The organism is Tropicibacter alexandrii (assembly GCF_003667315.2).
Taxonomy (GTDB): Bacteria; Pseudomonadota; Alphaproteobacteria; order Rhodobacterales; family Rhodobacteraceae; genus Tropicibacter; species Tropicibacter alexandrii.
In genome coordinates, this window is the sequence record NZ_RCTZ02000006.1 from 1 (window position 1) to 112533 (window position 112533).

Here is a 112533-nt window from a genome sequence, read left to right on the forward strand (position 1 = left end):
CGCGAGCACATCCTGCTGGGCCGCCAGGTGGGCATCCCCGCCATGGTCGTGTTCATGAACAAGGTCGACCAGGTCGACGACGAGGAACTGCTCGAGCTGGTCGAGATGGAAGTGCGCGAACTGCTGTCCGCCTATGACTTCCCCGGCGACGACATTCCGATCATCGCAGGTTCGGCTCTGGCGGCGATGAACGGCGAGAACCCGGAAATCGGCGAGAACAAGATCCGCGAACTGATGGCGGCTGTCGACGAGTACATCCCGCAGCCCGCGCGTGCCGTGGACCAGCCCTTCCTGATGCCGATCGAAGACGTGTTCTCGATCTCGGGTCGTGGTACGGTTGTGACCGGTCGTGTCGAGCGTGGCGTGATCAACGTCGGCGACACCATCGAGATCGTTGGCCTGAAGGACACGCAGACCACCACCTGCACCGGTGTGGAAATGTTCCGCAAGCTGCTGGATCGCGGTGAGGCAGGCGACAACATCGGCGCGCTGCTGCGCGGCATCGACCGTGAAGCGGTCGAGCGTGGTCAGGTTCTGTGCAAGCCGAAATCGGTGAACCCGCACACCAAGTTCGAAGCCGAGGTCTACATTCTGACCAAGGAAGAAGGTGGCCGTCACACGCCGTTCTTCGCGAACTACCGCCCGCAGTTCTACTTCCGCACGACGGACGTGACCGGCACGGTTCAGCTGCCCGAGGGCACCGAGATGGTGATGCCGGGTGACAACCTGAAGTTCGTGGTCGAGCTGATCGCGCCGATCGCGATGGAAGACGGCCTGCGCTTCGCCATCCGCGAAGGCGGCCGTACCGTCGGTTCGGGCGTCGTGTCGAAGATCGTCGAGTAATCGACGATCCCGAGACGCGCCTGAGAGGTGTGTCGAAGATCGTGGAATAAGTCGCAACGCGAATTATTCCGGTGGCGGCAGGCGACTTTCTGCAAGAAAGTCTGCCGGTAGCCACACGGTAGAATAAGAAAGGGCCACCCCGCGGGGTGGCCCTTTTTGCGTAAAGATACCGAGAGCCACACGGTCAACAAGAAAAGGCCGCCCCGAGGGGCGGCCTTTTTCATGCGCCGACGCACTGTAGGGCGGGGCTCTGCCCCGCCCCCCTGTCAAGAATAACTCACCATGGTCAGCAGTTCATATTCCGCCACCTGCTCGCCGTCCTGCTGGTACAGCGTCACATGCCACGCGACCTCGCCATAGGTGTCGGTGCGCCCGGTCTTGCGTTTGCAGGTCAGGCGGACATGGACCTTGTCACCGGGCGAGACGGGTTTTTGAAAGCTGAGGCCGTTCAACCCGGTATTGGCCAGAACCGGGCCGGGATCGGGCTGGACGAAGAGCCCGGCGGCGAAACTCAGCAGCAGGTAGCCATGCGCCACGCGACCGGGGAAGAAGGGGTTCGCCTCGGCGGCGGCCTCATCCATATGGGCATAGAAGGTGTCGCCAGTGAACTGGGCGAAATGCTCGATATCCTCCAGCGTGACCTCGCGCGGATCGGTCACGAGGGTCTCGCCGATCTGGATTTGCTCGAAGGTGCGGCGGAACGGGTGTTCCGGCCCCTGCACCTCGCGCGCGCCGGGCACCCATTGGCCGGTGATCGCGGTCAGCACATCCGGGCTGCCTTGGATCGCCGTGCGCTGCATGTAGTGCAGCACGCCGCGCACGCCGCCCAACTCCTCGCCGCCGCCCGCGCGACCGGGGCCGCCATGAACAAGATGGGGCAGGGGGGAACCGTGGCCGGTGGCCTCTTTCATCGAGGTCCGGTCAGTGATGTAGAGCCGCCCGTGCCATGCGGCGCTGTTCACCGCCACGTCGCGCGCCACGGCGGGATCGGCGGTCACGAGCGAGGCCACCAGCGAGCCCTCGCCACGATTGGCCAAGGCCGCCGCATGGGCGAGGTCGCGATAGGGCATGAGCGTCGAGACGGGGCCAAAGGCCTCGGTCGCGTGGACCTGCGTGGCGGCGTCCGGATCGTCGCAGACGAACAGCGTCGGCGCAAAGAAGCCGGGGCCATCGGGCAGGTCAAAGCTGTCGGCCCCAAGGATCTGCCGCGCCTCGGAGGCCAGCACGGCGGCCTTCGCGGCGACGTCCTCGCGCTGCGCGGCGGAGGCCAGCGCGCCCATGCGCGCGTCGCCCGCAGGGTCGCCGATGGTGGTTTTCTTCAGGCGTTCGGACAGCGCCTCGCCCACGGGGCCGAGCAGCGCCTCCGGCACGATGATCCGGCGAATCGCGGTGCATTTCTGACCGGCCTTGACGGTGATTTCGGTCGCCGCCTGCTTGATGAACAGGGCGAATTCCTCGCTGTCGGGGGTCACGTCCGGGCCAAGGATCGAGGCGTTCAGGCTGTCCTGTTCGGACATGAAGCGCACGGAATTGCGCATCAGGTTGCCATTGCCGCGCAGGTGCAGGGCGGTGTCTGCAGAGCCGGTAAAGCTGACCACGTCCTGTGGCCCGAGCCGGTCGAGCAGGTCGCCTGTGCCGCCGACGATCAACTGCACCGCGCCCTCGGGGACAAGGCCCGACTCGATGATCATGCGAAAGCAGGCCTCGGTCAGGTAGCAGGTCTGGGTCGCGGGTTTGACGATGGCCGGGACACCCGCCAGCAAGGTCGGCGCGAGCTTTTCCAGCATCCCCCAGACCGGGAAGTTGAAAGCGTTAATATGCACCGCAACCCCTTGCAGCGGCACGGCAATGTGCTGGGCGAGGAAGGTGCCGCGGCGGCTGATGCGCTCGACACCGCCATCCACGTAGACATGGCCATCGGGCATCTCACGCCGACCTTTGCTGGCGATGACGGTCATGGTGATGATGCCGCCCTCGATATCGACACCGCCATCGGCGCGGGTGGCACCGGTCAGCGGGTTAAGGGCGTAGAGCTCCTCTTTGCGGTCGGCGATGTAGCCCGCCAGCGCCTTGAGCATCTTGGCCCGCTGGTGGAACGTCATCTCGCGCAGGGCGGGGCCGCCGCGCGTGATGGCGAAGTCGCGCATCGCGGCCACGTCCAGATCGGACCCGGCGCGGGCAATCAGCGCCCCATCGACGGGGCCGTGAATCTCGCGCGCGGCCGTACCGGGCGCAACCCATTGCCCGCAGGCATAAGACTGAGGTGTCAGCATATCGTTCCTCCCTTTGCCGCGCATCCTGAGCCAAGCCGCCGGGGAAATCAACAGACTTGACCGCGCGGTCGGGTTTGTGCAGCAATGCGCTTAGGGAGGACAGCGCGATGACACCACAGGAGCGGGCCAAGGCCAGCGCCGAGGCCATGTGGGCCACGGATACGGCCAGCCAGAAGATGGGGATGACGATCAAAGAGATCGCGCCGGGGCGCGCGGTCTTGTCGATGCAGGTGGCGGACTGGATGCTGAACGGGCACCGGATTTGCCATGGCGGGTTCATCTTCACGCTGGCGGACAGCGCCTTTGCCTTTGCCTGCAATTCCTACAACGCGGTGACGGTGGCGCAGGAAAACCAGATCACCTTCCTTGCGCCCGGTCAGCCGGGGGAGCGCCTGACTGCGACCTGCACCGAGACGGCCAAGACGGGCCGGTCCGGCGTCTATGACGTGGTGGTGACGGGCGAGGATGGCCGCAAGGTGGCCTTGATGCGGGGGCTGTCGCGCACCGTGCGCGGCACCTTGTTTGACGAAGAATAAGGGAGGAGCGAGATGGAAGACCTGACCCCGAGCCGCGAGAGCCTCGAACCGATCGAGATCGCCTCGCGCGATGAGATCGCGTCCGTGCAGTTGGACCGCATGAAATGGTCGCTGCGCCATGCCTATGACAATGTTGCGTTTTATCGCGACAGTTTCGACAAGGCGGGGGTGCATCCGGATGACCTTCACGACTTGAGTGATCTGGCGAAGTTCCCCTTCACGGTAAAGACCGATCTGCGCGACAACTATCCGTTTGGCATGTTCGCCGTGCCGCGCGATCAGGTGGCGCGCATCCACGCGTCCTCGGGCACGACGGGGCAGCCGACGGTGGTGGGCTATACGGCGCGCGATCTGGATACGTGGGGCACGGTGGTGGCGCGGTCCTTGCGGGCGAGCGGGTTGAAGCCGGGCGACATCCTGCACAACGCCTATGGCTATGGGCTGTTCACCGGGGGGCTTGGCATCCATCTGGGTGCCGACAAGCTGGGGCTGACGACGGTGCCGATTTCCGGTGGCATGACCCAGCGCCAAGTGCGCCTGATCGAGGATTTCGGCGCGACGGGGATCACGGTGACGCCGTCTTATGCGCTGTCGATCATCGACGAATATGCCGAGCAGGGGCGCGACCCGCGCGAGTCGCCTTTGAAGGTGGGCATCTTTGGGGCCGAGCCGTGGACGAATGCGATGCGGCTCGAAATCGAGCAGGCCTTCGATATGCACGCGGTGGATATTTATGGCCTGTCCGAGGTCATGGGGCCGGGTGTCGCGAATGAATGTGTCGAGACGAAGGACGGCTTGCACATCTGGGAGGATCACTTCTACCCCGAGATCATCGACCCCGAGACGGGCGAGGTCCTGCCCGATGGGGAGTTGGGCGAGCTGGTGTTCACGTCTTTGACGAAGGAGGCCTTTCCGATCATCCGCTACCGCACGCGCGATCTGACGCGGTTGCTGCCGGGGACGGCGCGGTCGATGCGGCGGATGGAGAAGGTGACGGGGCGCTCGGATGACATGATCATCCTGCGCGGCGTGAACGTGTTCCCGACGCAGATCGAGGAACAGCTGATGACGGTCGAGGCGCTCGCCCCGCATTTCCAGATCCAGCTGGACCGGGTCGAGCACAAGGATGTCATGACCGTGATGGTCGAGCCGTGGCCGCATACGGTGGCGGGCGGTGACGTGGCCGCGCGGGAATTGGCGCAGAAGGTGAAACAGGTGGTGGGTGTCACGGTGCGCGTCACGGTGGCTGCCCCCGGTGGGGTTGCGCGCTCGCAGGGCAAGGCGGTTCGCATCGTCGACAACCGGCCCAAGGTGTGACGGGAGGCTGGGTGGGCCGGGCCTTTGGCCCGGACGCTGTTCGGCTGCGCCGAAGGCGCCCCACCCACCATCCCTTTGGGCGCTACGTTCACACGGGAGGTTCGTATGGCAAGAGGTGTTGCTCGCGATCATGACGAAAAACGCCACGCGCTGCGCAAGGGGGCTGCGGCCTATTTCGCGCGCAACGGGTTTGACCGCGCGTCGATGACCGGGGCCGCGAAGGAATGCGGCGTGTCCAAGGCCTTGCTCTACCACTATCACGACAGCAAGGAGGCCTTGCTGTACGACATCCTTGATGGCCACCTGTCAGAGCTGCTCGATACCGTCGAGGCCGCCGCGCCGCAGGGCCTGCCTGCCCTGATCGCCGCCATCCTTGCTGCCTACGAGGATGCCGATGCCGAACACAAGCTGCAACTGGAGGCCCTGCGCAGTGCTCTCCCGCCCGAGATGCAGGCCCCGCTGATCGCCATTCAGCGCCGCCTGATTGCGCTCATGTCCGAGGCGATCCAGACCGAACGCCCGGATCTGTCCGGCGACCGTCTGCACGCGGCCACCATGACCGTCTTTGGCATCCTGAACTGGTTCTACATGTGGCATCGCCCCGGCAAGGGCCTGAGCCGTGCGGACTATGCCGCCCTTGCCACCGATTTCGTCAAGGGCGGCCTGTCAGCGATCTGACCCCCGGCTTCTTTGGTCCCCAAATACCTTGGGGGAGCCCGGAACGGGCGGGGGCAAAGCCCCCTCTGCCCTCACCGATACCGCTCGGGGATGGTCGGCAGCAGGCGCGTGTTGATCTCTGACAGGGGCCAGCCCGTGACCTCGGCCAGTCTCTTGCCCTCGGCCCGCAGGCGCGATTTGGTCTCGGTGACATAGTCCGCCAAGCAGGCGGGATCCTCGGCCGTGGGATCGTCGCCCAGATCGAAATCGCCCGTATAGGCATGGCGGATCACGAAGCGACCCTGAAAGTTCTGCCGGTTCTCGGTCTCGCGAAAGGTGATGTCCTGCGTCATTTGACCCGCCGCATAGCGCGCGTGCAGGCGGGTGACGTATATCTCGGGCACCATCTCTTCCTTGCCGGTCAGCCGTGTGACGCCCAGTTCGCGCAGCTCGGCCCCGGTCAGCGGATCGGCGGCGCAGGGATCGCACCAGCCCATGTCCCACGCGTATTCCAGCACGATGCCGCCGCCCTTGGGCACGGCCTTGGTGAACAGCGCGCGGTAGAAGGCGGGGAACTGGTTCTCGACAAAGGCGGGCACGTCGAAATCGGTGGGCAGGTCCACGGCTTTGTAGTTCACAGGCTCGACCCGACCCTTGCGGGACAGCATGTACATCAGCACATCCTGAGGCCCGTCGGCATTCACCTTGCCCAGCTGGATCGGCAGCATGAAGTCGCGCGATCGAAAGCGGATTTGCAGGGGCGGCAGGTCGCGGCTTTCGCCCGCCGCGTGGCGGGACAGATTCACCTTGGCCACAAAGAACTTCATCCCCATCTTGATGTAATCGTTCAGAACGGGGGCCGCGCCCTCGGGCAGGGTATAGCCTTCGTCGGTCAGGAAGGTAGCCAGCCCGTCGGATTGCTCGGCCTTGAGAATCAGGATGTCATAGTCGCCCACGGCGTATTTCGCGGCGATGGTCACCCCCTGTGCGCGGGCGCGCTCGCGCTGGGTGGGGGCAGCGCCGGGCGCCTCTTCGACAACGACGAACTCTATATCGCCACACCACGGCCCGCCGTCATGATATTCCACCAGACGCGGGGCGGTGTAGTCGTCGAGATGCTGCACCGTCTTGGCGGGCACCGTGCGCACGCTGGGGCGGGGCAAGACCACGGGCGTCGGCACGATCATCGCGAAATCCGCCGGTTCGCCGCGATAGTCCGAGGCCATGGTGATGACCGACAAATCGCCCTCGCGGAAATAGACCACCTTGGAGGACTGGTTGAACAGGCTCGAATCGGCTTTGGCCACGTAGAAGCCGCAGAACGCCTGCGCCGAGGCGGCGGTCAGCGACAGGCACAAAGCCATGAGAAAACGCAACATCCGGGTAATCTCCCTCTCAAATCCGTCACCAGCGTAGCCGGGCCGGACCCGTTTGCAATATGGCAAGTTTCCGATCGGCTCCAACGTGCCGACCTGAAAAAGCATTCGCGACCGTTTCGGCGCATTTTCCGACTTGTGGGCCTCTGCGCTGCGGCGTATCTCCATCCGCGGGACACCCCTCCCCAACGAGGGGCATCTATCTGGAAGGTTAGCAGATATGGCAAATGACCATCTGGCGTCGCGCGAGTCCGCGCGCCATCCCGAAACTCGGCCGGCGAACCCGCGTTTCTCCTCTGGCCCTTGCGCCAAGATCCCCACATTCTCCCTCGACCAGCTGAGCGATGCCGCCTTGGGCCGCTCGCATCGCGCGGCCATCGGCAAGGACAAGCTGAAGGCCGCCATCGAGGGCACCCGCGAAATTCTCGGCATTCCCGCCGATTACAAGATCGGCATCGTGCCTGCCTCGGATACCGGCGCTGTCGAAATGGCCATGTGGTCCCTGCTGGGCGCGCGCAAGGCGACGATGGTCGCTTGGGAAAGCTTTGGCGCAGGCTGGGTCAGCGATGTCGTCAAGCAGCTGAAGATCGACGCCGAAGTGCGCGAAGCTGGCTATGGCGAGATTGTCGATTTCACCACCATCGACTTTGACACCGACGTTGTGTTCACGTGGAACGGCACTACCTCGGGTGTGCGCCTGCCCAATGGCGATGCGATCCCGGCGGACCGCGCGGGCCTGACCATCTGCGACGCCACCTCCGCCGCCTTTGCGCAGGACCTGCCTTGGGACAAGCTGGATGTGACCACGTTCAGCTGGCAGAAGGTGATGGGCGGCGAAGCGGCGCACGGTATGCTGATCCTGTCGCCCCGCGCCGTCGAACGCCTTGAAAGCTACACCCCCGCATGGCCGCTGCCGAAGATCTTCCGCCTGACCAAGGGTGGCAAGCTGATCGAGGGCGTCTTCAAGGGGGAAACGATCAACACCCCGTCCATGCTGGCGGTCGAGGATTACCTCGTGGCGCTGGACTGGGCGCGTTCGGTCGGTGGGCTCAAGGGGCTGATGGCCCGGGCCGACACCAATGCCATGGTGATCTGGGACTTCTGCGACCGGCATGACTGGATCGACAATCTCGCTGTGGACCCGGCGACGCGGTCGAACACCTCCGTCTGCCTGAAGTTCACCGATGAGCGGATCAAGGACGGCGCGGCCTTTGCCAAGGCCGTGGCGAAGAAGCTGGACGACTACAACGCCGCCTATGACATCGGCGCCTATCGCGATGCCCCTGCGGGCCTGCGCATCTGGTGCGGGGCCACGATCGAGGCCGCGGATGTCGAAAAGCTGACGCTTTGGCTGAAATGGGCCTTCGAGACCGTGCTCGCAGAGCAGACCGAAGCCGCTTGAAACATCGTGTCCCGGGCTTGACCCGGGACCTCTCCCCCAATTTCGCACAGGAGGCCCCGGATCAGGTCCGGGGCAGGTATCGCAATGACCGCACCCAAAGTTCTGATTTCCGACAAACTCTCTGACGCCGCCGTGCAGATCTTCCGCGATCGCGGGATCGACGTGGATTTCATGCCCGAGGTGGGCAAGGACAAGGACAAGCTGGCCGAGATCATCGGCAAGTATGACGGCCTTGCCATCCGCTCGGCCACCAAGGTGACGCCGACCATCCTTGCTGCCGCCACCAATCTCAAGGTCGTGGGCCGCGCCGGGATCGGCACCGACAATGTCGACAAGGAAGCCGCATCCAAGGCCGGTGTGATCGTGATGAACACGCCGTTCGGCAACATGATCACCACCGCCGAGCACGCCATCGCCATGATGTTCGCCGTCGCCCGCCAGATCCCCGAGGCGTCCGCCTCCACCCATGCGGGCAAGTGGGAAAAGTCTAAGTTCATGGGCGTCGAGCTGACCGGCAAGACGCTGGGCGTGATCGGCGCGGGCAATATCGGCGGCATCGTCTGCGACCGCGCCATCGGCCTGAAGATGAAGGTCATCGCCTACGATCCCTTCCTGTCGGACGAAAAGGCCGAGAAGATGAAGGTGGAAAAGGTCGAGTTGGACGACCTGCTGAAACGCGCCGATTTCATCACCCTGCACGTGCCGCTGACCGATGGCACCCGCAACATCCTGTCGCGCGAAAACCTTGAAAAGACCAAGAAGGGCGTGCGCATCATCAACTGTGCCCGTGGCGGTCTGGTGGACGAACAGGCTCTGGCCGATCTGCTGACATCCGGCCATGTGGCTGGCGCGGCCTTTGACGTGTTCGCCGAGGAACCGGCCACCGAGAACCCGCTGTTCAACCTGCCCAACGTCGTCTGCACCCCGCATCTTGGGGCCGCGACCACCGAGGCGCAGGAAAACGTGGCGTTGCAGGTGGCCGACCAGATGGCCAACTACCTGCTCACCGGGGCCGTGGAAAACGCGCTGAACATGCCCTCTGTCACCGCCGAAGAGGCCAAGATCATGGGGCCGTGGATCAAGCTGGCCGACCATCTGGGCAACTTCATCGGCCAGATGGCCGACGAAGAGGCCATCGAGGCGATCAACATCCTCTATGATGGCGAGGCGTCCACGATGAACCTTCAGGCGCTGAACTGCTCGCTCATCGCCGGGATCATGAAGTCGATCAACCCTGACGTGAACATGGTGTCCGCCCCGATGATCGCCAAGGAACGCGGGATCAAGATCAGCACAACCAATCAGGCGCAATCGGGCGCGTTCGAGGGCTATATCAAGGTCACGGTCGTCACCAAGCAGCGCGAACGGTCCATCGCGGGCACCGTGTTCTCGGATGGCAAGCCGCGCTTCATCCAGATCAAGGGCATCAATATCGACGCCGAGGTGGGCCGCCACATGGTCTACACCACCAACGAGGACGTGCCGGGCATCATCGGGGCGCTGGGGCAGACCTGTGGCAAGCACGGCGTGAACATCGCGAACTTTACCTTGGGGCGCAAAGAGGCCAAGGGCGAGGCCATCGCGCTGCTCTATGTCGATGAGCCGATCCCGGCGGCCGCGCGCGAGGACCTGAAGGCCACCGGCCTGTTCAAGCAGATCAAGCCGCTCGTCTTCGACGTCGTCTAAGGTCTTGAAATCAAGCGCCGCCCCGATGTGCCGGGGCGGCTTTTCTCATTTGCGGTTGGTGACGACCACCACCGCGAAGACCAGCATCGACAGGATCGTCAGGACCGAGCCGAGCTTGGCGAACAGCTCGCTCGTTTCGCGGATGGCCATGACGATGCCCGGCACGATCAGCACCAGCCCGGCGACCGCCAGAGCAAAATGCACCTTGGCCAGAACTCCCCCGGCGGCTTCGGGCACCAGATGGTAATAAAAGGCGAAGATCGCCATGCTGACCCAGCCCAGCAAGTTCAGGTGGGCATGGGCGGGCGACAGCCCGTGATCGGCGCTGGCCGACATCTGGATGCCCCAAGCCATGCCGATCAGCGCCGACAGGACGCCGACCAGCAGGAAACCAAGTGATAGCCCTCTCATTGTCCGGCCTCCTTCGCAGTCAGGGACGGAGCGGTGACGCCCGGATGACGCGGGGCACAGGCGGGGTCGTCGGGCCCAAGGATATGATCTTTCATGCTTTCTCCCGTAATCAGGCACGCCGGCCCGCTTGGCGCGGCATGTGCCGTTGGGCAAAGTTTGTCGGGAATTCGCATATATGAGAAATTGATTGTTTGTATTACTATTATTCGTGCCATGAATTTGAAGAACTTCGATCTCAACCTGCTGAAGGTGCTCGACGCGCTGCTCAGCACCGGCTCGACCACCGAGGCGGCGGACCGTGTCGGCCTGTCCCAGCCCGCCGTGTCTGCCGCGCTGGGCCGCTTGCGGCACGCGCTGGACGATCCGCTGCTGATCCGCGAGGGGCGGCGCATGGTCGCCACGGATTACGCCCAAAGCCTGCGCGATCCGCTGCGGCGCCTGCTGGACGAAACGCAGGCCCTGCTGGCGGGACCGGACAGGTTCGACCCGGCCCGGGCGCAGGTCAGCTTCAAGATATCGGCCTCGGATTTCATGGCCGACATGCTGATGCCGCAGCTTGCCGATTTCTGCGTGCGCAGGGCGCCGGGCGTGATCGTGCAGCTCGTCGACCTCGTGCCCGACAGTTATGTCGGCATCATCGACCGGGACCGCGCCTACTTGGCCCTGATCCCGCGCATGAAGGTGCCGGAGTTCATCTCGGAGCAGCACCTGTTCTGGTCTAGTTTCGTGACCGTGGCGCGCAAGGGGCATCCCCGCCTGCGCCATCTTGCGCCGGGCGCGACCATTCCCATCGACCTGTTCTGCGATCTGGGCCATGTGCTGTTCTCGCCCGAAGGCAATCTTGGCGCGATGGGCGATGCCGCGCTGGCTGCCGTGGGGCGCACGCGCCGGGTGGTGATGACGATGCCCGTCTTTCACGGGGTCTACACGGCGGTGTCGCAAAGCGACCTGATCGCCCTGTTGCCAAGGCCACTGGCGCAGGCCAAGGCGGAGCTTATCGGGCTGGACCTGTACGAGGCGCCGACGCCGATCGCACCGGCGCAGATCGTCATGGTCTGGCACAGCCGCGCGGACCGCAACCCGGCGCATCGCTGGATGCGCGAACAGATCCAAAGATTGCTCAGCCCGCTGGATGAGGGGCTTACGCCGCAGCGCGGCATCAGCTAGGGTCACGCCATGATTTATGCAGTCGGTGATATTCACGGCCAGTTGGCCGAACTGGAACGGGTGCTTGCCCTGATCGACGCCGATGGCGGGTCGCGCGCGCGCGTTGTTTTCCTTGGGGATTACGTGGATCGCGGGCCGGACAGCCGCGGGGTGGTCGACCGGTTTCTGAAGGGTCTGGACGAGGGCCGGGACTGGGTTTTTCTCAAGGGCAATCACGATGCCATGTTCCAGCGGTTCCTGTCGGACGGGACGGTGACGGACGATCATATCAAGTCGGGCAAGCTTTGGTTGCACCCGTCGCTGGGCGGCAACACCACGCTGGCCTCCTATCTGGATATGACGGCCTTGATGCACGACCTTGGCGCGCCGCCGATCGAAAGCTTTGGTTTCGATCCCATGCCCGATGCGCTGGTGCTGAAGGTTCTGAGTGCCGTAGGCGCGGCCGTGCCCGAAGAGCACCGGGCGTTTTTCGCGGAACTCGCGCTGTGGCACGAAGAGGATGACAAGATCTTTGTCCATGCGGGGGTGCGGCCCGGCGTGCCGATGGGGATGCAGGACCCCGAAGACCTGTTCTGGATTCGCGAGCCGTTCCTGTCCGACACGCGCAGCCATGGCGCGCTGATCGTCCATGGCCACACCGCACTGGAGGCACCGGAACGCTATATCAACCGGGTGAACCTTGACAGCGGGGCGGGCTATGGACGCCCGCTGACCGCCGCCGTGTTCGATGAGGGCGGGATCTTCACCCTCACCGAACGGGGGCGCGTGCCCCTATGACGCGACGCTGACAGGCGTCGTCAACCGGGCCCATGCATCGTATTGCGACAGGAAGACCTCTCCGCTGAGGTCGCTGAGCAGGTGCGAGCGGTTGAGCCGGTCCATGACCGGGCCCTTGACCTCGGACAGGTGCAGCTTGATCCCGGTTTCGGACAGGCGCTTGTTCAGCTCTTCGAGCGTTTCCAGCGCCGACAGGTCGACCTCGTTCACGGCGGCGAAGTGCAGCACGACATGGCGCAGCGCCGTGTCGCCTGCGACGCGGTTCAGCACGTAATCCTCGAGAAAGCGCGCATTGGCGAAATACAGGCTTTCATCCACCCGCAGCGTGACGAGATGCGGACGCGTCTCGACCTTGTGCCGGTTGATGTTGCGGAAATGCTGGGTGCCCGGCACCAGTCCGACCTCTGCCACGTGTGGCCGCGAGGTGCGGTAGAGGTGCAGCCCGATCGAGATCAGCACCCCGGCGGACACGCCCATTTCCACGCCGAACCCAAGCGTCAGAAGGATCGTTGCCGCGACGGCGGCGAAGTCGACCTTGGAATAGCCCCACGCCTTTTTCAGGATGCTGAAATCCACGAGGCTCAGCACGGCGACGATGATCGTCGCGGCCAGCGTCGCCTTGGGCAGGAAATACAGCAGCGGCGTCAGGACCAGCGTCGCGATCAGGATGCCCACGGCGGTATAGGCGCCCGCGGCGGGGGTCTCGGCGCCCGCGTCGAAATTCACGACAGAGCGGGAAAAGCCCCCGGTGACCGGGAAACCACCGGTCACCGCCGCGCCGATATTCGAGGTGCCCAGACCGATCAGTTCCTGATCGGGCGAAATGCGCTGGCGGCGTTTCGCGGCCAGCGTCTGGGCCACGGACACGGATTCGACAAAGCCGATGATCGAGATCAGCAGCGCCGACATGAACAGCTGCGACCACAGCGCGGGTGACAGCGACGGCAGCGACAGCGGCGGCAGGCCCATCGGCACCTCGCCCACGATCTTGACGCCCTGTTTGTCCAGCGCAAAGCCCCATGTCAGCAGGATGGTGACGGCGACGGCAGCCACCGGCCCGGCCTTTGCCCCGATATCGGCCATGCGCGGGCTGAGCCCCCGCGAGATCAGCAGCGGCTTGAGCCCCTTGCGCACCCAGAACAGGAAGGCCGTCGTGATCATCCCCATCCAAAGGGTCGTGCCGTTGGCCTCGCCCAGATGCGAAAACAGCGATCCCAGCAGACCCAGCAGGGTGTGGCCATGCGCCTCGACGCCAAAGATGTGCTTGAGCTGCGAGGTGGCGATCAGGATGCCCGACGCAGTGATGAAGCCCGCGATCACCGGGTGGCTGAGGAAATTCGCCAGAAAGCCCAGCTTGAACAGGCCCAGAACCGTCAGGATCAGGCCCGAGATGAAGGCCAGCGTGATGGCCGCCAGCGCGATGCTGGCCGGGTCGGTCAGGCCCAGATTGCCGATGGCGGCGGCGGTCATCAGCGACACGACGGCCACCGGCCCCACCGCCAGCGCGCGCGAGGTGCCGAAGATGGCGTATAGCAGCAGCGGCGCGATGGAGGCATAAAGCCCCATCTCGGCGGGCAGGCCCGCCAGCAGCGCATAAGCCAGCGATTGCGGGATCAGCATGATCGTCACGATCACCGCCGCGACGATGTCGGAGGTGGCGGTTTCGCGGTCGTAGGTCTTGGCCCATTGCAGGATCGGAAGATACTGCCTGAAGCCGTCAAGGATGGGACGTGGCATCGGCTTGTCCTGATTTCGGCGGTGAAAGCTTCACCGGATTCGTATATTCAGTTCGGTATATATTCTAAAATCGGAATTTGAAAAGGGGCAAACTGGAAAAAGCCAAGGCCGGGCAAAGATATGCGCCCGGCCTTGCGATTTGGTCAACGCGGTCAGCCCGCTGAGACGGTTTCGGGCCGGGCCATCCATTCCTTGCCGCGCAGCATCGCCTTCCAGTAGATCGGCGGCAGGATCTGCTCCTTGAGCAGCCACGCCGCGCGGGTCGGTTTGGTGCCGTCGATCATCCATGTCGGGAAGGATGGCAGCAGCGTGCCGCCATAGCCAAATTCGGCCAGCACGATCTTGCCGCGCTCCACGGTCAGCGGGCAGGAGCCGTAGCCATTATAAACCGCGCGCGGCGCGCCGCCATTGATGTCGGCGACGACGTTTTCCGCCACGATCGGCGCCTGAATGCGCGCAGCGGCGGCGGTTTTGGCGTTGGGGGCGTTCATCACGTCGCCCAGCGACCAGATATTGTCATAGGTCTTGTGGCGCAGGGTGCTTTGATCCACGTCGACCCAACCGGCGGCATCGGCCAAGGGCGAGACGCGGATGAAGTCCGGCGCGGTCTGGGGCGGGCAGACATGCATCATGTCGAACTCGACGGTGACCTCGGTCGGCTCGGCCCCGGGCTTGGCCACCTTGAACGTTGCCTTTTTCGCCGGACCATCGACCGCAACAAGGTTGTGGAAGAAGTTCAGGTCGGCGCTGTATTTCTGGATATAGCTTTCCAGCGCGGGCACGTAATCCTTGACGCCAAACAGCACGCCCCCGGCATTCATGAACTGAATGTCGATGTTCTTCAGCACACCCTCGCGGAACCAATGGTCGCCCGACAGGTACAGCGCCTTTTGCGGCGCACCGGCGCATTTGATCGGCATGGGCGGCTGGGTGAACAGGGCGCGGCCCTCTTTCAGGCCCTTGACCAGCTCCCACGTGTAGGGGGCCAGATCGTAGCGGTAGTTGGACGTCACGCCGTTCTTGCCCAGCGTCTCCACCAGGCCATCCACGGCCCCCCAGTTCAGTTTCAGCCCCGGGCAGACGATCAGCCGGTCGTATTTCACGACGCGGCAGCCATCGAGGATCACGGCGTTGTTCTGCGGCTCGAACGCGGCGACGGCGGATTTGATCCAATGCACGCCCTTGGGGATGAGCGAGCCCATCGTCCGCGCGGTGGTGCTCGCCTCGAAGACGCCGCCGCCGACCATCGTCCAGCCGGGCTGGTAATAATGCACATCCGCCGGGTCGAGGATGGCGATGCTCAGCCCCGCCCGGCGCGATTGCAGCGACGAGGCGACAGAGATACCCGCCGCGCCGCCGCCGACGATGACGATGTCGAACTTGGCGTCGCCCTCATCCGTGGGGGTCTTGCCGCCATTGACGATGCGGCGCACGACGCCTGCCATGTCGTAGCCAGCGGCCTTGGTCGCTTCCAGGATTTCGGCGGGGGATTTGGACTTGGCCTGGCTCAGCGACCAAAGCGTGGCCGAGCGCGTTCCGGTGCGGCAGTAGGCAAAGACCGGGCCGGGCAGGGTGCGCATCAGCGTGTCGAACGCGTCGGCATCGTCATCCGACACCTTGCCGCCGACGACGGGCAGATAGGCGGCTTGCAGCCCTGCGGCCTCGGCAGCTGCGTGGATTTCCTCGAAGGCGGGCTGATCGGCGCCCTCGCCATCGGGGCGGTTGCAGATGATCGAGCGATAGCCCGCCGCCTTGATGTCTGCGATATCGTCGGCGGTGATTTGCGGCGACACGGTGATGTCGGCGTTGATCCTCTTGAATTCCATGACGCGCGCTCCTCCGGCTGTGGAATCGGTATACGGCAATATACATTCAGAACTGTGAATTTAAAGTGCCATGCGGTCGCAGCCTTGGCGCGCACGAAAACGGGGGAAACCTGAACTTCGTGTGAAGATGTTCCCGAATATTTCGGAAAATGCCGAAGATTCGCGCGGTCCTTAACGGTTTTGTAACGATTCCCGGAAAATTGCCCGCTCTCCCTGCGGTAGATTGTCCCTATGCCTTGACGGCAGATCAGGACCAACAGGGAGAACGCAAATGTCCGACAAATTCATCGTCGGCTTCGATGGCAGCGATACGGCGCAACGCGCGCTGGATTTCGCCACGAGCCGGGCCAAGGCGCAGGGGGGCAGCGTGCTGATCGCGCATGTCCTTGAATGGTCGCCCTATTCCTTTCTGACCCCCACCGAGATCGAGGAACGCCACCAGCGCCGGACCGAGGAAATGGCGCGCGCCGAAACCGCCATCGTCAACCCGGCCAAAGCATCGGTCGAGGCGGCGGGCGTGCCGGTCGAGACGGTGCTGAAATTCGGCCATATCGCCGAGACGCTGTGCAAGCTGGCCGAGAAGGAGGGCGCCACACAGGTTGTGATCGGCCGCAACGGCCATTCCACCTTTGGCAGCCGGGTGTTCGGATCGGTCGCCGGGTCGCTTGTCCAGACATCGCCGGTGCCTTGCACCATTGTGCCGTAAGGGGGTTTTCATGACCATTTTCAAACACACCGCTGTGGCGGCAGGGCTGGCGATGGCCGCGCAAGGCGCCGCGGCCCAGTCCATCGACGAACAGATCAACGCGGGCTTTGCCAGCGCCACCGGCTGGTTCGTCAACCTGATCTTCATGCCGTTTCCGGGCACGTCCTTTCCGTGGATCGTGGCGTGGCTGGTGGTGGCTGCGACGGTCTTCACCATTTATTTCGGCTTCATCCAGTTCCGCGCGGCGGGCCATGCCATTGCCTTGGTCAAAGGCGACTATTCCGACCCGGATGACGCGGGGGAGGTGAGCCACTTCCAAGCCTTGGCCACGGCGCTGTCGGGCACCGTGGGTCTGGGCAATATCGCGGGTGTTGCGGTGGCCATCGGCATCGGCGGGCCGGGGGCGACCTTCTGGATGATCCTTGCGGGTCTGATGGGGATGGCGTCGAAATTCACTGAATGTACGCTGGGCGTGAAGTATCGCAACGAGTTTCCCGACGGCCACGTGTCGGGCGGGCCGATGTATTACCTGAAAAAAGGCTTTGCCGAGCGAGGCTTGCCCGGCGGTGGGTTCCTTGCGGTGATGTTCTCGATCTTCTGTATCCTTGGCGCCTTGGGCGGGGGCAACATGTTCCAGTCGAACCAGGCGCATCAGGCGCTGACCGGGGTGCTGGGGGAGTATCCGGGTTTTTGGACGGGAATCGTCTTTGCCGTCATCGTCTTCGTGGTGATCGTCGGCGGGCTGAAATCCATCGCCAGCGTGACCGAGAAGGTCGTGCCCTTCATGGCGGTGATCTATGTCGGCACCGCCCTGATCATCATCTTGATGAACGCCGACATGATCGGCTGGGCCTTTGGCCAGATCTTTGCCGGGGCGTTTACCGGGCTCGGTGTGGCGGGCGGCATGGTCGGCGCGCTGATCCAGGGCTTCAAGCGGGCGGCGTTTTCAAACGAGGCCGGTGTGGGCTCGGCGGCGATTGCGCATAGCGCGGTGCGCACCAAGGAACCGATCACCGAAGGCTTCGTCTCGCTTCTGGAGCCGTTCATCGACACGGTCGTGATCTGCACCATGACCGCGCTGGTGATCATCATCACCCAGCAGCTGATGGTCGACGAGGCGACGGGCCTTTATATGCTGAACGAGGCGGGCACGGCGATTGCGACCGTGGACGGCAATTCCGGCGTCGGTCTGACGGCGGCGGCGTTTGGCAGCGCGTTCAGCTGGTTCCCGACGGTGCTGGCCATCGCGGTGATCCTGTTCGCCTTCTCGACGATGATCTCGTGGTCCTATTACGGGCTGAAGGCGTGGACCTACCTGTTCGGCGAGGGCAAGGGCAAGGAGCTGACCTTCAAGATCATCTTCTGCCTTTTCGTGGTGATCGGGGCCTCGGCCAACCTTGGCCCGGTGATCGACTTCTCGGACGCGGCGATCTTTGCCATGGCGGTGGTGAACATCATCGGGCTGTATTTCCTGATGCCGATCGTGAAGCGCGAGCTGAACAGCTACATGTCGCGGTTGCAGTCGGGGGAGATCAAGAAGTTCACCGAGTGAGCTTGACGGTTCGAACGAGAGAGGGGCCGCCCGGTGGGTGGCCCCTTTTTGGTTTCGCCCAGCATTCGCTGGTCGACCCGCGCGCGCTGCGCGCGCGGTTGGGGGCGCTGCCCCCGCGCCTGCGGCGCTCCCCCGAGGTATTTGGGGACCAAAGAAGCAGGGGCGGGGTTTGCTCAGGCTGCGGCGAAGCCCTTGTCCAGCGCGGTGAGGATCGTGTCGATCTCGGCCTCGGTGATGGTGAGGGGCGGGGACATCAGGATGTTGTGCATCCCGAGGCGGACCATCGCGCCGGCCTCGTAGGCGGTCTGGTGAATGCGGGCCATTGTGGCGGCGTCCATCGGGGTCTTGGCCGCCGTGTCGCTGACGATTTCGATGCCGGTCATCAGGCCGTGGCCACCGCGCACATCGCCGATGATGGCGTGTTTCTCGGCCAGTTTCAGGACGCCCTCATAAAGCTGCGTGCCCCGCGCGGCAGCGTTGGTTTTCAGGTCGAGACGCTGGGTTTCGGCCAGTGTCGCGATGACCGCAGCCGCGCCGACCGGGTGGGCGGAATAGGTGTAGCCGTGATAGATCGCGCCCTCGGCATCGGATTTCTCGAACACCTCGGCCACGTGATCGGCGATCAGCGCCGCACCCACGGGGAAGTAGCCCGAGGTGATGCCCTTGGCCGTGCTCATCATGTCGGGTTTCACGCCCCAATGCCGCGCGCCGGACCAGTCGCCTGTGCGGCCAAAGCCGGTGATGACCTCGTCGGAAATCAGCAGGATGCCGTGGCGGTCGCAGATGTCGCGCATCAGTTTCATGAAAGAGGCATCGGGGACGATCACGCCGCCCGCGCCTTGGATCGGTTCCATGATGAAGGCGGCGATGGTGTTCGCGCCCTGAAAGGCGATCTCGTCCTCCATCGCTTCGGCGATCATTTGGGACAGGCGCGCGCCGTCGGTTTCATGGAACGGGTTGCGGTAGGTATAGGGCGAGGGCAGGTGGAAGCAGCCCGGCAGGAGCGGTTCGTATTTCGTGCGGAAGCGGTTGTTGCCATTGACCGAGGCGCCGCCGAAATGCGTGCCGTGATAGCCCTTCTTGAGGCTCAGGAATTTCGTCCGGGTGGGTTCGCCACGCAGGCGGTGATATTGGCGCGCCAGCCGCAGGCAGGTTTCGACGCTGTCCGACCCGCCCGAGGTGAAGAAGACGCGGCCCATGCCATCCTCGGCAAAGAATTCCTGCACGGCATAGGCGGCCTCGATTGCCGAGGGGTTGGTGGAGCCGGTGAAGGCGGAATAGTAGGGCAGCTCTTGCAGTTGGTCGGCGATGGCCTGTTTGACCACGTCGTTGGAATAGCCAAGGTTGACGCACCACAAGCCCCCCACCGCGTCGACAGCCGTGTGGCCGTCGATATCGGTGATGGTCACGCCCGAGGCGCGCTTGATGATCTTGGGCGGGTTGGCCTGTGCATCGCCCGGGTGACCCATCGGGTGCCACAACTGGCGGGCATTGTTTTCCTTGAGAAAATTCTCGTCTTTCATGGCGCGACTCCTGCGGCAGGCTTTTGATCAAATTGCCAGCGGGCGCGCCCCCTGTCCAGTGTTTCGGCGGAATATGGCGCGCGGTGCGAAAGTCGGCGCGCATGCCGTGCGCACGTGGTAGCCTGCGCAGGCCGACCTTGGGAGCCTTGCGATGCGTGCCTTGATGATGATCCTTTGCCTGCTGGGCGGGCTGGCCCATGCCGAACCGGCCCAACTGCATGTCGCGGGCGAGATCGCACCGGGGATCAAGACGATCGATCAGGGTGCGCTGCGGGCGCAGGAACATGACCGGATCACCCATATCACCTTTCACCACGAAGGGTTTGCGGGCAGCGATGCCGATCTCTTCGCCAAGGCCAGCCGGGCGCGGCAAACGCAGTCGATCACCCAGCGCGTGCTGAACATCAACCACTATCACGCCACCGATGCCGGGCTGGGGATGATCGCGTACCATTACGTGGTCGCGCCCAGTGGCGAGATCGCCAAGGCGCGGCCCGTGAAATACAAGCCTGCCACCATGTCCACCGAATGGGGGTCGAGCCAGCGCGCGGATTTCGAGGGCCACTTCGCCGTGATGGCGCTGGGCGATTTCAACCACGAAAGCCTGACCCCCGCCGCCCGCCTATCGATGATCCAAGTGATGTCCGAGGCGCAGCGGGCCTACCGCGTGCCGACCCACCTGATCCAGCCGCATCGCGCCCATGCCAATACCTCTTGCCCCGGCGAAACCATGCTGGCGGAGGCGGATGAACTGGCGCTGCGGGTGACGGTCTACAGCGTTCAGACGGAGCTTTCCTTGCGCGGATGCGACGTGGCGGCTGACGGAATCGCGGGTACGGCGACGCGCAAGGCGCTTGTGGCTGCCGGGCTTCCCGGGGCCGGAGATGTCACTGATACGGTTCTGTTTCGATTGATCGACAACCCTGACCTGCATTGCATGTGAGGCGCGTCACCGCTTTGCGGAAATTGGCCGAGTTGTCGGCATCCCGGTCATTGTTTCGTTGCTGCCCTGCGTCTAGCATCCGCCGACGTCGGTTGCCTGTTACATCTGAACATCATCCCTTTCGCCCATCGGTCCAGCGCCCTGCACAATGACGACAGAATGCACACAGGAAATGCAACGGTTGTTCACCGTCGAATACGGGGAAATGCCCGAGGTCGCGGTGCGGCTGGCCGGGGTGTGCCTCGGGGGGGTGCTGCTGTTCATCTATACCGGCTGGCCGTCGGCGTGGCTGTGGTCGCTGGGCTATGTGGCGCTTCATGGCATCAACTATGCCTTCCTCAGGGCCCGTCGCGACGCCGCGACCCAGACGGATTGCGTCATCGGGGGCGTGCTGTTCCTCGTGCTGTACGCGTCGTTCCTGTGGATGCCGGCTTATATGGCCACGACCGAGGATGCGACGCTCGTGTTTTCCGGGATCGTGCTGGGCGCGTCGACCTTTGCCTTCATGATCCGGCGCTCGGACACGATGCTGTGGATGATCTTTGGTGAAGTCGCGATCCTGTCGGCGATGATCATCTGGGTCCTCTTGTCCAAGATGACGGTGATCGAGGGCGAATTGGCGGTCTTTGCCACGATGCTGGTGACGGTGGCGATGACTGCCTACATGTTTCAGGCGGTGTTCATCGCCCGCAAGGTGCGGCTGGAGGGCGAGGCCGCCGCGCGCCGCGCCGCGCAGGAGCAAAAGATGGCGGCGATCGGCCAGTTGGCCGGGGGCGTGGCGCATGACTTCAACAACGTGTTGACGGCGATCATCGGCAATCTCGAACTGTACGAGGCGCTGCCCGACCCCGATGAGCGCGACGAGGTCGTGCGCGAAGCCCATGCCGCCGCCAAGCGGGCCGAGGCCGTCGTCAGCCACCTGCTGATCTACGCCCGCAAGGCGCCGGTCCGGCGGCGGGCGGTGCTGCTGAACGCGGCGGTCGCGCGGACCATGCAACTGGCGCAACGGGGCATACCCGCGCGCATCTCTTGGCGGTTCGTGCCCGAGGGAATGGATGTCGAGGTTCGCGTCGATGAAATGCAGCTGACCACGGCGCTGATCAACCTTGTCCGCAATGCTGCCGATGCGATCGAGGACACCGGCACGGTGACGCTCTCGACCCGGTTCGAGATCGTGGCGCAGCCCATGCCGATGGCGGATGGCAGCCTGCTGCCCCCGGGACGGTATGCCCGGATCGGCGTGGCCGACACCGGCAGCGGTATTCCCGAGCAGCACCTGCGACGCGTGCTCGAACCGTTCTACACGACGAAACCGCCGGGCAAGGGCACGGGGCTTGGCTTGTCGATGGTGCTGGGCTTTGCGCGCGACGCGCAGGGCGGGCTGTGGCTGAGCAGCGGGCGCGACGGCACAGAGGTTGCGGTCTACCTGCCGGGCAGCGTCGTCGTGCAGCCACATGGGGCGGAAACGGAAAACGCCGCCCAGATGGACGGCGTTTCCTGAAAGTCCGAAGCGGCGTGGCTCAGAAGCCGAGGCCTTCGTATTTCTTCTTGAACTTCGACACGCGGCCACCCTGGTCGAGGATGCGGCCCGTACCGCCGGTCCATGCCGGGTGCACGGTCGGATCGATGTCGAGCACGAGCGTGTCGCCTTCCTTGCCCCAAGTGGTGCGGGTCTGGAACTCGGTCCCGTCGGTCATGCGGACGGTGACGAGGTGGTAGTCGGGATGCAGGTCCTTTTTCATCTCGTCTTCTCCTTACGACTTGGTTTTCAGGGGCTTGTAGGTCGAGTCCTCGGCGATACGCGCCGACTTGCCGCGACGCGAACGCAGGTAGTACAGCTTGGCGCGACGGACGCGGCCACGGCGGACGACCTCGATGGATTCGATGTTGGTGGAATACAGCGGGAACACACGTTCCACGCCTTCACCAAAGGAAATCTTGCGAACGGTGAACGAACCCGCGATGCCCTTGCCGTTCTTGCGGCTGATGCAGACGCCTTCGTAGTTCTGCACACGGGTCCGGGTGCCTTCGGTCACCTTGAACCCGACGCGGATGGTGTCGCCGGGTTTGAAGTCGGGGATTTCTTTCCCCAGCGCAGCGATCTGCTCCGCTTCGATCTGTGCGATCAGGTCCATCTGATCATCTCCTATGCTACTCGCGGTTTGCCCGCGGGTGATGTCTGCCCAGTGCCTTGGCGCCGGTTGGTGCGAAGGGTAGCCAGCTGTTCTTTGTTGCGATGACGGCCGAAAAGGGCCGGCACCAATATCAAACGGCACCGAGTCGCCCCGATGCCTTCCGATGGGCGGCTGATACGCTGCTTGCGCCCCGTGATCAAGGCATTTCCGGCGTTGAGGCGGCTGCGCGGCGCCATGGCCGCACGCCGAAGCCGTTCGATCCAGTTTTATGAAAACACTTGCTTAATCAGTCCGATCTAAGGTGCCCCTGCGCACGAGAGACGATGGCATGTCGAGCATATTGACAAATTCAGGGGCGATGACCGCGTTGCGCGTGTTGCGGCATGTGCGCGACGCGCAGGATGACGTCCAGTCCATGGTCGGAACGGGCATGGCTGTCGCCACCGCCCGCGACGATGCCGCGGTCTGGGCCATCTCGAAGGTGATGCAGTCCGATGCGGCGGCCTTCGACCAGATCAATGACGCGCTGTCGCTGGGCGCGGCGACGGTTGCGGTGGCCGGGCAGGCCTCGGAAACCGTGGTCGACCTGATTGCCGACATGAAGGCAAAGGTGATCGCCGGGGCGCAGGAGAATGTCGACCGCGCCAAGCTGGGGGCCGATATCGACGCGCTGCGCGATCAGATCTCGCAGCTTGTCGCGGCGGCGCAGTTCAACGGGCTGAACCTCGTCGACCATACCTTTCCCGAGCGGGGGGCGGACACCGCGTTGCTGGCCTCGCTCGACCGCGATGTCCAAGGGGTCGAGGCGCGCTGGATCAGCGTGGCCAAGCAGGACCTTTCGCTGCACGAGGAGGAGGCGACCGGTTGGAACACCACCGGAATCGGCCGGACGATTGCTGCCGGGGATCGGCGTCTTCTGGGGCGCGTTCAGGACACCGAGACGCCGGGCACCCTGTTTCGCATGAACGGGTTGGCCGGGTTGCCGCTGCCCCGGCCCGTCGTCTTCGGCCATGGCGGCGATCACGCGCAGACGATACGCGACATTCGCGACGGGATGGAATTTGCCGCAAAGGCGCTCGGGCTGTCCTTTGCCTTCGACTACAGCACCACGGCGACGGGCACGCAAATCTATGCCACCAATACCGGGGACACGGCGATCACCTTGACGGATGTGGACCTCGAGATCGTGCGCTTTGGCACGCCCACGGCGCAGACGCGGGTGCCGGGGCGGCTGTCGCTTCTGAACCATGTCAGCGTGGCCGATGCCGGGCTTGCGCGCGCCTCCCTGCATATCATCGAGCGCAAGCTCGACCATGCCACCGCGGCTGCGGCCGAGTTCGGGACCGTCAGCAACCGGATCGACACGCAACGCGCCTTTGTCTCGCATCTGGCGGATGCGTTGAAATCGGGCATCGGGGCATTGGTCGACGCGGATCTGGAAGAGGCGCAGGCCCAGCAGCAGGCTTTGCAGGTGCAGGGCGAACTGGCGGGGCAGGCGCTGTCGATCGCCAATGCCGCGCCGGAACACCTGCTCAGCTTGTTCGAGTAATCAGCCCTTGTCCCGGTGCTGCGCCCACAGGTCGGGGCGGCGGGCCTTGGTCAGCGCCTCGGACTGGGCGCGGCGCCACTTGGCGACGTTGCCGTGATGGCCCGACATCAGCACGTCGGGGATCGCGTGGCCCTTCCAGTCTGCGGGGCGGGTGTATTGCGGGTGTTCCAGCAACCCGTCGGAAAAGGATTCCTCTTCGGTCGAGTCGGCATTGCCCAGCACACCCGGCAGCAGGCGGATCGTGGCATCCAGAAGCGCCATGGCCGGCAATTCTCCCCCGGTCAGGACGAAATCGCCCATCGAGACCTCGGTGATGCCGTAATGGTCGATCACCCGTTGGTCGAGCCCCTCGAAGCGGCCGCAGATCAGGGTTACGCCGGGGCGCGTCGCCAATTCGCGGGCCATCGGCTGACAGAACGGCGCGCCGCGCGGCGACAGGTAGATCAGCGGGGCGGCGGCGGGCATGCGGGCGCGGGCATGCTCGATCGCGGCGCCCATCACGTCGGGGCGCAGCACCATGCCGGCGCCGCCCCCGGCGGGGGTATCGTCGACATTGCGATGCTTGCCGATGCCGAAATCGCGCAGGTTCACGGTGGACAGCTGCCACAGCTCGTCCTTCAGCGCCTTGCCGGTCAGGGACAGGCCGAGCACGCCAGGAAAGGCTTCGGGGAACAGCGTGATGACCTGCGCTGCCCAAGCGCGGGCCAGAACCGGACGCTCGGCCATCAGGTCGCTGGGCACCAGCGTCGGCCGGATGGATTTGCGGCCGTGGGATTTCATCGGCGTGTCGTCACTCATGCGCGGCAGATAGCGCGAAGTCGCATCCGAAGCCAGCCCTAAGCGCGGGCGATGGCCCGCTCCGGCAGGTCGACATAATCCCGCAACCGGGGGGCTTCGGTCAGGCTGCCGTCCCGCAAGGACCAGTTGCTGCGCAGACCGGGGGCGCGCCCCGGATAGTCCGTAAAGACCCCATGCGGGTCGGGCCAGCGGCGCTGCCCGGTCAGGCGGGCCAGTTCGTCCAGCGTCGCGGTCATGCGTGGCGCATCCCCTGCCACCGCATCGACCGGGCTGAGGGCCAGTTCGGCGACCCGGTAGAACCCGGCATTCCAACGCTCGATGATGTCATGCACCGTGTCGAGGTAAACCTCGTCGCCAAGCCGCGCGGCGGCCTGAAGGCGGCCATCTGCAGCGAGGAAGGCCAGATAGGCGGCCACCGTCGCGCGGTCGCAGCCACGCTGGCGCAGGCACCACAGGGCAGCGGCCCGCTGCTGGGGATCGCCGGGATCGTGTTCCAGCACGATGCGGTGCCACAGATCGATATCCGGCACCTTGAGCGACTGGATGGACATCAGCAGCGATCCGGAATCGTCGCCGCGCAGCACCTTTTCCCAATGGGCCTGCGTGGCGAGATAGGCGGCATGGTCGCGGTCGAATATCGCCCTTTTCGCGGCAAGCTGGTCGACTTCGTCGCGCAGGGCGAGGATCGCACCGGGGGCAAGGAACAGCTGCGCCAACCGCCCGGCATCGCCGGGGCTGGCGCGCAGCACTTGGTCGAGCAGCCAGAGATCGGCCAGTTCGTCGGGCGCCAGCACTTCGGGAACGCGGGCGGCCCAAGATGCAAGGAAGCGCCGCAAGATGCAGGCGATCGCGCCGTTACGGTCGATCGGCGGGCCGAGGTGGAGGTTTTTGTCGCGATGCGACAGGGCTGCGTTCAGACTGCGGCGCTGGGCCTCGATATCGGGCAGATCGGCCAACCGATGGGCTGCGGGCAGAAGAAGGCTTTGGGACTGCCGCGTTTTGGGGTTGGGGGTGGACTTGAACGACGCGACGAGCGCGTAAATCCCCGTGGCACCGCCGATGGCCACGGTCACGGCGGTCCCCAAGACCGGAAGGGGCAAGACGACCGCGGCAAGCGCCGGGCCAATTGCGAGGCCGGAGAGGAGCAAACGATGCGGCATACAGGTAACCCGGTAAAAGTTAAGCAATTGAGGCTAAAATTGGACGGGAAATGTGGCGCCATGATGGTGGATTTCGCCCAAAATCGCCGCCACTGTCCCGCGCCTTGGGAGGGTGCCGCCGCATCGCGAAGAACTGTTTCTGATTTACGCTAGGTCAGACGGTCTGCGGCGGTGTCTCGATTCGACACGCGCCCTGAGAGCGCCCCATTGCCGAAGGCGCCTTGGTCGACGGATTTTGCTCAATGCGGTCGGGTCGCTTTGTGCCGGCTCAGTCCAGCAGGCCCTCGGGCGGGTCGGCCACGATCCGACCGGCGGTCAGGTCGATGGTCGGGACGACGTCCATGGTGAAGGGCAGAAGGACCGTGTTGGACTGGCCGGGGACGGTCAGTTCGAGCAGGTCGGAAGCGCCGTGATTGTGCACGGCCTTGACCCGGCCCAGCTCGGTGCCGCCGGTATCGACGACGTGCAGGCCGATGAGATCGGCGTGGTAGAATTCGTCATCGGGCAGCGAGGGCAGGCGGTCGCGCGGTGCAAACAGCCGAAGCCCCTTGAGGGCATCCGCCTTTTCCTTGGTGCGGATGCCGGTCAGGCGCGCGGCAAAGCCGCCCTTTATCTCGCGGCTGAGTTGCAGGTCGTAGACCTGCGCGCCATCCTCCGTGCAGAGCGGCGCATAATCGGCGATGGCCGCCGGGTCGGCGGTGAAGCTCTTGAGCCGCACCTCGCCATGTACGCCAAAGGCACCGGCGATGGCCCCCACGCAAATCAGTTCGCTCATTTGGTCACCGGGAGCAATATCCCGCCCTGTTCCAGATCATGCCGTTGTTTTCGCATGATTCGCGCTGTTGTCCACGTTCAAAGACGATGCCGGCCACGAAGGTGGCCGCGAGCAGGACAACAAGGCGAATGAGGCGGAACATCGATCAGGTCATGCCCCGGCGGGCGGGTGGGCCACCCGCCGGGAGGGACGTCCGAAGCAGGATGGGTTCAAACCCATCCTACATTCATTCGGCGTCCGCTGCTTCGGCGGCTTTCGCAGCCTTGGCTTCCGCGCGTTCCTGGGCGGCTTTGCCCGGGGTGCCCTTCTTGGGGTTGTTGCGCTCTTTCTTGGCGGTCACGCCTGCGGCTTCGAGGAAGCGCGCGACGCGGTCGGTGGTCTGTGCGCCTTCACCCAGCCAGTACTGGACGCGCTCGACGTCCATCTGAACGCGGTCTTCGCTGTCCTTGGGCAGGAGCGGGTTGTAGGTGCCCAGCTTCTCGATGAAGCGGCCGTCGCGCGGCATGCGCGAGTCGGCGGCAACGATGCGATAGAAGGGGCGCTTTTTGGAACCGCCGCGGGCGAGACGAATCTTGATAGCCATGAGTGTGTTCTCCTTTGGATGGCTTTGGGTAGGATGGGTGATCACCCATCCTACGTCAGGCTTGGTGTTGCATGTGGTGCTGGATGACTTCCTGAATGACGAAGTTCAGGAATTTCTTGGCGAATTCCGGGTCGAGATCGGCATGGGTCGCAAGATCCTGGAGCCGCGCGATCTGCTTTTCCTCACGCGCGGGGTCGGATGGGGGAAGGTCGTGCTGCGCCTTGAGGACGCCCACGGCCTGTGTGTGCTTGAACCGCTCGGCCAGCGTGAAGACGAGGATCGCGTCAAGCCGGTCGATGCTTTCGCGGTGCCCTTTCAGCAGCTCCGCGGCGCGGGAAATCACGTCTGTCTCAGTCAATGGCCCAGCCTTTCGGTTTGAACAGGGGATCCTGGTAATGCGCGATTTCCATCGCGATCCCGTGGGCGGTCTGGCTGCCGCGCAGGGCGTCGGGCGCGGGGTGGCGATAGACCGCGTCATTGCCATCGATGGACGGCGCGTCGTGGTCCTTCTTGCAGCCCAGTCGTTCGGCCAGCCGGATGCTGTCGAGGTTCTTGGGGTCGATATAAGAGACAGCCGTCTCCCAGCCCTGCTCGTCATAGTAGTAGCGGCGCACGGCATCGGTGGCCTCAAGCGCATAGCCCTTGCCCGCCTTGTTCGGCCAGATGATCCACGCGATTTCGCGCTCGGGCCATTTCGCGGGGCACCAGCCGCCCGCCATGCCGACGGTCTCATCGGTCTCGGCGAGGTGGATCATCCACATGCCGAAGCCGCGGATTTCCCAATGGCCGATCTCTGCCGCGTACAGCATCCACGTCTCGTAGGCGTTCAGCGGCCCGCCCATGAAGCGCGAGCGGTAGGAGGCAAACGTGGCCTTGAAATCCGGGTAATCCTGCGGCTCGGGGGCGCGCAGGATCAGCCGTTTGGTGGTGAGGACGGGGATGTCGCGATGTCCCATTACAGGCGCTCCCTTTTCGTGAGTGCAAAGCCGGTCATGCGTCCTCCCTCACATGCCGGTAGACGCAGGTCTCTGCGTCATCGAGCGCCTCTTCGGCGGCCTTGTCGCGTTTCGCGCCGAGCTTGCGCATCAGCTTGCGACAGCGCTGGTTGTCGCGTGCCACGTAGGACACGACGGAGGCCCAGTCGAGATCGCGAAACGCATGGTCGCGCGCGGCGATCATCGCCTCTTCGGCGATGCCCTGACCCTCGGCCTTGTCGAGCAGGAAAATGCCCAGCTCGGCCTCGGGGTCGTCGTATTCGAAGCCCAGCGTGACGAAGCCCGCCGAGGGGCGCGTCTGCGCGTCGATGGTCCACAGCCCGTGGCCGTGCAGCAGCCATTGCGCGGTGTATTGCGTGAACTCGGCCCATGCCTGCTCGCGGCTGAACGGCCCGCCCATGAAGCAGGCGCGGTCGCTGGTCATGATCTCGGCGAAGGCGTCGAAGTCATAGATGCGCGGCCCGCGCAATTGCAGACGCCGCGTGTCGATCTGCGGGATGCGCCCGCCCAACCGGGCGGCAGCGCGTGCGCCGGGGCCGGGGCGGTGCGTTTCGCAGGGCGCGGTCACGAGGACATCCTTGGCGTTCATGGCCGCACCTCCGGGTGACGCCAGACCTGCGCGGGCTTGTCGCGCAGGGTGATCTCGGTCTCGAAGGATGCGCCGAGGCGCGTTGCCAGCGCCTGACTGCGGGCATTGTCGGGCGCGATGAAGCTGGGCAGGCGCGTCAGGCCCAGCCGCGCGGCCCCGGCGCGCGCGGCGGTCACCGCCTCGAAGGCGATGCCCTTGCCCTCGGCCTCGGCGGTGACGCCATAGCCCAGTTCCGGTTCCGGCCAGTCGAAGGGGTGGAAAATCCCGGCAAAGCCCACAAGCGCGTCCGTGTCGCGCAGATGCGCGAACCACAGGCCGTGGCCGCGCAGATGCCATTGGCCAAGCGCCGAGGTCAGCATGGTCCAGACGTCGACGGGCTCTTTGGGGCCGCCGTTGAAGGCGCTGCGCGGGTCGCGGAAATAGGCACACAGCGCGTCGAAATCGCTGGCCTCCGGGGCGCGCAGGATCAACCGGTCGGTGGTCAAGGTCGGGATCATGCCAGCACCTCCGATGCCGGAGGGTGCCGCCAAAGCTCGTCCTCGCCCATGTGCTCGTTGTGATAGGTGCGCTCGTACTGCGCGCCGAGCCGCGCGGCGAGGCGTTTGGACCGGTCGTTGGACGGCACGATATTGGATGTCAGCGTGGTAAAGCCGAGGTCCTGATAGGCCCAGAGGCGGGCGCGGGTCGCGGCCTCGAACGCCACGCCTTTGCCCTCGAACCCGTCGAGGACCAGCCAGCCGAGTTCCGGCTCGGGCCAGGGCACAGGGTTCCAGATGCCGGTCATGCCCGCGGGCTGGCCCGAGGCGCGGTCTTCGATGATGAAATACCCGTAGCCGTGCCAGTGCCAGTGACCGACATTCAGCGTGAACCAGCGCCATGCATCGCCGCGCGTTTCCGAGTGGCCAAACCCGTGCGCGCGCACGGGATCGCGCAGGAAGGCGATGATGGCGTCTGCATCCTCGCGGCGCGGGCCACGCAGGATCAGGGTCTTGGTTTCCAGACGCGGGGCGTTCGTCAATGTCATGCGCACGGCCTCCCACAGGGGGCAAGGCGCTTCGAAGCGCCTTGGACAAGCGCCTTCGAAGGCGCTTGGGCGCGGGTTTGGACCGGGGCGCTCATGCGTAGGCCTCCGGGCTGCCGTCGAGGTCTGGCAGGTGGCGATAGACTGCGGTTTCTTCAGGCGTTTCGCCCATGGGCAGCGCAGCGTCATGGTCTCGGCGCGCGCCGAGACGCGTCGCCAAGGCAATGGACCGGGCATTGTCAGGATCGATGTAGGAGACGAGGGTGTCGAACCCCTGCTCCCACGCCCAGTGCAGCGCTCCGGTGGCGGCCTCGGTGGCGTAGCCCTTGCCCTCGGCGTGGTCCAGCAGCGTCCAGCCGAGTTCCCGTTCCGGGAAATGCGGCGGTTGCAGGATGCCGATCTGGCCGATGAAATCGCCGTCGCGGGTTTCGATCCCCCAGGCCCCGTGGCCGATCAGGTCCCACATGGCGACCTCGGAGGCCAGCCAGCGCCATGCTTCCTTGCGCGGGATCGGCCCGCCCATATGCCGCGCGCGATCCGTCTCGAACAGGTCACAGAGCTGTTCGAGGTCTGCCATCACGTGGGCGCGCAGCGTCAGGCGCGGGGTATGGAGCGTCGGGGCGGGCATGTCTGTCGTTCAGGGGCCTTTGCGGGTGGTGAGGCCGGATGCCTCCGGCGGGGGTATTGGAGCCAAGAAGAAACGGGGATCACTTCTTCTTGCCGAGGCCGGAGAGGCCGGGGGGCAGACCGGCGCCACCCAGACCGGGCAATTTTCCGGACATGCCAAGCTGTTTGGCGGCGGCTTCCATGGCTTTGGGGTCCATCTGGCTGGGGTCCATCCCGGCCATGTCGGCGGGCATGCCGCCCTTGCCGAACATGCCTTTCATGGCCTGTTTCAGCATGCCGCCTTTGCCCATCTTGCCCATCTTCTTCATCATGTCGGACATCTGGCGCTGCATCTTGAGCAGCTTGTTGAGGTCGGCGACCTCCATGCCCGCGCCTGCCGCGATGCGTTTCTTGCGGCTGGCCTGAAGGATCTGCGGATTGGCGCGTTCCTTTTTCGTCATGGAATTGATCAGCGCGATCTGCTGGCTGAGGATCTTGTCATCCATCCCGGCGGCTTCGGCCTGTTTGGCCATTTTCCCCATGCCGGGCATCATCTGCATCATCGCGCCCATGCCGCCCATCTTCATCATCTGGTCGAGCTGCATCTTGAGGTCGTTCATGTTGAACTGACCCTTGGCGAAGCGCTTCATCATGCGTTCGGCCTGCTCGGCCTCCAGCGTCTGTTGCGCCTTTTCGACCAGCGCGACGATGTCGCCCATGCCAAGGATGCGGCCTGCGACGCGGTCCGGCTCGAAGGTTTCGAGCGCGTCCATCTTTTCGCCGAGGCCCACGAACTTGATCGGCTTGCCGGTGACGGCGCGCATCGACAGGGCGGCACCGCCGCGCCCGTCGCCATCCATCCGGGTCAGCACGACGCCGGTGATCCCGATGCGGTCGTCGAAGTTCTGGGCGGTGTTGACGGCGTCCTGACCGGTCAGGCCGTCGACCACCAGAATGGTTTCGCGCGGGTTGGCGACGTCGCGCACCGCCTCGACCTGCGCCATCAGTTCCTCGTCGATCGACAGGCGACCGGCGGTGTCGAGCATGTAGACATCGTAGCCGCCGAGACCGGCTTGGGTCTTGGCGCGTTTGGCGATGGCGACCGGGTCCTCGCCCTTGATGATGGGCAGGGTGTCGACGCCGATCTGGGTGCCGAGGATCGCCAGCTGTTCCATCGCGGCGGGGCGGTTGACGTCGAGCGAGGCCATCAGGACCTTTTTCCCGTCACGCTCTTTCAGCCGTTTGGCCAGCTTGGCGGTGGTCGTCGTCTTGCCGCCGCCCTGTAGGCCGACCATCAGGATCGGCGCGGGCGGGTTGTCGACCTTGAGCTTGCCGGGTTCGCCCTCGCCCGCCAGCACGGCGATCAATTCGTCATGGACGATCTTGACGACCTGCTGGCCGGGGGTGACGGATTTGGTGACGGCGGCGCCGGTGGCTTTCTTTTCCACCGCCTTGACGAATTGCCGGGTGACGGGCAGCGACACGTCGGCCTCAAGGAGCGCGACGCGGACCTCGCGCAGGGCGGTCTTGACGTCATCCTCGGACAGCGCGCCCTGCTTGGTCAGCCGGTCGAACACGCCGCCAAGGCGTTCTGACAGATTCTCGAACATGGGCAGTGCCCCTTTTCTATCGGTTCCCATACCCCCCAGATAAGGAGGCGCGGCGCGTGTCGCAAATCCCGAAGGCTGACCAATAGGGTGCGGCCCCCGTGGGCGAATCCTCGCTGACGGGGGGCGATCCCGGCCAATGGCCATGGGACCGGAAGGCTGACGCTTCCGGATGTTTGGGCGGCAGTTACGCCAGCCAGACCGATGAGTCAAGGAAATATGGGGTTGAGCGCCGCGCCCCATCTGTCAAACTGGGCGCATGGAACAGTTTGCCGACAATGTCTGGCTGTTTGACGGGCCGGTCGTCACGGCGGCGCTTGGGTTTCAATACTCGACGCGCATGGCGGTGATCCGGCTTTCTGATGGCGGGCTGTGGGTCTGGTCGCCGGTGGCGCTGCCGGATTTGCAGGCCTCGGTCGCGGCCTTGGGTGAGGTTCAGCATATCGTCCAGCCTTCCCCTCTGCATGACACATGGATCAAGGATTGGCAGGCGGCCTATCCCAAGGCCTGTGTCTGGGGGCCGAATTTCGACGTCGTGCCACCCGGCGCGGAAATCTCGCATGTGATCGTGCCCAACCGGATTGCCGACGAAACGGTGTTCTTTCACCACGCCAGCGGAACGGTGTTGATCTGCGACTTGCTGCAACAGATGCCGCGCGATTGGTATGCCGGTTGGCGCGGCGTGGTCGCCCGGCTGGACAATATGACGGGTGATGTGCCGCAGATGCCGCGCAAGTTTCGCATGGCGTTGCGCCCCGGGGCGCGCGATGCCCTGCGCACCGTCCTCGGCTGGCCGACCGAGCGGCTGGTGATCGCCCATGGCCCGCCGGTGACGCAAGGGGCAGGGCGGGTGCTGGCCCGTGCCTTTGCCCCCTTGCGCCTTTGATCTCAGGCGGCGAGCGCCTCGATATCCTGTGCGGCGCGCTGCGCCGAGGCATCCGGATCGACCATCTGCCGGTCCGAGCGCACGACCTGCACATCGGTGATCCCCATGAAGCCCAGCACGTGGCGCAGCCAAGGGGTGGCAAAGTCGATTGCGCCGTCAACCTCGGTGCCGCCCGAAGCCATCACGAGGATCGCGCGCTTGCCGGTCAACAGGCCTTCGGGGCCGTTCTCGGTGTAGCGAAAGGTCAGGCGGGCGCGGGCGACCATGTCGACCCATGCCTTGAGCGCGGAGGGCACGCCGAAATTGTAGATCGGCACGGCGATCAGCAGGGTGTCGGCCTGTTTCAGCTCCGCCACCAGCTCGTCCGACAAGGCCAGCGTGGCGCGCTGGTCTGCGCTGCGCTCTTCCTCCGGGGAGAAATTGGCGGCGATCCAGTTGGCATCGATCTGCGGCAGGCCGCCGGACAGGTCGCGCGTCAACGTCTGCGCGGGGTTAAGCCGTTGGGCGATGTCGTCGGCGAGACCGCGGCTGACGGACCCTTCGGTCCGGGCAGACGCGTCGATGCGCAGCAAGGTCTGTGTCATGGTAAGGAGCCTTTCCGTAAGGGTGTGCCTTTCAGATCGGCTCTTGCATCTTTGAACGCAATGCAGATGAATGAACGGGATATGTGAGGTGACGCACAGAGGATGTGATGGACAACTGGGACGAAATCCGCACCGCCTATCAGGTGGCGCGGCTGGGCACGGTCAGCGGCGCGGCCGAGGCGCTGGGCGTGCATCATGCCACGGTGATCCGCCATATCGACGCGCTCGAAGGCCGGCTCGGCGTCAAGCTGTTCCAGCGTCATGCGCGCGGCTACACCGCAACCGAGGCCGGGCAGGACCTGCTCCGCGTGGCGCAGGCGACCGACGACCAGTTCGCCCAACTCGAAGGGCGGATCAAGGGGCGCGGCAACGACGTATCGGGGGAATTGGTGGTGACCTCGCTCGTGGCCTTCGCGCCGCTGCTGGTGCCGGCGCTGACCTCGTTTCGCGCGCAATATCCCGAGGTGACCGTCCGTCTGCTAACCGGCGACCGCCTGTTCCGCCTGCAATATGGCGAGGCGCATGTGGCGTTGCGCGCCGGTGCGGCGCCGCAGGAACCCGACAACGTGGTCCAGCCCTTCGCGCGCGAACAGATCGCCCTTTACGCGAGCCGCGCCTATGTCGAGCGGATGGGGATGCCGGACAGCGAAGAGGCGCTTCGGGAGCATCATTTCGTCAGCCATGACGATGCCGAGACACGCGCGCCCTTCTTGCGCTGGTTGCACGGTCATGTGTCGCCCGACCGGATCGTGTTCCGCGCGATGGACACGCGGATCATGGAGGCCGCGGTGCTGGCGGGCGCGGGGATCGGCTTCTTCGGGGTGCGCGAGGCGACACAGCACCCCGATCTCGTGCAGGTCATGCCCCCGCGCGACGAATGGACGTCGCCGCTATGGCTGGTGACCCATGTGGATCTGCACCGCACCGCCAAGGTTCAGGCCTTCGTGCGGCACCTCAAATCCTTTGCCGACGAGGAGGGCTAGCCATAAGCCCGCATCTGAAAGGCCACGCGGCGATGATGGTGTTTGCCGCTCTTGTCGCCGGGTCGTTCTCGCTCGGCCGGATGGCTGCGCCCTACATCGATCCGATGGTGCTGAACGCCGCGCGCTTCGTCATCGGGGCGATCGTGTTGTGGGGGCTGGCGCTGACGACCGGAGGGGTCGGCCGGGCGGTCTTTGACGCGCCATGGCGCTATTTCGTGCTGGCCGGTCTGTTTGCCATCTATTTCGTCACGATGTTCGAGGGGCTGAAGACGGCGGAGCCGGTCAGCATGGCGGCGGTGTTCACGCTGAACCCGGCGCTGACGGCGGTGTTCGGCTACATCCTTTTGCGGCAGGTGACGACGCCGCGCATGGCGATTGCGATCGTGATCGGCGGGGTGGGCGCGCTATGGGTGATTTTCGACGCCGACCTGTCGGCGCTCGTGCGCTTCGAGGTCGGGCGGGGCGAGGCGGTCTATTTCTGGGGGTGCATCGCGCATGCGCTCTACTCGCCCGTGCTGCGCAAACTCAGCCGGGGGGAGGGCGCGTTCGCCTTCAACGCCGGGGTGCTGAGCGCGGGCGCGGTGATCCTGATCGTATTGTCGGGACCAAAGCTGGTGCAGACGGACTGGGCGGCGCTGCCGGGTATCGTCTGGGTGACGATCCTGTACGTGGCGTTGCTGGCGACGGCGGTGACGTTCATGTGCCTGCGCTACGCGACGCTGCGGCTGCCTTCGGCCAAGGTGATGGCCTACACCTATATCGTGCCCAGCTGGGTGATCCTGTGGGAAGTGGCGCTGGGCCATGGTGTGCCACCGGCCTTGATCTTGCCCGGTGTGGCGCTAACCGCGCTGTCGCTGCTGATGTTGCTCAAGGATGAGGAGAGGGTCGCGGTTGCCTAGGGTAGGATGGGTGCGCACCCATCCTACTTTATGTCGCGTTCCGCGTCGTCGGCCAGCTCCCGTTCCAAGAACCGCTCGAAGGCGTCGAGGTTCACCGGCTCGAATTGACCGAAGCCCTGCATCCAGACGGACGCATCGCGCAGCGCGTCCGGTTCTAGCTTGCACCATTTCACCCGACCGCGTTTTTCCTGACTGATGAGGCCCGCATTGGTCAGCACGACGAGATGTTTGGAGATCGCCGCCAGCGACATCTCGAACGGCTCGGCCACGTCGGTCACCGCCATGTCATCCTCCAGCAGCATCGACAGGATGCGGCGGCGTGTCGGGTCCGCGAGGGCGGCAAAGACGATGTCTAGGGTCTGGCTCACCCGTCTGGCGTATCCCCCGCATCCTGAGCGGTCAAGCGCGCAAGTTGCGGGCGCAGGTCGAACGCCCCGGAGACGCGATCGACCTGATCGAGACCGAGCCTGCCCGGCAGCCAAGCGGTGCGCGTCAAGAGGTCGGGCATCAGCGATGCCGGGTCCGATCGGGTCAGGATCGGCAGGCCGGGTTGGCGGTATTCGACGGCCGTGTCCTGCGCCGTCACTTGCCATTCGCCTTCGGCTTGGCGCAGGACCGAGGTGCGCAGGCTGCGCCGGGTCCAGTCGCCATCTGCCTGCTCCAGCCGGGTCCACAGGGCGATATCGGTTTCTGACAAGGTGGCGGGGCGCTCGGTCAGGCAGGCGGTTTCGCCACACACGCCCAGACGAAAGCTTCGGCCCGGCATGTCCTGCGCCAGCGTGCTGACCTCGGCGCGGCTGTCGGGGACGAAGACGGCATAGGCCCCGGCCTCCAGCAGCATCCGGCATCCGGATCCGCAGCCCGTCGACCCATCCACCAGCGCGATCTGCGCGGCGGGGCGCTGCACGATCGGCGGGATATCCTGTGTTTGAAGGGCGCGCGCCTCGGCCTGCGCGGCGGGACGCAGGGCGAGGCCCGGCAGCAGGGCCAAAGCGGCGACACTCGCCAAGGCGACATTGCGGGCGTGCGGCAGACCGACAAGGCGCAGCACCTTTTCAACAGCCAGAAGACATGCGATGGCCGCCACCAAGGTCGGCACGAGGCTCGGCAAAAGGCCAAGGGAGATCTCCAGCCCGGAGGGCGGCGCCACGGCGAAGAGATAGCAGGACAGCGCGACCAAGGTTGCGCAAAGCCAGAATTGATAGCCGCGAAGGGCAAGAGCGCGCGTCATTGGGTGCAGGTCCCGCAAGTGAAATGCCCGGGATAAACGGTTGCAGGACAGTTCGGTTCCCGACGGGGCGCAAAGGCAGGCACGGAGACTTCCTAACGGTTGGTTAACGTCGATTGTCGCGTCAGCCTTGACTTGCAAACCCGGCGGGGGTTGGGCAGCAAGGCGAAGCTTTTGCGGCCATGTTCGGGCCACGAGCCTTGCATGACATTTCCGGGTAAAGGCTGGATGAATCCCGCACCGCCTCGCAGGGCGGAGTCAACATCAACCACTTGGTTGAATATGCAAATGCAGCGATATCAGCCTCCTACCGGCCTGCGACCGAATGGCCGGCGGCTGAGCGCCATATGAAAAGCCATTTTTTATCAATCTTTTAGGCATGTATTAAGCCCGATTATCGCGTTGTTGACTCGGACGCTCCCTGCGCATAGCAAAGCGTCGAACTCCGAAGGGGCCTGTTGCAGTGAGCGATCCTGATCCGAAGCGACAGATGCAAGAGCTGGAAGCAAAGCTGGCGGCACACAAGGCCGCCAACAAGGCGGACAAGGCCCATCAGGAAGAGCACTACTCCCAAGCGCAAATCGCTTGGCGGATGGTGACAGAGATGGTGGCCGGTCTCGGGATCGGCTTTGGCATCGGCTACGGGCTGGACTGGCTGTTCGGCACCACCCCGTGGCTCATGGTGCTGTTTACATTGCTGGGCGTCGCCGCGGGGATCAACGTCATGTTGCGCACCGCGAAAGAGGTCCAGAGACAGACGGAAATGCCGCCCAAGACAGGCGGGGACGAGGGGAACAAGAATGGCGACTGAAACGCACGGCGCAGAGGCGGCAGCAGAGGGCAGCAGCCTGGTTTTCCACCCGATGGACCAGTTCATCGTCAAGCCGCTCTTCGGCCATGGCGACGTGGGCATGTTCACCATCACCAACGTGACGCTGTGGCTTGCGCTCGCGATCCTCGCGATCTTCGTGATGATGGTGCTGGGCACCTCGCGCCGCGCCGTGGTTCCGGGCCGCTCGCAGTCGGTTGCCGAACTCGCCTACGGCTTCGTGCACAAGATGGTTGAGGACGTGACCGGCAAGGACGGGCTGAAGTATTTCCCCTACATCATGACCCTGTTCATGTTCATCGTGACGGCGAACTTCCTCGGGCTGATCCCGATGTCGTTCACCACAACCTCGCACTTCGCCGTGACGGTGGTGCTGGCGCTGGCCGTCTTCCTGACGGTGACCATCCTTGGCTTCGTCAAGAACGGCGCGTCGTTCCTCGGCCTGTTCTGGGTCTCGTCGGCGCCGCTGGCGCTGCGCCCGATCCTGGCGATCATCGAACTGATCTCCTACTTCGTGCGTCCGGTCAGCCACTCCATTCGTCTTGCTGGCAACGTCATGGCAGGCCACGCGGTGATCAAGGTGTTCGCAGGCTTTGCCGCCATCGCAGCGATCTCGCCGATCTCGGTTCTGGCGATCACGGCGATGTACGGTCTGGAAGTCCTCGTGGCCTTCATCCAGGCCTACGTGTTCACCATCCTGACCTGCGTCTACCTGAAGGACGCACTGCATCCGCATCACTGAGTTCAAGTAGGATGGGTGATCACCCATCCTACCCCGAAGACACCCAACATACCCAACTTCCAAATCGTAAGGAGATTCATCATGGAAGGCGATCTGGCACACATCGGCGCAGGCCTGGCAGCAATCGGTTCCGGCGCAGCCGCAATCGGTGTGGGCAACGTTGCGGGCAACTTCCTTGCCGGCGCACTGCGCAACCCCTCCGCAGCTGCTTCGCAGACTGCTACTCTCTTCATCGGCATCGCATTCGCAGAAGCCCTGGGCATCTTCTCGTTCCTGGTCTCCCTGCTGCTGATGTTCGCCGTCTAATCCACGGAACCAACTGATCCTTACGCGCGGGCGGTCCGGCCAAGGCCAGACCGCCCGATCGAAAGACAAACGTTCCGACGGAGGACAACATGGCGACCGAAACTCACGGAGCCGAAAACGCGGCCGCTGCCGCCAGCGCCTGTGTGGATTCCCATGGCTCTGCCGTTGGGATGCCGCAGCTTTGCGGCGAGTGGATTGGCAACCAGGTTTTCTGGCTGGTCATCACTCTGGTGGTCATCTACCTGATCCTCGCCAAGATCGCGCTGCCCCGCATCGCATCCGTTCTGGCCGAGCGTCAGGGCACGATCACAAACGACATCGCCGCAGCCGAAGAGCTGAAGCGCAAGGCTGAAGAGTCCGAAGCGGCTTACCAGCAGGCGCTAGCGGATGCCCGTGCACAGGCACAGGCGATTGCGCAAAAGACGCGCGACGACATCAAGGCGGATCTCGACGCCGAAATGGCCAAGGCTGACGAGGCAATCTCTGCCAAGGCGGCTGAATCGGAAAAGGCAATCTCTGCCATCCGTGCTTCGGCCATGGAAAACGTCGAAATCGTCGCCAAGGAAACGGCCGCCGCCCTCGTGGCTGCGCTGGGTGGCAAGGCGGATGACGCCAAGATCGCCAACGCCGTTTCGAACCGGTTGAAAGGATAAGGCCATGCGCAAGTTTTCCGCGATCGCACTCGCCACTCTGGCCGCAAGCCCGGCCTTTGCGGCATCCGGGCCGTTCTTTTCGCTCGGGAACACGGACTTCATCGTTCTGCTCGGCTTCCTCGTGTTCTTGGCCGTGCTCGTCTACTTCAAGGTGCCCGGCCTGCTCGGCGGGTTGCTCGACAAGCGCGCTGCCGGCATCCAGTCCGACCTCGACGAGGCCCGGGCCCTGCGCGAAGAGGCTCAGACCCTGCTGGCCTCGTACGAGCGCAAGCAGCGTGAAGTGCAGGATCAGGCCGACCGCATCGTTGCCCACGCCAAGCAGGAGGCCGAACTTGCCGCCGAGCAGGCCAAGGCCGACATGAAAGAGTCGATCGCCCGTCGTCTGGCCGCTGCCGAAAGCCAGATCGCGTCTGCCGAGGCCTCGGCTGTGCGGGAGGTGCGCGACAGTGCGATCACCGTCGCCATTGCGGCCGCCAAGGACGTGGTGGCCGACCAGATGACCGCTGCGGATCAGTCGAAGCTGATCGACGAGGCGATTGCCACGGTGGGTGCAAAGCTGCACTGACCTGTCCGGTTCATGCAGCCCAAGAATGCGGCCCGGCCATCACGGTCGGGCCTTTTCTTTTGCAGGATGGGTTTAAACCCATCCTACTTCTGGTCGTCTTATATTATTGACGGGGCACACCAGATACTGTTGATGCCAATCAACCACAGCAGAACATGTGGGATCATCAAAGGGGCAAGACCGTGGCGCATATCATTGTCGTGGGTAACGAAAAGGGCGGGGCTGGCAAGTCCACCGTATCGATGCATGTGGCCACCGCATTGGCGCGCCTCGGGCATCGCACGGGCTGCCTCGACCTCGACTTGCGTCAGAAAAGCCTCGGGCGATATCTCGACAACCGCACGGCATTCCTCGGCAAATCCGGGCTCGACCTGCCCTCGCCGGTCTACATGGACCTGCCCGAAGCCGATGCCGCAACGCTTGCCCCCGGCGAAAACGCCTATGACCACCGCCTGTCCAAGGCCGTGGCCGAGCTGGAGCAGACCAGCGATTTCATCGTGATCGATTGCCCCGGATCGCATACGCGCCTCGCACAGGTCGCGCATTCGCTCGCCGATACGCTGGTCACCCCGCTCAACGATTCCTTTGTCGATTTCGACCTGCTGGCCCGCGTCGATGCCGAGGGGGACAAGATCCTTGGCCCCTCGGTCTATTCCGAGATGGTCTGGTCGGCGCGTCAATTGCGGGCGCAGGCTGGCTTGTCGCCCATCGATTGGGTCGTGCTGCGAAACCGTCTGGGCGCCCAGCAGATGGTCAACAAGGCCAAGATGGAAAAGGCGGTGGAGCGTCTGTCGAAGCGCATCGGGTTCCGCGTCGCCCCCGGGTTTTCCGAGCGGGTCATCTTTCGCGAGCTGTTTCCGCGCGGTCTGACCTTGCTCGACCTCAAGGATATCGGCGTCAAGCAGCTGAACATCTCGAACGTCGCGGCGCGGCAGGAATTGCGCGACCTGATGAAGGCGCTGAAACTGCCCGGCGTCGAAATCCGCTTCTGAACGCAAAAAGGCCGGGTCGCGAAACCCGGCCTTTTCTGTTTTGCTTGGGGCTTATTCAGCCGGGACTGCAACCGCCTCGCTCCGCGAGAAATGCTGTTTGTTCAGGCGGAACACGAGGAAGATGGCGACGGCCTGCGAGGCCAGCGCGACGGCGGTGAAGGCCCAGTAGGCGGTGCCGAACTTCTCGATCACCTGCGCGGCCACCAACCCCTTGTTGATGAAGAAGAAGCCAAGCACGTTGAAGGCGACGAAGGGGCAGACCAGCGCATAGGACCCGGCCGAGGTCTTGGTGCCAAAGACGAAGTCCTTGAAGTACCCCTGCGCCCGCAGCACCACCAGACCCAAGCCAAGGAAGGTGATCTGGATCGAGATCATCCGCGTCAGGAAGACCAGCGTCTCACCGGCATTGGCATGGGCGTCGAACGTGGTGTGCAAGCCGTGGTCCTGACGCATAAGCAGGATCGACAGGACGGTGACGAACGGGACGATGATCATTAGCGTCGGGCCAGCCTCGCGGGCGGTGCCATAGTGCAGCATCGAGCTGACGGCGGTGGTGGCGGCAAAGATCGTATAGAGGACCGAGATCACCGCCAGCACGGTCGACAGGACCAGCGAGGCGGCGACCGTCGTCGGGTTGGTGCTCATGGCGGCGGGGGCGGCAAAGCCGACGGCGATCATCGCGACGGCAAAGGCGGGGGTCAGCTGCGCAAAGGAATTGTGCGCAGTGACATCAAAGATCCCGCCCTTGGACAACACGCGGCCCAGAAACGCCCCGATCATCCGCAGCGCCAGCACCGCGATCAGGCCGAAGGCGACCATCGCCATCGGGAACAGATATTCGACGATGCTCCAAAGCTGCGGCACGAAGACGAGGCCAACGATGAACAGCGCGTTCACGGTCATCGCGAGCGCCAGCGGCATGGCGAGGAGGGTGGATTCGGCGTTCGACGATTTCAGGGCCGTGTAGGCCGGGGTCGACTTGTAGGCGTTGAAGGCGGTCAGGTTCCAGACCAGCGCCTTGATGTTGAGAAACGCAAAGACGGCGATGCCGATCATGGCGATTGCGATGGCGATCTGCTGCGGGACATGGCCCTTGGCCCACGCGGCCAAGATATCCTCGAAGACCGGGACGGGCGCGTTGGGATGCGGCACCCAGAACATCAGGAACATGAAGAAGGTGACGGCAAGGCCGCCAGCCCCCAGTGAGGCGAGGAAGTAAATCGGCGCGTATGCGTCCGCCGGGCGGGTTTGAGCGGTAGCCATGATGGCCTCCCTTAAATATGCCAGTATTGGAATGTAATATACATATGGAAATTGGAATGTAAATAGGTTTCCGCTTGCTTCGGCATTCGGGGGTTAACGACTTGGTAACCGGAATCGTCCAAGCATCCGGGATGCGTATCCTGACCCTTCTGCTGTTGCTGTTTGCCCTTGCTGCCTGCGATGCGGCGGGCCCGGGGTTTCGCGGGGCTGACAAGGTGGTCCGTGACTATGACGGCAGCCGTTTCACCCTGCGTCGTCAAGGCAACGTGATCGAGGCGATTCGCACCAATCCCGAGATGCTGCCGCGTTTCCAGCCCATCGCGCGCAAGGCGGGCATCGCCGCGCAGATCGAAACCGGCTGCAAGGCGGCTTGGGTCGTGGGGGACCCGTCGATGATGTGGATCGGGCTAAGTTGCGATGGCGGCAAGGCGCCTCCAAAACCGCGCAAGAGCAAGGTCTTCTTCTGTGACCTCTACGACGTGACGACACGCGGTGGAACGTTGGAATGCAGCAAGGGGTAGTTGCGTCACCCCACATTATCTTGTGGAGAAGTTTTGGCACGGGCCGATATGCAGTCCGGTGCGGTTGACTCGGGACCGTTGAAAAGGCCAATTTGAGGGCCATTCCCGGACTTGGAAGGCCCGACCTTGCGCTTCAGCAAAATCAGACTGACCGGCTTCAAAAGCTTCGTCGACCCGACCGATCTGGTGATCGCGCCGGGGTTGACCGGCGTGGTCGGGCCGAATGGCTGCGGCAAGTCCAACCTGCTCGAAGCGCTGCGCTGGGTGATGGGCGAAACCCGCGCCAAGGCGATGCGCGGCGGCGGGATGGAGGATGTGATCTTTGCCGGCGCGGCGACGCGGCCTGCGCGCAACTTTGCCGAGGTGGCGCTGACCATCGACAACTCCGACCGGCTCGCGCCTGCCGGGTTCAACGACAGCGACCAGCTGGAAATCACCCGCCGGATCACCCGCGACGTGGGCAGCGCCTACAAGGTGAACTCCAAGGACACGCGCGCCCGCGACATCCAGATGCTGTTTGCCGATGCGGCGACGGGCGCGACCTCGCCCGCGCTGGTGCGGCAGGGGCAGATCATGGAATTGATCAACTCCAAGCCCAAGAACCGCCGCAAGGTGCTGGAGGATGCCGCCGGGATCGGAGGCCTGTACCAGCGCCGCCACGAGGCCGAGTTGAAGCTGAAAAGCACCGAAGCCAACTTGCTGCGCGTCGATGATGTGATCGAACAGCTGGCCGGGCAGTTGGGGCAACTGGCGCGGCAGGCACGGCAGGCGGCGCGCTATCGGGCCATTGCCGAGGAGTTGCGCAAGTCCGAGGGCATGTTGCTGTTCCGCCGCTGGAAAGAGGCGGATGAGGCGCGCATGGCGGCTGAAACTGGCCTGCGCGAGTTGATGACCGGCGCGGCGCGTGCCGAGGCCGCAGCGCGCGCGACGACCACCGCGCGTGAGGCCCGCGAGGCGGACTTGCCCCCCTTGCGCGAGGAGGACGCGATTGCGGCGGCGGTGCTTCAGCGGCTGACCGTGCAGCGCGACACGCTGTCCGATCAGGAACGGCAGGCGCAGGATCGCATCGCCACGCTGGCCCGCCGCATCGAACAACTGGGTCAGGATATGGAGCGCGAGGCGGGCTTGAACCGCGACGCGGGCGAGACCATCCAGCGCCTCGAATGGGAGGCGCGCGAGTTGGCGAAGGCCTCCGAAGGACATGGCGACAAGCTGGAAGAGGCGGCTGAAAGCGCCCGCGAGGCCGCCGCGATCTTGCAGGAACGCGAGGCCGAACTGTCCCAGCACACCGAGGACGTGGCGCGTTTGGCAGCGCGGCACCAATCGGCACAGCGCTACGTGGCCGATTGCCAACGGCAGGCGGATCGCAACGCGACCGAGGCCGAGAAGGCGCATGATTCCGTTCATGCGGCGGATGCGGCCTTGGAGGCGGCCAAGGAGGCCGCGCTGAAGGCCCAGACCGATCAGGATGCCGCCCAGATGATGGTCGAACGCGCCGAGCGTGTCTTGTCCGACGCCGAAACCGCGCGGGCGGAAACGCAGGCGCGCGAGGCCGAGGCGCGCGGTGAGCGCTCCGAGGCCGAGGGCGAGATGAACGCCCTGCGCGCCGAAGTGACGGCCTTGGCGCGGCTGCTGGATCGCGATGCCGCCGAGGGCGGGCAGATCCTTGACCGGTTGCAGGTGGAGCAGGGCTTTGAAAAGGCGCTGGGTGCCGCGCTGGCCGACGATCTGCGCGCGCCCGAGGTCGAGGGCGACGGCCCGACCGGCTGGCTTGTCCTGCCCGGATATGACGCGACGCAGGCGCTGCCCGAGGGGGTGACCGCGCTGACCCAGCACGTTTCGGTCCCCGAGGTGCTGGAACGGCGCATGTCGCAGATCGGGCTGTGTGACGCCGAGGACGGTGCGCGCTTGCAACCGCTGTTGAAGCCCGGCCAGCGGTTGGTGTCGCTTGATGGCGACCTATGGCGCTGGGATGGCTACCGCGCCTGGGCCGAGGATCAACCGTCGGCGGCGGCTTTGCGGCTGGAGCAACTTAACCGGCTCGAAGCGCTGAAACAGGAAATGGCCGCCGCAACCGCCCATCTGGACGGCACCCGCGCTGCCCATGACGCACTGGTGGCGCGGCTGGCCGACCTGACCCGCGCTGACAAGCAGGCGCGCGAGGCGCGGCGCGAGGCGGATCAGGCCCTGACGCAGGCCACCCGCGCCCACAACCGCGCGGTCAACGACCGCGACATCGCCGAGGGCAAGTTGGAGGCGGCCAAGCTGTCCGTCCGCCGGTTCGAGGAAGAGGCCGCAACCGCCCGCGCGCAACTGCTGGAAGCCGAGCGCGCCTTGGCCGGGCTGGACGATCTGGACGAGGCCCGCGCCATGGCCGAGGACGTCAAGATGACGGTCGAGGCGGCGCGCATGACGATGATGGCCAAACGCTCGGCCCATGACGAGCTGCGCCGCGAAGGCGAGGCGCGCAAGGGTCGCAGCCAGCAGGTGACCAAGGACTTGTCGGGCTGGCGTCACCGTCTGGAAACCGCCGAGCGCCGCGCCGCCGAACTGGCCGAGCGCAAGGACGCGACCGAAGAGGAACTGGAAGAGGCCGCGCAGGTCCCCGAGGAACTGGCCGCCAAGCGCGAGGAACTGACCGAGGCGATCGAGGTGGCGCAGGACCGCAAGGATGCCGCCGCCGAGGCACTGGCCCGCGCGGAAACCGTGCTGCGCGACGCGATCACCGCCGAGCGGGACGCTGAGCGCGTCGCTGGCGAGGCGCGGGAATTGCGCGCCGGGGCGCAGGCGCGCGCCGATGCCGCGCGGCAGACGGTGCAGGCTGCCGCCGACCGCATCGGCGAAGAACTGGAATGCGCGCCGGAGGAATTGCTGACCCGGTTGGAGATGTCCGAAGCCGACATGCCCCCCGCCGATCAGGTCGAACAGGATGTCAGCCGCCTGAAACGCCAGCGCGATGCGCTTGGCGCCGTCAACCTGCGCGCCGAAGAGGACGCGAAGGAGGTTCAGGAAGAGCACGACACGCTGGTCTCGGAAAAGGAAGACCTCGAAGAGGCGATCAAGACGCTGCGCGGCGGGATTGCGTCGCTCAACCGTGAAGGGCGAGAACGGCTGTTGACGGCGTTCGAGCAGGTGAATTCCAACTTCACCATGTTGTTCACGCACCTGTTTGGCGGTGGCGAGGCGAGCCTTGTCATGGTCGAATCTGACGATCCGCTGGAGGCTGGCCTTGAGATCATGTGCCAGCCGCCGGGCAAGAAACTGTCGACCCTGTCGCTGCTGTCCGGGGGCGAACAGACCCTGACGGCGCTGGCGCTGATCTTTGCGGTGTTCCTTGCCAACCCCTCGCCGATCTGCGTGCTCGACGAGGTGGACGCGCCGCTGGACGATGCCAACGTGACCCGCTTCTGCGACATGCTGGACGAGATGACCCGCCGCACCGAGACGCGGTTCCTGATCATCACCCACCACGCGGTGACGATGGCGCGGATGGACCGGCTGTTCGGCGTGACCATGCAGGAGCAGGGCGTGTCGCAGCTGGTGTCGGTCGACCTCAAACGCGCCGAGAAGCTGGTCGCGTGAGGGGGCTTTGCCCCCGCCCTTCGGGCTCCCCCAGGGTATTTTCGAAGAAGAGAAGCATGGGGGCGAAATGCGGTTGGTCCTGCTGACGGCGCTGGTGATGGTGGCCTTTGCGGCGAATTCGGTGCTGACGCGCGCCGGTGTCGGCGGAGCGGGACTGGATGTCGCGGCGTTCGGGATGATCCGGGTTGGCGCCGGGGCGCTGGTCTTGTTGATCCTGTGTCTGGCCACGGGGCGGCGCGTGGCGTTTTTCACGGCGCGGCGCGGGGTCAGCGTGATCGGGCTGGCCGCCTATATCATCGGCTTCACGGATGCCTATCTGGGCATGGAGTCCGGGCTGGGCGCGCTATTGCTGTTCGGCATGGTGCAGGTGACGATGTTTGCCGGGGCGGTGCTGATGCGCGAACCCCTACCGGTGCTGCGGGTGGCGGGCGCCGTGGTGGCCTTGGCGGGGCTGGTCTATCTGGTCTGGCCGTGGTCCGACATTTCCGACAACCTCCGCAGCGTGGCGATGATGTGCGTGGCTGGGCTGGGCTGGGGTCTCTATTCGCTGGCCGGGCGGGGCAGCGCCGATCCGTTGGCGGATACCGCGGCGAATTTCCTGCTGGCGGCCATAGTCATTCCCGGCGTCTGGCTGTTGTTGGCCGGGTCGGTCATGAGCGTGGGCGAGGTGATGCAGGGCGGGCGCGGTGTCTGGCTTGCGGTGGTGTCCGGCGCGGTGACCTCGGGGCTGGGCTATGCGCTGTGGTACAAGGTGCTGCCTGGCCTGGGGGCCTCGGTCGCGGCGGTGGCGCAACTGACGGTGCCGCCCATTGCCGCACTGGGGGGCGCGCTGTTTCTGGGCGAGGCCCTGACGGCCAAGTTCGCGTTGGCGGCAGTGGTGATCCTTGGCGGCGTGGCGCTGTCGGTGATGGGGCCGAAGCTGCGCTGAGCCTTTCGCAGGGCGCGACTTGGGGGTATTGGGTCGGCCATGCGTGTCCTTTTGATCCTGTTTTGTCTGATGGCGGCGCCCGTGAGGGCGGGCGATTGCGTGATCCTGTTACACGGGCTGGCGCGGACCGAGGCCAGCATGGCGCTGATGGCGGCGGCTTTCGAGGCGCGGGGGCATCGCGCGGTTCTGGCAAGCTATCCGTCCACGGAGGCGCGGGTGCAGGTGCTGGCGGACGAAGTCCTGCCCGCCTCGGTCGCGGCCTGTGGGGACCGGACCGTGCATTTCGTGACCCATTCCATGGGCGGCATCCTGTTGCGCTTCTGGCTGGCGGATCACCGCCCGGCGCGGTTGGGCCGTGTCGTGATGTTGGGACCGCCCAATCAAGGCAGCGAGCTGGTGGATGAGCTGGGCGGATGGGAGCTGTTCCAGTGGGTCAATGGCCCCGCAGGCGGACAGCTGGGGACCGGGCCGGAGGACTTGCCCAAGCAACTGCCGGTGGTCGACTTCACCTTGGGCGTGATTGCCGGATCGCAATCGCTGAACCCGGTGTTCAGCCAGATCATACCGGGGGTGGACGATGGCAAGGTCTCGGTCGCCTCGACGCGGGTCGTGGGGATGAGCGGGCATATCGTCTTGCCGGTGACGCATACCTTCATGATGCAATCGCCGCAGGTGATCGCGCAGGCGATCCTGTTCGTGGAACAGGAACGCTTTGATCGCTCGGTATCGTGGCGGACCATGCTGGACGGCATGGATGCGAGCTGCCTGTTGGAGGGCTGTGAATGATCGAGCGGCGATTGGTGGGCGCGCGGGTGATGACGCCCGAAGGCTGGGCCGAGACGGCGGTGACCGTGGCGGACGGACGGTTGGGCGACGGGCCTGCGCGCGAGGTCGACCTGTCCGGCTATGACCTGTTGCCGGGCATCGTCGATGCCCATGGCGATGGGTTCGAGCGGCATATGGCGCCGCGTCGCGGCGCCTTGCGCGAGCGTGACGCGGGCATGTGGGCGGTGGCGCAGGAGCTGGCGTCCTGCGGGATCACCACGGCGATGCTGGCCCAGTTCTGGAGTTGGGAAGGCGGCATGCGCGGCCCGGATTTCGCCGAGGAAGTGTTCGAGAGCGCGTCGCTGGTGGCCCCGTCGGTGCCGGTGGATCTGCGGCTGCAATTGCGGTTGGAGACGCATTTCCTCGACAGTTTCGCACGGGCCGAAGAGGCCATTGCGCGCTACGGGATCGGCTACGTGGTCTTCAACGATCACCTGCCGCACGAACGGCTGTCGCAGGGGCGCAAGCCGCAGCGGCTGACCGGGCAGGCGCTGAAATCGGGTCGCTCGCCCGAGGCGCATCTGGCGTTGATGACCGCATTGCACGAGGCCGGGGCCGAGGTGCCAGAGGCGCTGGACGCGCTCTGCGCGCGGTTGGCCGCGCAGGGCGTCATCATGGGCAGCCATGATGACCGGACGCCGGAGGCGCGCGCGGTCTGGCGGGCGCGGGGGGTGCGCGTGTCGGAATTCCCCGAGACATTGGAGGCGGCGCAGGCGGCGCGCGCCGCCTGTGAGCCCGTGGTGCTGGGCGCGCCCAACGTGGTGCGCGGTGCCAGCCACGCGGGCAATGTCGCGGCGGCTGAATTGATCGCAGCGGGCTGCTGTGACGCGCTCGCGTCGGACTACCACTACCCGTCGCCCGCGCGGGCGGCGTGGCGCTGTGTCGAGCTTAGGTTGCTGGACGAAGCCGCCGCGTGGCGGCTTGTCTCGGACGGGCCTGCGCGCCTCTTGGGGCTGACGGATCGCGGGCGGATCGAACCGGGGTTGCGCGCCGATCTGTTGGTGACGGCGCGCGAGACCCGGCAAATCGTGGCGGTGATCGCGGGTGGTCAGGTGGCGCATATGACCGGTCAGGTCGCCGGTCGTTTCATGCGGTGACACGCGCGTTCGAACGCGCTTGCAAGGCCCTTCGAAGGGCCTTGCGCGCCAGTCTCATCCCTTGGTGATCCGATTGGCGTGGCCCATCTTGCGACCGGGCTTGGTCTCGGCCTTGCCGTAGAGATGCAGGGCCACGTTGCCCTCGGCGGCCAGGGCGGGCACCCGGTCCATGTCGTCGCCGATCAGGTTCTCCATCACCACATCCGCATGGCGCGTGCCGTCGCCCAAGGGCCAGCCCGCAACCGCGCGGATATGCTGTTCGAACTGGTCGATGGCGCAGCCATTCTGCGTCCAGTGCCCGGAATTGTGGACGCGCGGGGCGATTTCATTAACGATCAGCCCGGTGGGCGTGACGAAGAATTCGACCCCCATCACACCGACATATTCCAGAGCGTTCAAGATCTTGCCAGCGGCCAGCACCGCATCGGTCTGGAACCGCGCGGGCAGCTTGGCGGGTACCGTCGTGGTCCGCAGGATGCCGTCCTCATGGACGTTTTCACCCGGGTCAAAGGCCGAGACCTGCCCATCCTGCGACCGCGCGGCAATCACGCTGATTTCGAGGCTGAAATTCACGAAGCCCTCAAGGACCGATGGTGCATCGTTCATGTCGGCCCATGCGGCCTCGGCCTCGTCGGGTGACTTGAGGCGGACCTGCCCCTTGCCGTCATAGCCAAAGCGGCGGGTCTTCAGGATCGAGGGCGTGCCGATCTGCGCAACGGCCTGCGCCATGGTCTGCGCATCCGTGACATCGGCGAACGGCGCCGTCTGGAGGCCCAGATCAGTCAGCCAAGTCTTCTCCGTCAGGCGGTCCTGCGAAATCCGCAACGCCTCGCGGTTGGGGTAAAGCGGTTTGAGCGCCTCCAGGATGTCCAGCGCCGAGGTCGGGATGTTCTCGAACTCGTAGGTCACCACGTCGACGGACTGCGCAAAGGCAGTCAGCGCCTCGGCATCCTCGTAGGCGGCGGTGGTCACGCGGTCGGCGACCTGCCCGGCGGGCGGGTTGGCACCCGGTTCATAGATGTGGGACTTGAACCCAAGGCGCGAGGCGGCGACCGACAGCATCCGGCCAAGCTGGCCGCCGCCGAGAATGCCGATGGTGGAACCGGTGGGAAGGGGCGTGGTCATGGTCTGCCTCTCAGATCGCGTCGCGGTCGGGTTCGTCGGCAATCGAGGCCGACAGGTCAGCGCGCCACTGGTCGAGACGCTGCGCCAGATCCGGGTCATGCAACGACAGGATCTGCGCCGCCATCAACCCGCCATTCTTGGCGCCCGCCGCGCCGATGGCCATGGTCGCCACCGGGAACCCGCGCGGCATTTGCAGGATGGAATAGAGCGAATCGACGCCGTTCAGGGCGCGCGTCTGCACCGGGATGCCAATGACCGGCACACGGGTCTTGGACGCCATCATGCCGGGCAGGTGGGCAGCGCCACCCGCGCCTGCGATGATCACATGCAACCCGCGATCCACGGCACTCTTGCCATAGTCCCACAGCCGGTCGGGGGTGCGGTGGGCTGAGACGATCTTGCACTCATAGGCGATGCCCAGCTCGTCCAGCACGTCTGCCGCCTCTTTCATCGTTGGCCAGTCCGACTGGCTGCCCATGATGATGCCGACCTTTGTCATCGCTAATCCCTCGTCGTGATGAGCGCGCAACTATAGTGATTGCGCCCTCGGGGGCAATTGCGCGCGTCTTGAAATTAACCATGGCGCGTCAAATTTTTGCCGCCCCTGATGCGCTATCACGTCAGCGAGAAACAGGAGATACGGCAATGCTGGACGCAAGCCTACTTTCCCCGGCGCTGATCTGGATGCCGTTGACCGATGCCGAGGCCACGGGACAGGAACCGATCCGCATCGGCGGGCGGCCGAACCTGCCACAGCGCATCGACTGGCCTGGTGACGACGCACCGCTGCATTTCTACGCGCAGATCGATCTGTCGGCCCTGCCGGACGGGGTCGAGGGGCGGTCCTTGCCCGATATGCCGCGCACGGGCTGGCTGTTCATTTTCTTGCCGCTGGCGGACTGTGCCCTGTGGGAGGGCGAACCCCCCGTGCTGATCCATGTCCCGGAGGACGTGCGCGACCTGCCGGAGCGCGCCTTGCCGGACGACCTGCCGGAGATCGCCGACGATGTCGTCATGCCGGGCGCGGTGCTCGACGGCGGCACCTGCCTGCGGCCGCAATACGCCCAGATCAAAGGATATCTGAGCGAGCCCACGCTTGCGCCTATCCATCACGTCGACCTGCCCGAGATCGACAACCCGATGCCGCTGGCCTCGATTCTGCGCCAGCCGGTTGCGCCAGAGTCGCGCGATTGGGTCGAGGCGGCGCTGCCGGACAGCCTGCGCAGCCTGTATGGTCTGACCGAAGCGGATCTGGACTGGCAGCGGATCAATGACCTGACCAATACAATGTTCACGGCGGTCACAAAGGGGATTTGGCAGACGCTGGAAGAGGCCAGCGGTCTTGACCCTGATGCGTTCGAATACCAGTGGGAAGCGCAGATCGATGCGTTTCAGGCAAGCGCTTGGCATTACCTTCGCGAAGACAAGAGCCAGCCGCTCTACAAGCAGTGGATGCGGATGAAATGGATGCGACCGAAGGTTGGCGAACCGCTTGATCTTGCGTTGATCGGCTGGATGGGGATTTCGGCCTTTGCGCGCGGTCGCCCGTCGAAAGATGAACTGACGGCTTGGCTGGACTTGATCGCGCATATGGCCAATCCCGAGGGGGCCGATCACCAAGTCACATCCGAGGATTTTCCGGATATTCCCGCACCTGTCTTGTCCGAAATCGTGCATCGCCTTTGGTTCATTCTCGATCCGGATCGCTACGCCCCGCCGAGCTGGGATGAGGCGGTGATCGAGGGGACGACGGCGCCCAAGGCGGCGGATGTCGGGTTCCGGCTGGCCGGTGCGGGGATGATTCCATTGCAGATGTTCGGCATGGGCTACTGCCTGCAAAACGAGGCATGGGACCGCGCTGAAAAAGGCGACGTGCTGTTGCTTCAGATCGGCGATGCCTTTGGGTCGCATCTGGCACCGGCGTCTTCGGGCGGGCTTTGGCAGATTTGGATCACGCAGGATGCCCTGTCCGCCGGGCGTTTTGACGCGGTGGAGCTGACGGCAGAGATGTCCTGAGCGCGGTTACGCGATGATATCGGGGGTCAGACGATCCTCGATCAGGGCGATCCGGTCCTTCAGCAGCAGCTTTTTCTTTTTCAGCCGTTGCAGCGTGATCTGGTCGGCGGTGCCGGTGGCCTGCAAGGCGCGGATCGAATCGTCAAGGTCGCGGTGTTCGCGCCGGAAGACCTCCAGCTCGACTCGCAGGACTTCATCGGTTTTCATCGAGATATCGCTGGGCGCGTTCATGCTCTGATCCCCTTCAGACATGCGAAAGCCCCCGACGGGGCAGACCTGAAATATAGCGATTCTGGTGGCTTGCGCATAGCCCCTTGCGCGGACCTTTCGTGTTTCCCATATTTGAACGGTAGGGTCGCCCAAAGTGGGGCCCTGCATGGACGGTCGCTTGAAGTTGAGGACGTGTCGATGACGAAACTGACCCTGGGGTCCTATCCCCATATGCTGGGCTTCGAACAGCTGGAGCGCCTTCTGGAGCGCACCGCAAAGTCCAGCGAAGGTTACCCGCCCTTCAATATCGAACAGCGCTCCGAAGGGGCGTACAGGATCACGCTCGCGGTGGCTGGTTTCTCCGAAGGGGACCTGTCGATCACGGTTGAGGACCGGCAACTGGTGATCCGCGGGCGCCAGCGCGATGACGGGGCGGAACGGATTTTCCTGCATCGGGGCATTGCCGCGCGCCAGTTCCAGCGCAGCTTTGTCTTGGCGGACGGCGTTGAGGTGGGCGAGGCCTGCATGGAAAACGGCCTGCTGCATGTCGATCTGACCATGAGCCGACCGGAAACCGTGGTGCAGACGATCAAAATCAGAAAGGGGTGAGCGTCATGGATGTGAAATACGATCTTTCGAAATTCGACACGGGCCGCGTGGTTTACGTGAAGCGGGTGCAGGCAACGGACCTGCCCGAGGATGTGCGCAGCCAGATGGGCGGGCGCGATGCTGTCTATGCCGTACACCGCGCCGAGGACGGCGAGCGGCTGGCTTTCGTCAAGGACCGTCGCTTGGCCTTTGCGCTGGCGCGGCAGAACGATCTGGCCCCCGTCACGGTGCATTGATCCAGAGCGAAGCCGGGGCTTAGCTCTGAGTTGACCAACATTCGGCCGGGCTCTGTCATGCGGACAGGGTCCGGCTTTTTTCTACAGGGTCGCGCGTCGCGCCGGTTTTTGGTCGACGGAGCGACGTCGGTGCAGCGTATGAGGTGAATGGATACCTCTGAAAGGACTGCGCCCATGACCACTGCCTCCCGTTATTCACTGCTTCAAATCGGTCTTCACTGGCTTGTCGCTGTGCTCTTTGCCTTGAACTACGTCGTTTCGGACGGGATGGGCGAAGCCCTGCGCAGCAAGCTGGCCGGGGGCACGCCCGATGGCCTCGTTGCCACCCTGCATCCTCCGGTCGGCATCGCCGTTCTGGTTCTGAGCCTGTTGCGCCTGTTGGTTCGCTGGCGGTTGGGCGCCCCTGCGTCGCCTGAGGGCGGCCACAGGCTGCTCGACCTTGCCGCACATTGGGGGCACCGGGCGCTGTATGCCGGCCTGATCCTGATCCCGGCCACGGGCATCCTTGCTTGGGGTGTCGGTATCGCAGCCGCTGGCGAGGCGCATGAAATCGTCGTCAACCTGACCTTGGCTCTGGTCATCGGCCATGCGGCGGCGGCACTGTTTCACCAGTTCGTGCTGAAGGACGGCGTGATCGACCGGATGCGCCCGATGTCCCGATGAGCCGGTATGACGCCTGTGTGCGGCCAGCGGGCCGCACGAGCGGGGTCAGAAGTTCAGGTTGTATTTCATCCGCAATTCGACGTCACGGGTATCCTCGATGATTTGCCCACCATTGAGGTCCATGCTGAACGTGCCGCCTTCGCTGTTCCAGGTGAAGCCGGTCCCGAGGCGCGGCGACCCGTGCGTGTCGGTTGCCCCCAGCCCGTCGTCGAATTGCGAGAAATCTGCACCGAGCGATACATAGGGGCGCAAAGCGGCGCCCCGCGCAAAGGTGGCACGCGTGCCGATCGAGCCGGTCAGGCCCGAAACGGTCCGTGCCGCGAGCGCACCGGCAGCCGGGTGATCCTCGGCGAAGCCGGACAGGCCAAGGAAGCTGTCGATCTCGGTCGCGCCCCACGAATAGGAGGCCGTCAGGTTCAGGCCGCCCGCCTGACGGTCTGCGCGATAGCTGGTTCCTGCGATATCGTATTCGGGGCGGGCAAAGACGTAGAAGCCGGTGAGTTCGTAATGCTGACCGAAACGCGTCTTGAAATACGGGCCAAAGGACAGGGCATCGACGTCGACGGCAAGGCCGCCCACGTCCAGATCGGCCTTGCCGGAGGACAGCAGCAGGCCCAGCCGCGTCTGCGCCCCAACCTCGAAATCCGCCCCCAGCGTGAATTCGTGCGACTGCCCGTCAACCGTGCCATCATAGCTGCGCGCCTGAAGCGACAGCCAAGCTTGCAATGCCGTGCTGGCGCCGCTGGTCGACAGGAACAGCCCGTCGCGGGTGACGGCGGCTTGCGTTCCGGCACTGGCCGAGGCGACGGCACCACCGATGGCGCCGGTCGCCGTCTGCGCCGCCACCAATGCGGCAGAGGTCTGCGCCCCGGTCACGCCCGCACTCGCGCCGCCGGGGGTGGCACCACCGGCCCCGCAGGACAGGGTAAAGCTGTCGCCCGGCTGGTTGAACGCGTCCACCAGATACATGCCCGTCTGTGTCGCGGTGTGGCTGAACCCGTCGCAGGCGGCACTGCCGGGAAAGGCCGGGTTGCACAGGCTGTCATCGGTGCCGCCTTGTCCGCCGAATTCGATCGAGATCGCGAGGGTGGCGGGATTGGGGGTCGAGATCGACAGCGTCTCTCCCGCCGCCAGATCCACGGCCACGCCGGTCGGCGCGGTGAACGGACCAGCCCCGCCCACGGTGGCGCAGGTCAATGCGGCTTGCGCCTGCGCATGTGACGCGGCGAACAGGGCAGTGGCGGTGATCAGGGCGCGGAAAGACATGGCAGCAGACTGTTCCGAAAATGGTTTACCTGTGGTTAACCTCCGCAAGGTCGCCTGGGAAGCCTGCCTCGGGACATCGCTGCGCCCGCGTGTCATCACGACCACAGACGACTGGGCCGCAAAATGCAAAAGGCCGGGCAAGTGGCCCGGCCTTTCGGTTCATGTCTCGCGGATCAGGACCCGGCGATCAGACCCATGCTTTCCAGCTTCAGGATCACCTGATGCGCGCAGTTGTCGACCTCGACATTCTCGGTCTCGACCGACAGTTCCGGGTTCTGCGGCACGTCATAGGGGTCGGAAATCCCGGTGAATTCCTTGATCTTGCCTTCACGGGCCAGCTTGTACAGGCCCTTGCGGTCGCGGCGCTCGCATTCCTCGAGGCTGGTGGCCACGTGGACTTCGACGAAGGCACCGAACTGCTCGACATCCTCGCGCACGGCGCGGCGGGTGGCGGCATAGGGCGCAATCGGGGCACAGATGGCGATGCCGCCGTTCTTGGTGATCTCGCTTGCGACATAGCCGATGCGGCGGATGTTCAGATCGCGGTGCTCTTTCGAGAAGCCCAGTTCCGAGGACAGGTTCTTGCGCACGATATCGCCATCGAGCAGCGTCACCGGACGGCCACCCATTTCCATCAGCTTGACCATCAGCGCGTTGGCGATGGTGGACTTGCCGGAACCGGAGAAGCCGGTGAAGAACACGGTAAAGCCCTGCTTGGACCGCGGCGGTTTGGTGCGACGCAGTTCCTTGACCACCTCGGGGAAGGAGAACCACTCGGGGATTTCCAGACCCTCTTGCAGGCGGCGGCGCAGTTCGGTGCCCGAGATGTTCAGGATGGTGATCTTGTCCTTGTCTTCGATCTCGTCCATCGCCTCGTACTGGGCGCGTTCCTGCACGTAGACCATGTGCTTGAAGTCGACCATTTCGGCGCCGATTTCGGACTGGTATTCGCGGTACAGGTCCTGCGCGTCGTAGGGGCCGTAGAAATCCTCACCAGCCGAGTTCTTGCCGGGGCCGGCGTGGTCGCGACCGACGATGAAGTGGGTGCAGCCGTGGTTGGCGCGGATCAGGCCGTGCCAGACCGCCTCGCGCGGGCCGGCCATGCGCATGGCAAGGTTCAGCAGCGACATGGTGGTGGTCGACTGGGGGTACTTGTCCAGAACCGCCTCGTAGCAGCGCACGCGGGTGAAGTGATCGACATCGCCGGGCTTCGTCATGCCGACGACAGGGTGGATCAGCAGGTTGGCCTGTGCTTCCTTGGCGGCGCGGAAGGTCAGTTCCTGATGCGCGCGGTGCAGCGGGTTGCGGGTCTGGAAGGCCACGACCTTGCGCCAGCCCAGCTTGCGGAAATAGGCGCGCAGTTCGTTCGGGGTGTCGCGGCGACCGCGGAAGTCATAATGCACGGGCTGCTGGATGCCGGTGACCGGACCACCCAGATAGATCTTGCCCGCTTGATTGTGCAGGTAGTTGACCGCCGGGTGGGCACTGTCATCGGCGCCAAAGACCTTTTCCGCCTCGTGCGACTTGTTCGGTTCCCACTTGTCGGTGACGGTCATGGTGGCGAGGATCACGCCCTCTTGGTCGCGCAGGGCGATGTCCTGACCGATTTCGACGGTGTCGGCGAACTTCTCGGACACGTCCAGTGTGATCGGCATCGGCCACAGGGTGCCATCGGCCAGACGCATCGTGTCGACGACCGAGTTGTAATCCTCTTCCGACAGGAAGCCCTTGAGCGGGTTGAAGCCCCCGTTCATCAGCAGTTCCAGATCGCAGATCTGGCGCGGGGTCAGATCGTGCGAGGTCAGCTCGGCGGCTTCGACCTTCAGCTTCTGGGCGCTGTCATACGAAACGTACAGCTCCGGGATGGGGGCGAGGTTGGATTGCATCAGGGTGCTCCTGTATTTCAAAGGCATGAGATCGCCCACAGAGCCGGTCAGCTCTGTATGCAGGGCGGCGTATTCGGCGAATTTCCGGGCGAGGAACGACTTGACCAGACGGTCCTTGGTTTCGATCCCGGCCTGTGTCAGCGCATAGGCAAAACGCTGGCGGCGGTCGGGACCTTCGCGGTGGGTGACAGTGATGAGCCCGGCCTCGACAGCCGTGCGCAATTGCGCGTTCAACCGCCCCAAGGACACGCCCAACGCCTCGGCAATGCTGCGCTGGCTGGCCTCGGGTGCCTTTTCCAGCTGACGCAACAGCGGAAAAAGCTGGTCGTCCTCTGGCGTGGCAATCTTGGCGGGGCGGGTCGGCATGGAAAGGACTCAATATGTGTTCACGGTTGAACGCATGTCACCGTTCGTCGGCAGAGAAAAGATGTTTTCCCGGCCTGTCGCGAATTTGCGCGGGATTGCGCTGATGCGTGTTGCCTGTGCAACGCAAGACCCCCCAGCCTTGGCCGAAATTCGGTTCTATTCTGTGTTGGCCAGCCCGCGGCGCGTTCGAACGAGCGTGTCTGTCGTGCTGCGTAGCGCCCAGTTCTTCACCGGAGGTTCGCGGAATGCCGCCAAACGGGGCGTCTGGGGCCTCGCGGCATTGCGTTGGCGGCATCGCGATCTCTAGGCTTCCAGTGATGTTGCCCTCACCGCCATAGGAACGCTGATATGATAAACATGCTGTCCTCTGTCTGGGCGCTCCTGCTGGGTATTGTGCTGATCATGCTTGGCAACGGGATGCATTTCACCCTGATGGGTCTGCGGGGCGGGATCGAGGGGTTCTCCTCTGCCGAACTGTCTATCGTGACCTCCGGGTATTTTCTGGGCTTCCTGTCCGGTGCGCGTTTCACCCCCGTCCTGATCCAGCGGGTGGGGCATGTGCGTGTCTTTGCGGCGCTGGGCAGCTTTATCTCTGCCGCCCTGATCGCCTTCACGCTTTGGGCAGAGCCGTGGACATGGACGATCCTGCGCATCATCATCGGCTTTTGCATGTCCGGGGTCTATGTCGTCGCGGAAAGCTGGCTGAACAACGCCACCACCAATGAAAATCGCGGCAAGATGCTGTCGGCCTACATGATTGCGCAGACGCTTGGCATCATCGGGGCGCAAGGCTTGCTGACGCTGGGGGACGCGGCCAATGCGGCGTTGTTTATCGGGGCCTCGATTCTGGTGTCGATCTCTTTCGCGCCGATCCTGCTGTCGATCCAGCCCGCGCCCGCCGTGACAGTTGCCAAGCCCGGTGGGCTCAAGGACCTGTTCGATGCCTCTCCGCTGGGCACGGTCGGGATTTTCCTGCTGGGCAGCGTTTATGCCAGCCAATCAGGGATGGGGGCGGTCTTCGGTAGCGAAATCGGCCTGAGCGCCAATCAGATCGCCCTGTTCGTGGCGATGCTGTTCGGCGGCGCGATTTTCATGCAACTGCCGATCGGCTGGCTGTCCGACCGGATCGATCGACGCAAGATTATCTGCGGCACGGCGTTTCTTGGCGCGCTGTCCTGCGGGCTGGGGATGATGGCGCAAGACCCGCCCAGCTGGCTGCTGGTCGATCCGCTGATCCCGATCATGGCGGCGGCGTTCCTCGCCGGGGGCATGACGACACCGCTTTATGCGCTTCTGCTGGCCTATACCAATGACAATGTGCCGGCCGAGGACATGCCCGCGATTTCCGGCGGTCTGGTCTTTACCTTCGGGCTTGGCGCAATCATCGGGCCGCTTGCCGTGGGGTTTGCCATGGATAGGGTCGGCCCGTTCGCGTTCTGGGCGGTGATCGGCGTGACCTTTTTGGCGATCACGCTTTACGGGCTGTACCGGATGTCCCAGTCCGAGGCGACGCCGGTGTCCGAGACGGACGCCTATGTCAATCTCGTGCCCTCGGCCTCGATCGTCGCGGTGGAAGACGCGACGAGCTGGGCCGCTGAAAATGCAGAGGCCGAGTAGCCCCTACATTCAAATCGGTGTCGTGGTGTCTTTGCCTCAGCCCATCAGGCCCCAGCCATCGGGGTGAAAGCCGTGCTCCAGCGCGAGGCGCGTGGCGACCTCTTCCCCGATCCAGATGCCATCGGCCGAGACGATCTGATCGGGCAGGGTGGCGGTCAGGTAGCCCTCTTTCTCGTCCCACTGGCAGTCATAGCCCTCGCGCGACAGCGCATCGGCCAGCGGACGCCAGTCGCTGTCCGCCGTGTCCGGGACAAGGAAGTAATCCACATCGGCCTCGTCCGGCAGGCCGTGCTGATCCTGAAGATCGGTGTAGACGGCCTGCGTTTCGGCCCGCTGCGCGGCAAAGTCATGGGACATGATGCGTCACGCGCTTTCGGGTTCGTTGGCGACATCGGTCGCGGGTTCGCCTGCGGCGTCCTGCTCGGCCAGCCAGCGTTCCGCTTCCAAGGCGGCCATGCAGCCCATCCCGGCGGAGGTAACGGCCTGACGGTACTTGTGATCGGTCAGGTCGCCCGCAGCAAAGACGCCGGGGATCGAGGTTTCGGTGCTGTCGGGCTTGGTCACGACATAGCCGCCCATATGGGTTTCCAGCACGTCCTTGACCAACTCGTTGGCAGGCGCGTGGCCGATGGCGACGAAGACACCGGCGCAGTCGATCTGGCTGATCTCGCCGGTCTTGACGTTCTTGACCTTCACGCCGGTCACGCCCTTGGGCATGTCGTCGCCGATGACTTCCTCAAGCTGGTGGAACCAGAGCGTCTCGATCTTGTCGTGCTTCAGCAGCCGATCCTGAAGGATCTTTTCGGCGCGCAGCTCGTCACGGCGGTGGATCAGCGTCACCTTGGACGCGAAGTTGGTCAGGAACAGCGCCTCTTCGACCGCGGTATTGCCACCGCCGATCACGACAATCTCTTTGCCGCGATAGAAGAAGCCGTCGCAGGTGGCGCAGGCGCTGACGCCAAAGCCCTTGAACGCCTCCTCGGACGGAAGGCCCAGCCATTTCGCCCGCGCACCTGTGGCAAGGATCACCGCGTCGGCGGTGTAGGTCGTGCCACTGTCGCCGTGGGCGACGAAGGGGCGCGTGTCGAGGTCGAGCTTGTTGATGATGTCGCCGATGATCTCGGTGCCCATGGCGCGGGCATGGGCCTCCATGTTGACCATCAGGTCGGGGCCTTGGATTTCAGTGTGGCCGGGCCAGTTCTCGACCTCGGTGGTGGTGGTCAGCTGGCCGCCGGGTTCGATCCCCTGCACGAGGATCGGCTCCAGCATGGCGCGGCTGGCATAGACGCCGGCGGTGTAGCCGGCCGGACCAGAGCCGATGATGAGGACCTTGGTGTGGCGCGTGTCGGACATGTTCCGGCTCCTGAATGTGTATCTTGGTTTCCCCTTGGATATAGGAACCGGAGGGGTAGGTGCAATCGGCACCGCGATGCACGTCCTTGCATCGCAGGAGCGTTAAGATTATTGCGCAATTGCGAAAGATTATTGCGCGTGCGTCGCGCAATGGTATAACAATCGGCAAAACAAGGCAGAGGAGAAGCCCGATGGCGCAACACCGGCTGGACGAGATCGACCGCAAGATCCTGGCCGAACTGCAGGCGGACGGGCGTATGACCAATGTCGAACTGGCCAAGCGGGTCGGAATCTCTGCTCCGCCCTGCCTGCGCCGGGTCCGCGTGCTGGAGGAGCAGGGCTTTATCCGGGGGTATCACGCCGACGTGGATTCGCGGGCATTGGGCTTCGAGGTGCAGGTCTTCGTGATGGTCGGCCTGCAAAGTCAGGCCGAGGCAGACCTGTCGGCCTTCGAGGCGCGCTGCCGCGCGTGGTCGCTGGTCCGGGAGTGTCACATGCTGAACGGCGAGGTGGATTTCATCCTCAAATGCGTGGCGCCGGACTTGTCGACCTTCCAGTCCTTCCTGACCGGCGACCTGCTGACCGCGCCGAACGTGGCCAGCGTCAAGACGTCGCTGGTGATCCGCGGGGCCAAGGACGAACCCGGCGTGCCCTTCGACATCCTCGAGGAACGCCTGAGCCGGTCTGCGTGACCTTGGGTAGGATGGGTTTGAACCCATCCTACTGCGATCATTACGTATCCAGAAGCGAGTCGATCACTTCGCGCTGGGTGCGCGTAAGGCTGACCTGCCCGAAATCATCGAGGCTGGTCACGTTCGGGAACATCGACAGGAACAGCGCCCGCATGTTCTGACCCAAGGCCTGCCCCACGGTCTTGCCGGGATGGTAGGTTTCCATCTCGATGCCGCCGACCTCGATCAGCGTGTGACGCTGCACCATCAAGTGGTACAGTTGCACCGTGCCGCCCGGTGTCACCGGCAGAAAGCGGTCGCCGTCCTCGTAGTCATGGACCGGAGCCAGCACCGCTTCCTGTCCCAGCAGGCGTCGGAGCTTTTCGTGGCGCACGACAAGGCGCGCGGCCGGTCCGACGAGCACATCCATGGACGGCTTGCCGAAACCGAACGCATCGGCGGTGATCCGTGTCAGCCCCGCAAGCGAGGTCTGTTCGCTCGAGCGTCCCGGCACATAGCTGGTCGAGCCGATCCACGTCACGGGTTGCGATCCGTTGGCCGTCACGACGTAGTCGCCGGGCATCAGGTCCTCGATCGCGACGGCGCCGTTCACGGTCTGGATCAGCGTGCCCCGGGCAAAGGCGCTGGCCGCTTCCTCGAAGATCGGGGTGGCCGGGGCGACATGGGTCTTGAAGCTGACGGTCAGGTCGGGCAGCAGCGCTGCGGCCTCGTATTTGCGCATCAACGACCCGGGGCGTCGGGCGGGGACATCACCGGTTTCCGGCGCGCGGCGCGGCGGGATCGGCTGGGTCAATGCATTTTCGGCAAGAAGGCCGGGGCGGAGACTGGTCATGTGGGTACCCTCTAATGAAGGTCACATCCGTGCTGGCCCCCACCAACAACGACAGAAGGACTTTGGAACTGGTCGCAACTTTCTGCTGCCCACAGTTAAGCCCTTGTTCTCGGCTTGCGTCAAAATCCGCGGAGTTCCGCCGGTCAGACATGAAAAATCCGCCCGGATGGGGCGGATTGTCTGCGGTTGGGCGACGTCTTTGCCACATTTGCGCCGGTCGGCACCGATTCGGCGGCATTGTTGATGGCAGGGAAATCTGCCCGGGACGGCTTAGCTCGCGCGCTTGAGCGGCGCTTGCGGCTGCGCCTCGGCCTTGCGGCGGGCGATCATCGCGGCGCGGGGCGCGCCCCGCTCGAAAGGCATGCGGATCTCGGTGGCCTTGGCGGAGTCGCTGATCGACTTGATGAACCGGGTTTTCATGTTGTCATCCTCTGCTCGGGCTTGCTGCCTGTCGTGAAGATGAAATTGGCGGTCAATTGGGGCAGGCTTGTGACGGTAATGGGATAATGCTGCGTCACGCCCCTGATTGTTTCCGCGCCGTCAGAGACGGATCGCGGCGATCAACCGCCCGTAATCGGCCTCTTTCAGATGCGTCGCGCGACGGTAGGAATAGAACCGCTCCGGGTCCGAATAGGTGCAGTGCCGCGTCCATTCCGCCTCGACACCGGCGGCGCGCAGGCGCGCGAGGCCGAAGGCGGGCAGGTCGAACAGCATCCGGTCGCCGTCGCCATTGCCAAAGAACCGCGCATTGCCCGGATCGTCGGCCATGAAGTCGTCGAAGAACTCCGGTCCGACCTCGTAGGCACGCTGGCTGATGGTCGGGCCGATCACGGCCCGGATGCTGTCGCGTTTGGCGCCGAGGGCGAGCATCGCCTCGACCGTCGCTTCGAGCACGCCATCGACGGCCCCGCGCCAGCCCGCATGGGCTGCGCCGATCACGCCAGCCTCCGGGTCGCCGAACAGCACCGGCTGGCAATCCGCCGTGAGCACCGACAGCGCGATTCCCGGCGTGGCGGTGACCAGCGCATCGGCCTTGGGGGCGGTGCCGTCATGCGGGCCGCTGACGGTCACGACATCGGGCGAATGCACCTGATGCACGCCGACCAGTTGCGCGGAGTCGACCTCCATCGCGCTGGCCACGCGGGCGCGGTTGATCTGCACGATCTCGGATTGGTCCGAGGACCCCGCCCCGCAATTCAGCCCGGAAAAGATGCCCGATGACGCGCCGCCGCGCCGGGTAAAGAACCCGTGGCGGAAGGCGGAAAGACTGTCCGAGGTGATGATTTCCAGTGTCATGCGGGCCTATGGTTCCAGCCCCGGCGGCGGCGAAGCGCCCTCGGGGTAAAGGGCAAGTGTCTTGAATACCGAACCCATTTCCTGCGGGTGCGTCAACCGTCGATGTGCGGCAACATGGCTTTGCAGCGCGTCACCGCGCAGATCCCGCGCCAGCGCCTGCGCGCGCTGCGTGATGCCCAGCCGTTCCAGAAAGACGCCTTGGGGTGTCAGGCGGCTGTGGCGGGCAGGGGCAGCGGCCTGTGCGAGGGCTTCGAAATCCACATGCGCGGTCAGATCGGCCTCACCGGGGGAGGCCAAAGGATCGACGCTTTCATGGGCTTTCAGCGCCTGAAACGTGTCGCCAAGGCTGCGCCAGTCGCCATAGTCGATGATCAGCGCCGCCCCCCCGTGAGCGGCAATGCGTGCGCCGATCTCGGCGGCGATGGCCTGCGCCGGGGCACAGGTTTCGACCAGATCGCCGTCCTGCGTATCGTCGAGCCGGTGGGTCAGGGCGGTTTGCGGACTGGCATCGGACAGGCCCAGCGTCAGCCGCGCGTCCTGAAGGCCCACGACCCGCTCTCGCCACCCCGCGCCGTCGCGTTGGAACTGCCGGATCGGCAAGGCGTCGAAGAATTCGTTCGCCACGAGGTATAGCGGCAGGTCGGGCAGGGTCTCGACGCTGTCCTGCCAGATGGCCCCGGGCACCCGGTGTGCCTGCGCGTCGCGCAGGACCGGGGAGGTCTCGACCAGATGTACCTGAGCCGCGTCGTGAAACCCGGGCACGCCTGCGGTGGCGCGCAGGATGTCGGCCATCAGGGTGCCACGCCCGGGGCCGAGTTCTGCCAGCGCAAAGCGGAAAGGCGCGCCCTGATCCAGCCATGCCTGCGCAAGGCTCAGTCCGATCAGCTCGCCGAACATCTGGCTGATTTCCGGCGCGGTGGTGAAATCACCTGCCGCGCCCAGCGGGTCGCGGGTGATATAGTAGCCATGCTGCGGGTGGCTGAGGCACAGGGTCATATATTCGGCCAGCGGCATCGGGCCGGTGGCCTTGATCTGTGCCGTGATGATGTCGGCCAGCGCGGTCATCGGCGTGCCCGGAGGATCAGGACGAGGCCGATCAGGATCATCGGCAGCGACAGGATCTGGCCTTGGGTCAGGCCGTAGCCGCCCAGATGCAGGGCAAGGCCCAGCGGATTGCCTTCGGAGACGAATTGCGCGTCGGGCTGGCGGAAGAACTCGACGATGAAGCGCGCAACGCCATAGCCACCGATGAAGGTGCCCGCGATCAGGCCGGGGGTCTTGAGCGCGCCGCGCCTCAGGAGCACCAGCAGGATCAGGCCGAGGGCGAGACCTTCGAGACCGGCCTCGTAGAGCTGGCTGGGGTGGCGGGCGCAGAGCTCGCCCAGCGGCTGGCCGCAATCCTGCGCGCGCTCGCCGGGAAAGATCACGGCCCAGGGCGCGTCCGAGGGTCGGCCCCAGAGTTCGGCATTGATGAAATTCGCAAGCCGCCCGAGCAGCAGACCGGGCGGGGTGGCCAGCGCCATCATGTCGGCGGTGGGCAGTCTTGGCACGCCCTGCCGCCCGGTCCAGACCCAAGCGGCAAGGACAACCCCCAACAGCCCGCCATGGAAGGACATGCCGCCGCGCCAAATCATGAAGATCTCTGCCGGGTTTTGCAGGTAGTAGCCCGGGTGGTAGAACAGCACGATGCCCAGCCTGCCGCCAAGGATGACGCCGAGGATGACCCAAGTGACGAGGTCTTCGAGCTGTGCGCGGGTCATGGGGGCGGTGTCGCCCGGCCACAAGGTGGGGCGGCTGATGACGCGGCGGGCAATGGCCCAGCCGATCAGGATGCCCGCGATATAGGCCAGCGCATACCAGCGCAGGGCGAACTCCATGCCGAAAAGGCTGATGGAAAACAGTTCGGGCGAAAGGTTCGGGAAGGGGATGACAGCCTGCATGCGTCCTGTTGCCTCTGGTTATCGGGGGAAGTCAACCTTGAGGAATTGTGTCGTGACGCCCATATAGGCTGTGAACGCAAAGGTGGAGTGACCCATGCAAACGCGCAACAAGGTTTTCGACGATATTTCCCAACTGATGACGAATGCCATGGGCGTGGCGCAGGGCGCCCGCACAGAGGCGGAGAACGCGATGAAGGGGCTGGTGGATCGCTGGCTGGCCGATCGCGATTTCGTCACGCGCGAGGAATTCGACGCGGTTCGTGCCATGGCGCAGAAGGCGCGCGAGGAAAACGCGGCGCTGCTGGCGCGGATCGAGGCGCTGGAGAACAAATAAGCGGCAGGCCGGCGGGAGGCTCTGTTCCGGCTTCGCCGAAAAGCGCCCCCCCACCGGCCCGTGCCGCTTTGGTGCATCTGTCGAGGTTGGATGGGACCCCGGGCCGTGGCAGTCGGTCCGGGGTCGTTTTCGTCACTTCTTCTTCGGTGCGTTCCACGGCACGCAGGCGAGGTGGCCCTTGACGAAGGTCAGGCGCTTCATCGGGTCCTTGCAGGTCAGGTAGCTGTAATTGCCGGAGTAGTAGTGCCAGCCGGGGGTGTAGCAATTGTGCTTGTCACAGATGCTGTATTTGCCCGCAGCACTGGCCGACACGGTCGAGGCGGCCAGCAGGAATGCGCCCGCAAGGGCGGTCTTGATAATGGTCATTGAAATTCTCCCAAGGTTGAAAGTGACCTCACTGTAGCCGATTCGCTGCATTTGGGGAGAGTCGGTTAATCGCCCTGCCACCAGAGGTCGGCCTCTTGCGGCGAAAGGGCCGTGGCGAGGCCGATGCCGATCAACCGGGTCGGCGCCGGGTCACTGGGGCGTATGTCGATGGTCGGCCCGACGCAATGGATTTCCCAACAGCCCGCGCCGGGGGCGGGCAGCCAACCCTTCAGCCGGAAGAGGCCGGGGGGCCGTGCCGCGAGATGCGCACGCAGGGCAGAGAGGTCCATCGGTGCGGCCGTTGTCGTGGTCCAGCTGCGATAGGCCGGGTGCGGGGCAGAGACTTGCCGTGGGGTGGTGATCGGGCGCAGGCCCAGAAGCAGCGGCGCTGGGTCGGTTAGCGTGTCCAGCCCGGTCGTGCCGGGCAAGGCGGCGGTCTTGGTCGTCAGAACCAGATCGGCCATGTCCCGTTGGGCGCGGATCTGCGGGCCGATCTGGGGATCGGTGGACAAGGTGTCCCAAGTCAGCCCGTCGACAAGCGTCACGGTGCCGCCATGGGCGAGGTCCGGCTCGGTCAGGGCGGCTTGCGCGATGCGGGCCGGATCTCCGATGCCGGAGGCCTCGATCAGCAGATGGTCGGGGCGCTCTGGTCGGTCGAGCACGTCGCCGATGGCCATGAACAGGTCTGCCCCCATGGTACAGCAGACGCAGCCATTGGTCAGCTCGATCCGGTCCTCGGTCGCCGTCTTCAGCAGTTGCGCGTCGATGTTGACGGCACCGAAATCGTTGACCAGTACCATCAGGCGCAAACCGTGATCCCCGGCCAGAAGGCGGTTGATCAGCGTGGTCTTGCCCGCGCCGAGATAGCCGCCGATGACGGTCAGGGGCAGGCGGCTCATGTGCGGAAGATTGTCCCGCCCAGAACCGTGCCCTTGACGGTGATGTCGCGCAGGTCGGGCGTGGTCAGCGGGCAGGCATCCAGCAGCGCGAAATCCGCGCGCTTGCCGGGGGTGATCGAGCCGATCTCGGCGTCCAACCCAAGGCTGTGGGCCGGTCCCATGGTGATCGCGTGCAGCGCCTGACCGCGGGTGATGCGCTGCGCGGCGCCCAACGTGCGGCCTGACATGGTCTTGCGTGTCTCGGCGCACCACGCGGTAAACAGCGGCCCGAGCGGCGTCACCGGCGCGTCGGAATGGATCGAAAGGCCGACCCCGGCATCCAGCGCGGCGCGGCAGGCGTCCATGCGGGCGGCGCGGGTCTCACCTATGGTCAGGGCGGCGTGCTGGTCGCCGAAATACCAGATGTGGTTGGCAAAGAGGTTGACGCAAAGGTCAAGCTCGCGCGCCCGCGCGAATTGCGCGGCATCCATCATCTGGGCGTGCTGCAGCACATGGCGCAGACCGGGACGGGGATGGGCGGCCTTGGCCTGAGCCAGCGCCTCGATCGTGACCTCGGAGGCCTCGTCGCCGTTGACGTGGATATGCATGGGCAGACCGGCGCGCTGCATTTCAAGGCAGAGCGCGCGGATCTGGTCGGGGGCGGTGTTCCAGATCCCGTTGGGCTGGCCGCCGACATAGCCGGGCCAGCGCACCCGCGCCGTCCACCCTTGGATCGAGCCGTCGGTCATGATCTTGACCGCGCCCATGCGCAGCTTGTCGGTGGAGTGCGCGCGCAATGTCAGAGCGCGCGCCGAGATGGTCTCGGGCGCAGCATTCGCGCCGAGCGCGGGCACCAGCCGCAGCGGGAAATCGTCGGCGCCGGTCAGGGCCAGCAACCGCGCGAGGTCACGTTCCTCCATCGTCGAATAGAGATCCGTCGCGGTGGTCACGCCCGCCCGGTTGCAGACCTGCGCATAGCTTTTGACGGCGTCATCGGTCATCGACAGCGCGCGGAAATCGGCGCCGAGGCGGCGCATCAGCGGGAACATCGCCGCCATTTCCTGCAACTCGCCGGTGGGTTCGCCATCGGTGCCCTTGACCACGCCCTCGGCATTGGTGTGGGCGCCATAGCCGACCATGTCGAGCGCGACGGAATTGGCGCAGAGCAGGTGGAAGTTCGAGAACATGACCATGATGGCACGGGTCGTGCTGACCTGATCGAGATGCACCTTGGACAGCCTTTCGCCCGGCAGAAAGATCGGGTCGAGGCCCCAAGCCACCAAGGGCTGGCCTTCGGGCAGCTGCGCCTCTTGGTCCTTGAGGCGGGCCACCACGGCGTCCAGCGTGGACAGGCCGGACCAGAGCTTGCCGTTCGGGTCGGCGCGGTCGTGATACCCCGCATAGACGTATTGCCACATGGCCCCGGCCATCATGTGGGCGTGCCCCTCGACGAAGCCGGGGGCAAGGATGCAGTCCGACAAACTGTCATCGTGGCGGACCGCACCCCATTGATCGGCGCAGGACGCATCGCCCAAGGCGAGGATGCGCCCGTCTTTTACCGCGACGTGGGTTGCCTGCGGCTGATCCGGGTCGAGCGTGACGATTTTCTGCGCGGAAAACACGGTGATGGCGGTCATGGGCACCTCTGGACTTGTGGCCAAAGGCGTAAACTGGGCTTGTTCCGTGATAAAATGTTTTTACTGTGCGAGTAAGAATTAGAAAATGTGGTTATGCCATGAACCTGACACTGAAGCAGATGCGCTATGTCACGGCGGTTTTGCACAAGGGGTCGATCGCCCGGGCGGCGCAGGGCCTGAACATCTCGCAAAGCTCGATCGTCGCGGCCATCGACCAGATCGAGGCCGAGCTGGGCCAGCAACTGTTCCGGCGCATTCCGGCCAGAGGGCTAGTGGCGACCGATCTGGGGGCGAGCGTCGGGGCGCGGCTGGAGGCGTTTCTGGATGAGGCGCGTGTGCTGGAATCCGATCTGCTCAGCATGACGGGGCGGCCCGCGGGCGTGCTGCGCATGGGCTGTTATGCCCCCACCGCCCCGCATGTCCTTCCAACGATCCTCAAGGCGATCCGGGCGGATTTCCCCGATATCCGCATTGAACTGAAAGAGGGGGACATGCACCGCATCAACCAGATGCTGGCCGAGGGAGAGGTGGATGTGGCCTTGACCTATCGCCGTGAAACTCCCGAAAAACAGCCCTTCGAGGCGATGTTTCGCGCGCCGCCTTGGGCGCTCTTGCCTTGGCCCTCGCCGCTTGCAGAGCATGGCACCGTCTCGCTGGAGGAACTGTCGAGGCTGCCGATGATCCTGCTCGATCTGCCGGGAACGCGCCGCTATTTCAAAGGCCTGTTCGAGAATGCGGGTCTTGGGGTCGATGTGGCCCATACCACCAAGTCAAGCCTTGTGCTGCGCGGGCTGGTCGGGGCCGGGTTCGGGTTCTCGCTGCTCAATATCTGTGGTGTGCAGGATCGGGACGGCTCCAGCGGCTATATCGCGCGTCCCATCCGGGGCGAAATAGACAGTCCGCGTTTTGGAGTCGCCTACACGGCGGCCTCGGCAAAATCGGCGCTGGTCCAGTCGGTTCTGTCGACCTGCCGTGAAATTGCGCAACGCGGGGCCTTTGCGTCGCTGTTGTTGGCAGAGCCTGAAAGCACCACAAAGTAATCTTTCCGGGAACAGAAAACACTGTTTTCTGTAGTTACGTGCGTGGCTAGGCTTTGGGTAACAACAAAAGCAACCGGGAGAAGACGATGACTATTGTGACGCGCGCCTTGCGGGCGGCGGCGCTTTGCGCCACGGCCCTGACCTCCACCGCAGTGATGGCCCCGGCGGCCTTTGCCGATGGCAGCCTGATCATCGCCTCGTCGCAGGTGCCGCGTCACCTGAACGGTGCAGTGCAATCGGGGATCGCCACCGGTGTGCCCTCGACCCAGATATTCGCCTCGCCGCTGCGCTATGACGAGAACTGGGAGCCGCAGCCCTATCTTGCCGAAAGCTGGACCGTGGCCGAGGACGGTCTGAGCGTCACCCTGAACCTCGTCGAGGGCGCGACGTTCCATGACGGGCAGCCCATCACCTCGGAGGATGTGGCCTTTTCGATCATGACGACGAAGGCAAACCACCCCTTCCAGTCGATGTTCGCCCCGGTCGAAACGGTCGAGACCCCCGATCCGAACACGGCCGTGATCCGGCTCAGCCAGCCGCATCCCGCGCTTTTGCTGGCCCTTTCGCCCGCGCTGTCGCCGGTGATCCCGAAACACATTTACGGTGACGGTCAGGACATCAAATCGCATCCGGCGAACTCTGCGCCCGTCGGTTCCGGCCCCTTCCTGCTGGAGGAATTCAATCCCGGCGAAAGCATCGTGCTGAAGAAGAACCCGAATTTCTTCATCGAGAACCGCCCCGTGCTGGATGAGATCATCATCCGCATCATCAAGGACCCGTCCGCCCTGTTGATCGCTATGGAGAACGGCGAGGCGGACATGTATCCGTTCATGGCCGGGTCGCAGGAAATCCGCCGTCTGGAAAAGGTCGACACACTCGCCATCACGGATCAGGGCTATGCGGGCATCGGCCCGATCAACTGGCTGGCCTTCAACACGAAATCCGAAAAGCTGAGCGATGTTCGGGTGCGGCAGGCGATCGCCTATGCGGTCGATCGCGACTTCATCACCAAGGCGCTGCATCGCGGGGTGTCGCAGGTGCAGCGGTCGCCGATCATCGAAAGCTCGCCGTTCTTCGATGCCTCGATCCCGGCCTATGACGTCGATCTGGACAAGGCCAACGCGCTGATGGCCGAGGCGGGCTATGCCGACGGGATGGAGCTGACCGTGGATTACATCCCCGGTCCCAAGGAGCAGCAGCAAAGCGTCGCCGAATACCTGAAATCCCAGCTCAAGAAGATCGGGATCGATGTGACGGTCCGCGCCGCGCCGGATTTCCCGACTTGGGCGGGCCGTGTCAGCGGCCACGACTTCGACATGACGATGGACCTTGTGTTCAACTGGGGCGATCCGGTGATCGGCGTCCACCGCACCTACCTATGCTCGAACATCGTGCAGGGGGTGATCTGGTCCAACACGCAGAGCTATTGCAACGAGCGGGTCGACGAGATCCTGAACAAGGCCGCGGTCGAGATGGATGCAGAGGCGCGCAAGGCGCTGTATGCCGAGTTCCAGCAGATCGTGGCGCAGGACATGCCGGTCTACTGGATCAATGCGACGCCCTATCATACCGCCTATGACACCCGGCTTCGGAATGTGCCCGTGGGGATCTGGGGCACCATGCACCCGATGGACACGGTTTCCTGGGGCGAGTGATGCGCGCGCAAAAGTCTTGCAAGACTTTTGCAAGGCCCTTCGAAGGGCCTTGCACCTCGAGGGGTAAGTGATGGGCAGTTTTCTGGCCAGGCGCATCTTTTACGGCGCGCTCCTGATGCTGGGAGTCGTCGTCCTCAACTTCTTCCTGATCCGGCTCGCGCCGGGCGACCCGGCGGTGGTGATCGCGGGGGAGATGGGCGGGGCGACCGAAGAGGTCCTTGAGGCGATCCGCATCGATTACGGTCTGGACAAGCCTTTGCCGGTGCAATTGGGCATCTACCTTGGCAACGTGTTGCGCGGGGACTTGGGCGAGAGCTTCTTTTTCAACCAGCCGGTCGTCGATCTGATTGGCCAGCGCATCGGGCCGACGATCCTGCTGGTCGTCGCGGCACAGGTGCTGTCGATCGTCGTCGGGATCTTCCTTGGTGTGCTGGCGGCACGCAAGCCGAACGGCGCCATGAGCGCCTTTGTTTCGGTGTTCGCGACCATCGGCTATGCGGTGCCGGTGTTCTGGACCGGGATCATGCTGATCATCCTGTTTGCAAGCGTTCTGCCCGTCTTCCCCGTCGAGGGCATGTCGAGCGTCAAGCTGCGCGAGGCGGCGTGGTACATCAAAGTGCTGGATGTCCTGCACCACCTCGTATTGCCAGCCGTGACCCTTGCCGTGATCTACCTTGCGCAATATGCCCGGCTGTCGCGCGCCTCGATGCTGGAGGTCTTGGGGGCAGACTATATCCGGACGGCCCGTGCCAAGGGTGCCAAGGAGCGGACCGTCCTGTTTCGGCATGCGCTGCGCAACGCCGCGCTGCCGATCCTGACCGTGGCCGGGCTGCAATTCGGCAACCTGATCTCTGGTGCGTTGCTGGTCGAAACCGTGTTCAACTGGCCCGGCATGGGGCGGCTGGCCTTCGATTCCATCCTGCGGCGGGATTATCCGACGATCATGGGGGTGTTGTTCTTTGCCTCTGCGATGGTGGTCGTCGCCAATATCCTGACCGATCTCAGCTATCGTCTGGCGGACCCCCGGCTGCGGGGGCGCGCATGATCGCGTGTCGCATCCTGTGGCATCTGTCGGAGTGGGGGCCAGCCCCCACACCCCCGAGGTATTTGGGGACCAAAGAAGGGGCGGACGCATGAAGGACCCGACCCCGCGCGCGATGATCGGGCGTGCCGCACGCGCCCCCAAGGCCGAGAGCCCCGGTCGCGAGGCATGGCGGATGTTTCGCCGCAATATCCCGGCGGTGTGCGGGCTGCTGATCCTGATATGCATCGTTCTGGCGGTGCTCTACGGCACCTTGTTCTACGGCGGTGATCCGTTCGAGATCGTCTGGGCGCCGCATGAGCCGCCCGGTGTGACGCCGGAGTTTCCGCTTGGCACCGATTATCTGGGGCGCAACATCTTGGCCGGGCTTCTGGCCGGGGGCGGGCCGACCTTGGCCGTCGGTGCCGCGGCGGCGGTTATCACCATGGGGATCGGCATCAGCCTTGGAGCACTGGCTGGGTATTTCGGGGGATGGGTGGACAACCTGTTGATGCGGATCACGGAATTCTTTCAGGTCTTGCCCGCTTTGTTGTTCGCCATGGTTCTGGTCACGCTGTTTTCGCCGTCCCTGTGGACCATCGCCATCGCCATCGGCGTGGTCAGCTGGCCGCAGACCGCGCGTCTGACTCGGGCCGAGTTCCTGAAGATCAAGCAACTGGAATACGTCACCGCCGCCCGCGCCATCGGCGCGCAGGATGGGCGGATCATGTGGACGGTGATCCTGCCCAATGCCGCACCGCCGCTGATCGTTTCGGCGACGCTGACCGTCGGGGTGGCGATCCTGTTCGAGGCCGGACTTTCCTTTTTGGGTCTTGGCGATCCCAACGTCATGAGCTGGGGCCTGATGATCGGGGCGAACCGGGATTATATTCTGGATGCGTGGTGGCCCGTGACCTTTCCCGGCCTTGCGATTTTCCTGACGGTCTTCGCCGTGTCGCTGATCGGTGACGGTCTGAACGACGCCTTCAATCCGAAGTTGAGGTCGCGATGAGCCTTCTGGAAATCGACGCGCTCAAGGTCACGTTCCAGACCCGCCACGGCGCGGTGACGGCTTTGGACGGCGTGTCGTTGACGTTGAACGCGCAAGAGACCCTGTGTGTCGTGGGTGAGTCGGGCTGTGGCAAGTCGATCACCGCGCTGAGCACCATGGGACTGATCCCGATGCCGCCGGGGCGCATCGTCGGGGGCGCGATCCGTCTGAACAGCGAGGATCTGACGAAAGCGTCCGAGGCGCGCATGCGCGCCCTGCGCGGGGCCGAGATCGCGATGATCTTTCAGGAGCCGATGACGTCGCTCAACCCGGTCTTTACCGTGGGCGACCAGATCGCCGAGGCCATCCTGCTGCATCAGGACGTGACGCGCGATGCGGCGTGGAACGCCGCCGTGGCGTTGCTGGACCGGGTCGGCATTCCATCGGCGGCCGAGCGTGCCAAGGCCTACCCGCATGAATTGTCGGGCGGGATGCGTCAACGGGTGATGATCGCCATGGCGGTGTCGTGTCGTCCCAAGGTGCTGATCGCGGATGAACCGACCACGGCCTTGGATGTTACGGTGCAGGCGCAGATCTTTGATCTGCTCAACGAGATCCAGCGCGATTTCGGGGCGGCGATCCTGATGATCACGCATGACATGGGGGCCGTCAGCGAAATGGCGGATCGGGTCGCCGTCATGTATGCGGGCCGGGTGATCGAAGAGGGCTTGGCCGATGACGTGCTGGACCATCCGCGCCACCCGTATACGCGGGGGCTGATCGGCTGCATCCCCTCGCTCGACCATGCCGGTGCGCTCAAGGAAATCCCCGGCGTCGTGCCGCCGCTGCACCTGCTGGGGGAAGGCTGTTCCTTTGCCGAGAGATGCGACTTTGCCCGGCAAACCTGCCGGGCGCGGCAGCCTGTCCTGCGCGGCGCGGCGCACCGCGTCGCCTGTTTCGGTGCACAGGAGGGCTGGGCATGAGCCTGATGGAAGTCCGCGACCTGCGGGTCGATTTTGCCCTGCCACGTCCCCGCCCCTTTGCGCCGCGACCGGTGTTGCAGGCGGTGCGCGGTGTCAGCTTTGACGTCGCCGAAGGGCGGGCGCTGGGCCTCGTCGGCGAAAGCGGCTCTGGCAAGACGACCACGGCGATGGCGGCAATCCGGCTGGAAGAGGCCACGGGCGGGCAGGTGTTGTTTCGCGGCGATGACCTGTTGAAACTCTCACCCGACCGGATGCGGGCCCGGCGCGGTGAAATCCAGCTGATCTTTCAGGACCCGTATTCCTCGCTGAACCCGCGTGCCCGGGTGGGCGACATCGTGCGCGAACCGCTCGACCTGCTTGCCATGGGCACACGGAAGGACCGCGAGTCCCGGGTGCGCGAACTGTTCGCCCGTGTCGGTCTGCGCGAGGATCAGCTTGGTCTCTTTCCTCACCAGTTCTCTGGCGGGCAGCGCCAGCGCATCTCGATCGCCCGGGCGCTGGCGCCGGGGCCGAAGCTTTTGGTCTGCGACGAGCCGGTATCGGCGCTCGATGTCGCGATACAGGCGCAGATCCTGAACCTTTTGGCCGAACTCAAGGCGGAAATGGGCCTTGCCTACCTGTTCATCAGCCACGATCTGGGCGTGGTCCGCCATGTCTGTGACGATGTCGCGGTGATGTATCTCGGCCAGATCGTCGAGATCGCCCCGGCCGAGGCCGTGTTCGCTGGGGCGCGCCACCCCTATACACAGGCCTTGCTCTCGGCTGCGCCGAGCATGACCCGCCGCAAGTCCCGGGGTTTTCAGCGACCGATGGCGGTGAAGGGCGACCCGCCCAGCCCCACTGCCCCGCCTGCGGGCTGCGCGTTTTCCGCGCGCTGTCCCAAGGTGCAGGCGATCTGTCGCGACATCCCGCCCGTGCTCGAGGGAGGGCGGCACAAGGCGGCCTGCCACTTTCCGGGATAGGTGGGTGGGCCGGACCTTCGGCCCGGACGCTCTTGCTGCGCAAATCGCCCCACCCACCATCCCTTTGGGCGCTCTTGGTTTCTTCTTGGTGTAAATACCCCCGCCGGAGGCATCCGACCTTTCCGAGGGCGCAGCGACTGGCTATGTTTGCGCCAACAAGGGAGTATGCCATGTATCTGGGACTGGATCTGGGAACCTCGGGGCTGCGCGCCCTTCTGGTGGACGAGGCCGGAGCGCCGATCGCGTCGGAATCACATGCCTATGCGGGGGCACATCCGCATCCCGGCTGGTCCGAGCAGGACCCGGCCCATTGGGTTGCTGCGGTCGATCTCGTGCTGGGCAAACTCAAGGCGGACCACCCCGAGCGGATGGCCGCCATGCGCGGGATCGGTGTGTCCGGTCACATGCACGGAGCGACCCTGCTGGATGCCGCCGGGGAGGTCTTGCGCCCCTGCATCCTATGGAACGACACGCGCAGTTTCGAGGAGGCCGCCGAACTGGATGCCATCGACGGGGTGCGTGCCCTGTCGGGCAACATCGTCTTCCCGGGTTTCACGGCGCCCAAGTTGCTATGGGTGAAACGCAACGAACCCGAGGTCTTCGAGAAGGTGGCCAAGGTCCTGTTGCCCGCCGCCTACATGAATTTCTTCCTGACCGCGTCGTATTTCGCCGACATGTCCGACAGTGCCGGCACATCGTGGCTGGATGTGGGCGCGCGGGACTGGTCGGATACGCTGCTGGCGGCGGGGGACATGCGCGCCGACCAGATGCCGGATCTCGTCGAGGGGTGCGAGGTTGGCGGCACCTTGCGTCCCGATCTGGCCGACCGTTGGGGGATGCCCGCATCCTGCGTCGTGGTTGGCGGGGCAGGGGACAATGCTGCGGCCGCCTGCGGTGTGGGCGCGATGAGCGAGGGGACTGGCTTCGTCAGTCTTGGTACCTCCGGCGTTCTGCTGACCGGGCGCGATGGCTACGCGCCCTTGCCGGAAAGCGCGGTGCATACGTTCTGCCACGCCGTGCCCGGGCAGTGGTATCAGATGGGGGTGATCCTTGCGGCGACCGACAGCCTGAACTGGCTGAGCCGCATCACCGGAACCAAGCCCGCCGATCTGGCCAGCGAACTGGATGAAGTCAACGGCCCGTCATCGCTGCGCTTTCTGCCGTACCTGTCGGGCGAACGCACGCCGCATAATGACAGCGCCATCCGTGGCGCCTTCCTGAACCTCGAAGTGGCGCATGAGCGCCGCGACATGACGCAGGCGGTGATGGAAGGCGTGGCCTTTGCGCTGCGCGACAGCGCCGAGGCGCTGCGCTCGACCGGTGCCGATCTGCAAAGCCTGCTGGCGATTGGCGGCGGGGCTGCCTCGCGCTTTTGGGTGCAAACGATCGCCACGCTTCTGGACACCCCGCTGGACTTGCCGGAGGCGGGCGATTTTGGTGCCGCTTTGGGCGCGGCGCGTCTGGCGATGGTCGGCTCGGGCGCGGGCAGCGTGGACGACATCATGACCCGGCCCGCCGTGGCCGAGACGATCGAGCCTGTCGCCGACCTGCGCACCGCCTATGAGGACGCCTACCAGCGGTGGCGTGAGATTTACCCGGGAGTGAGGACCCTAAAATGACTACAGGATTTTTCGACGGCATCGACAAGGTGCGCTATGAGGGGCCGGACAGCGACAACCCGCTGGCCTATCGGCACTACAACCCCGACGAGGTCATCCTTGGCAAGCGGATGGAGGAGCACCTGCGCTTTGCCTGCGCGTGGTGGCATTCCTTCGCGTGGGAAGGTGGCGACCCGTTCGGCGGGCTGACGTTCGAACGTCCGTGGCACCCGCAGGACAGCATGGCCAATGCAAAGCTGAAAGCCGACGTGGCGCTCGAGATGTTCGACATCCTCGGCCAGCCGTTCTTCTGCTGGCACGATGCTGACCTGCGGCCCGAGCAGGGCAGCTATGGCGAGAACCTCGCGACGCTGGACGAGATCACCGACTATATCGGTGCCGGGATGGAAGGGCGCGATCTGGGCTGCCTTTGGGGCACGGCCAACATGTTCAGCCATCGGCGCTGGATGGCGGGCGCATCGACCAACCCGGATCCGGAGGTCTTTGCCTATGCTGCGGCGACCGTCAAAGGCTGCATGGACGCGACCATGAAGCTGGGCGGCCAGAACTACGTCCTGTGGGGCGGGCGCGAAGGCTATGAGACGCTGTTGAACACCGATATGGGGCAGGAACTGGACCATATGGGGCGCTTCCTGAGCATGGTCGTCGATTACAAGCACAAGATCGGCTTCAAGGGCACGATCCTTGTCGAACCCAAACCGCAGGAACCCTCCAAGCACCAGTACGACTATGACGCGGCGACCTGCATCGGGTTCCTGCGCAAGTATGGCTTGGAAAACGAGGTGAAGCTGAACCTCGAACAAGGCCATGCGATCCTGGCCGGGCATTCGTTCGAGCATGAACTGGCGGTCGCGGCTTCCGAGGGGATGCTGGGCAGCATCGACATGAACCGCAACGACTACCAGTCGGGCTGGGATACGGACCAGTTTCCGAACAACGTGCCCGAGGTGGCGCTGGCCTATTATCATGTGCTGAAGGCCGGTGGGTTCGACACGGGCGGTACGAACTTCGACGCCAAACTGCGGCGGCAGTCGATCGACCCGGTTGACCTGATTGCGGGGCATGTGGGCGGCATGGATGTCTGCGCGCGCGGTCTGAAGGCGGCGGCTGCCATGCTGGAGGATGGCGGTCTGGAAGATGCCTTGGCAGGGCGCTATGCCGATTGGCAGACCGAGCGCGGACAAGGCATTCTGGCGTCCGATCTGGAAAGCTTGCAGGCGCAGGTTCTGCGAGAGGGTCTCGACCCGCAGCCCCGCTCCGGTCGCCAAGAGCGCCTTGAGAATTACGTCAACCGGTTCGTCTAGGGCAGACTTGGGTAGGATGGGTGATCACCCATCCTACTTCAGGTGCGTGCGGGGATGAGCTGTTGCACGACGCCGACCGAGATCAGGTAGACCGAGGTCGCGATCAGCCCCCAATGCGCCCAGCTTTCCGGATGGAACTCGACCCATGCCGCCCATCCGGCAAAGAAGGTCCATGCCAGTGCAATCGGCAACGACACGCTGCGCCAGCGTTCGGTCCGCACCGGGTGGATGAATTTCAGCGGCAGGAACATCGCCACCGCCAGCACGGCGACCAGCCCGAGGATGACCCAGAAATCCGGCTCGACCGCGAACAGCACAAGGACCAACATGTTCCAGCATCCCGGAAAGCCCTGAAAGCTGTTATCCGTGGTCTTCATTCGGCTGTCGCAGAAATACATGGCGCTGGCGAACGTGATCACGATGATCGCGAACCAGCCCGTCCAGCCGGGCAAAAGCCCGCTCTGAAACAGCGCAAAAGCGGGAATGAAGACGTAGGTCAGGTAATCGATGATCAGGTCCAGCAGCACGCCGTCGAACCGAGGTGCGTTGGTCTTGACCTCGTATTTGCGCGCCAGAGGCCCGTCGATCCCGTCGACGATGAAGGCCACGACCAGCCAGAGGAACATCAGCGGCCATTTGCCTTCGGCGGCGGCCAGCATCGCCAGCATGGCAAACACGGCGCCCGTGGCGGTGAACAGGTGGACGAGCAGGGCTTGGGTCTGAATCTTCATCTGCCTGTCTTCGCCCATTTCCACTTTTTGTGCAATCAGCCTTCCGGCGGCAGGTCCCGCATCATGGGGGCCAGCGCCGCAAGATCATTGCCGAAGCCGTCAGCGATGTGATCGGCGGCGCGCAGGCGCACGTCGTCCGTCTTGTTCTGGTTCAGCTTGAAGACGCTTTGCACGTCGTCGACATGCAGGCGGAAGGGCAGGATCATGCGCAGCATGCGGTTCAATGCGTCGGGAGACATCTTGTCGAGCGTCCATGGTGATTTACCCGGAACCTGCGCCTCGAAAAACGCCGACTGGCGTTCGAGCATGTCGCGCATCGTGCCGGGGGGCAGCGCCTCCAGCCGGCCTGTCAGGTGGACCGTTGTGTAGTTCCATGTCGGAACCTGATCGTCGATCCCGTACCAATCGGGCGAGACATAGCCATCCGGGCCGTAGACCATCAGCGTCACAGGCCCGCCTGCCGCACAGATCGGGTTGGAGCGCAGCAGGTGCATGTCGGCGGTCTGCCCGTCCTCTGCCAGCAGGAAAGGCACGTGGCTCAGGATCGGCGCGGTGTCGGTCGAGGCACACAGCACGCCAAAGGCGCGCTTGCGGGCAAAGTCCAGCGCAAACCGACTGTCGGTCCGGCGAAAGATCGGTGTCGGATACATCTCACACCCGCAACTGCGTGGCCGTATGGCCGGTGATCCGCGCGGTGACGATCTGGCCCACGGGTTGGGCGGTGGCAAAGCTCACCTCGGTGAACTGTTCCGTCCGCCCCATCTCCGGGGATTCCATCAGGATGCGGTGTTCTTGCCCGGTCTGCGCGGCCAGATGGCGGGCCACGGCGGCATCGCCCGCCGCCCGCAACCGCGCGGCGCGGTCCTTGATCGTGGCGCCGTCGACCCGGTTCGGGATGCGTGCGGCGGGCGTGCTGGGACGCGCCGAATAGGGGAAGACGTGCAGCCAGGTCAGGTTGCAGTCCTCGACCAGCTTGAGCGAGTTTTCGAAATGCGCCTCGGTCTCGGTCGGGAAGCCGGCGATGATGTCGGCGCCAAAGGTGATGCCGGGGCGCAAGCGCCGCGCCTCTTCGGTAAAGCGGATGGCGTCGTCGCGCAGATGGCGGCGCTTCATCCGCTTCAGGATCAGGTCGTCCCCGTGCTGAAGCGACAGGTGCAGATGCGGCATCAGGCGCGGCTCGGTCGCGATTGCCGTCATCAGGTTGTCGTCGGCTTCGATCGAGTCGATGCTGCTGATGCGCAGACGCGGTACATCGGTCAGCCGCAGGATGCGCATGACCAGATCGCCAAGGCGCGGCTCTCCCGGCAGGTCTGCGCCCCAAGAGGTCAGATCGACCCCGGTCAGAACGACTTCGTTATAGCCCTGCTGCACAAGGCGCTTGATCTGATCGACCACGACCCCCGCGGGCACCGAGCGCGAATTGCCCCGGCCATAGGGAATGATGCAAAAGGTGCAGCGATGGTCACAGCCGTTCTGGACCTGCACATAGGCGCGGCTGCGCGTGCCGAAGCCGTCGATCAGGTGCCCGGCGGTTTCCGTCACCGACATGATGTCGTTGACCTGCACCTTTTCCGTCTCGCCGATGAAATCCGCGTTCAGACCGCGCCATGTCTCGGGCGCCATCTTCTCGGTGTTGCCGATGACGTGGTCGACCTCATCCATCGCGGCAAAGCTGTCGGGGTCGATCTGCGCGGCGCAGCCGGTGACGATTACGCGGGCATTCGGGTTGTCGCGGCGCAGGCGACGGATTTCCTTGCGCGCCTTGGCCACCGCCTCGTTTGTCACCGCACAGGTGTTGACGATCACGGCATTGTCGAGCCCCGCCTCGTCGGCGAGACGCTTCATCGCCTCGGTCTCATAGGCGTTCAGGCGGCAGCCCAGCGTGGTGAACTTGGGCGCGGTCATAGCGCGGCCAGCCATGCGGGCGTCAGCACGCCGGAAAAGACATGGGCGGTCGGGCCGGTCATCCAGACGCCATCCTCGCGCCAGTCCACATGTAGCGTGCCGCCGTCCAGATCGATGCGCACCTGCCGCCCGGTCAGGCCGCGCCGCGCGGCGGCCACGGCGGTCGCGCAGGAGGACGAGCCAGAGGCCAGCGTCAGCCCCGCGCCGCGCTCCCACACCCGCATCCGCAGGTGATCGGGGCCGATGACGCTGGCGACCTGCACATTGGTGCGCTGCGGATAAAGCGGGTGATGCTCATAGCGCGGGCCGAATTGCTCCAGCGGTACCGCCTCGGCATCGGGCACAAAAAAGGTGCAATGCGGGTTGCCCATGCCGGTTGCAGTGGGCGTCCCTTCGATCGGCAGTTCCAACGTGTCCATTTCCTCGGCCAGCGGAATCTCGTCCCACTTCAGCTGCGGAGGACCCATATTGACCGAGGTCAGCCCGCTCCCGGCATCGACGGCCGTCAGCGCGCCGCGATCCGTGGTGAGGGTCAGGCGGTCCTTGCCTGTCTCCTCCATCAGGAAACGCGCGATGCAGCGGGTGGCATTGCCGCAGGCGGCAGAGCCGCTGCCGTCGGAATTCAGGAACGTCAGATGAGCATCACCGGTGCCATGCCCGATCAGCGCCAACTGGTCAAAGCCCACACCCCTGTGCCGATCCGCCAGCGCCATGGCGAGAGCAGGCGTGACCTCGATCGGGGTCACACGGGTATCGATCACGACGAAGTCGTTCCCCAGCCCGTGCATTTTCATGAAGGGCACACCGGATTCGCGCAGTTGTTCCATGGCGCGGATATACGCCGCCGCAACGGGCCTTTAAAGGCCGGTTTGCAGGTCGCGCCGGGCCTTGGCGAAAAAGCGTGCGTTTTTTTCAGTTTTCCGCTTGACCCCCCCGCCCCCTCTGATTAGGAACCCGCTCACCGACGCAGCGGACACGCTGCCGACGGGACAGAGTGGGCCGTTAGCTCAGTTGGTAGAGCAACTGACTTTTAATCAGTGGGTCGCAGGTTCGAATCCTGCACGGCTCACCACTCTCCCTGAAAATTCATGGAATTCCGGGCCTCATCGCCCTTTGGACGCCCTGTATGCGAAGGGCTGTGCGCAGCACGTTTCCGCCACTCCTGCAAGTTGCGGAGGGGCAGGGGCGATAGTGCTCCTTCGCAGTCTTGGCTCGAAAGCCGGGGACGGTGGAAGCGCTGGACAAGATCGTGGGGCCGGGCGATGCTTTGGCCATGCGCGTCGTGATGATCCTTTTGCTATTGCTGGCGGCCTGCGGGCGCCCCTTGACCCCGTCGGAACGGGCCTATCTGGCCGACCTGCAAGGGGCGCAGACCAATCCCGAAAGAATTCGCATCGTCGACGGGCATTTTGCCGGGTCCGTGACCTACCGGATTCCGGTGCGTCCGCGCACCACCTGTCAGGAACGGATATGGCCGCCCATGGACGGGGCGCGCACCATCACCGTTGCACCCGCTGCCACGGTGCTGTTCAACACGGTCCTCGTGCGCGAAGACCTGTTCCGGGCGGATTTTCTGGACGGCTATCCCGATCGGGTCGACTTGCTGGACGCGATGCTGTTCGCGCATGAGATGACACATGTCTGGCAATGGCAGAACCGCGCGCGGACCGGCTATACCCCGCTCAAGGCCCTGCGCGAGCATGCCGGGCAGGCCGATCCGTACCTGTTCGACCCGGACAACACCCGTGGCTTTCTCGATTACGGGTACGAGCAGCAGGGCAGCATCGTCGAGGAATATGTCTGCTGTCGCCTGCTCGACCCCGAGGCGCCGCGCACGTCCCGCCTGCGCGACATGATCGGGCGTCACATGCCCATCCAGTCGCTGGACGATGCGCTGGACGCGCCCGAAATCCGCGTGCCTTGGCGCGGAGTGCAGACCGAGGGGATCTGCCGCTAGTCGGGCTCTGAGCGCTGGATCGATTGCAGGTAGGCGACGAGGTCGACCACCGGGCGTGAGGTCAGAACCGGCTGGCCCGAGGCGGATTTCAGCGGCACGTCGAACACGCCTTCGAAATAGTCGCCATAGACCGGCATGGGCGAGCCGTGGCTGACCAGTGGATCGCGCCCGTCAATGCGCTTGATCACGCGGATCAGGGGGAATTCACCGCCATTCTGCGCTGCCAACTCGGTCAGGTTGACCGGCTTGATCACCAACGCACCGGCCATCGGGCCTTCGCCGGTGGCTTCCAGCCCGTGGCAGGTGGCGCAGTGGGTGCGATAGAGCGCCGCGCCGATATCGGGGTCTTGGGCAAGGGCGGGGCTGGCGACCAGCATGGCCAAGGCAATCCATCGACGCATCACGTGATCCTCCTGAACGCTCCGCGTCAGGGTTGCACGCGCACGGCGCAGGCACCTTGATCGGTATCAAGTCAGACCACGGCGGTCAGGTGCGGGTGCGGCGCGCCTCCGGATTGTGGCCAGCGCCGGATCTCGCCGTTCACGGACAGCATGGCATGTCCGCGCCCCCCGGCGCGGTCCACCGCGCGCAGGCGCAGCGCCTGCCCGTCGAAATCGGTCAGGCCGAGATCGGCGGGCATGTTGTCCGTTTCGAGCACCTCCCGAAGCAGGCGCAGGGCGATGGTCTGCCCGGCACGCATGTCGCGCAGGTTCTCGGACGGATAGTAGCCGCCAGACGCCAACCGCGCGAGCGCGATATTGGCCACGGCCAGATCCGCCTGCCGGGCGAGGTCGACCTCGGCGGGGCGGCTGCCGGCGATGCGCACCGGGCGTGGCACGGTGTCGAAGACCGCCTTGACCAAGGTGGCAAGTGCGGCCGCCACGGTCAGGTGCAAGGCCAGATCCGCGGGCAGCGGCGGCAGGGTGCCTGCGGGGCACAGCGGCAGGAACAGGCTGACCTCGGTCCGCTGCGGGCCGCGCCGGGCCCGATTGGCCAGCGTCATCCAATGCACCAGCCCCGGCGCATGGTCGTTGAGCATCTCTGCCACGGCGTCGAGGCTAGGCACGGTGCCGGGGCCAGTCGTCAGCGCGACCGACAGGCGCGCGCTGGTCACCGCTGGGCGGGTCAACCGGTCCTGACGTCCCGCCTGCAGCAGCGACAGGTGGATCGCCTGACGTTCGGCCTCGGCCATCAGCGCGAACAGATCGCCGCCGCGCCATCCATTCAGGCCGGGGGATAGCGCCGCGCCGCGCGCCAAAGCCGCAAGCGCCGCGTTGTGAAAGATGCGCGCCGGGGGCGTCCTTTGCAGGTGCCGGACAAGATCGGTGCAGCGGGACACGGTCGGACCGGTGGGCGGCTGTCCGGGCAGGCGCAGCCCGGCGCCACTGCGCGCCGCGCACCAGCCCAGCCAGCGCGACATCGGGGCGTCGCGACCGGGCAGCGGTATGTCGATGGTGCCGCCGGGACCGACCGCGTGGTCCTGCGTCACAAGGCTGGACAGGCCCGTCGGGGTGTCATCGTGCAGTCCAAGGATCGCGAGCCTGCGCAGCACCAGCTGGTCATCGCCGTTCAGGCGGGCGGCGCGCCGGGCGGCGACGTCGGATGTCAGCCCACGTCCCGCGGCAGCGGCACCATACCAAGGGAGGTTGCGCAATTCGCACAGCAATTCGTGCAGGCTGACCGAAGTACGCCGGTCGATCCGCACCTGTGCATGCGGATCGGTCAACTGGTCCGGATGCAGGTCCTGCACCAGCCCGAAAAAGAACAGTTCGGCCATTTCGGCGGCCTGTTCCGCCACGGAGCGGCGCGGGGCCGGTCTTGGGCAAAGGTCCGGCAGGCCGGAGCAACCGGCCCCCCCGCCCTCGATCACCTTGAATCTGGTTTCCTGAATTGTCCCTGTCCGCATTGCGGTGCCCTCGGAGTCATGTCGCTTTTCTTCGCCTTAAACCCGGCGCACGTTAACCAATCGCTAGGCAGAGCATGCGCACACGGTGTGATCGCAGCGCAAAAGCAGCGCAAACCGGGCGTGAAAGCATGGCGGAAATTCTGGTGATTTCAGGCTGGGCGCGTAAAATTTACGCAAAAGCCGGTCAGGGCAGGACCAAAAGGCCGGAGCCGCACAGGCCCCGGCCCACTCGTGACACGCACGGGTGACTGCACCCGTGCAGCACCATTAAACCTGTCAGGATTGCCCCCCAAGGTCCGCGCCGATGGGCGCGCAGGGCGGTCTCGTGTTGTCAGGGATAAGACCTGCAAAAGGTTGCAAACCTGTTTACGCGCGCCGCGCCATTGCGAAGCCAAGGGTCGCGCTGGCGGTCTAAGCCAGAGTTCACCTTTTTTCGTCCCTAACCACGCCACAATCATCGTGTCTTTGAACCATCGGGGCGGTCTGCCTCAACAACGGCACAGCTGCGTCCGTCTCGTGGATCGTGCTTCGTTAATTGGTAAGGGATGCTGGAATGGCAACGTACACGGTCACGTCCTTGAACTGGAATTCCGCCGCTTTCTGGAGCGGGATCACCGAAAGCGCTGGCGGGCATACGCTTGATTTTTCGGCATTGGGGGCGGGCTATACCGTCACGTTCAATGAAACGCTGGGCGAGATCACCCTTTCGGACGGGGCCACGCTGTTTCGCATAGGCGATACCGGGGCTGCCGGCGGCCCCTACGATGCCACGCTGGGCGGCGCGACGCTGGTCGAGTATTTCGATACGGTGATCGGCTCTGCCGCGGGGGACACCATCACCTCGGGCACCGGCGATGAAAGCGTCGCCTCCGGGGACGGCGCCGATATCCTGTATGACGGCGCGGGCAACGATACGCTCGACGCGGGGACGGGCGATGACACGGTCTACGCCGCAGGCGGCAATGACAGCATCGTTGCGGGGGACGGCAACGACGTGATCTTCGTTGGCGACAATGACGGGATCGACACGGTCGAGGGCGGGGCGGGGCAGGACACCCTGCATGTCGGCTTTACCGCCGGGGCCGAGATCATCCTGACCGGGTCGGGCGCGGGCACCTATTCGGATAACGGTGCGACCGGATCGGGGACCTTCACCGGCATCGAGGTGATCGATGCCACCGGTGCAGCGGATTCGATCAATGCCGGGGCCGATATGGTCGGGCTGGAGATCTTCGCCGATGGGGGCGACGACACCGTCATCGGCGGCAGCGGCAACGATACGCTGATCGGTGAGGCGGGCAACGACTCCATCGAGCTGGGCGGCGGCGCGGACATGGCCGTGGGCGGCACCGGCATCGACACGATCACCGGTGTCGACGGCGCAGATTTCATCAGCCTCGGGGAGGGCGACGAGTCCGTCGCGGCAACCGGCGGCAACAACACGATCCTCGGGGGCGAGGGCAACGACACGCTGAGTTCGGACACCGGTGCCGATCAGCTTCAGGGCGGTCTGGGCGACGATGTCCTCACCGCCAGCGGCGGCGACGACACGATCGGCGGTGGCACCGGGGCGGACAGCATCGCGGCTGGCGACGGCGCCGATCTCGTGGTGGGCGGTTCGGGCCGGGATACGATCGACGGGGGCGCCGGGAACGACACGATCTACGGCGATGACGCGGATACGGGGCCGTTTGCCGGCACCCTGTCCAGCTTCAGCTTCGCCACGATCTCTGCGAATGGCGACACCGGGACCGGGACCATCGGCCAGTTCGCTGTCTACGACAATGTCGGCACAACCGATCAGGGCGTGGTCATTCAAGCCCGGATCACCGTCATCGACGCCGACGATCCCGGCATCGACCTGACCTTTGGCACCAACGTGGTCTACCTGAACGCCTCCGGCGAGGCCGTTTCCGGCACCGGTGTCAGCCTGTCCATCGAGTTCTTCGATCAGGCGACCGGAGAGCCCGTCCAGATCAACGGGGCCTTCACCTTTCAGGACATCGACACCTCGGCGGAAAGCGTCACGGCCTATTCATCCGATGTGGACAGCGTCTCGGTCTCGTCGTCGCCCGCGACCAACCTGACCGTGACCGATACCGGCGAGCAGATCACCGCCGCCTCCGACGCCACCTCGTCCGGCGATTTCGACCAGAACCATTGGGCGCAATTCACCTATACCAACCAGCACGAGCTGGTCTTCGTCATCACTTCGCGCGGGGTGGGGACGAATTACAGCGTCAGTGACACCCCCTTCACCAACCCGCCCACCACCATCGCGACATCGGCCGAAAGCCAGGATGACAGCGTGCTGGCCGGCGCGGGCGACGATCTGGTCTACGGCATCGACGGCAATGACACGCTGCTGGGCGGCGATGGCAGCGACACGCTCGAAGGTGGCGCGGGCAATGACAGCCTGCTGGGCGAAGCCGGGGACGACCTTTTGCAGTTCCGCTCTGAAAGCGGGGATGACATCGTCGTCGGTGGCGAGACGGGCGAGACGGCGGGCGACACGCTGGAACTGATCTCGACCAATGGTCTGGGGTTCAACGTGCTGTATTCCGGCAACGAGGCGGGCACGGCGACCAATGACCTGACCAAGGTCACCTTCTCGGAGATCGAAACCGTCACCGTCACCGAATTCGACGACACGGTCGATGCCTTCGTGTCGACGCAGGCGGTGGACGTGTCGGCGCTTGGCGGGGATGACAGCGTCATCGGCTCGACCGCCGCGGACACGATCAGCGGCGATGCCGGCAACGACACGCTGCGCGGCGGCTTTGGTGCCGATACGATCAGCGGCGGCACCGGCAATGACCAGATATACGGCAACGAGGATGGCGACAGCCTGTCCGGCGGCGATGGCTCCGACAGCCTGTATGGCGAGGCGGGCAACGACTATGTCGACGGCGGCACCGGTGACGATACCGTCGAGGGCAACGAGGGCGACGACACGCTGGTCGGCGGCGATGGCAACGACTGGATGCGCGGCTCGTTCGACAACGATATTCTCTACGGCGGTGCGGGTGACGACTATCTCTGGGGCGGCTGGGGCGACGACACCTTCGTCATCGAGAACGGCTTTGGTAATGACACGGTCGATGCCGAGGGCGTGGACGAAACCACCGGCGACGTGCTGGACCTGTCCGCCGTCACCGACGATCTGACCGTCGACCTGACCAATGCCGATCCCGAGATCGGCACCGTCAGCGATGGGACATCGACGCTGAGCTTCAACGAAATCGAGACCATCACGCTGGGCGGGGGCCGTGACACGCTGGTTCTGGCGGATGGCTCTGGCGGGGACGTGGTCAGCGCCTTCGACATGACCGACTCGGGCGATGGCACGACGAATGACCAGCTCGACGTCTCTGGCCTGACCAGCGATGGCGGCACCACGCCGGTCACCACCGACGACGTGACCGTCACCGACGATGGCAGCGGCAATGCCGTGCTGACCTTTGCCGGGGGCGAGGCGATCACGCTGATGGGGGTCGCTCCGGCTGCGCTGTCGAGCCCGGCGGCGCTGGAAAGCATCGGCATCCCGCCCGCCGCCCCGGCGACCCATGCCGACCTGTCCCAGTTGATCTATTTCGGCAATTTCGCGCAATTGGACACGGACGAGGGCGTGGATGGGTTCGAGGGCAGCACGGCCCCGATCGTGGGAACGACCCTGAGCGGCTCGGCGGCGAATGCCAATGTCGTCACCTTCTCGTACAATGATGCGGACGGGGACGGCAACTTTGCGGCTGACCATCTCACGGCCTCGGTGGAAAACCTGATCGTCGACGGCGTGGCGAGCGAGATCGACGAAATCATGCTGGCCACGATCCGGTTGACCTATCCGGATGGCAGCACGGCCACGACCAGCGTCATCGCCTACCAGCTTGTGAATGGTGATTTCTATCTCGGGGATTTCCTCGACCGGATCGAGGGCGAGACGATCCAGTCGATGGAAATCCTGTCGCTGTCCGATACCTCTGATATCGGTCCGCTCTCTGACTTTCAGGGCAACGCCACCTATGACCTCGATGCCATCACCTTTGTCGATGGGCCGGTGGACGGAACGGCGGGCGATGATGTCATGGGCGTCGGCTATACGGACGCGCAGGGCGACATCATCGACGGTGCCGATGGCATCGACGACACGATCTATGGCTATGGCGGCAATGACAGCATCATCGGCGGGACCGGGAACGACACGATCGACGGTGGCGCCGGGCAGGACACGGTGTTTGGCGGGGACGGCAATGACAGCCTGACCGGCACCGGAGGATACTATTACGGCGGGGCCGGGGACGACACGATCGACGTGTCCGGTGTCACCTCGTCCGAAGGGTTGCCCTACATCTATTCCAGCGGCGGGTCGGGCAACGACTCGATCATCGGCAGCGATTCCGTGGACGACTACGTCTACGTCACGGGTGGGAGCGATACCATCGCTGGCGGCCTCGATGGTGGGGTCGAGGGCGACTGGGTGAACTTCGATGCCACCGGCTCGGCGGTGTCGGTCGACCTCGATGCAGGTACGGCGAGCTATACGGGCGGAGCGGCGGCGCTCAGCGATATCGAACATGTCGATACCGGCGACTTCGACGACACGATCAGCGGCAGCGCCGAGGCCAACTTCATCGAATCCGGCGCCGGGGCGGACTCCGTCTCGGGTCTGGGCGGTGACGACATCCTGCGCGGCGGCGATGGCGACGACACACTGCGCGGCGGCACCGGGGCCGACCGGGTGCACGGTCAGGGCGGGGACGACCGGATCGTGCTGGAAGATGGCTTTGGCAGCGACACGATCACCGGCGGCGAGACGACGGAGACGACGGGCGACACGCTGGACCTGTCGAACCTGACCGTCGATACGACGATCGACCTGACCGATGCCAATGCCGAGACCGGCAGTGTCAGCGACGGCACCGATACCGCCGGTTTCATCGAGATCGAGACCATCACGCTGGGCGGGGGCCGTGACACTTTGGTTCTGGCCGACGGGTCGGGCACGGATACGGTCAGCGCCTTCGACATGAGCGACTCAGGCGATGGCACGACGAATGACCAGCTCGACGTCTCTGGCCTGACCAGCGATGGCGGGACCACGCCGGTCACCACCGATGACGTGACCGTCACCGACGATGGCAGCGGCAATGCCGTGCTGACCTTTGCCGGGGGCGAGGCGATCACGCTGATGGGCGTCGCTCCGGCTGCGCTGTCGAGCCCGGCAGCACTGGCCAGCATCGGCATCCCGCTCCCGGCTTCGGGCAATTTCGTGGTCGAGGGCACGGCGGGCGCGGATGTGATCAACACCGGCTATGTCGGCGATCCCGAAGGCGACCTGATCGACAATCTCGACCATTCCGATGGCACGAACGCCGACAGGGTCGTGGCCGGTGCGGGCGACGATTCGATCGATGCGGGGCTTGGCGACGACACCATCCTCGCGGGCGACGGCGATGACGAGATCTTCATCGATGTCACGCTCGACAATGACAGCATCGTCGGTGGCGAAGGCGGCGAGACGCAGGGCGACCGGATCAACTTCTCGACCGTGGCGGATGACATCACCATCACCTTCAGCGGGGCCGAAACCGGCACGCTGAGCGATGGCACCAACACCACGACCTTCGAGGAAATCGAGCGGTTCCAGATGGGGACCGGCAATGACAGTGTCACAGGCTCCGACGGGTCCGAGCACATCATCGGCAATTTCGGCAGCGACACGATCCTTGCGGGGGGCGGCGACGACACGATCTTCTCCGGCTTCGACAGCGACAGTGTCGAAGGCGGGGCGGGCAATGACAGTCTCGTCACCTCGACCGGCGCCGATACCGTGGCCGGTGGCGCAGGTAATGACGATATCGACCTTGGCATCGGCGATGGCGAAAGCGACCTCGTCATCCTGCGCGATGGCGACGGCAACGACACGGTTAACGGGTTCGAATCCCCCACCGATCTGGGTGGCGGGGCCTATGCGGGCAACGACCTGCTGGATGTCAGCGGCCTGACCGATCTGGCGGGCAATCCGGTCACGACCGAGGATGTGACCGTTACGGACACCGTCGGCGACGGGTCCGGCGATGCGATCCTGACCTTCCCCAATGGCGAAAGCATCACGCTTGTCGGGGTTCCGCCCGCCGAAGTCTCGGACCCGGCGCAGCTGGAGGCGATCGGCATTCCGCTTTTCACCGGCAACCTGATCGTCGAGGGCACGGCTGCGGGCGATTTGATCGACGCCACCTATCTGGGCGACCCGGACGGCGATCTCGTCGACAATGGCGATGGCATCGGAGGGTCGGACGGCGACAGCATCACCGCCGGTGCAGGCGATGACACCGTGCTGGCCGCCGAGGGCGACGACACCATTCTCGGCGAGGCGGGCGATGACTCGCTCGGTGGCGGGGCGGGCGATGACAGCCTGTCCGGCGGTGACGGGCGCGACACCCTGACCAGCGATGCCGGGGCCGATACGTTGGACGGCGGCGCGGACGAGGACTTCTTCGTTCTGACCGACGGATTCGGCGCGGATTCCATCACAGGCGGCGAGACGGGCATCGACAGCGACACGCTCGACACGAGCGGGCTGACGGCGGCAGTCTCCGTCACTCTCAGCGGGGACGAGGCCGGCACGGTCACCGATGGCACCGACAGCGCGACATTCGCGGGGATCGAGGTGCTGCAGCTCGGCGCGGGCGCCGACAGTCTCGATGGTGGCGCGTCGAGTGCCGGAGTGACGGCGCTTGGCGGTGCGGGCAGCGACACGCTGACCGGAAGCGACGGCGACGACACGCTGGACGGTGGCGCGGATGCGGACAGCCTCACCGGCGGGGCAGGGGCCGACAGCCTGACCGGCGGCACCGGGGATGACACCTTGACCGTCGGTTCGGGTGATACGGCGCTGGGCGAGGATGGCGACGATACGTTCTTCGTGAACGCAGCTGATATGAACGGCGCGGCGTTGACGATCACCGGCGGCGAAACCGGCGAGACGGTCGGCGACACGCTGAACATCACCGGACCGGCGACCATCGCGATGACCGGCGCCGAGGCCGGCACGGTGACGTGGCTGGACGGCTCTGTCCTGACCTTCTCCGAGATCGAGACCATCAACTATACGCCCTGCTTCACGCCGGGCACCTTGATCAAGACCGCCATCGGCGAACGGGACGCGGCCGAGATCACCCCGGGGGATATCGTCCTGACCCGCGACAACGGCTACCAGACGGTTCGCTGGGCCGGGGCGAAACGCCTGACGGGCCTGCAATTGCAGGCCAATGCGGCACTACACCCGGTGCGGATCGAGGCTGGGGCGTTGGGGCGCGGCATCCCGGACCGGGACATGGTCGTCTCGTCGCAACACCGGGTGGTGATGTCGAACGCGGCCATCCAGTTGCTGTTCGGCGAAGACGAGGTTCTGGTGGCGGCGACCTATCTCGTGGGACGACCGGGCATTACGCGGATCTGCCCGGAGGAGGGCGTGACCTACGTGCATTTCATGTTCGACCGGCATGAACTGGTGATGTCGGACGGGACGTGGACCGAAAGCTTCCAGCCGGGCGATTTGTCGCTGGCGGGCCTCGACGCGGATCAGCGCAGCGAACTGCTGACCCTGTTCCCGGACCTGTCCGAAACCAGTGGGCGGCGGGGATATGCCTCGGCGCGCATGTCGCTGAAGGCCTACCAGGCGCAGCTTTTGTCCGATGCGTGACCGCAAGTAGGATGGGTGCGCACCCATCCTACCTCAGCCCAACCGCTGCAAGAGCGCGCGCGAGGGTATCCCGTCCACCGGCAGCCCTTGGGCGGCCTGATAGGCACGGATCGCGGCCTCGGTCTTCTTGCCGATGACGCCGTCGGGCGTCCCGGCATCGAATCCGCGCCGCGTCAGCGCGCGTTGCAGGGCCTTGCGATCCTCCAGCGTCAGACCGTGGCGATCAGGCCCGAAATCCGCGCGCAGCGGTCCACCGCCCCCCAGACGCTGCGCCATGTAGCCCACGCCCAGACCGTAATTCTCGGACGGGTTGTAGCGCAGGATCATATCGAAGTTGTGCGAGACCAGAAAAGCCGGCTTGTCGAGGCCCATCGGTGCCAGCAGCGCCGCATTGCCAAGGTCGGGCAATCCGCCGCCTGTCGCCGCCCGGAAACCGGCATCGCGCCAAGCGCTGGTGCTGCGTCGCGCGCTGCGTCCCACGGGGCCGGAATAGCCGTCAGGCACCCGGACCTCCAAGCCCCAAGGAAGGCCGCGCCGCCAGCCTGCGTTCGACAGGAACCGCGCCGTCGTGGCAAAGGCGTCGATCGGATCATCTGACCAGATGTCGCGCTTGCCGTCGCCGTCGAAATCCACCGCGTGCTGCTGGTAGGCGTTGGGGATCAGCTGTGTGTGGCCCATGGCCCCGGCCCAACTGCCGACCAGCTGATCGGGGCGGGCATCCCCCGTTTGCACGATGCGCAGCGCATCCATCAGGTTCGCTTCGAAGAAGCGGCCGCGCCGCCCTTCCCAAGCGAGGGTCGAGGTCGCCGAGATCACCGGGATCTTGCCGCGCTTCGTGCCGAAATAGCTTTCCAGCCCCCAGATCGCGGCGAGGATGTCGGCCGATACGCCGTACCGCGCCTCGACCTGCGCCAAGGCGCGTTTCTGGGCGGCATAGGCGCGACGGCCGAACACCACCTTTTCGTCCGGGGCCACGATGGCGAGATAGTCCTCGAGCGAGCGTTTGAACTCGGTCTGGTTGCGGTCGCGCTCGATGACGCCGGGCAGGAACCCCTGCCCGCGAAAGGCGGCGGTCAGCGTCGCCTCGGTGATGCCCCGCGCCTTTGCGCGTTCGCGAAAGGCCGCAACCCATGCATCATAGGCGGGATTGGGCTGTGGGCGCAGGCCGGGGTCCAGTGTGGGATCGGGCCGCGCAACCCGCGGCGCGGTCGTGCCAGCCACGCAACCCGACAGGCTCGCCGCCGCAAGCCCGAGGCCAAAGTGTCGTCGTGTCAGCTGCATGATGGCCCCTCTGCCGTTTTGGCAAGAAGGCTAACGCGAGCGTCCAACCAGTGGCAAGATGGCGGGCAACCGTGCCGCGCCTTTGCCGGTCACGTATACGCGATGGCGTAGGCCGCAATCGCCAGCACGGCAAGCAGTACGATCGGGGTCCAGATTCGGTTGGCCCACGGCGTCGGTCTGAAACAGTAGGGACATTGGCTGACGCCGTATCGCAGGTGATAATTGCACTTGCACCGAAAAACCCTGATTGCCACTCATATTCTCCCAAGCCGTCTCTTCCCCCGTGCGAATTGCGAAAAGAAACGCGGGGCGTCACGAACGTCGTCCGTTGCAGGAGTGCAGCGCGACCCGGACACGTCCTGCTGCGGCCTTCCCGGCCCCAGCGGCGACGCGTCGCAATCGCGGAATGTGCAACGTTCCAAGCCTGTTTCTTTTCCAGCCGTTCAAAACGCCCGGGTGCGGCATTTTCAGGCAAAACGGTGCGGAGCGCAAGTCCGATGAAACCTTACGCAACGGCGGGTTCACGCGCACGCAATGCAGGCGGGGTGTGTCTCGGGTGCTGACAAGGACAAAGCCTCCTTGCGGTCGGGTTCAACGCAGGTCACGATCTGTGCCAGATTTCAGAGGTTTGCGATGACGACGATTTCCATCCGCGAAGCCGGTCCGGACGGGCTGCCGGGACTTGACGACCTGTTGACCCGCCACTGGCAGTTGATGCGGTCGCAAAGCCCCGAAGACAGCTGCCACGTCTTGTCGGCCGAGGCCCTGCGGGCCAGCGGTGCACGTGTGTTCGGCCTGTTCGAGCAGGACAGGCTTGTCGCCACCGGCGCGCTGAAGCCGCTTGGACCGGAAGGGGTAGAACTGAAATCGATGCATGTCGACCGCGACAGGCGGGGGCAGGGCTTGGGACGGGCGCTTCTGGACCATATGCTGGCGCAGGCCCGCGACATGACCGTCGCGTCGGCATGGCTGGAAACCGGCTCGGCGGAGCCTTTTGCCGCGGCGCGCGCCTTGTACCAACAGGCCGGTTTCGTGCCGTGCCCGCCCTTCGGCGACTATGTCGAAGATCCGTTGAGCGTCTTCATGACCCGGGCGCTGTAGGCGCGCAGCAGTCCTGCCAGCCGCCTGACAGGGCGGGTGTGCAGACATCACCGCCTTTCCGCCTGCGGCCTTCTTGGGGCAAGATGTTGATATCGCGGTGCAACTGTCATGATCCGCGCCGGCAGGCTGGCACGTTGACAAGTCGGGCCGATTGTCTGATACCAAGCCCTCAGGGACGGGCCGTTAGCTCAGCTGGATTAGAGCAGGGAACTTCTAATTCTCAGGTCGGGGGTTCGAGTCCTCCACGGCTCGCCACTCCCTCGATCTTTTCCTGTGCGTCTTGGGGCGCGACCGGGTCCGCGTCTGGCTGATCGGGACGTGCGCGACGGGTCAGGTTTGCCGCTTGCCGTCGCCACGCATGGCGCGGGATAGACGGCGGATACGGATTGCGCGGTTGAGCTCTCCGCCGAAGATCAGGACCAGCGCAGCGAGATAGAGGAAGTACAAGGCCGCGATGATCCCCGCGAGCCCGCCGTAATAGCTTGAATAGGTGGCGAAATGCGCAAGGTAAAAAGAGAACGCCGCCGTCAGCGTGATCCACGCGCCGGTCGTGAACAGGACGCCGGGGTAGATCGACGAAAACCGCGTGCGGCGCGCTGGCAGGAAGACATGCGCCAAAAACAGCGATGACACGAGGATGAAGGCCGCCGTCGGATAGCGGACAAAGCGCACCGTCACCGACGCCGGATCGAAGCCCGGCACCAGCACGTGCAGCCACGATCCGGCGCGCGGGGCCAGCACCAGCAGGTATCCGACCAGAACCAGCACGAGGCTGGCGATCACGACCATCAGCGCCATCAACGGATACAGCACGTACCACGCACGGGTCTCTCGGACACCGTAGGCCCGGTTGAGCCCCACCCGGACGCCATCGACCCCGCCAAGCGCGAACCAGATGGTCAGCAGGATACCGGCGGACAGCACGCCGCCGCGCTGCACCGTCATCACCTGTTGGACCTCTGACACGATCGGTTCGATCAACGCCGCCGGAACGATGGCGATGAGGAAGGAGATCAGGTCTTCGGCCATGCTGCGGCTGCCGACGAAAGCCGTCATGGACGAGGTAAAGATCAGAAAGGGAAAGACGGCCAGAAGCACCCGAAAGGCCACGTTGCCCGCCAGCCCGAAGGCATCGTCGCTCCACAGGCGCAGACCGGCTTCGCGGAGCACGCCCCAGACGGCCTGCCACCCGGTGCCGCGCAGCAATCCTTCGGGATTGTCCGTCACGATCCCGTGGGTGATGACCGCGTCGCGACCCGCTTCGGTCGGAGTACGTTCAGCCATTTGGCGTTCCTCGCTTCAAACCAAGTCGCTGAACCTCTTGCGGTCCGCGGCTTGTGCAGCGTCCGCCAAAGCGCGTCCGGAGGACACAGGTAGGTCAATGTGACCTTGCCATCAACTCGCCGCGCGCGGTTCGTCTGACGGACCCTTTGCCCAGCCTCGGCCCTGCAAGAGGCATGGCCTGCGTGGCGGTTCCCATCGGATCCCGGACCGATAAGAGACGTATTCACACTAAATCAAACAGTTTTTGGCATCGAGGTGGGATGCTGCGCTTCGATGGATGCCGCAGGGTCCGGTTGCGTCTGCCCGATCAAGGCACAGCCCGGACGGTGGCAGGTTTCAAAAGGTGGTGCCCGCGCAAGATGGAACGCAGGGTATGACGGTCTTCGCTGTTACGACATCGAACTGGAACAGCCCCGCGTTCTGGTCGTCGATCAACGTCACCACCGGCGGGCACGTGCTGGACTTCTCGGGGCTGCCGTCGAATTTCAACCTGATTTTCGATCCGACGACCGACATGTTCACGATGTCCGACGGGGCAACGTCCTTTGTCGTCACGGATGACAATTATGCCGGGCCGCCGATGGATGCCAGTTTGGGCGGCACCACCGTCTTGTCCTTCTTCAGCCTCGTCGGCACGGGCGGCGACGATGACTGGTGGGGCGACAATTCGGCCGAGACGATCGACGGCGGCGCGGGCAACGACACGCTGCTGGGATGGTACGGCAATGACTCGATCCTTGGCGGGGCCGGTGACGACTCGATTCAGGGGCAGTTCGGCAACGATACGGTCGATGGCGGTGCTGGCTCGGACATGATCGAGACGAGCAGTGCCGCAGGGGTCGAGGTCCTGCGCGGCGGCGAAAGCGCCGGTGACGCCGACATTCTGCATTTCGTCGGCACGACAGGCGTTTCGGCCACCTTTTCCGGCGACGAGGCGGGCAGCTACACGATGGGGTCGAATTCCGGCACCTTCAGCCAGTTCGAGGTGCTGCGCGGCACCGAGGGCGCCGATACGGTCAATGCCGCGCTCGACACTGGCGGCATGGTGCTGGAGGGGCAAGGCGGCGCGGATTCGATCACCGGCGGGTCAGGTTCGGATCTGATCCGTGACGGCAGCGGCAACGACACGATCCGGGGCGGCGACGGCGCGGATTCCATCGGCGACTGGGGCACATCGACCGGCGCTGACGTCTTTTACGGCGGTGGCGGCAATGACAGCCTGATCGGCGGCAGCGATGCCGATACGCTGTTTGGCGATGCCGGTGACGACTATATCTCGGGGGCCGCGGGCAACGACCAGCTCTTTGGCGGCGACGGGGCGGACCTGTTCGCCATCTCGGACGATCATGACGGCGATACCATCGACGGCGGGTCGGGCGGCACCGATTTCGACCAGATCGCGTTTTGGGATGTCACGAGCACCGGCGGCGTCAGCGCCACCTTTGGCGGGACGGGCTTTGGCACCTATGCGTTCGCGGCGACCGCGGGGCTTGGCACGTTTGCCGAGATCGAGGGCATCTACGGCACCCAGCACAACGACACGATCAACGCGGCGGCGGATTCGGGCGGCCTGACCCTGTGGGGCGGCAGCGGGGATGATACCGTGACCGGCGGGTCCGGCAATGACGTGGTCTATGCCGAGAGCGGCGCGGATACGGTGGCGGGCGGCGCCGGGGATGACAGTCTTTATGCGGGCGACGGGGCGGATCAACTGACTGGCGGGTCCGGCGATGACGCGCTGTGGGGGGAGGCCGGCAATGACACGGTCTTCGGCGGTGACGGGGCCGACACGATCGAAGGCGGGGCCGGTCTGGACCTGCTTCTGGGCCAGAACGATGCCGACCTGTTCCACGTCGGGGACGGGTTTGGCGGTGACACCATCATCGGCGGCGAAGGGGTCACCTCGGGCGCAGACCTTGACACGCTCTTCCTCGCGCCGGTGACGACCGGCGTCACGGTGACCTATTCCGGCACCGGGATCGGAACGGTCACCGCCAGTGGCGACACGCTGACCTTCAGCGAGATCGAGGCCGTCACCGGCACAAGTCAGAACGACAGCATCGACCTGCGCAACGACACGCTGGGGGCCAGCATCGACGGCGCGCTTGGCGACGACACCATCCGGCTGGGGACCGGGCAGGACACCGTCCTTGCGGGTGAGGGGGCGGACCGGGTCTTTGGCAATGCCGGCGATGACCTGATCCAACTCGGGGCGGGGGACGACTCGATCGATTACGGCTGGGCGGTGCCCTCGCCCTTCGGGGTCGATACGGTTCTCGGCGGCGACGGCGCGGACACGCTGGACATGGACGCGCTGAACTACGCCGATTTCGACACCGGCTTGACCGGTACGATCACCGATGCCGGGTTCACCTTCACCAATGGCGCGGACACGATCACCGGATCGGGGATCGAGGTGTTCCAGCTGACCTATGGCGGCGACACGATCGATGCGTCCGCCAGCACCGGGGGCGTGTCCATCTCGACCCGGGACGGGTCATATAACGGCATCAACGACGATGTCATCACCGGCGGCTCGGGCAATGACACCATCTATTCGGCAGATGGCCACGCGGTCATCACCGGCGGGGCGGGCGATGATGTCATGTCGGGCATCAATGGTGACAAGACCTTCCTGTTCGAGGATGGCTTTGGCAACGACACCGTCGATATCTCGACCGGAACCGACACGTTCGATTTCAGCGGGCTCGGCACGCAATCGGTGACGGCCACGATGACCGGGTCGGCGGGCGTGGTGATGTCGGGTGGGGACAGCGTCACCATCGTCGGAACCAACTGGAATGCCGCCGAGGTCTTTGTCCTGAGCGGCAATGCCGACAGCTTCGATGCCTCGGGCGCGACCCTGCCGGGGGTGGGCAATCAGTCCGGCTACACCGTGGATGCGGGCGCGGGCAATGACACGCTGACCGGGGCCGGACTGTCCGACACGCTGTCGGGCGGCGCCGGGGACGATGTCATTTCCGGCGGCACCACGGCGGCGCATCTGCGCGCCGGGGATGGCGATACGATCATCGGGACGATGGCGACCGACCTGTTCGTCTGGACCGGGGCCGCCGGTGACAGCAGCACGATCATCCTCGACGACGGGTCGGGCACCGCCAACGATGCCGACGGCCATGACGAGGCGATCTATGTCGAGGGGGCAGGCGACGGATCGACCCTGCGGGTCGAGGGGTTCGATCTCGGCGACGACACGATCTTCGTCAGCGAGGCATGGACCGGCTACAGCGAGAGCTTCATCGCCACGGGCCATCATCAGGTCATCCTGACCTATGCCAGCGGCGCCACGCAGACCTTCGACATCTATCACGACGGCACGACGACCTTCGGGGCCGCGCAATTCGCCGTCAGAGCCTATCGCGATGCCATGGCGGATTCCCTGTCCGGCGGCGACGGCAATGACACCATCACCGGCGGCGAGGGGGCGGATACGCTGCTGGGCGGGAATGACGCGGACAGGTTCCTCGTGCAGGATGCCTTTGGCAATGACACGATCCTTGGCGGTGAGGGCGGGACCGATCTGGACGTGCTGGATTTCGGCGCGCTTGGCGGCGGCATCACCGTCACCGGCGGCGGGGCCGAGGCCGGGACTGCCACCGACGGTTTCGACACGCTGAGCTTTTCCGAGGTGGAGCACCTGGTGCTCACCGGCTTTGGCGACAATGTCACCGCCGGGACCGGCGCCATGAGCATCGCGGCTGGCGCTGGCGATGACACCTTCCTCGGCGGCATCGGCGACGACACCGTGGACGGAGGGGCTGGCAATGACAGCCTGACCGGTGGCGACGGCAACGACTATATCGATGGCGGCGCGGGCGATGACTTCCTGTCCACGGGGCTCGGGCAGGATACGCTGATCGGCGGCGACGGCAACGACACGCTGATGAACGCGGCGGGGGATGACAGCCTTGTGGGCGGGGCCGGGGATGACAGCATCGTGGCCTCCGCAGGCAATGACACGCTGGAAGGGGGCGATGGCAATGACACGCTGGTCGGTGGCATCGATCAGGATCGCCTGACCGGAGGTCTGGGAAACGACGTCTTTGTCTACGCGGCCGGAGACGGCAGCGACACGATCACCGATTTCAACGCGGGCAATGGCGGCACCCTGTCGGACAGCGACGCCACGAACAACGATTCCATCGACCTCTCAGGGTTCTACGACAACATATGGGAGCTGTACGCGGACCAAGCCGACGATGGCATCCTCAACCAGTCGAATACGATTGGCAGCACGGGCAAGGCGGTCGATTATTCCGACAATACCCAGTTTCTGGCGGGCGACGGGCTGACCTTCACCGGGGCGAGCGCAGACAGCAGCTTTTTCACGATCGAGAATACCGGCGTGGTCTGTTTCGCCAAGGGGACGCTGATCCGCACCCCGACCGGGCAAGTCGGCATCGAGACTTTGCGCCCCGGCGATCTTGTCCAGACCTTGGACAACGGGGCTCAGCCGGTGATCTGGGTGACGCAGCGCCGGTTGAATCATGCCCAATTGATGAATGCGCCGAACCTGCGACCGGTCGTGCTGGCGCCCGCGCTGACCGGCGGCTTTCAGCCGCTGCGCGTGTCGCCGCAGCACGGCATCCTCTTGAATCTCGGTCAGGATCAGCGGCTCTACCGCGCGGGCCACCTTTCGGAGACGAAGGGCGGCCTTGCCCGCGTGGCGCAGGGCTGCCGCAGCGTGACCTATGTCAACCTGATGTTCGAGCGCCACCAGATCCTGTTTGCCAACGGGGCCGCCGCCGAAAGCTTCTATCCGGGGCCGCAGGCCATCGCCAGCCTCAGCTTGCAGGCCCGCCGGGCCTTGGCCCGCATCCGCCCCGAGATCCTGTCGCATCGCGGGCATGAGGCCTATGGCCCGCCCGCGCGCCCCTATGCACACAAGTCCGACGTGCCGCCGCACCAGCAGTTCTTTGCCAGATACCGGGTGCCGCATCCCGCCCCGTCGCGGGCCATCAAGTCGCTTCCGCGCTAGGGCCAGCTGGTCCCACGCCAATACCCGTCGTCCGGCGCAGGGGTGTGTTGACCACGGCGACCATCGGACGGGCATAGGCAAAGCGGAAAATGGCGCTATCTGGTCTTCAAACCCCAGATCCGGAGCCGAAATGATCCTGTACGCCGTCACCGCCGTTCTCTTCCTTGTCATCGACGCGGTCATGTTGAGCGCCGTGATGAAGCCGCTGTTCACCCGTCACCTGGGCGATACGATGCGCGACAGCCCGATGCTGGCCCCGGCAGGGCTGTTCTACCTCGCCTATGTCGCGGGGTTGGTCTTTCTCGTCTCGGCGCCTGCCTTGCGCGACGCAGCCCCGGAGCGCGCCGCGCTCCACGGTGCGGTGATCGGCGCGATGGCCTACGGAACCTACGAATTCACTTCGATGTCTATCATGAAGAACTGGTCGTGGGCGATGGTCGCCACGGACACGATCTGGGGCACGGTGCTGACGGGCTTTTCCGCTTGGGCCGGTGTCATGATCCTGATGCGCATCCAAGGCTGACACGAACCCGGTCCCTATTCCGCCTCGTCGCAACAGCCGATCAGGATGCCCGTCTCGGCCACCACCTTCTGGCGGGCCAGAACGGCTGGCGGGGCGGTGATCCGCGTAGACAAGTCATATGATTTTGCACACGAAAAAAGGTGCGGCGCGCGGTGTGACGCTGTAGCCATGTCAGGCCGGGTCTTGCGCCCCACAGCGGATGTCAAAGCCGCAAGGCCAGGCATCAGACAACCGGATCGTCAAAAAGGCGTAACCCCATGATGCATTTCTATTCCTCCCCCGGCAGCTGCGGCATCGGCATGCGCATCCTGCTGGAGGAAACCGGCGCCCCGTTCGAGGCGACGCTGTTCAATCTCGCGGCCAAGGAGCACCTGAACGACGCCTACCGCGCTGTGAATCCCAAGACGAAAGTGCCTGCGCTGGTGCGCGAGGACGGATCGGTTCTGACCGAATTTCAGGCCATCGCCTTTTGGCTGGCGGACACCCATCCCGAGGCGCGCCTGCTGCCGACCGATGCCGAGGCACGGCTGCGCGTCATGGAAGTGCTCGACTACATGGTGGGGTCGGTCCACATGCGCGGCTTCACCTTCGTGATCGTGCCGGGGAAGTTCACGCAAAACCCCGACTTCCAAGCGGAACTCGTGGCGCATGGCACGGCGCAGATTGCCACCGGGTTCGGCAATCTGTCCGAGATGCTGGGGGACAAGGCGTACCTGATGGGCGATTTCTCGATTGCCGATGCGGCCATGTTCTACATGACCCGCTGGGCGCTGCTGAAGGGCATCGACATGCCTGCCAATATCGCGGCGCATCACAACCGGATGCTGGAACGCCCCGCGGTGCAGCGCGCCATCGCTGGTGAGGGGATCGAGGTCGGGCGCGCGGCCTGAGACCGGCCCGCGCTGTCGTCAGACGTCCAGTTCCTCGACGAAGCGGGCGTTTTCCTGAATGTATTGAAAACGCAGCTCGGGTTTTTTGCCCATCAGCCGTTCCACCAGATCGCCGGTTTCGCCCGGTTCATCCTCGTCGATGGTCACGCGGATCAGGGTCCGCGTGGCCGGGTCCATGGTGGTCTCTTTCAAGTCTTTGGCGTCCATCTCGCCCAGACCCTTGAACCGCTGCACGTCGATTTTACCCTTGCCACCCAAGCCCTTGGCCAGCGCCACCTCTTTCGCCGCGTCATCCGCCACGTAGATGCGCTTTGCCCCCTGCGTCAGCCGGTACAGCGGCGGGCAAGCCAAGTACAGATGCCCGTGATCGATCAGGGGCCGCATCTGGGTGAAGAAGAAGGTCATCAACAGCGAGGCGATATGCGCACCGTCGACATCCGCGTCGGTCATGATGATGATCTTGTCATAGCGCAGGTCGTCGAGGTTGAATTTCGTCCCCAGCCCCACACCCAAGGCCTCGCACAGGTCGCGGATTTCGGCGTTCGAGGTCAGCTTGTTCGACGCCGCACCCAACACGTTGAGGATCTTGCCTTTCAAAGGCAACAGCGCCTGCGTCTCGCGGAAGCGCGCGCCCTTGGCCGAGCCACCGGCCGAGTCGCCCTCGACGATGAACAGCTCGGTGCCCTCGCGGGATTTGGCCGTGCAATCGGTCAGCTTGCCGGGCAGGCGCAGCTTTTTCGTCGCCGACTTGCGCGCGGTTTCCTTTTCCTGACGGCGGCGCAGACGTTCCTCGGCCCTCAGCACAAGGAAATCGAGGATCGCACCGGCGGATTTGGTATCCGCCGCCAGCCAGTTGTCGAAATGGTCGCGCACGGCGTTTTCCACCAGCCGCTGCGCCTCGACCGTGGCAAGGCGGTCCTTGGTCTGGCCAACGAATTCCGGTTCGCGGATGAAGCAAGACACCAGCGCACAGCCGCCGGTGATCAGATCGTCGCGGGTGATCTGGCTGGCCTTGCGGTTGCTGACCAGCTCGCCATAGGCGCGGATGCCCTTGAGGATCGCCGCCCAGAACCCGGCCTCGTGCGTGCCGCCCTCGGGCGTCGGCACGGTGTTACAGTAGGACTGTATGAACCCGTCACGTGACGGCGTCCAGTTGATCGCCCATTCGACCTTGCCCGGCGTGTTGAACTTTTCCTTGAAGTCGACAACCCCGGCAAAGGGCCGGTCCGCGTAGGTCATCGATTTGCCCAGCGTCTCGGTCAGGTAATCCGCAAGCCCGCCGGGGAAGTGGAACGTGGCCTCGCAAGGCGTTTCGCCATCGTCGATCTCGGACTTCCAGCGAATCTCGACCCCGCTGAACAGATACGCCTTCGAGCGCACCATCTTGAACATGCGCGCGGGTTTGAACCTGTGATGGCCAAAGATTTCCTCATCCGCATGGAACGTCACCGAGGTCCCGCGCCGGTTCGGGGCGGCGCCGACCTTTTCGACTCCACCCAAAGGAATCCCGCGCGAAAACCGTTGTTCGAACAGTTCCTTGTTCTTGGCGACCTGCACCACCAGCGAATCCGACAGCGCGTTCACCACCGACGCGCCAACACCGTGCAGACCGCCCGAGGTCTCATAGGCATCGCCCGAGAACTTGCCGCCCGCATGCAGCGTACACAGGATCACCTCAAGCGCCGATTTGCCGGGAAACTTGGGGTGCGGATCGATCGGGATGCCGCGCCCGTTGTCGCGGATTTCCACAGCATAATCAGCGTGCAGGATCACCTCGATCCGGTTGGCATGACCGGCCACCGCCTCGTCCATGGAGTTGTCGAGGATCTCGGCCACCATGTGATGCAACGCGCGTTCATCGGTGCCGCCGATATACATGCCGGGGCGTTTGCGCACCGGTTCCAGCCCTTCGAGCACCTCGATGGAGGAGGCGTCATAGGTCGGTTCCTTGCTGTCGAAGAGAAGATCGTCGGCCATCTGCATGCTCGGTTTTGTCTGTTGATTGGCGCGCAGTATGGCATGTGCGCCGCCCCGGCACAACGCATGCAGCCGCCCCGCGCGCGCCCTTGGATAAGGCGTTTGTGATTTGACCGGGGCGGGGCGTTTGGCGGACCATCCCATCATGCTGCGATCCATTGCCCTTTTGTCCGCCGTCTGGCTGGCCACGCCCGCCATGGCCGACCCGATCGAAGTCGATGTCGAGCTGGTTCTGATGGTCGATGTCTCGCGCTCGATGACCGAGAACGAACTGGACATCCAGCGTCAGGGCTATGCCGCCGCGCTGCGCTCCGACTCGGTCTATGCGGCTGTGCAATCGGGCCTGCTGCAAAGCGTCGCCGTGACGTATGTCGAATGGGCGGGCACCCAAGAGGTCGTCGTCGACTGGACCTTGCTCCAGACCCGCGAGGATCTGGACGCCTTTGCCGCGACGCTTGAAACCTCGTTCAACCCGGCGCTGCGGCGCACCTCGATTGCCGAGGCGCTGGCCTTTGGCGCCGAGACGATCAACGCCAACGCCTATCTCGGGCTGCGGCGGGTGATCGACATTTCCGGCGACGGGCCGAACAATGCCGGGCGCGACGTGGTGACGATGCGCGATCAGGTGCTGTCGCAGGGGATCATCATCAACGGCCTGCCGCTGATGACCCGCGAGGGCATGGGCTCGCAATGGCATCTGGATGATCTCGACGTCTATTACCGAAGCTGCGTGACCGGCGGTCCCGGCTCCTTCGTGATCCCGGTTCTGGATTGGCAAGACTTCGCGGACGCGGTGCGCCGCAAGCTGGTGATGGAGATCGCCTCGCGCCCTGCCCAGCCGGAGCCTGTCCCGGTCAGCTTTGACCCGACCGATTGCCGCGTAGGAGAAAAAATGTGGGAGCAAAGGCGGGGTTGGGGGTTTCCGTGACGGGCCGGTGAGCGGCTATGCCGTCACCAACTCCCTTACGACACAGCCAAGCCCATCGCTTTGCAGACCCTGATTGCTGACTTCGCGCCAGCCGCTCTCATCGAACTCGGGAAAGAACGCGTCGGCGTCCTCGACCACCGTGTTCACCTCGGTCAGCAAAAGCCGATGCGCCATCGGCAGCATCGCCTCGTAAACCCCCTGACCGCCGATGCCATATATCCGAAAATACCCCTCGGCCCGCGCCAGACCGATGGCGGCAGAGATGCTGGGGGCGGTGAACTCATACAGGTCCGCCTGCGACGTCACCACGATGTTCAGGCGATTTTTCAACGGCTTGAAGGGCAGCGACTCCCACGTCTTGCGGCCCATGATGATCGCCCCGCCCAGCGTTTCGCGCTTGAACAAGGCAAGGTCTTCGGGGATGTGCCACGGGATGTCGCCCTGACGACCGATGGCTCCGTTGCGGGCGCGGGCTGCGATGAGCGTAATCATACCGCCACCGGCGCCTTGATCGCGGGATGGGGGTCGTAGCCGGGAAAGGCAAAGTCCTCGTATTGGAAATCGAACAGGTCCGTTACGTCCCGCTTTATTTCCAGACGGGGCAGGGGGCGCGGGGTGCGGGACAATTGCTCGCGCACCTGATCCATATGGTTGGAATAGATATGCGCATCGCCGATGGAGTGGATGAAATCGCCCGGTTCATATCCGGTCACATGCGCCAGCATATGCGCAAGCAACGCATAAGAGGCGATATTGAAGGGCACCCCCAGAAACATATCGGCAGAGCGTTGGTACAGCTGCAAATGCAGCTTGCCGCCGAGGATCTTGACCTGCCACAGGGTGTGGCAGGGGGGCAGCGCCATGTCGGGCACGTCGGCGGGGTTCCATGCGGACACGACCATGCGGCGCGAGTCGGGGCTGTTGCGGATCTGGTCGAGCAGGGTCTTGATCTGGTCGATCTCGCCATCGCGGCCGGGCCAGTGGCGCCACTGATGGCCATAGACCGGGCCAAGGTCGCCATTGGCGTCCGCCCATTCGTCCCAGATCGAAACCTTGTTGTCTTGCAGGTACTTGACGTTGGTGTCGCCGTTCAGAAACCACAAAAGCTCGATGATGATCGAGCGCAGGTGCAGTTTCTTCGTCGTCACCAGCGGAAAGCCCTCGGCCAGCGGATAGCGGCATTGCAGGCCGAAATAGCTGCGCGTGCCGGTGCCGGTGCGGTCGGTCGTGTCAAAGCCGTGGTCGAGCACGGTGCGCAGCGCGTCGAGGTATTGGTGCATGGCGTCCCCCTTGTTTGGCTTGGTGTAGCGCGGTTAAGTCTGCCGGGAAAGATCGGAGGAAATGATGCGGGCAGTGGTGTTTGAGACATTCGGCGGGCAGCCATCGGTGCAGACCGTCAGTGATCCGGTGCCGGAGCGGCACGGGGTGGTGGTGCAGGTCGGTGCGACGGGCGTGTGCCGCAGCGATTGGCACGGCTGGATGGGGCATGACAGCGACGTGGTCTTGCCGCATGTGCCGGGGCACGAACTGGCGGGGACGGTGGTCGCGGTCGGGTCGGAGGTCACGCGCTGGCAGGAGGGCGACCGGGTGACGGTGCCCTTCGTCGCCGGGTGCGGGACCTGCCCGGAATGTCATGCCGGACACCAGCAGGTGTGCGAGGCGCAGATGCAGCCCGGCTTCACCCATTGGGGGTCCTTCGCCGAATATGTGGGCCTGCATCAGGCCGATCTGAACCTGGTGCGCCTGCCCGAAGGCATGAGCTTTGCCACCGCCGCCAGCCTCGGCTGCCGGTTTGCGACGGCGTTCCGCGCGGTGGTCGATCAGGCGCGCGTGGGTGCGGGCGAATGGCTGGCGGTGCATGGCTGCGGCGGCGTCGGTCTGTCGGCGATCATGATTGCCAAGGCGCTGGGCGCGCGGGTCGTCGCGGTGGATATCAGCGACGCGGCCTTGATGCTGGCCCGTCAGATGGGGGCCGAGGCCACCGTCGATGGGCGCGCTGCGGACGTGCCCGAAGCGATCCGCGACCTGACGGGGGGCGGCGCGCATGTGGCGCTGGACGCGCTGGGCGCAAGGCAAACCTGCTGGAACGCGATCGCCTGCCTGCGCAGGCGTGGGCGGCATGTGCAGGTCGGCCTGATGCTTGGCGATCACGCCGACCCGCCGATCCCCATGTCGCGCGTCATCGGCTGGGAACTGGAAATCTATGGCAGCCACGGTATACAGGCCCATCGCTATGACGCGATGCTGGGCATGATCGGCAGCGGGCTTCTGGCCCCCGACAAGCTGATCGGCCGCGAAATTTCGCTGGACGAGTCGATCGAGGCGCTGGTCACCATGGACCGGTTCACCAATCCGGGCGCCACGGTCATCACCCGGTTCTGATGGCTTTCTGGGCGGGGTCAGACCTCGCCTGCCTGTTCCGAAATCCGTGCCGCCAGAAAGGCGGGCAGGTCGGGATGCAGGCCGAACGGTTCCAGCAGGACGCCTGCAAAGCCGGTCTCCTGCAAGGCCTCCGGCAGGTCCTCCAGCACGTGACCACGCTTCAACGCGAAGAAGGGCAGGCAGATGGATTGTGGCGGCAGGCCGTGCGCCGCTTCGACCAGAAAGGGCGCTTCTTCGACGAAACCGCACCGAATATCCGCGAAGCCCAGTGTCAGCGCGGCGGCGAATGCGCGGGTGGCCTCGGCCGGGCGCGGACTGCGGCCCGAGCCATGCCCGGCCACGAACAGCGTGGTGTCGGCGGCGGTCCAGCCCTGCGCGTCCAGCACCTGCGTCAGCCAGCGGTCGGCAAAGCCGGGCAGCCCGGCATCCAACCCGAAGGGCGGCAATTGGCGCGCAACGGTTCCGGCCAGCCGCTTGGGCAGCGCGCTTTGCGTGAACCAGCCATCGGCCATGAAGAACGGGTAGACCACCGGCGCATGGGCACCCTCCAGCGCCGCCTCCAAAGCGCCGGGAGCGGCCAGCGTCGCGCCGGATACGGGCACGCCCGGCAGGTGGGCGCCGACGCGTTCGGCCAGCGCGCGGATCTCGGTCTCGCCGGTTTGCGGGTCCGAGGGTTGTCCATGCGACACGAGGATCACGCGGTCTGTCTGGGTCATCTTCACCTCGTTGTTCCGGTCGGGCCGGTCCGGCCCTGTGGATAATTCCACGCTCTTCGTGATCGGGCATGACCACGATATAGAGGAAATACCCCAAGATACAGTAGGATGCGCCGGGCAACCGTCCACGAATGGTGGGGCAAATCTGCCTCATCCGGTTTCTGCGGACTGCCGCTGCAATTGACTTTCGGCCCAACTCCGGCCACCGTTTGGACAAAATATAAACGGGCAAGACCTGAGGCAGTCACATGTATCGCATCTTTCTAGCGCTCGCCGCCGCGAGCGTTCTTTCGGCTTGTGAGGGCGCGGCCCCCACCGTCGAACAGGGCGTCGGCATCGGCACCGGCACCCAGCCGCTGACCGAGGAAGAATCGCAGGACGACATCGCCCCGGAAACGCCCCTCGGGGATCGGAGCCCGGTCAATGTCTACGGCGATGAGGCCGACGCGGACCTGACCATGAACGACATGAAGTTCGATCCGGCCACGGGCGAACTGGTTCTCAACAACCTGCCCTTTGACGGCGACGACAACCTGTATACCCGCGATGCTGCCCTGTCGTCGGGTCTGCAGGCCGGTGGGTCCAGCTTCGATGTCTATACCAATGTCGACGGGCGCGCCTCGTATTATGCCGTGTTCCGCCGGAGCGACTCGGGCTATTCGCAAGTTGGCGCCGCCGCGACGGATCGCTATCTGGGCTTCGGCTTTGGCGGCGTGTCGGCGCAGCGCCTTCGCGGCAATGGCCGCCTGCCCAACGCCAATCAGGCCTACCTGTTCACCGGCGAATACGCGGCGGTCCGAACGGTCGACGACCCGACCACCGGCACGCAGGTGCAATACGTGGCGGGCACCGTCGAGATCGATGTCGACATTCAGGATTTCGATGTCTCCGGCGCGGTCGAGGGGGTGATCGTGGATCGCCGCTTCTTCGACGAGAACGGCGTGCGCATCGCATCGCTGGACAATGCCGACTTCGTCTCGTTGGCCACGGCGGATATCGATTTCAGCGACTGGACGATCATGTCCAGTCAGGCGACCTCGGTGGTCCGGGGCGAGACCGGGGCATCGGGCACTTGGGAAGGGCTGTTCACCGGCCCGAACGGCGAAGAGGTCGCGGGCATCGTCGTGATGGAAGGGGAGGGCCCGGTGGGCATCGACCCGGCCACGGGCGATTATATCCTTCTCGACGTCCGCGAAACCGGCGGCTTCATCGCGACGCGCTGACCGGATGCGCGTGCTCCGTTTTCTGCGCGCATCGGCGATGGCGCTGGTGCTGGCCGGCAGCGCCACGGCGGCAGCCGCCGAGATTCGGCTGACATTGCCCGAAGCGCGCGGGACGGCGGCGCGGTTCCTGATGGAAGGCCGCCCCGATGCGGCGCTGATGCTGGCCGAGGGTGTGCTGCTGGGCGCGCCCGGCGATGTCGAGGCGCTGCTGCTGAAAAGCCGCGCGCTGCGTGACCTTGGCCGCACCGATGAGGCCGGAAGCGCCGCGCGCGCGGCCCTGAACAGCTCCACGACCGCGCGAGAGGAATATTTTGCCGCGCTCGCCATGGCGCAGGCCAAAAGCTCGGGTCGGCAGGGGCTTGTTGCGCAATACTGGCTGCGGCGGGCGGCGGATGTGGCCCCGGACGATCATCTGCGCGCCACTGCCATCAACGATTTCCGTCTGGTGCGGCGCATCACGCCCGCACGCCTGCGCCTGAACCTGTCGGTCAACCCGTCCGACAACCTCAACGATGCGCCGCGCGGCGAGGTCATGTATTGGGGCCCCTTCGTCAACCAACTGGCGCGCCCCCTGAGCGGCGTCGAGACGAGGGCGCAGGTCGATTATTCCTATCGAATCGCCTTGTCGGAAAACGCACGGATCACGCTTGGCGCGCTGTACCAGATGCAGCGCGTGTCGCTGTCGGGCGATGCGCGCGCCACCGATCCGACCGCGAAGAACCGGGACTTTGCGGTGGATGTGCTGGGTGTGTCCGCAGGATACGAACGACGGGCCGCCGACAGCCGATGGCTGGCCACGGCGCAACTGTCGCAGATGCGCGTCTTGCTGGCGGGTGATCCGCTGTCCGACATCACCCGCCTTGACCTGAGCTATGGCCGGGCGCTGGGCGAGACCCTGACAGGCACCGTGAGCTTGGGCTTCGAACGCGAAACGCGGCTGGATCAATCGCTGCCCGATGCGGACAGCCGCGATATCGGGCTCAGCCTGTCCCGCAGCGGGGCGCATGGGGTCGTCAAACTGTCGGTCGCGGCCACCGACGTGATGTCCGCGTCGCCCGTCACCGCCCGCGAAGAGACGCGCGCCGCGTTGAGCTATCATCTGGCGCAGCCCGTTCTGGCCCTGCGACCCAGCCTGACGGTCAGCTACGAAGAGACCCGCTTTGACCGGGCGTGGCTGCCGATCTGGCTGGACGAAAGGCGCGATGCCGAATGGCAAGTCGCGGTCGACGCGACCATTCCGGGCTGGTCCTTCCGCGGGTTCGCGCCGGAAATCGGGGTTTCCTTCCGCGACAGAAGCTCCAATTATGTGCCTTACGAGAGCCGCGGCGCGAAACTGAAGCTCGGGCTCAAATCCGTATTCTGAGGCGCCGGGCCCCGTCCCCGCGCCCACAAGGGAGGCACTATGGGGATCACCTATCTGCACACGATGGTCCGGGTGAAGGATCTGGAAAAATCCATCGCATTCTACAAGATGCTCGGCCTGATCGAGCGCCAGCGCAAGGAAAGCGAGCAGGGCCGCTTTACGCTGGTCTTCCTGTGCCCGCCGGATCAGGCTGATGGCCATGCGGATCTGGAACTGACCTATAACTGGGACGGCGATGACGGCCTGCCCTCGGACAGCCGCCATTTCGGCCACCTCGCTTACACCGTCCCGAACATCTACGAGATGTGCCAGACGCTGATGGATGCGGGCGTGACGATCAACCGTCCGCCGCGCGACGGCCACATGGCCTTTGTCCGCTCGCCCGACAACGTGTCGATCGAGTTGCTGCAAGAGGGCGATGCACTGCCCCCGCAGGAGCCGTGGGCGAGCATGGGCAATACCGGTCATTGGTAAGGGCGCTCGCCCTTTGGGTGTTGCTGTGGCCCGGCTGGGCCACGGCGCAGGAGTGCCGACTGGCGCTCCTGCTGGCGCTTGACGTGTCCTCATCGGTCGATGAGGCCGAATACGTGCTGCAACGCGACGGGGTCGCGGCGGCGTTGCTGTCCGACGACGTGACCGGGGCGATCCTGGGCAGCGGTGGCTATGTCGCGTTGGGGGTCTATGAATGGAGCGGGCGGCGCCAGTCGAGCATTGTGCTGGACTGGGTCGCCCTGCGCACGATGGCCGATATCGAGGCCGCCGCCGCCCGGATCGCCAGCGCCGAACGCTCGTTTCGGCGCTTTCCGACCTCGATGGGCTTTGCGCTTGGCTATGGGGCGACGATGCTGCGGCGCGCGCCTGTTTGCGAACGCCGGGTGATCGACGTGTCCGGCGATGGCATCAACAATGACGGATTCGAGCCGTACCAAGCCTATGCGAATTTCCCCTTCGACGGTGTGATCGTGAACGGGCTGGCGGTGTTGGGCGCGGACCCGCGCGTGCAGGATTACTATGAATTCGAGGTGATCCGCGGGCAGGGTGCCTTTGTCGAGACGGCACAGGGCTACGAGGGCTTCCGCCGCGCGATGGAACGCAAGCTGTACCGCGAAATCGAGAATCGCATCGTCGGCGGGCGCGATGCCGCGCCGGAGGAGGCCGGGTGAAGGTCTGGCTGAGCATCGCGCTGGTGATCTGGGCCGGGATGGCGCAGGCGGCCTGCCGACAGGCGCTGGCGCTGGGGCTGGACGTGTCGGGATCGGTCGATGCGCAGGAATACCGGTTGCAGATGGACGGGCTGGCCGCGGCGCTGACCGACCCGGAGGTGATCGAGGC

Annotated in this window: 106 protein-coding genes and 2 tRNA genes (1 of these 108 only partly in view); 57 read left to right on the top strand and 51 right to left on the bottom strand. The window is 64.9% G+C overall.

The features are described from left to right. Positions 1–843, top strand: an 843-nt coding sequence (locus tag D8Z78_RS09285; RefSeq protein ID WP_128910759.1) for an elongation factor Tu, incomplete at its 5' end; no start/stop codon positions are given. 266 nt (positions 844–1109) lie between these two features. On the opposite strand, the gene paaZ is transcribed toward D8Z78_RS09285, so the two are convergent. Continuing rightward, the gene (gene paaZ / locus D8Z78_RS09290; RefSeq protein ID WP_121634109.1) at positions 1110–3116 is read right to left on the bottom strand and encodes a phenylacetic acid degradation bifunctional protein PaaZ; all 2007 of its coding nucleotides are present in this window, start codon (positions 3114–3116) and stop codon (positions 1110–1112) included. A gap of 107 nt (positions 3117–3223) precedes the next feature. Between paaZ and paaI the strand changes: the two genes are divergently transcribed. The 3 genes from paaI to D8Z78_RS09305 all read left to right on the top strand — a co-directional run bounded on the left by paaI (position 3224) and on the right by D8Z78_RS09305 (position 5647). Continuing rightward, the gene (gene paaI, locus D8Z78_RS09295) at positions 3224–3652 is read left to right on the top strand and encodes a hydroxyphenylacetyl-CoA thioesterase PaaI (RefSeq protein WP_121634107.1); all 429 of its coding nucleotides are present in this window, start codon (positions 3224–3226) and stop codon (positions 3650–3652) included. 12 nt (positions 3653–3664) lie between these two features. After that, entirely contained in the window at positions 3665–4969 is a 1305-nt protein-coding gene (gene paaK / locus D8Z78_RS09300; RefSeq protein ID WP_121634105.1) for a phenylacetate--CoA ligase PaaK, read from the top strand. A 105-nt stretch (positions 4970–5074) separates the two neighbouring features. Continuing rightward, positions 5075–5647 (top strand): TetR/AcrR family transcriptional regulator, encoded by a 573-nt coding sequence (locus D8Z78_RS09305; RefSeq protein WP_121634103.1) that lies wholly within the window; start codon positions 5075–5077, stop codon positions 5645–5647. Between the two features lie 71 nt (positions 5648–5718). Here D8Z78_RS09305 and D8Z78_RS09310 read toward each other — a convergent pair whose 3' ends face one another. Continuing rightward, on the bottom strand, positions 5719–7005 hold the full coding sequence (locus D8Z78_RS09310) for a DUF2330 domain-containing protein (protein WP_121634102.1): 1287 nt from the start codon (positions 7003–7005) through the stop codon (positions 5719–5721). 217 nt (positions 7006–7222) lie between these two features. On the opposite strand from D8Z78_RS09310, the gene D8Z78_RS09315 reads away from it, so the two are divergent. Together D8Z78_RS09315 and serA are read left to right on the top strand one after the other, a co-directional pair. Next, on the top strand, positions 7223–8404 hold the full coding sequence (locus D8Z78_RS09315; RefSeq protein ID WP_121634100.1) for a phosphoserine transaminase: 1182 nt from the start codon (positions 7223–7225) through the stop codon (positions 8402–8404). A gap of 84 nt (positions 8405–8488) precedes the next feature. Beyond that, the gene (serA, locus tag D8Z78_RS09320) at positions 8489–10090 is read left to right on the top strand and encodes a phosphoglycerate dehydrogenase (RefSeq protein WP_121634098.1); all 1602 of its coding nucleotides are present in this window, start codon (positions 8489–8491) and stop codon (positions 10088–10090) included. A gap of 45 nt (positions 10091–10135) precedes the next feature. On the opposite strand, the gene D8Z78_RS09325 is transcribed toward serA, so the two are convergent. Beyond that, positions 10136–10501, bottom strand: coding sequence for a hypothetical protein (locus D8Z78_RS09325; RefSeq protein WP_121634096.1), 366 nt, complete (start codon positions 10499–10501; stop codon positions 10136–10138). Between the two features lie 213 nt (positions 10502–10714). Here D8Z78_RS09325 and D8Z78_RS09330 point away from each other — a divergent pair, with 213 nt between their 5' ends. Both D8Z78_RS09330 and D8Z78_RS09335 read left to right on the top strand, forming a co-directional pair. Next, positions 10715–11668, top strand: a complete 954-nt coding sequence (locus tag D8Z78_RS09330; protein WP_121634094.1) for a LysR family transcriptional regulator — start codon at positions 10715–10717, stop codon at positions 11666–11668. Positions 11669–11677: 9 nt separating this feature from the next. Further along, entirely contained in the window at positions 11678–12445 is a 768-nt protein-coding gene (locus D8Z78_RS09335) for a metallophosphoesterase family protein (RefSeq protein ID WP_121634092.1), read from the top strand. Here the strand turns inward: D8Z78_RS09335 and D8Z78_RS09340 are convergent. Continuing rightward, a complete protein-coding gene (locus D8Z78_RS09340) occupies positions 12440–14182 on the bottom strand; it encodes a SulP family inorganic anion transporter (RefSeq protein WP_121634090.1) in 1743 nt (580 codons plus the stop codon). The two genes, D8Z78_RS09335 and D8Z78_RS09340, sit on opposite strands and share 6 nt — an antisense overlap. Positions 14183–14334: 152 nt before the next feature. Next, on the bottom strand, positions 14335–16008 hold the full coding sequence (locus D8Z78_RS09345; RefSeq protein WP_121634088.1) for a bifunctional protein tyrosine phosphatase family protein/NAD(P)/FAD-dependent oxidoreductase: 1674 nt from the start codon (positions 16006–16008) through the stop codon (positions 14335–14337). 271 nt (positions 16009–16279) lie between these two features. Between D8Z78_RS09345 and D8Z78_RS09350 the strand changes: the two genes are divergently transcribed. Together D8Z78_RS09350 and D8Z78_RS09355 are read left to right on the top strand one after the other, a co-directional pair. Next, a complete protein-coding gene (locus D8Z78_RS09350; RefSeq protein WP_121634086.1) occupies positions 16280–16714 on the top strand; it encodes a universal stress protein in 435 nt (144 codons plus the stop codon). 10 nt (positions 16715–16724) lie between these two features. Continuing rightward, positions 16725–18266 carry an alanine/glycine:cation symporter family protein gene (locus tag D8Z78_RS09355; protein ID WP_121634085.1) on the top strand — a complete coding sequence of 514 codons (1542 nt, stop codon included), beginning with the start codon at positions 16725–16727 and terminating at the stop codon, positions 18264–18266. Between the two features lie 173 nt (positions 18267–18439). Here D8Z78_RS09355 and D8Z78_RS09360 read toward each other — a convergent pair whose 3' ends face one another. Beyond that, positions 18440–19789, bottom strand: a complete 1350-nt coding sequence (locus D8Z78_RS09360) for an aminotransferase class III-fold pyridoxal phosphate-dependent enzyme (protein ID WP_121634083.1) — start codon at positions 19787–19789, stop codon at positions 18440–18442. 151 nt (positions 19790–19940) lie between these two features. Here D8Z78_RS09360 and D8Z78_RS09365 point away from each other — a divergent pair, with 151 nt between their 5' ends. Both D8Z78_RS09365 and D8Z78_RS09370 read left to right on the top strand, forming a co-directional pair. Then, positions 19941–20732 (top strand): peptidoglycan recognition protein family protein, encoded by a 792-nt coding sequence (locus D8Z78_RS09365; protein WP_121634081.1) that lies wholly within the window; start codon positions 19941–19943, stop codon positions 20730–20732. Between the two features lie 148 nt (positions 20733–20880). Continuing rightward, on the top strand, positions 20881–22233 hold the full coding sequence (locus D8Z78_RS09370; protein WP_121634079.1) for a sensor histidine kinase: 1353 nt from the start codon (positions 20881–20883) through the stop codon (positions 22231–22233). A 19-nt stretch (positions 22234–22252) separates the two neighbouring features. Here D8Z78_RS09370 and rpmE read toward each other — a convergent pair whose 3' ends face one another. Both rpmE and rplS read right to left on the bottom strand, forming a co-directional pair. Then, entirely contained in the window at positions 22253–22474 is a 222-nt protein-coding gene (rpmE, locus tag D8Z78_RS09375) for a 50S ribosomal protein L31 (protein ID WP_121634077.1), read from the bottom strand. 12 nt (positions 22475–22486) lie between these two features. Further along, positions 22487–22867: a 50S ribosomal protein L19 gene (rplS, locus tag D8Z78_RS09380; protein ID WP_121634075.1), complete on the bottom strand. Its 381-nt coding sequence runs from the start codon at positions 22865–22867 to the stop codon at positions 22487–22489. A gap of 328 nt (positions 22868–23195) precedes the next feature. Between rplS and D8Z78_RS09385 the strand changes: the two genes are divergently transcribed. Next, positions 23196–24416, top strand: a complete 1221-nt coding sequence (locus tag D8Z78_RS09385; protein ID WP_121634073.1) for a flagellin N-terminal helical domain-containing protein — start codon at positions 23196–23198, stop codon at positions 24414–24416. Here D8Z78_RS09385 and trmD read toward each other — a convergent pair whose 3' ends face one another. From trmD to ffh, 12 genes are all read right to left on the bottom strand, one after another. Then, the gene (gene trmD / locus D8Z78_RS09390) at positions 24417–25214 is read right to left on the bottom strand and encodes a tRNA (guanosine(37)-N1)-methyltransferase TrmD (protein WP_121634071.1); all 798 of its coding nucleotides are present in this window, start codon (positions 25212–25214) and stop codon (positions 24417–24419) included. Positions 25215–25252: 38 nt separating this feature from the next. Next, a complete protein-coding gene (locus D8Z78_RS09395; protein WP_121634069.1) occupies positions 25253–26374 on the bottom strand; it encodes a hypothetical protein in 1122 nt (373 codons plus the stop codon). Between the two features lie 268 nt (positions 26375–26642). Continuing rightward, a complete protein-coding gene (gene rimM, locus D8Z78_RS09400) occupies positions 26643–27149 on the bottom strand; it encodes a ribosome maturation factor RimM (protein ID WP_121634067.1) in 507 nt (168 codons plus the stop codon). Between the two features lie 4 nt (positions 27150–27153). Then, complete coding sequence (locus tag D8Z78_RS24585) at positions 27154–27291, bottom strand: hypothetical protein (protein ID WP_164932932.1); 138 nt, start codon at positions 27289–27291, stop codon at positions 27154–27156. A gap of 84 nt (positions 27292–27375) precedes the next feature. Continuing rightward, complete coding sequence (gene rpsP, locus D8Z78_RS09405) at positions 27376–27732, bottom strand: 30S ribosomal protein S16 (RefSeq protein ID WP_121634066.1); 357 nt, start codon at positions 27730–27732, stop codon at positions 27376–27378. Between the two features lie 55 nt (positions 27733–27787). Then, complete coding sequence (locus tag D8Z78_RS09410; RefSeq protein WP_121634064.1) at positions 27788–28090, bottom strand: chorismate mutase; 303 nt, start codon at positions 28088–28090, stop codon at positions 27788–27790. Next, positions 28083–28688 (bottom strand): GNAT family N-acetyltransferase, encoded by a 606-nt coding sequence (locus D8Z78_RS09415; RefSeq protein WP_121634062.1) that lies wholly within the window; start codon positions 28686–28688, stop codon positions 28083–28085. The genes D8Z78_RS09410 and D8Z78_RS09415 overlap by 8 nt, the downstream gene beginning before the upstream one ends. 34 nt (positions 28689–28722) lie before the next feature. After that, a complete protein-coding gene (locus tag D8Z78_RS09420) occupies positions 28723–29316 on the bottom strand; it encodes a GNAT family N-acetyltransferase (protein WP_240672064.1) in 594 nt (197 codons plus the stop codon). After that, a complete protein-coding gene (locus D8Z78_RS09425) occupies positions 29313–29813 on the bottom strand; it encodes a GNAT family N-acetyltransferase (protein ID WP_121634060.1) in 501 nt (166 codons plus the stop codon). Before D8Z78_RS09425 ends, D8Z78_RS09420 begins: the two co-directional genes overlap by 4 nt. Beyond that, positions 29810–30340, bottom strand: a complete 531-nt coding sequence (locus D8Z78_RS09430; RefSeq protein WP_121634111.1) for a GNAT family N-acetyltransferase — start codon at positions 30338–30340, stop codon at positions 29810–29812. Before D8Z78_RS09430 ends, D8Z78_RS09425 begins: the two co-directional genes overlap by 4 nt. Before the next feature lie 91 nt (positions 30341–30431). After that, positions 30432–30965, bottom strand: coding sequence for a GNAT family N-acetyltransferase (locus tag D8Z78_RS09435; protein ID WP_121630654.1), 534 nt, complete (start codon positions 30963–30965; stop codon positions 30432–30434). 79 nt (positions 30966–31044) lie between these two features. Further along, entirely contained in the window at positions 31045–32553 is a 1509-nt protein-coding gene (gene ffh, locus D8Z78_RS09440; protein WP_121630653.1) for a signal recognition particle protein, read from the bottom strand. Between the two features lie 256 nt (positions 32554–32809). Here ffh and D8Z78_RS09445 point away from each other — a divergent pair, with 256 nt between their 5' ends. Next, positions 32810–33436, top strand: a complete 627-nt coding sequence (locus D8Z78_RS09445) for a DUF4336 domain-containing protein (RefSeq protein ID WP_121630652.1) — start codon at positions 32810–32812, stop codon at positions 33434–33436. A 2-nt stretch (positions 33437–33438) separates the two neighbouring features. Here D8Z78_RS09445 and D8Z78_RS09450 read toward each other — a convergent pair whose 3' ends face one another. Next, entirely contained in the window at positions 33439–34020 is a 582-nt protein-coding gene (locus tag D8Z78_RS09450) for an FMN-dependent NADH-azoreductase (protein WP_121630651.1), read from the bottom strand. Positions 34021–34127: 107 nt separating this feature from the next. On the opposite strand from D8Z78_RS09450, the gene D8Z78_RS09455 reads away from it, so the two are divergent. Then, positions 34128–35003 (top strand): LysR family transcriptional regulator, encoded by an 876-nt coding sequence (locus tag D8Z78_RS09455; RefSeq protein WP_121630650.1) that lies wholly within the window; start codon positions 34128–34130, stop codon positions 35001–35003. A gap of 2 nt (positions 35004–35005) precedes the next feature. Further along, positions 35006–35902: a DMT family transporter gene (locus D8Z78_RS09460; RefSeq protein WP_121630675.1), complete on the top strand. Its 897-nt coding sequence runs from the start codon at positions 35006–35008 to the stop codon at positions 35900–35902. A 23-nt stretch (positions 35903–35925) separates the two neighbouring features. On the opposite strand, the gene D8Z78_RS09465 is transcribed toward D8Z78_RS09460, so the two are convergent. Both D8Z78_RS09465 and D8Z78_RS09470 read right to left on the bottom strand, forming a co-directional pair. Beyond that, a complete protein-coding gene (locus D8Z78_RS09465) occupies positions 35926–36270 on the bottom strand; it encodes an ArsR/SmtB family transcription factor (protein ID WP_121630649.1) in 345 nt (114 codons plus the stop codon). Beyond that, on the bottom strand, positions 36267–37133 hold the full coding sequence (locus tag D8Z78_RS09470; protein WP_121630648.1) for a hypothetical protein: 867 nt from the start codon (positions 37131–37133) through the stop codon (positions 36267–36269). The genes D8Z78_RS09465 and D8Z78_RS09470 overlap by 4 nt, the downstream gene beginning before the upstream one ends. Before the next feature lie 460 nt (positions 37134–37593). On the opposite strand from D8Z78_RS09470, the gene D8Z78_RS09475 reads away from it, so the two are divergent. The 6 genes from D8Z78_RS09475 to D8Z78_RS09500 all read left to right on the top strand — a co-directional run bounded on the left by D8Z78_RS09475 (position 37594) and on the right by D8Z78_RS09500 (position 41217). Then, positions 37594–37941, top strand: coding sequence for an AtpZ/AtpI family protein (locus tag D8Z78_RS09475; protein ID WP_121630647.1), 348 nt, complete (start codon positions 37594–37596; stop codon positions 37939–37941). Further along, positions 37931–38701 carry a F0F1 ATP synthase subunit A gene (locus D8Z78_RS09480; protein WP_121630646.1) on the top strand — a complete coding sequence of 257 codons (771 nt, stop codon included), beginning with the start codon at positions 37931–37933 and terminating at the stop codon, positions 38699–38701. Before D8Z78_RS09475 ends, D8Z78_RS09480 begins: the two co-directional genes overlap by 11 nt. A gap of 81 nt (positions 38702–38782) precedes the next feature. Next, positions 38783–39007, top strand: a complete 225-nt coding sequence (locus tag D8Z78_RS09485; RefSeq protein WP_121630645.1) for a F0F1 ATP synthase subunit C — start codon at positions 38783–38785, stop codon at positions 39005–39007. Between the two features lie 89 nt (positions 39008–39096). Further along, positions 39097–39660: a F0F1 ATP synthase subunit B' gene (locus D8Z78_RS09490; RefSeq protein WP_121630644.1), complete on the top strand. Its 564-nt coding sequence runs from the start codon at positions 39097–39099 to the stop codon at positions 39658–39660. Between the two features lie 4 nt (positions 39661–39664). Then, positions 39665–40225, top strand: a complete 561-nt coding sequence (locus D8Z78_RS09495) for a F0F1 ATP synthase subunit B (RefSeq protein ID WP_121630643.1) — start codon at positions 39665–39667, stop codon at positions 40223–40225. Between the two features lie 182 nt (positions 40226–40407). Then, positions 40408–41217: a division plane positioning ATPase MipZ gene (locus D8Z78_RS09500; RefSeq protein ID WP_121630674.1), complete on the top strand. Its 810-nt coding sequence runs from the start codon at positions 40408–40410 to the stop codon at positions 41215–41217. A 51-nt stretch (positions 41218–41268) separates the two neighbouring features. Here D8Z78_RS09500 and D8Z78_RS09505 read toward each other — a convergent pair whose 3' ends face one another. Further along, positions 41269–42480: a TsoY family (seleno)protein gene (locus D8Z78_RS09505; RefSeq protein WP_121630642.1), complete on the bottom strand. Its 1212-nt coding sequence runs from the start codon at positions 42478–42480 to the stop codon at positions 41269–41271. Between the two features lie 131 nt (positions 42481–42611). Between D8Z78_RS09505 and D8Z78_RS09510 the strand changes: the two genes are divergently transcribed. From D8Z78_RS09510 to D8Z78_RS09530, 5 genes are all read left to right on the top strand, one after another. Beyond that, complete coding sequence (locus D8Z78_RS09510) at positions 42612–43001, top strand: hypothetical protein (protein WP_121630641.1); 390 nt, start codon at positions 42612–42614, stop codon at positions 42999–43001. A gap of 126 nt (positions 43002–43127) precedes the next feature. After that, positions 43128–46583, top strand: a complete 3456-nt coding sequence (gene smc / locus D8Z78_RS09515) for a chromosome segregation protein SMC (protein ID WP_121630673.1) — start codon at positions 43128–43130, stop codon at positions 46581–46583. Between the two features lie 67 nt (positions 46584–46650). Continuing rightward, positions 46651–47511, top strand: a complete 861-nt coding sequence (locus D8Z78_RS09520) for a DMT family transporter (protein WP_121630640.1) — start codon at positions 46651–46653, stop codon at positions 47509–47511. Positions 47512–47550: 39 nt separating this feature from the next. Then, positions 47551–48297, top strand: coding sequence for an esterase/lipase family protein (locus D8Z78_RS09525; RefSeq protein ID WP_121630639.1), 747 nt, complete (start codon positions 47551–47553; stop codon positions 48295–48297). Next, a complete protein-coding gene (locus D8Z78_RS09530) occupies positions 48294–49433 on the top strand; it encodes an alpha-D-ribose 1-methylphosphonate 5-triphosphate diphosphatase (RefSeq protein ID WP_121630638.1) in 1140 nt (379 codons plus the stop codon). The genes D8Z78_RS09525 and D8Z78_RS09530 overlap by 4 nt, the downstream gene beginning before the upstream one ends. A gap of 54 nt (positions 49434–49487) precedes the next feature. On the opposite strand, the gene D8Z78_RS09535 is transcribed toward D8Z78_RS09530, so the two are convergent. Together D8Z78_RS09535 and purE are read right to left on the bottom strand one after the other, a co-directional pair. Further along, entirely contained in the window at positions 49488–50558 is a 1071-nt protein-coding gene (locus tag D8Z78_RS09535; RefSeq protein WP_121630637.1) for a 5-(carboxyamino)imidazole ribonucleotide synthase, read from the bottom strand. Between the two features lie 10 nt (positions 50559–50568). Next, positions 50569–51057 carry a 5-(carboxyamino)imidazole ribonucleotide mutase gene (purE, locus tag D8Z78_RS09540; protein ID WP_121630636.1) on the bottom strand — a complete coding sequence of 163 codons (489 nt, stop codon included), beginning with the start codon at positions 51055–51057 and terminating at the stop codon, positions 50569–50571. A 146-nt stretch (positions 51058–51203) separates the two neighbouring features. Here purE and D8Z78_RS09545 point away from each other — a divergent pair, with 146 nt between their 5' ends. Continuing rightward, complete coding sequence (locus tag D8Z78_RS09545) at positions 51204–52574, top strand: DUF1963 domain-containing protein (protein ID WP_206169662.1); 1371 nt, start codon at positions 51204–51206, stop codon at positions 52572–52574. Positions 52575–52580: 6 nt separating this feature from the next. Here D8Z78_RS09545 and D8Z78_RS09550 read toward each other — a convergent pair whose 3' ends face one another. Next, positions 52581–52805: a YdcH family protein gene (locus D8Z78_RS09550; protein ID WP_121630634.1), complete on the bottom strand. Its 225-nt coding sequence runs from the start codon at positions 52803–52805 to the stop codon at positions 52581–52583. A 177-nt stretch (positions 52806–52982) separates the two neighbouring features. On the opposite strand from D8Z78_RS09550, the gene D8Z78_RS09555 reads away from it, so the two are divergent. From D8Z78_RS09555 to D8Z78_RS09565, 3 genes are all read left to right on the top strand, one after another. Beyond that, positions 52983–53393, top strand: coding sequence for an Hsp20 family protein (locus D8Z78_RS09555; protein ID WP_121630633.1), 411 nt, complete (start codon positions 52983–52985; stop codon positions 53391–53393). Positions 53394–53398: 5 nt separating this feature from the next. Beyond that, entirely contained in the window at positions 53399–53629 is a 231-nt protein-coding gene (locus tag D8Z78_RS09560; protein ID WP_121630632.1) for a DUF1150 family protein, read from the top strand. Between the two features lie 174 nt (positions 53630–53803). Continuing rightward, positions 53804–54292 (top strand): cytochrome b, encoded by a 489-nt coding sequence (locus tag D8Z78_RS09565; protein WP_164932933.1) that lies wholly within the window; start codon positions 53804–53806, stop codon positions 54290–54292. Between the two features lie 45 nt (positions 54293–54337). Here the strand turns inward: D8Z78_RS09565 and D8Z78_RS09570 are convergent, their stop codons facing one another. Beyond that, complete coding sequence (locus D8Z78_RS09570) at positions 54338–55558, bottom strand: hypothetical protein (protein WP_121630630.1); 1221 nt, start codon at positions 55556–55558, stop codon at positions 54338–54340. Positions 55559–55731: 173 nt separating this feature from the next. Beyond that, positions 55732–57810 carry a bifunctional sulfate adenylyltransferase/adenylylsulfate kinase gene (locus D8Z78_RS09575; RefSeq protein WP_121630629.1) on the bottom strand — a complete coding sequence of 693 codons (2079 nt, stop codon included), beginning with the start codon at positions 57808–57810 and terminating at the stop codon, positions 55732–55734. Positions 57811–58158: 348 nt separating this feature from the next. On the opposite strand from D8Z78_RS09575, the gene D8Z78_RS09580 reads away from it, so the two are divergent. Then, positions 58159–59427: an MFS transporter gene (locus D8Z78_RS09580; protein ID WP_121630628.1), complete on the top strand. Its 1269-nt coding sequence runs from the start codon at positions 58159–58161 to the stop codon at positions 59425–59427. Between the two features lie 36 nt (positions 59428–59463). Here D8Z78_RS09580 and D8Z78_RS09585 read toward each other — a convergent pair whose 3' ends face one another. Both D8Z78_RS09585 and trxB read right to left on the bottom strand, forming a co-directional pair. Further along, positions 59464–59784, bottom strand: coding sequence for a ribonuclease E inhibitor RraB (locus tag D8Z78_RS09585; protein ID WP_121630627.1), 321 nt, complete (start codon positions 59782–59784; stop codon positions 59464–59466). 6 nt (positions 59785–59790) lie between these two features. Further along, on the bottom strand, positions 59791–60780 hold the full coding sequence (trxB, locus tag D8Z78_RS09590; RefSeq protein WP_121630626.1) for a thioredoxin-disulfide reductase: 990 nt from the start codon (positions 60778–60780) through the stop codon (positions 59791–59793). Between the two features lie 191 nt (positions 60781–60971). Between trxB and D8Z78_RS09595 the strand changes: the two genes are divergently transcribed. Further along, the gene (locus D8Z78_RS09595) at positions 60972–61472 is read left to right on the top strand and encodes an Lrp/AsnC family transcriptional regulator (protein WP_121630625.1); all 501 of its coding nucleotides are present in this window, start codon (positions 60972–60974) and stop codon (positions 61470–61472) included. A gap of 40 nt (positions 61473–61512) precedes the next feature. Here D8Z78_RS09595 and D8Z78_RS09600 read toward each other — a convergent pair whose 3' ends face one another. From D8Z78_RS09600 to lgt, 5 genes are all read right to left on the bottom strand, one after another. Next, positions 61513–62304, bottom strand: a complete 792-nt coding sequence (locus tag D8Z78_RS09600) for a Hint domain-containing protein (RefSeq protein WP_240672067.1) — start codon at positions 62302–62304, stop codon at positions 61513–61515. Positions 62305–62574: 270 nt separating this feature from the next. Beyond that, positions 62575–62724: a hypothetical protein gene (locus D8Z78_RS24590; RefSeq protein WP_164932934.1), complete on the bottom strand. Its 150-nt coding sequence runs from the start codon at positions 62722–62724 to the stop codon at positions 62575–62577. Positions 62725–62844: 120 nt separating this feature from the next. Next, complete coding sequence (pgeF, locus tag D8Z78_RS09605; RefSeq protein ID WP_121630624.1) at positions 62845–63600, bottom strand: peptidoglycan editing factor PgeF; 756 nt, start codon at positions 63598–63600, stop codon at positions 62845–62847. Between the two features lie 6 nt (positions 63601–63606). Continuing rightward, positions 63607–64665 (bottom strand): class I SAM-dependent methyltransferase, encoded by a 1059-nt coding sequence (locus D8Z78_RS09610; RefSeq protein ID WP_121630623.1) that lies wholly within the window; start codon positions 64663–64665, stop codon positions 63607–63609. Continuing rightward, the gene (lgt, locus tag D8Z78_RS09615) at positions 64662–65540 is read right to left on the bottom strand and encodes a prolipoprotein diacylglyceryl transferase (RefSeq protein WP_121630622.1); all 879 of its coding nucleotides are present in this window, start codon (positions 65538–65540) and stop codon (positions 64662–64664) included. The genes D8Z78_RS09610 and lgt overlap by 4 nt, the downstream gene beginning before the upstream one ends. Before the next feature lie 94 nt (positions 65541–65634). Between lgt and D8Z78_RS09620 the strand changes: the two genes are divergently transcribed. Further along, positions 65635–65874: an accessory factor UbiK family protein gene (locus D8Z78_RS09620; protein WP_121630621.1), complete on the top strand. Its 240-nt coding sequence runs from the start codon at positions 65635–65637 to the stop codon at positions 65872–65874. Positions 65875–66006: 132 nt separating this feature from the next. Here D8Z78_RS09620 and D8Z78_RS09625 read toward each other — a convergent pair whose 3' ends face one another. The 3 genes from D8Z78_RS09625 to D8Z78_RS09635 all read right to left on the bottom strand — a co-directional run bounded on the left by D8Z78_RS09625 (position 66007) and on the right by D8Z78_RS09635 (position 68755). After that, the gene (locus D8Z78_RS09625) at positions 66007–66240 is read right to left on the bottom strand and encodes a hypothetical protein (RefSeq protein ID WP_121630620.1); all 234 of its coding nucleotides are present in this window, start codon (positions 66238–66240) and stop codon (positions 66007–66009) included. 65 nt (positions 66241–66305) lie between these two features. Next, a complete protein-coding gene (locus D8Z78_RS09630; RefSeq protein ID WP_121630619.1) occupies positions 66306–67139 on the bottom strand; it encodes a CobW family GTP-binding protein in 834 nt (277 codons plus the stop codon). Further along, positions 67136–68755 carry an amidohydrolase gene (locus tag D8Z78_RS09635; RefSeq protein WP_121630618.1) on the bottom strand — a complete coding sequence of 540 codons (1620 nt, stop codon included), beginning with the start codon at positions 68753–68755 and terminating at the stop codon, positions 67136–67138. Before D8Z78_RS09635 ends, D8Z78_RS09630 begins: the two co-directional genes overlap by 4 nt. Positions 68756–68853: 98 nt before the next feature. Between D8Z78_RS09635 and D8Z78_RS09640 the strand changes: the two genes are divergently transcribed. The 8 genes from D8Z78_RS09640 to xylA all read left to right on the top strand — a co-directional run bounded on the left by D8Z78_RS09640 (position 68854) and on the right by xylA (position 78330). Beyond that, the gene (locus D8Z78_RS09640) at positions 68854–69795 is read left to right on the top strand and encodes a LysR substrate-binding domain-containing protein (RefSeq protein ID WP_121630617.1); all 942 of its coding nucleotides are present in this window, start codon (positions 68854–68856) and stop codon (positions 69793–69795) included. Positions 69796–69881: 86 nt separating this feature from the next. Further along, positions 69882–71450: an ABC transporter substrate-binding protein gene (locus D8Z78_RS09645; RefSeq protein ID WP_121630616.1), complete on the top strand. Its 1569-nt coding sequence runs from the start codon at positions 69882–69884 to the stop codon at positions 71448–71450. Positions 71451–71520: 70 nt separating this feature from the next. Next, positions 71521–72495, top strand: a complete 975-nt coding sequence (locus tag D8Z78_RS09650) for an ABC transporter permease (RefSeq protein ID WP_121630615.1) — start codon at positions 71521–71523, stop codon at positions 72493–72495. Positions 72496–72583: 88 nt separating this feature from the next. Continuing rightward, the gene (locus D8Z78_RS09655; RefSeq protein WP_420824313.1) at positions 72584–73483 is read left to right on the top strand and encodes an ABC transporter permease; all 900 of its coding nucleotides are present in this window, start codon (positions 72584–72586) and stop codon (positions 73481–73483) included. Continuing rightward, positions 73480–74445, top strand: coding sequence for an ABC transporter ATP-binding protein (locus D8Z78_RS09660; RefSeq protein ID WP_121630614.1), 966 nt, complete (start codon positions 73480–73482; stop codon positions 74443–74445). The genes D8Z78_RS09655 and D8Z78_RS09660 overlap by 4 nt, the downstream gene beginning before the upstream one ends. Then, positions 74442–75407: an ABC transporter ATP-binding protein gene (locus D8Z78_RS09665; RefSeq protein ID WP_121630613.1), complete on the top strand. Its 966-nt coding sequence runs from the start codon at positions 74442–74444 to the stop codon at positions 75405–75407. Before D8Z78_RS09660 ends, D8Z78_RS09665 begins: the two co-directional genes overlap by 4 nt. A 170-nt stretch (positions 75408–75577) precedes the next feature. After that, positions 75578–77026 (top strand): xylulokinase, encoded by a 1449-nt coding sequence (gene xylB / locus D8Z78_RS09670; RefSeq protein WP_121630612.1) that lies wholly within the window; start codon positions 75578–75580, stop codon positions 77024–77026. Continuing rightward, complete coding sequence (xylA, locus tag D8Z78_RS09675; RefSeq protein ID WP_121630611.1) at positions 77023–78330, top strand: xylose isomerase; 1308 nt, start codon at positions 77023–77025, stop codon at positions 78328–78330. Before xylB ends, xylA begins: the two co-directional genes overlap by 4 nt. 38 nt (positions 78331–78368) lie before the next feature. Here the strand turns inward: xylA and D8Z78_RS09680 are convergent, their stop codons facing one another. From D8Z78_RS09680 to dapF, 4 genes are read right to left on the bottom strand one after another with little or no spacing between them, the layout of a single operon-like run. Continuing rightward, positions 78369–79061 (bottom strand): CDP-alcohol phosphatidyltransferase family protein, encoded by a 693-nt coding sequence (locus tag D8Z78_RS09680; RefSeq protein ID WP_121630670.1) that lies wholly within the window; start codon positions 79059–79061, stop codon positions 78369–78371. A 35-nt stretch (positions 79062–79096) separates the two neighbouring features. After that, on the bottom strand, positions 79097–79711 hold the full coding sequence (locus D8Z78_RS09685; RefSeq protein ID WP_121630610.1) for an FMN-binding negative transcriptional regulator: 615 nt from the start codon (positions 79709–79711) through the stop codon (positions 79097–79099). Position 79712: 1 nt separating this feature from the next. Then, positions 79713–80966, bottom strand: coding sequence for a tRNA (N(6)-L-threonylcarbamoyladenosine(37)-C(2))-methylthiotransferase MtaB (mtaB, locus tag D8Z78_RS09690; protein WP_121630609.1), 1254 nt, complete (start codon positions 80964–80966; stop codon positions 79713–79715). Beyond that, positions 80963–81793, bottom strand: coding sequence for a diaminopimelate epimerase (dapF, locus tag D8Z78_RS09695; protein WP_206169663.1), 831 nt, complete (start codon positions 81791–81793; stop codon positions 80963–80965). The genes mtaB and dapF overlap by 4 nt, the downstream gene beginning before the upstream one ends. 169 nt (positions 81794–81962) lie before the next feature. On the opposite strand from dapF, the gene D8Z78_RS09700 reads away from it, so the two are divergent. Further along, a tRNA-Lys gene (locus tag D8Z78_RS09700) sits at positions 81963–82038 on the top strand. A 156-nt stretch (positions 82039–82194) separates the two neighbouring features. Continuing rightward, positions 82195–82923 (top strand): hypothetical protein, encoded by a 729-nt coding sequence (locus D8Z78_RS09705; RefSeq protein ID WP_338064680.1) that lies wholly within the window; start codon positions 82195–82197, stop codon positions 82921–82923. On the opposite strand, the gene D8Z78_RS09710 is transcribed toward D8Z78_RS09705, so the two are convergent. Continuing rightward, positions 82920–83324: a c-type cytochrome gene (locus tag D8Z78_RS09710; RefSeq protein WP_121630607.1), complete on the bottom strand. Its 405-nt coding sequence runs from the start codon at positions 83322–83324 to the stop codon at positions 82920–82922. The two genes, D8Z78_RS09705 and D8Z78_RS09710, sit on opposite strands and share 4 nt — an antisense overlap. A gap of 71 nt (positions 83325–83395) precedes the next feature. Beyond that, a complete protein-coding gene (locus tag D8Z78_RS09715; protein ID WP_121630606.1) occupies positions 83396–84829 on the bottom strand; it encodes a hypothetical protein in 1434 nt (477 codons plus the stop codon). A 553-nt stretch (positions 84830–85382) separates the two neighbouring features. Between D8Z78_RS09715 and D8Z78_RS09720 the strand changes: the two genes are divergently transcribed. After that, positions 85383–92534 (top strand): Hint domain-containing protein, encoded by a 7152-nt coding sequence (locus tag D8Z78_RS09720; RefSeq protein WP_121630605.1) that lies wholly within the window; start codon positions 85383–85385, stop codon positions 92532–92534. Positions 92535–92567: 33 nt separating this feature from the next. Here D8Z78_RS09720 and D8Z78_RS09725 read toward each other — a convergent pair whose 3' ends face one another. Beyond that, positions 92568–93815 carry a lytic murein transglycosylase gene (locus D8Z78_RS09725; protein ID WP_121630604.1) on the bottom strand — a complete coding sequence of 416 codons (1248 nt, stop codon included), beginning with the start codon at positions 93813–93815 and terminating at the stop codon, positions 92568–92570. Positions 93816–94448: 633 nt separating this feature from the next. Between D8Z78_RS09725 and D8Z78_RS09730 the strand changes: the two genes are divergently transcribed. Together D8Z78_RS09730 and D8Z78_RS09735 are read left to right on the top strand one after the other, a co-directional pair. After that, the gene (locus D8Z78_RS09730) at positions 94449–94916 is read left to right on the top strand and encodes a GNAT family N-acetyltransferase (RefSeq protein WP_164932936.1); all 468 of its coding nucleotides are present in this window, start codon (positions 94449–94451) and stop codon (positions 94914–94916) included. A 177-nt stretch (positions 94917–95093) separates the two neighbouring features. Continuing rightward, positions 95094–95171 (top strand) — tRNA-Arg (locus D8Z78_RS09735). Positions 95172–95246: 75 nt separating this feature from the next. Here the strand turns inward: D8Z78_RS09735 and D8Z78_RS09740 are convergent. Next, positions 95247–96200: a YihY/virulence factor BrkB family protein gene (locus tag D8Z78_RS09740; RefSeq protein WP_121630602.1), complete on the bottom strand. Its 954-nt coding sequence runs from the start codon at positions 96198–96200 to the stop codon at positions 95247–95249. A 373-nt stretch (positions 96201–96573) separates the two neighbouring features. Between D8Z78_RS09740 and D8Z78_RS09745 the strand changes: the two genes are divergently transcribed. From D8Z78_RS09745 to D8Z78_RS09755, 3 genes are all read left to right on the top strand, one after another. Continuing rightward, positions 96574–101199, top strand: a complete 4626-nt coding sequence (locus D8Z78_RS09745) for a Hint domain-containing protein (RefSeq protein WP_164932937.1) — start codon at positions 96574–96576, stop codon at positions 101197–101199. A 130-nt stretch (positions 101200–101329) separates the two neighbouring features. Then, a complete protein-coding gene (locus D8Z78_RS09750) occupies positions 101330–101722 on the top strand; it encodes a DUF2177 family protein (protein WP_121630600.1) in 393 nt (130 codons plus the stop codon). Between the two features lie 257 nt (positions 101723–101979). Beyond that, positions 101980–102612: a glutathione S-transferase family protein gene (locus D8Z78_RS09755; protein ID WP_206169664.1), complete on the top strand. Its 633-nt coding sequence runs from the start codon at positions 101980–101982 to the stop codon at positions 102610–102612. Between the two features lie 18 nt (positions 102613–102630). On the opposite strand, the gene parE is transcribed toward D8Z78_RS09755, so the two are convergent. Beyond that, positions 102631–104589, bottom strand: coding sequence for a DNA topoisomerase IV subunit B (gene parE / locus D8Z78_RS09760; protein ID WP_121630667.1), 1959 nt, complete (start codon positions 104587–104589; stop codon positions 102631–102633). 145 nt (positions 104590–104734) lie between these two features. On the opposite strand from parE, the gene D8Z78_RS09765 reads away from it, so the two are divergent. Beyond that, the gene (locus tag D8Z78_RS09765; protein WP_121630666.1) at positions 104735–105517 is read left to right on the top strand and encodes a DUF1194 domain-containing protein; all 783 of its coding nucleotides are present in this window, start codon (positions 104735–104737) and stop codon (positions 105515–105517) included. A gap of 15 nt (positions 105518–105532) precedes the next feature. On the opposite strand, the gene D8Z78_RS09770 is transcribed toward D8Z78_RS09765, so the two are convergent. Both D8Z78_RS09770 and D8Z78_RS09775 read right to left on the bottom strand, forming a co-directional pair. After that, positions 105533–106009: a dihydrofolate reductase gene (locus tag D8Z78_RS09770; protein WP_121630599.1), complete on the bottom strand. Its 477-nt coding sequence runs from the start codon at positions 106007–106009 to the stop codon at positions 105533–105535. Then, entirely contained in the window at positions 106006–106797 is a 792-nt protein-coding gene (locus tag D8Z78_RS09775) for a thymidylate synthase (RefSeq protein WP_121630598.1), read from the bottom strand. The genes D8Z78_RS09770 and D8Z78_RS09775 overlap by 4 nt, the downstream gene beginning before the upstream one ends. A 64-nt stretch (positions 106798–106861) precedes the next feature. Between D8Z78_RS09775 and D8Z78_RS09780 the strand changes: the two genes are divergently transcribed. Continuing rightward, positions 106862–107899, top strand: coding sequence for a zinc-dependent alcohol dehydrogenase family protein (locus tag D8Z78_RS09780; protein WP_121630665.1), 1038 nt, complete (start codon positions 106862–106864; stop codon positions 107897–107899). Positions 107900–107916: 17 nt separating this feature from the next. Here D8Z78_RS09780 and D8Z78_RS09785 read toward each other — a convergent pair whose 3' ends face one another. Next, complete coding sequence (locus tag D8Z78_RS09785) at positions 107917–108615, bottom strand: sirohydrochlorin chelatase (protein WP_121630664.1); 699 nt, start codon at positions 108613–108615, stop codon at positions 107917–107919. Positions 108616–108863: 248 nt separating this feature from the next. On the opposite strand from D8Z78_RS09785, the gene D8Z78_RS09790 reads away from it, so the two are divergent. The 5 genes in view from D8Z78_RS09790 to D8Z78_RS09810 are tightly spaced (at most 39 nt apart) and all read left to right on the top strand, a layout consistent with a single transcriptional unit that may run on beyond the window. Then, positions 108864–109838 carry a hypothetical protein gene (locus D8Z78_RS09790; protein ID WP_121630597.1) on the top strand — a complete coding sequence of 325 codons (975 nt, stop codon included), beginning with the start codon at positions 108864–108866 and terminating at the stop codon, positions 109836–109838. A 10-nt stretch (positions 109839–109848) separates the two neighbouring features. After that, positions 109849–111201 carry a tetratricopeptide repeat protein gene (locus tag D8Z78_RS09795; protein ID WP_128910761.1) on the top strand — a complete coding sequence of 451 codons (1353 nt, stop codon included), beginning with the start codon at positions 109849–109851 and terminating at the stop codon, positions 111199–111201. Between the two features lie 39 nt (positions 111202–111240). Beyond that, entirely contained in the window at positions 111241–111675 is a 435-nt protein-coding gene (locus D8Z78_RS09800) for a VOC family protein (RefSeq protein ID WP_121630595.1), read from the top strand. Between the two features lie 17 nt (positions 111676–111692). After that, positions 111693–112364: a DUF1194 domain-containing protein gene (locus tag D8Z78_RS09805; protein WP_240672069.1), complete on the top strand. Its 672-nt coding sequence runs from the start codon at positions 111693–111695 to the stop codon at positions 112362–112364. After that, positions 112361–112533: the beginning of a DUF1194 domain-containing protein gene (locus D8Z78_RS09810; RefSeq protein ID WP_240672070.1), read on the top strand. It continues 568 nt past the right edge of the window; only the first 173 of its 741 coding nucleotides appear in the window; its start codon is at positions 112361–112363; its stop codon lies beyond the right edge, outside the window. Before D8Z78_RS09805 ends, D8Z78_RS09810 begins: the two co-directional genes overlap by 4 nt.

Bases quoted from the DNA above. Each gene is read 5' to 3' on its own strand.
- parE (WP_121630667.1), bottom strand. From the start codon at position 104,589: ATGGCCGACGATCTTCTCTTCGACAGCAAGGAACCGACCTATGACGCC.
- D8Z78_RS09725 (WP_121630604.1), bottom strand. From the start codon at position 93,815: ATGCAGCTGACACGACGACACTTTGGCCTCGGGCTTGCGGCGGCGAGC.
- D8Z78_RS09505 (WP_121630642.1), bottom strand. From the start codon at position 42,480: ATGGCTACCGCTCAAACCCGCCCGGCGGACGCATACGCGCCGATTTAC.
- D8Z78_RS09535 (WP_121630637.1), bottom strand. From the start codon at position 50,558: ATGACCACGCCCCTTCCCACCGGTTCCACCATCGGCATTCTCGGCGGC.
- D8Z78_RS09600 (WP_240672067.1), bottom strand. From the start codon at position 62,304: ATGACCAGTCTCCGCCCCGGCCTTCTTGCCGAAAATGCATTGACCCAG.
- D8Z78_RS09315 (WP_121634100.1), top strand. From the start codon at position 7,223: ATGGCAAATGACCATCTGGCGTCGCGCGAGTCCGCGCGCCATCCCGAA.
- D8Z78_RS09305 (WP_121634103.1), top strand. From the start codon at position 5,075: ATGGCAAGAGGTGTTGCTCGCGATCATGACGAAAAACGCCACGCGCTG.
- D8Z78_RS09790 (WP_121630597.1), top strand. From the start codon at position 108,864: ATGTATCGCATCTTTCTAGCGCTCGCCGCCGCGAGCGTTCTTTCGGCT.
- serA (WP_121634098.1), top strand. From the start codon at position 8,489: ATGACCGCACCCAAAGTTCTGATTTCCGACAAACTCTCTGACGCCGCC.
- D8Z78_RS09350 (WP_121634086.1), top strand. From the start codon at position 16,280: ATGTCCGACAAATTCATCGTCGGCTTCGATGGCAGCGATACGGCGCAA.
- D8Z78_RS09415 (WP_121634062.1), bottom strand. From the start codon at position 28,688: ATGGGACATCGCGACATCCCCGTCCTCACCACCAAACGGCTGATCCTG.
- D8Z78_RS09775 (WP_121630598.1), bottom strand. From the start codon at position 106,797: ATGCACCAATACCTCGACGCGCTGCGCACCGTGCTCGACCACGGCTTT.
- D8Z78_RS09780 (WP_121630665.1), top strand. From the start codon at position 106,862: ATGCGGGCAGTGGTGTTTGAGACATTCGGCGGGCAGCCATCGGTGCAG.
- D8Z78_RS09580 (WP_121630628.1), top strand. From the start codon at position 58,159: ATGATAAACATGCTGTCCTCTGTCTGGGCGCTCCTGCTGGGTATTGTG.
- paaI (WP_121634107.1), top strand. From the start codon at position 3,224: ATGACACCACAGGAGCGGGCCAAGGCCAGCGCCGAGGCCATGTGGGCC.
- pgeF (WP_121630624.1), bottom strand. From the start codon at position 63,600: ATGACACTGGAAATCATCACCTCGGACAGTCTTTCCGCCTTCCGCCAC.
- D8Z78_RS09750 (WP_121630600.1), top strand. From the start codon at position 101,330: ATGATCCTGTACGCCGTCACCGCCGTTCTCTTCCTTGTCATCGACGCG.
- D8Z78_RS09450 (WP_121630651.1), bottom strand. From the start codon at position 34,020: ATGACACAGACCTTGCTGCGCATCGACGCGTCTGCCCGGACCGAAGGG.
- D8Z78_RS09355 (WP_121634085.1), top strand. From the start codon at position 16,725: ATGACCATTTTCAAACACACCGCTGTGGCGGCAGGGCTGGCGATGGCC.
- D8Z78_RS24585 (WP_164932932.1), bottom strand. From the start codon at position 27,291: ATGTTCCGCCTCATTCGCCTTGTTGTCCTGCTCGCGGCCACCTTCGTG.
- D8Z78_RS09550 (WP_121630634.1), bottom strand. From the start codon at position 52,805: ATGAACGCGCCCAGCGATATCTCGATGAAAACCGATGAAGTCCTGCGA.
- D8Z78_RS09645 (WP_121630616.1), top strand. From the start codon at position 69,882: ATGACTATTGTGACGCGCGCCTTGCGGGCGGCGGCGCTTTGCGCCACG.
- lgt (WP_121630622.1), bottom strand. From the start codon at position 65,540: ATGCAGGCTGTCATCCCCTTCCCGAACCTTTCGCCCGAACTGTTTTCC.
- D8Z78_RS09435 (WP_121630654.1), bottom strand. From the start codon at position 30,965: ATGCCCGCCCCGACGCTCCATACCCCGCGCCTGACGCTGCGCGCCCAC.
- D8Z78_RS09365 (WP_121634081.1), top strand. From the start codon at position 19,941: ATGCGTGCCTTGATGATGATCCTTTGCCTGCTGGGCGGGCTGGCCCAT.
- D8Z78_RS09595 (WP_121630625.1), top strand. From the start codon at position 60,972: ATGGCGCAACACCGGCTGGACGAGATCGACCGCAAGATCCTGGCCGAA.
- D8Z78_RS09495 (WP_121630643.1), top strand. From the start codon at position 39,665: ATGCGCAAGTTTTCCGCGATCGCACTCGCCACTCTGGCCGCAAGCCCG.
- D8Z78_RS09530 (WP_121630638.1), top strand. From the start codon at position 48,294: ATGATCGAGCGGCGATTGGTGGGCGCGCGGGTGATGACGCCCGAAGGC.
- D8Z78_RS09765 (WP_121630666.1), top strand. From the start codon at position 104,735: ATGCTGCGATCCATTGCCCTTTTGTCCGCCGTCTGGCTGGCCACGCCC.
- D8Z78_RS09630 (WP_121630619.1), bottom strand. From the start codon at position 67,139: ATGAGCCGCCTGCCCCTGACCGTCATCGGCGGCTATCTCGGCGCGGGC.
- D8Z78_RS09570 (WP_121630630.1), bottom strand. From the start codon at position 55,558: ATGTCTTTCCGCGCCCTGATCACCGCCACTGCCCTGTTCGCCGCGTCA.
- paaZ (WP_121634109.1), bottom strand. From the start codon at position 3,116: ATGCTGACACCTCAGTCTTATGCCTGCGGGCAATGGGTTGCGCCCGGT.
- paaK (WP_121634105.1), top strand. From the start codon at position 3,665: ATGGAAGACCTGACCCCGAGCCGCGAGAGCCTCGAACCGATCGAGATC.
- D8Z78_RS09310 (WP_121634102.1), bottom strand. From the start codon at position 7,005: ATGTTGCGTTTTCTCATGGCTTTGTGCCTGTCGCTGACCGCCGCCTCG.
- D8Z78_RS09715 (WP_121630606.1), bottom strand. From the start codon at position 84,829: ATGCGGACAGGGACAATTCAGGAAACCAGATTCAAGGTGATCGAGGGC.
- D8Z78_RS09655 (WP_420824313.1), top strand. From the start codon at position 72,584: ATGAAGGACCCGACCCCGCGCGCGATGATCGGGCGTGCCGCACGCGCC.
- dapF (WP_206169663.1), bottom strand. From the start codon at position 81,793: ATGGAACAACTGCGCGAATCCGGTGTGCCCTTCATGAAAATGCACGGG.
- D8Z78_RS09565 (WP_164932933.1), top strand. From the start codon at position 53,804: ATGACCACTGCCTCCCGTTATTCACTGCTTCAAATCGGTCTTCACTGG.
- mtaB (WP_121630609.1), bottom strand. From the start codon at position 80,966: ATGACCGCGCCCAAGTTCACCACGCTGGGCTGCCGCCTGAACGCCTAT.
- D8Z78_RS09480 (WP_121630646.1), top strand. From the start codon at position 37,931: ATGGCGACTGAAACGCACGGCGCAGAGGCGGCAGCAGAGGGCAGCAGC.
- D8Z78_RS09575 (WP_121630629.1), bottom strand. From the start codon at position 57,810: ATGCCGACCCGCCCCGCCAAGATTGCCACGCCAGAGGACGACCAGCTT.
- D8Z78_RS09755 (WP_206169664.1), top strand. From the start codon at position 101,980: ATGATGCATTTCTATTCCTCCCCCGGCAGCTGCGGCATCGGCATGCGC.
- D8Z78_RS09470 (WP_121630648.1), bottom strand. From the start codon at position 37,133: ATGACGCGCGCTCTTGCCCTTCGCGGCTATCAATTCTGGCTTTGCGCA.
- D8Z78_RS09545 (WP_206169662.1), top strand. From the start codon at position 51,204: ATGCTGGACGCAAGCCTACTTTCCCCGGCGCTGATCTGGATGCCGTTG.
- rplS (WP_121634075.1), bottom strand. From the start codon at position 22,867: ATGGACCTGATCGCACAGATCGAAGCGGAGCAGATCGCTGCGCTGGGG.
- D8Z78_RS09770 (WP_121630599.1), bottom strand. From the start codon at position 106,009: ATGATTACGCTCATCGCAGCCCGCGCCCGCAACGGAGCCATCGGTCGT.
- xylA (WP_121630611.1), top strand. From the start codon at position 77,023: ATGACTACAGGATTTTTCGACGGCATCGACAAGGTGCGCTATGAGGGG.
- D8Z78_RS09345 (WP_121634088.1), bottom strand. From the start codon at position 16,008: ATGGAATTCAAGAGGATCAACGCCGACATCACCGTGTCGCCGCAAATC.
- D8Z78_RS09635 (WP_121630618.1), bottom strand. From the start codon at position 68,755: ATGACCGCCATCACCGTGTTTTCCGCGCAGAAAATCGTCACGCTCGAC.
- D8Z78_RS09665 (WP_121630613.1), top strand. From the start codon at position 74,442: ATGAGCCTGATGGAAGTCCGCGACCTGCGGGTCGATTTTGCCCTGCCA.
- D8Z78_RS09730 (WP_164932936.1), top strand. From the start codon at position 94,449: ATGACGACGATTTCCATCCGCGAAGCCGGTCCGGACGGGCTGCCGGGA.
- D8Z78_RS09430 (WP_121634111.1), bottom strand. From the start codon at position 30,340: ATGACATTGACGAACGCCCCGCGTCTGGAAACCAAGACCCTGATCCTG.
- trmD (WP_121634071.1), bottom strand. From the start codon at position 25,214: ATGAGTGACGACACGCCGATGAAATCCCACGGCCGCAAATCCATCCGG.
- D8Z78_RS09335 (WP_121634092.1), top strand. From the start codon at position 11,678: ATGATTTATGCAGTCGGTGATATTCACGGCCAGTTGGCCGAACTGGAA.
- D8Z78_RS09525 (WP_121630639.1), top strand. From the start codon at position 47,551: ATGCGTGTCCTTTTGATCCTGTTTTGTCTGATGGCGGCGCCCGTGAGG.
- D8Z78_RS09640 (WP_121630617.1), top strand. From the start codon at position 68,854: ATGAACCTGACACTGAAGCAGATGCGCTATGTCACGGCGGTTTTGCAC.
- D8Z78_RS09680 (WP_121630670.1), bottom strand. From the start codon at position 79,061: ATGAAGATTCAGACCCAAGCCCTGCTCGTCCACCTGTTCACCGCCACG.
- D8Z78_RS09340 (WP_121634090.1), bottom strand. From the start codon at position 14,182: ATGCCACGTCCCATCCTTGACGGCTTCAGGCAGTATCTTCCGATCCTG.
- D8Z78_RS09660 (WP_121630614.1), top strand. From the start codon at position 73,480: ATGAGCCTTCTGGAAATCGACGCGCTCAAGGTCACGTTCCAGACCCGC.
- D8Z78_RS09455 (WP_121630650.1), top strand. From the start codon at position 34,128: ATGGACAACTGGGACGAAATCCGCACCGCCTATCAGGTGGCGCGGCTG.
- D8Z78_RS09710 (WP_121630607.1), bottom strand. From the start codon at position 83,324: ATGCGTCGATGGATTGCCTTGGCCATGCTGGTCGCCAGCCCCGCCCTT.
- D8Z78_RS09585 (WP_121630627.1), bottom strand. From the start codon at position 59,784: ATGTCCCATGACTTTGCCGCGCAGCGGGCCGAAACGCAGGCCGTCTAC.
- rimM (WP_121634067.1), bottom strand. From the start codon at position 27,149: ATGAGCGAACTGATTTGCGTGGGGGCCATCGCCGGTGCCTTTGGCGTA.
- D8Z78_RS09620 (WP_121630621.1), top strand. From the start codon at position 65,635: ATGCAAACGCGCAACAAGGTTTTCGACGATATTTCCCAACTGATGACG.
- purE (WP_121630636.1), bottom strand. From the start codon at position 51,057: ATGACAAAGGTCGGCATCATCATGGGCAGCCAGTCGGACTGGCCAACG.
- D8Z78_RS09610 (WP_121630623.1), bottom strand. From the start codon at position 64,665: ATGACCGCGCTGGCCGACATCATCACGGCACAGATCAAGGCCACCGGC.
- D8Z78_RS09555 (WP_121630633.1), top strand. From the start codon at position 52,983: ATGACGAAACTGACCCTGGGGTCCTATCCCCATATGCTGGGCTTCGAA.
- D8Z78_RS09510 (WP_121630641.1), top strand. From the start codon at position 42,612: ATGCGTATCCTGACCCTTCTGCTGTTGCTGTTTGCCCTTGCTGCCTGC.
- D8Z78_RS09325 (WP_121634096.1), bottom strand. From the start codon at position 10,501: ATGAGAGGGCTATCACTTGGTTTCCTGCTGGTCGGCGTCCTGTCGGCG.
- D8Z78_RS09445 (WP_121630652.1), top strand. From the start codon at position 32,810: ATGGAACAGTTTGCCGACAATGTCTGGCTGTTTGACGGGCCGGTCGTC.
- D8Z78_RS09425 (WP_121634060.1), bottom strand. From the start codon at position 29,813: ATGATCCCGACCTTGACCACCGACCGGTTGATCCTGCGCGCCCCGGAG.
- D8Z78_RS09560 (WP_121630632.1), top strand. From the start codon at position 53,399: ATGGATGTGAAATACGATCTTTCGAAATTCGACACGGGCCGCGTGGTT.
- xylB (WP_121630612.1), top strand. From the start codon at position 75,578: ATGTATCTGGGACTGGATCTGGGAACCTCGGGGCTGCGCGCCCTTCTG.
- D8Z78_RS09720 (WP_121630605.1), top strand. From the start codon at position 85,383: ATGGCAACGTACACGGTCACGTCCTTGAACTGGAATTCCGCCGCTTTC.
- D8Z78_RS09625 (WP_121630620.1), bottom strand. From the start codon at position 66,240: ATGACCATTATCAAGACCGCCCTTGCGGGCGCATTCCTGCTGGCCGCC.
- D8Z78_RS09330 (WP_121634094.1), top strand. From the start codon at position 10,715: ATGAATTTGAAGAACTTCGATCTCAACCTGCTGAAGGTGCTCGACGCG.
- D8Z78_RS09745 (WP_164932937.1), top strand. From the start codon at position 96,574: ATGACGGTCTTCGCTGTTACGACATCGAACTGGAACAGCCCCGCGTTC.
- D8Z78_RS24590 (WP_164932934.1), bottom strand. From the start codon at position 62,724: ATGAAAACCCGGTTCATCAAGTCGATCAGCGACTCCGCCAAGGCCACC.
- trxB (WP_121630626.1), bottom strand. From the start codon at position 60,780: ATGTCCGACACGCGCCACACCAAGGTCCTCATCATCGGCTCTGGTCCG.
- D8Z78_RS09800 (WP_121630595.1), top strand. From the start codon at position 111,241: ATGGGGATCACCTATCTGCACACGATGGTCCGGGTGAAGGATCTGGAA.
- rpmE (WP_121634077.1), bottom strand. From the start codon at position 22,474: ATGAAAAAGGACCTGCATCCCGACTACCACCTCGTCACCGTCCGCATG.
- D8Z78_RS09740 (WP_121630602.1), bottom strand. From the start codon at position 96,200: ATGGCTGAACGTACTCCGACCGAAGCGGGTCGCGACGCGGTCATCACC.
- D8Z78_RS09395 (WP_121634069.1), bottom strand. From the start codon at position 26,374: ATGCCGCATCGTTTGCTCCTCTCCGGCCTCGCAATTGGCCCGGCGCTT.
- rpsP (WP_121634066.1), bottom strand. From the start codon at position 27,732: ATGGCTATCAAGATTCGTCTCGCCCGCGGCGGTTCCAAAAAGCGCCCC.
- D8Z78_RS09490 (WP_121630644.1), top strand. From the start codon at position 39,097: ATGGCGACCGAAACTCACGGAGCCGAAAACGCGGCCGCTGCCGCCAGC.
- D8Z78_RS09785 (WP_121630664.1), bottom strand. From the start codon at position 108,615: ATGACCCAGACAGACCGCGTGATCCTCGTGTCGCATGGACAACCCTCG.
- D8Z78_RS09420 (WP_240672064.1), bottom strand. From the start codon at position 29,316: ATGAACGCCAAGGATGTCCTCGTGACCGCGCCCTGCGAAACGCACCGC.
- D8Z78_RS09650 (WP_121630615.1), top strand. From the start codon at position 71,521: ATGGGCAGTTTTCTGGCCAGGCGCATCTTTTACGGCGCGCTCCTGATG.
- D8Z78_RS09485 (WP_121630645.1), top strand. From the start codon at position 38,783: ATGGAAGGCGATCTGGCACACATCGGCGCAGGCCTGGCAGCAATCGGT.
- D8Z78_RS09685 (WP_121630610.1), bottom strand. From the start codon at position 79,711: ATGTATCCGACACCGATCTTTCGCCGGACCGACAGTCGGTTTGCGCTG.
- ffh (WP_121630653.1), bottom strand. From the start codon at position 32,553: ATGTTCGAGAATCTGTCAGAACGCCTTGGCGGCGTGTTCGACCGGCTG.
- D8Z78_RS09370 (WP_121634079.1), top strand. From the start codon at position 20,881: ATGACGACAGAATGCACACAGGAAATGCAACGGTTGTTCACCGTCGAA.
- D8Z78_RS09385 (WP_121634073.1), top strand. From the start codon at position 23,196: ATGTCGAGCATATTGACAAATTCAGGGGCGATGACCGCGTTGCGCGTG.
- D8Z78_RS09520 (WP_121630640.1), top strand. From the start codon at position 46,651: ATGCGGTTGGTCCTGCTGACGGCGCTGGTGATGGTGGCCTTTGCGGCG.
- D8Z78_RS09360 (WP_121634083.1), bottom strand. From the start codon at position 19,789: ATGAAAGACGAGAATTTTCTCAAGGAAAACAATGCCCGCCAGTTGTGG.